The 115,343-nt window shown below is 63.4% G+C and carries 88 protein-coding genes, 4 tRNA genes and 1 pseudogene (2 of these 93 only partly in view); 55 read left to right on the top strand and 38 right to left on the bottom strand.

The window, feature by feature from the left end; translation table 11 throughout:
* From QCL51_RS17550 to QCL51_RS17480, 15 genes are all read left to right on the top strand, one after another.
* A protein-coding gene (locus QCL51_RS17550) for a FimV/HubP family polar landmark protein (RefSeq protein WP_338443844.1) crosses the window boundary here: on the top strand, positions 1-895 show its 3' portion. 1,826 nt of this gene lie to the left of the window's left edge; only the last 895 of its 2,721 coding nucleotides appear in the window; its start codon lies beyond the left edge, outside the window; its stop codon occupies positions 893-895.
* 194 nt (positions 896-1,089) lie between these two features.
* Positions 1,090-1,950: a tRNA pseudouridine(38-40) synthase TruA gene (truA, locus tag QCL51_RS17545; RefSeq protein ID WP_021784487.1), complete on the top strand. Its 861-nt coding sequence runs from the start codon at positions 1,090-1,092 to the stop codon at positions 1,948-1,950.
* A gap of 61 nt (positions 1,951-2,011) precedes the next feature.
* A complete protein-coding gene (locus QCL51_RS17540) occupies positions 2,012-2,632 on the top strand; it encodes a phosphoribosylanthranilate isomerase (protein WP_021784488.1) in 621 nt (206 codons plus the stop codon).
* A 223-nt stretch (positions 2,633-2,855) separates the two neighbouring features.
* Positions 2,856-3,749: an acetyl-CoA carboxylase, carboxyltransferase subunit beta gene (gene accD, locus QCL51_RS17535; protein WP_021784489.1), complete on the top strand. Its 894-nt coding sequence runs from the start codon at positions 2,856-2,858 to the stop codon at positions 3,747-3,749.
* Positions 3,749-5,056, top strand: a complete 1,308-nt coding sequence (folC, locus tag QCL51_RS17530) for a bifunctional tetrahydrofolate synthase/dihydrofolate synthase (protein WP_325948608.1) — start codon at positions 3,749-3,751, stop codon at positions 5,054-5,056. Before accD ends, folC begins: the two co-directional genes overlap by 1 nt.
* Positions 5,040-5,684, top strand: a complete 645-nt coding sequence (locus QCL51_RS17525; RefSeq protein ID WP_103443909.1) for an SPOR domain-containing protein — start codon at positions 5,040-5,042, stop codon at positions 5,682-5,684. The genes folC and QCL51_RS17525 overlap by 17 nt, the downstream gene beginning before the upstream one ends.
* Before the next feature lie 196 nt (positions 5,685-5,880).
* Complete coding sequence (locus tag QCL51_RS17520) at positions 5,881-6,438, top strand: CvpA family protein (RefSeq protein WP_021784492.1); 558 nt, start codon at positions 5,881-5,883, stop codon at positions 6,436-6,438.
* A gap of 42 nt (positions 6,439-6,480) precedes the next feature.
* A complete protein-coding gene (purF, locus tag QCL51_RS17515) occupies positions 6,481-7,986 on the top strand; it encodes an amidophosphoribosyltransferase (RefSeq protein WP_004574897.1) in 1,506 nt (501 codons plus the stop codon).
* 16 nt (positions 7,987-8,002) lie between these two features.
* Entirely contained in the window at positions 8,003-9,214 is a 1,212-nt protein-coding gene (locus QCL51_RS17510; RefSeq protein ID WP_338443839.1) for an O-succinylhomoserine sulfhydrylase, read from the top strand.
* Positions 9,211-9,984 carry an SDR family oxidoreductase gene (locus QCL51_RS17505; RefSeq protein ID WP_012053269.1) on the top strand — a complete coding sequence of 258 codons (774 nt, stop codon included), beginning with the start codon at positions 9,211-9,213 and terminating at the stop codon, positions 9,982-9,984. Before QCL51_RS17510 ends, QCL51_RS17505 begins: the two co-directional genes overlap by 4 nt.
* 219 nt (positions 9,985-10,203) lie before the next feature.
* Positions 10,204-10,279: transfer RNA gene (locus tag QCL51_RS17500), tRNA-Val, on the top strand.
* 65 nt (positions 10,280-10,344) lie between these two features.
* A tRNA-Asp gene (locus QCL51_RS17495) sits at positions 10,345-10,421 on the top strand.
* Positions 10,422-10,520: 99 nt separating this feature from the next.
* A tRNA-Asp gene (locus tag QCL51_RS17490) sits at positions 10,521-10,597 on the top strand.
* A gap of 142 nt (positions 10,598-10,739) precedes the next feature.
* Positions 10,740-10,816: transfer RNA gene (locus tag QCL51_RS17485), tRNA-Asp, on the top strand.
* A gap of 200 nt (positions 10,817-11,016) precedes the next feature.
* Positions 11,017-11,823: a DUF2242 domain-containing protein gene (locus QCL51_RS17480; RefSeq protein ID WP_021784494.1), complete on the top strand. Its 807-nt coding sequence runs from the start codon at positions 11,017-11,019 to the stop codon at positions 11,821-11,823.
* A 290-nt stretch (positions 11,824-12,113) separates the two neighbouring features.
* Here the strand turns inward: QCL51_RS17480 and QCL51_RS17475 are convergent, their stop codons facing one another.
* The 11 genes from QCL51_RS17475 to QCL51_RS17425 form a co-directional block, all read right to left on the bottom strand.
* Positions 12,114-13,154 carry an AraC family transcriptional regulator gene (locus QCL51_RS17475; protein ID WP_028698028.1) on the bottom strand — a complete coding sequence of 347 codons (1,041 nt, stop codon included), beginning with the start codon at positions 13,152-13,154 and terminating at the stop codon, positions 12,114-12,116.
* 4 nt (positions 13,155-13,158) lie between these two features.
* Complete coding sequence (locus QCL51_RS17470) at positions 13,159-14,277, bottom strand: nitrilase-related carbon-nitrogen hydrolase (protein ID WP_021784076.1); 1,119 nt, start codon at positions 14,275-14,277, stop codon at positions 13,159-13,161.
* A gap of 172 nt (positions 14,278-14,449) precedes the next feature.
* Complete coding sequence (locus QCL51_RS17465) at positions 14,450-17,005, bottom strand: fimbria/pilus outer membrane usher protein (RefSeq protein WP_323600562.1); 2,556 nt, start codon at positions 17,003-17,005, stop codon at positions 14,450-14,452.
* Between the two features lie 83 nt (positions 17,006-17,088).
* Positions 17,089-17,835, bottom strand: coding sequence for a molecular chaperone (locus tag QCL51_RS17460; protein WP_338443835.1), 747 nt, complete (start codon positions 17,833-17,835; stop codon positions 17,089-17,091).
* 71 nt (positions 17,836-17,906) lie between these two features.
* On the bottom strand, positions 17,907-18,506 hold the full coding sequence (locus QCL51_RS17455; protein WP_323600564.1) for a fimbrial protein: 600 nt from the start codon (positions 18,504-18,506) through the stop codon (positions 17,907-17,909).
* A gap of 117 nt (positions 18,507-18,623) precedes the next feature.
* A complete protein-coding gene (locus tag QCL51_RS17450) occupies positions 18,624-19,271 on the bottom strand; it encodes a response regulator (protein ID WP_012053262.1) in 648 nt (215 codons plus the stop codon).
* A gap of 69 nt (positions 19,272-19,340) precedes the next feature.
* Positions 19,341-22,553 (bottom strand): response regulator, encoded by a 3,213-nt coding sequence (locus QCL51_RS17445; RefSeq protein WP_319298393.1) that lies wholly within the window; start codon positions 22,551-22,553, stop codon positions 19,341-19,343.
* An 84-nt stretch (positions 22,554-22,637) separates the two neighbouring features.
* Positions 22,638-23,831: an EAL domain-containing response regulator gene (locus tag QCL51_RS17440; protein WP_319298390.1), complete on the bottom strand. Its 1,194-nt coding sequence runs from the start codon at positions 23,829-23,831 to the stop codon at positions 22,638-22,640.
* The gene (locus QCL51_RS17435) at positions 23,828-26,635 is read right to left on the bottom strand and encodes an ATP-binding protein (RefSeq protein ID WP_338444896.1); all 2,808 of its coding nucleotides are present in this window, start codon (positions 26,633-26,635) and stop codon (positions 23,828-23,830) included. The genes QCL51_RS17440 and QCL51_RS17435 overlap by 4 nt, the downstream gene beginning before the upstream one ends.
* Positions 26,636-26,705: 70 nt before the next feature.
* Positions 26,706-27,695, bottom strand: a complete 990-nt coding sequence (locus tag QCL51_RS17430) for a fimbrial protein (RefSeq protein WP_319298389.1) — start codon at positions 27,693-27,695, stop codon at positions 26,706-26,708.
* 25 nt (positions 27,696-27,720) lie between these two features.
* Positions 27,721-28,425 (bottom strand): molecular chaperone, encoded by a 705-nt coding sequence (locus QCL51_RS17425; RefSeq protein WP_323600566.1) that lies wholly within the window; start codon positions 28,423-28,425, stop codon positions 27,721-27,723.
* A gap of 456 nt (positions 28,426-28,881) precedes the next feature.
* On the opposite strand from QCL51_RS17425, the gene QCL51_RS17420 reads away from it, so the two are divergent.
* Both QCL51_RS17420 and QCL51_RS17415 read left to right on the top strand, forming a co-directional pair.
* Entirely contained in the window at positions 28,882-30,918 is a 2,037-nt protein-coding gene (locus QCL51_RS17420) for an NADPH-dependent 2,4-dienoyl-CoA reductase (RefSeq protein ID WP_103443913.1), read from the top strand.
* A gap of 154 nt (positions 30,919-31,072) precedes the next feature.
* Entirely contained in the window at positions 31,073-31,966 is an 894-nt protein-coding gene (locus QCL51_RS17415; protein ID WP_021784072.1) for a pyridoxal-phosphate dependent enzyme, read from the top strand.
* Here QCL51_RS17415 and QCL51_RS17410 read toward each other — a convergent pair.
* Together QCL51_RS17410 and QCL51_RS17405 are read right to left on the bottom strand one after the other, a co-directional pair.
* Positions 31,957-32,502 carry a cytochrome b gene (locus tag QCL51_RS17410; RefSeq protein ID WP_021784071.1) on the bottom strand — a complete coding sequence of 182 codons (546 nt, stop codon included), beginning with the start codon at positions 32,500-32,502 and terminating at the stop codon, positions 31,957-31,959. The two genes, QCL51_RS17415 and QCL51_RS17410, sit on opposite strands and share 10 nt — an antisense overlap.
* Positions 32,503-32,782: 280 nt before the next feature.
* Positions 32,783-33,805 (bottom strand): DUF1853 family protein, encoded by a 1,023-nt coding sequence (locus QCL51_RS17405; RefSeq protein WP_323600567.1) that lies wholly within the window; start codon positions 33,803-33,805, stop codon positions 32,783-32,785.
* Between QCL51_RS17405 and QCL51_RS17400 the strand changes: the two genes are divergently transcribed.
* The 10 genes from QCL51_RS17400 (at position 33,804) to QCL51_RS17355 (ending at position 45,481) form a co-directional block, all read left to right on the top strand.
* A complete protein-coding gene (locus tag QCL51_RS17400; protein WP_003247220.1) occupies positions 33,804-34,694 on the top strand; it encodes an NAD(+) kinase in 891 nt (296 codons plus the stop codon). The genes QCL51_RS17405 and QCL51_RS17400 overlap by 2 nt on opposite strands.
* Positions 34,694-35,665, top strand: coding sequence for a metallophosphoesterase (locus QCL51_RS17395; RefSeq protein WP_021784069.1), 972 nt, complete (start codon positions 34,694-34,696; stop codon positions 35,663-35,665). Before QCL51_RS17400 ends, QCL51_RS17395 begins: the two co-directional genes overlap by 1 nt.
* Positions 35,662-36,549 carry a rhomboid family intramembrane serine protease gene (locus QCL51_RS17390; RefSeq protein WP_021784068.1) on the top strand — a complete coding sequence of 296 codons (888 nt, stop codon included), beginning with the start codon at positions 35,662-35,664 and terminating at the stop codon, positions 36,547-36,549. The genes QCL51_RS17395 and QCL51_RS17390 overlap by 4 nt, the downstream gene beginning before the upstream one ends.
* Positions 36,550-36,562: 13 nt before the next feature.
* Entirely contained in the window at positions 36,563-36,823 is a 261-nt protein-coding gene (locus QCL51_RS17385; RefSeq protein ID WP_003247224.1) for a DUF1315 family protein, read from the top strand.
* The gene (locus tag QCL51_RS17380; protein ID WP_103443914.1) at positions 36,820-37,650 is read left to right on the top strand and encodes a DUF2797 domain-containing protein; all 831 of its coding nucleotides are present in this window, start codon (positions 36,820-36,822) and stop codon (positions 37,648-37,650) included. The genes QCL51_RS17385 and QCL51_RS17380 overlap by 4 nt, the downstream gene beginning before the upstream one ends.
* 13 nt (positions 37,651-37,663) lie before the next feature.
* Positions 37,664-40,321: an aminopeptidase N gene (pepN, locus tag QCL51_RS17375; RefSeq protein ID WP_021784066.1), complete on the top strand. Its 2,658-nt coding sequence runs from the start codon at positions 37,664-37,666 to the stop codon at positions 40,319-40,321.
* Between the two features lie 271 nt (positions 40,322-40,592).
* Positions 40,593-41,633: a YCF48-related protein gene (locus QCL51_RS17370; protein ID WP_053870476.1), complete on the top strand. Its 1,041-nt coding sequence runs from the start codon at positions 40,593-40,595 to the stop codon at positions 41,631-41,633.
* Positions 41,630-44,029, top strand: a complete 2,400-nt coding sequence (locus QCL51_RS17365; protein WP_021784064.1) for an RND family transporter — start codon at positions 41,630-41,632, stop codon at positions 44,027-44,029. The genes QCL51_RS17370 and QCL51_RS17365 overlap by 4 nt, the downstream gene beginning before the upstream one ends.
* Positions 44,030-44,094: 65 nt before the next feature.
* Entirely contained in the window at positions 44,095-44,385 is a 291-nt protein-coding gene (locus tag QCL51_RS17360) for a DUF5629 family protein (protein WP_021784063.1), read from the top strand.
* A complete protein-coding gene (locus QCL51_RS17355; RefSeq protein WP_223271112.1) occupies positions 44,351-45,481 on the top strand; it encodes a lactonase family protein in 1,131 nt (376 codons plus the stop codon). The genes QCL51_RS17360 and QCL51_RS17355 overlap by 35 nt, the downstream gene beginning before the upstream one ends.
* Positions 45,482-45,793: 312 nt before the next feature.
* Here QCL51_RS17355 and QCL51_RS17350 read toward each other — a convergent pair whose 3' ends face one another.
* The 9 genes from QCL51_RS17350 to QCL51_RS17310 form a co-directional block, all read right to left on the bottom strand.
* On the bottom strand, positions 45,794-46,387 hold the full coding sequence (locus tag QCL51_RS17350; RefSeq protein WP_103462816.1) for a glutathione S-transferase: 594 nt from the start codon (positions 46,385-46,387) through the stop codon (positions 45,794-45,796).
* Positions 46,384-50,028, bottom strand: a complete 3,645-nt coding sequence (locus QCL51_RS17345; RefSeq protein ID WP_021784060.1) for an AAA family ATPase — start codon at positions 50,026-50,028, stop codon at positions 46,384-46,386. Before QCL51_RS17345 ends, QCL51_RS17350 begins: the two co-directional genes overlap by 4 nt.
* Positions 50,025-51,263 carry an exonuclease SbcCD subunit D C-terminal domain-containing protein gene (locus tag QCL51_RS17340; RefSeq protein WP_021784059.1) on the bottom strand — a complete coding sequence of 413 codons (1,239 nt, stop codon included), beginning with the start codon at positions 51,261-51,263 and terminating at the stop codon, positions 50,025-50,027. Before QCL51_RS17340 ends, QCL51_RS17345 begins: the two co-directional genes overlap by 4 nt.
* Before the next feature lie 420 nt (positions 51,264-51,683).
* Positions 51,684-53,315 (bottom strand): BatD family protein, encoded by a 1,632-nt coding sequence (locus QCL51_RS17335; protein ID WP_331245215.1) that lies wholly within the window; start codon positions 53,313-53,315, stop codon positions 51,684-51,686.
* Entirely contained in the window at positions 53,312-55,027 is a 1,716-nt protein-coding gene (locus tag QCL51_RS17330; RefSeq protein WP_274148055.1) for a tetratricopeptide repeat protein, read from the bottom strand. Before QCL51_RS17330 ends, QCL51_RS17335 begins: the two co-directional genes overlap by 4 nt.
* Entirely contained in the window at positions 55,024-56,100 is a 1,077-nt protein-coding gene (locus QCL51_RS17325; RefSeq protein WP_021784056.1) for a VWA domain-containing protein, read from the bottom strand. The genes QCL51_RS17330 and QCL51_RS17325 overlap by 4 nt, the downstream gene beginning before the upstream one ends.
* Positions 56,093-56,587, bottom strand: a complete 495-nt coding sequence (locus QCL51_RS17320) for a DUF4381 domain-containing protein (RefSeq protein WP_003247240.1) — start codon at positions 56,585-56,587, stop codon at positions 56,093-56,095. The genes QCL51_RS17325 and QCL51_RS17320 overlap by 8 nt, the downstream gene beginning before the upstream one ends.
* Positions 56,584-57,528 (bottom strand): DUF58 domain-containing protein, encoded by a 945-nt coding sequence (locus tag QCL51_RS17315; protein ID WP_028698037.1) that lies wholly within the window; start codon positions 57,526-57,528, stop codon positions 56,584-56,586. The genes QCL51_RS17320 and QCL51_RS17315 overlap by 4 nt, the downstream gene beginning before the upstream one ends.
* 4 nt (positions 57,529-57,532) lie before the next feature.
* Entirely contained in the window at positions 57,533-58,492 is a 960-nt protein-coding gene (locus tag QCL51_RS17310; protein WP_003247242.1) for a MoxR family ATPase, read from the bottom strand.
* A gap of 230 nt (positions 58,493-58,722) precedes the next feature.
* On the opposite strand from QCL51_RS17310, the gene QCL51_RS17305 reads away from it, so the two are divergent.
* Entirely contained in the window at positions 58,723-60,030 is a 1,308-nt protein-coding gene (locus QCL51_RS17305; RefSeq protein ID WP_021784054.1) for a DUF2235 domain-containing protein, read from the top strand.
* A 36-nt stretch (positions 60,031-60,066) separates the two neighbouring features.
* Here the strand turns inward: QCL51_RS17305 and QCL51_RS17300 are convergent, their stop codons facing one another.
* From QCL51_RS17300 to QCL51_RS17285, 4 genes are all read right to left on the bottom strand, one after another.
* Positions 60,067-61,284: an MFS transporter gene (locus tag QCL51_RS17300; RefSeq protein WP_021784053.1), complete on the bottom strand. Its 1,218-nt coding sequence runs from the start codon at positions 61,282-61,284 to the stop codon at positions 60,067-60,069.
* Between the two features lie 60 nt (positions 61,285-61,344).
* Positions 61,345-62,559, bottom strand: a complete 1,215-nt coding sequence (locus QCL51_RS17295) for a benzoate/H(+) symporter BenE family transporter (RefSeq protein WP_103462814.1) — start codon at positions 62,557-62,559, stop codon at positions 61,345-61,347.
* Positions 62,560-62,708: 149 nt separating this feature from the next.
* Positions 62,709-63,596 (bottom strand): dihydrodipicolinate synthase family protein, encoded by an 888-nt coding sequence (locus tag QCL51_RS17290; protein ID WP_021784051.1) that lies wholly within the window; start codon positions 63,594-63,596, stop codon positions 62,709-62,711.
* A 44-nt stretch (positions 63,597-63,640) separates the two neighbouring features.
* Complete coding sequence (locus tag QCL51_RS17285) at positions 63,641-64,423, bottom strand: aldolase (protein WP_274118706.1); 783 nt, start codon at positions 64,421-64,423, stop codon at positions 63,641-63,643.
* Positions 64,424-64,668: 245 nt separating this feature from the next.
* Between QCL51_RS17285 and QCL51_RS17280 the strand changes: the two genes are divergently transcribed.
* The 3 genes from QCL51_RS17280 to QCL51_RS17270 all read left to right on the top strand — a co-directional run bounded on the left by QCL51_RS17280 (position 64,669) and on the right by QCL51_RS17270 (position 68,755).
* Complete coding sequence (locus QCL51_RS17280; protein WP_338443821.1) at positions 64,669-66,216, top strand: AMP-binding protein; 1,548 nt, start codon at positions 64,669-64,671, stop codon at positions 66,214-66,216.
* A 14-nt stretch (positions 66,217-66,230) separates the two neighbouring features.
* Positions 66,231-67,397, top strand: coding sequence for an acyl-CoA dehydrogenase family protein (locus QCL51_RS17275; RefSeq protein WP_021784048.1), 1,167 nt, complete (start codon positions 66,231-66,233; stop codon positions 67,395-67,397).
* Between the two features lie 104 nt (positions 67,398-67,501).
* The gene (locus QCL51_RS17270) at positions 67,502-68,755 is read left to right on the top strand and encodes an MFS transporter (protein WP_021784047.1); all 1,254 of its coding nucleotides are present in this window, start codon (positions 67,502-67,504) and stop codon (positions 68,753-68,755) included.
* 12 nt (positions 68,756-68,767) lie between these two features.
* Here QCL51_RS17270 and QCL51_RS17265 read toward each other — a convergent pair whose 3' ends face one another.
* Positions 68,768-69,712 carry a LysR family transcriptional regulator gene (locus QCL51_RS17265; protein ID WP_021784046.1) on the bottom strand — a complete coding sequence of 315 codons (945 nt, stop codon included), beginning with the start codon at positions 69,710-69,712 and terminating at the stop codon, positions 68,768-68,770.
* Positions 69,713-69,926: 214 nt separating this feature from the next.
* Between QCL51_RS17265 and QCL51_RS17260 the strand changes: the two genes are divergently transcribed.
* From QCL51_RS17260 to QCL51_RS17245, 4 genes are read left to right on the top strand one after another with little or no spacing between them, the layout of a single operon-like run.
* Positions 69,927-71,780: a DUF1302 domain-containing protein gene (locus tag QCL51_RS17260; protein ID WP_021784045.1), complete on the top strand. Its 1,854-nt coding sequence runs from the start codon at positions 69,927-69,929 to the stop codon at positions 71,778-71,780.
* A 22-nt stretch (positions 71,781-71,802) separates the two neighbouring features.
* Positions 71,803-73,113: a DUF1329 domain-containing protein gene (locus QCL51_RS17255; protein WP_021784044.1), complete on the top strand. Its 1,311-nt coding sequence runs from the start codon at positions 71,803-71,805 to the stop codon at positions 73,111-73,113.
* Entirely contained in the window at positions 73,113-73,499 is a 387-nt protein-coding gene (locus tag QCL51_RS17250) for a DUF202 domain-containing protein (RefSeq protein WP_021784043.1), read from the top strand. Before QCL51_RS17255 ends, QCL51_RS17250 begins: the two co-directional genes overlap by 1 nt.
* Entirely contained in the window at positions 73,492-73,785 is a 294-nt protein-coding gene (locus QCL51_RS17245; protein WP_021784042.1) for a DUF202 domain-containing protein, read from the top strand. The genes QCL51_RS17250 and QCL51_RS17245 overlap by 8 nt, the downstream gene beginning before the upstream one ends.
* 28 nt (positions 73,786-73,813) lie before the next feature.
* Here QCL51_RS17245 and QCL51_RS17240 read toward each other — a convergent pair whose 3' ends face one another.
* Both QCL51_RS17240 and QCL51_RS17235 read right to left on the bottom strand, forming a co-directional pair.
* Positions 73,814-75,775: an alkyl sulfatase dimerization domain-containing protein gene (locus QCL51_RS17240; protein ID WP_021784041.1), complete on the bottom strand. Its 1,962-nt coding sequence runs from the start codon at positions 75,773-75,775 to the stop codon at positions 73,814-73,816.
* Between the two features lie 101 nt (positions 75,776-75,876).
* Positions 75,877-76,800, bottom strand: a complete 924-nt coding sequence (locus QCL51_RS17235; protein WP_021784040.1) for a LysR family transcriptional regulator — start codon at positions 76,798-76,800, stop codon at positions 75,877-75,879.
* Between the two features lie 84 nt (positions 76,801-76,884).
* Between QCL51_RS17235 and QCL51_RS17230 the strand changes: the two genes are divergently transcribed.
* The 5 genes and pseudogenes from QCL51_RS17230 to QCL51_RS17210 all read left to right on the top strand — a co-directional run bounded on the left by QCL51_RS17230 (position 76,885) and on the right by QCL51_RS17210 (position 82,725).
* A complete protein-coding gene (locus tag QCL51_RS17230; RefSeq protein ID WP_021784039.1) occupies positions 76,885-78,123 on the top strand; it encodes a 3-hydroxyacyl-CoA dehydrogenase in 1,239 nt (412 codons plus the stop codon).
* Positions 78,120-79,895: an acyl-CoA dehydrogenase C-terminal domain-containing protein gene (locus tag QCL51_RS17225; protein ID WP_021784038.1), complete on the top strand. Its 1,776-nt coding sequence runs from the start codon at positions 78,120-78,122 to the stop codon at positions 79,893-79,895. Before QCL51_RS17230 ends, QCL51_RS17225 begins: the two co-directional genes overlap by 4 nt.
* 33 nt (positions 79,896-79,928) lie before the next feature.
* Entirely contained in the window at positions 79,929-81,092 is a 1,164-nt protein-coding gene (locus tag QCL51_RS17220) for an iron-containing alcohol dehydrogenase (protein WP_021784037.1), read from the top strand.
* A complete protein-coding gene (locus tag QCL51_RS17215; RefSeq protein WP_021784036.1) occupies positions 81,092-81,544 on the top strand; it encodes a thioesterase family protein in 453 nt (150 codons plus the stop codon). The genes QCL51_RS17220 and QCL51_RS17215 overlap by 1 nt, the downstream gene beginning before the upstream one ends.
* Positions 81,541-82,725, top strand: a pseudogene (locus tag QCL51_RS17210) (acetyl-CoA C-acyltransferase). Before QCL51_RS17215 ends, QCL51_RS17210 begins: the two are co-directional and overlap by 4 nt.
* 79 nt (positions 82,726-82,804) lie before the next feature.
* Here QCL51_RS17210 and QCL51_RS17205 read toward each other — a convergent pair.
* Complete coding sequence (locus tag QCL51_RS17205; protein ID WP_021784034.1) at positions 82,805-84,928, bottom strand: HAD family hydrolase; 2,124 nt, start codon at positions 84,926-84,928, stop codon at positions 82,805-82,807.
* Positions 84,929-85,397: 469 nt separating this feature from the next.
* On the opposite strand from QCL51_RS17205, the gene QCL51_RS17200 reads away from it, so the two are divergent.
* From QCL51_RS17200 to tcuB, 3 genes are all read left to right on the top strand, one after another.
* On the top strand, positions 85,398-86,318 hold the full coding sequence (locus QCL51_RS17200; RefSeq protein WP_275966960.1) for a LysR family transcriptional regulator: 921 nt from the start codon (positions 85,398-85,400) through the stop codon (positions 86,316-86,318).
* Between the two features lie 143 nt (positions 86,319-86,461).
* Complete coding sequence (gene tcuA, locus QCL51_RS17195) at positions 86,462-87,916, top strand: FAD-dependent tricarballylate dehydrogenase TcuA (RefSeq protein ID WP_021784032.1); 1,455 nt, start codon at positions 86,462-86,464, stop codon at positions 87,914-87,916.
* Positions 87,897-89,075 carry a tricarballylate utilization 4Fe-4S protein TcuB gene (gene tcuB, locus QCL51_RS17190; RefSeq protein WP_021784031.1) on the top strand — a complete coding sequence of 393 codons (1,179 nt, stop codon included), beginning with the start codon at positions 87,897-87,899 and terminating at the stop codon, positions 89,073-89,075. The genes tcuA and tcuB overlap by 20 nt, the downstream gene beginning before the upstream one ends.
* Positions 89,076-89,132: 57 nt before the next feature.
* Here tcuB and QCL51_RS17185 read toward each other — a convergent pair whose 3' ends face one another.
* On the bottom strand, positions 89,133-90,026 hold the full coding sequence (locus tag QCL51_RS17185; RefSeq protein WP_021784030.1) for a LysR family transcriptional regulator: 894 nt from the start codon (positions 90,024-90,026) through the stop codon (positions 89,133-89,135).
* A 146-nt stretch (positions 90,027-90,172) separates the two neighbouring features.
* Here QCL51_RS17185 and QCL51_RS17180 point away from each other — a divergent pair, with 146 nt between their 5' ends.
* The 4 genes from QCL51_RS17180 (at position 90,173) to QCL51_RS17165 (ending at position 95,373) form a co-directional block, all read left to right on the top strand.
* Positions 90,173-91,252 carry a 4-oxalomesaconate tautomerase gene (locus tag QCL51_RS17180; RefSeq protein ID WP_021784029.1) on the top strand — a complete coding sequence of 360 codons (1,080 nt, stop codon included), beginning with the start codon at positions 90,173-90,175 and terminating at the stop codon, positions 91,250-91,252.
* A 73-nt stretch (positions 91,253-91,325) separates the two neighbouring features.
* Entirely contained in the window at positions 91,326-92,633 is a 1,308-nt protein-coding gene (locus QCL51_RS17175) for a dicarboxylate/amino acid:cation symporter (protein ID WP_338443815.1), read from the top strand.
* A 114-nt stretch (positions 92,634-92,747) separates the two neighbouring features.
* Positions 92,748-94,052 (top strand): citrate:proton symporter, encoded by a 1,305-nt coding sequence (locus tag QCL51_RS17170; protein ID WP_274118712.1) that lies wholly within the window; start codon positions 92,748-92,750, stop codon positions 94,050-94,052.
* A gap of 67 nt (positions 94,053-94,119) precedes the next feature.
* On the top strand, positions 94,120-95,373 hold the full coding sequence (locus QCL51_RS17165; RefSeq protein WP_021784026.1) for an OprD family porin: 1,254 nt from the start codon (positions 94,120-94,122) through the stop codon (positions 95,371-95,373).
* A gap of 52 nt (positions 95,374-95,425) precedes the next feature.
* Here QCL51_RS17165 and QCL51_RS17160 read toward each other — a convergent pair whose 3' ends face one another.
* The 4 genes from QCL51_RS17160 to QCL51_RS17145 form a co-directional block, all read right to left on the bottom strand.
* A complete protein-coding gene (locus QCL51_RS17160; RefSeq protein WP_021784025.1) occupies positions 95,426-95,674 on the bottom strand; it encodes a CsbD family protein in 249 nt (82 codons plus the stop codon).
* Positions 95,675-95,803: 129 nt separating this feature from the next.
* On the bottom strand, positions 95,804-96,283 hold the full coding sequence (gene soxR, locus QCL51_RS17155; RefSeq protein WP_275966958.1) for a redox-sensitive transcriptional activator SoxR: 480 nt from the start codon (positions 96,281-96,283) through the stop codon (positions 95,804-95,806).
* A 131-nt stretch (positions 96,284-96,414) separates the two neighbouring features.
* On the bottom strand, positions 96,415-97,293 hold the full coding sequence (locus QCL51_RS17150) for an RHS repeat-associated core domain-containing protein (protein WP_331245220.1): 879 nt from the start codon (positions 97,291-97,293) through the stop codon (positions 96,415-96,417).
* 365 nt (positions 97,294-97,658) lie between these two features.
* Complete coding sequence (locus QCL51_RS17145; protein ID WP_021784022.1) at positions 97,659-98,399, bottom strand: GntR family transcriptional regulator; 741 nt, start codon at positions 98,397-98,399, stop codon at positions 97,659-97,661.
* Positions 98,400-99,890: 1,491 nt separating this feature from the next.
* Between QCL51_RS17145 and QCL51_RS17140 the strand changes: the two genes are divergently transcribed.
* On the top strand, positions 99,891-100,859 hold the full coding sequence (locus tag QCL51_RS17140; protein ID WP_021785506.1) for a LysR family transcriptional regulator: 969 nt from the start codon (positions 99,891-99,893) through the stop codon (positions 100,857-100,859).
* On the opposite strand, the gene lysA is transcribed toward QCL51_RS17140, so the two are convergent.
* The gene (gene lysA, locus QCL51_RS17135) at positions 100,849-102,087 is read right to left on the bottom strand and encodes a diaminopimelate decarboxylase (protein WP_021785505.1); all 1,239 of its coding nucleotides are present in this window, start codon (positions 102,085-102,087) and stop codon (positions 100,849-100,851) included. The genes QCL51_RS17140 and lysA overlap by 11 nt on opposite strands.
* Positions 102,088-102,210: 123 nt before the next feature.
* Here lysA and QCL51_RS17130 point away from each other — a divergent pair, with 123 nt between their 5' ends.
* On the top strand, positions 102,211-103,116 hold the full coding sequence (locus tag QCL51_RS17130) for a LysR family transcriptional regulator (protein ID WP_021785504.1): 906 nt from the start codon (positions 102,211-102,213) through the stop codon (positions 103,114-103,116).
* Positions 103,117-103,181: 65 nt separating this feature from the next.
* Here QCL51_RS17130 and QCL51_RS17125 read toward each other — a convergent pair whose 3' ends face one another.
* Positions 103,182-103,535 (bottom strand): hypothetical protein, encoded by a 354-nt coding sequence (locus QCL51_RS17125; protein WP_014591821.1) that lies wholly within the window; start codon positions 103,533-103,535, stop codon positions 103,182-103,184.
* A gap of 275 nt (positions 103,536-103,810) precedes the next feature.
* Between QCL51_RS17125 and QCL51_RS17120 the strand changes: the two genes are divergently transcribed.
* On the top strand, positions 103,811-108,676 hold the full coding sequence (locus QCL51_RS17120) for an NAD-glutamate dehydrogenase (protein WP_021785503.1): 4,866 nt from the start codon (positions 103,811-103,813) through the stop codon (positions 108,674-108,676).
* A 114-nt stretch (positions 108,677-108,790) separates the two neighbouring features.
* Here QCL51_RS17120 and QCL51_RS17115 read toward each other — a convergent pair whose 3' ends face one another.
* Positions 108,791-109,609, bottom strand: a complete 819-nt coding sequence (locus tag QCL51_RS17115; RefSeq protein ID WP_021785502.1) for a pyruvate, water dikinase regulatory protein — start codon at positions 109,607-109,609, stop codon at positions 108,791-108,793.
* A 191-nt stretch (positions 109,610-109,800) separates the two neighbouring features.
* On the opposite strand from QCL51_RS17115, the gene ppsA reads away from it, so the two are divergent.
* The 5 genes from ppsA to QCL51_RS17090 all read left to right on the top strand — a co-directional run.
* Complete coding sequence (gene ppsA / locus QCL51_RS17110; protein ID WP_020193548.1) at positions 109,801-112,176, top strand: phosphoenolpyruvate synthase; 2,376 nt, start codon at positions 109,801-109,803, stop codon at positions 112,174-112,176.
* Positions 112,177-112,278: 102 nt separating this feature from the next.
* Positions 112,279-113,271 carry an alpha/beta fold hydrolase gene (locus tag QCL51_RS17105; protein ID WP_031322849.1) on the top strand — a complete coding sequence of 331 codons (993 nt, stop codon included), beginning with the start codon at positions 112,279-112,281 and terminating at the stop codon, positions 113,269-113,271.
* 205 nt (positions 113,272-113,476) lie between these two features.
* Positions 113,477-113,968 carry a ribonuclease E activity regulator RraA gene (gene rraA, locus QCL51_RS17100; RefSeq protein ID WP_021785500.1) on the top strand — a complete coding sequence of 164 codons (492 nt, stop codon included), beginning with the start codon at positions 113,477-113,479 and terminating at the stop codon, positions 113,966-113,968.
* A gap of 27 nt (positions 113,969-113,995) precedes the next feature.
* Positions 113,996-114,991 (top strand): zinc transporter ZntB, encoded by a 996-nt coding sequence (locus QCL51_RS17095; protein ID WP_021785499.1) that lies wholly within the window; start codon positions 113,996-113,998, stop codon positions 114,989-114,991.
* Between the two features lie 87 nt (positions 114,992-115,078).
* Positions 115,079-115,343, top strand: the 5' portion of a protein-coding gene (locus QCL51_RS17090) for a hypothetical protein (protein ID WP_028697557.1). The gene runs 8 nt beyond the window's last position; only the first 265 of its 273 coding nucleotides appear in the window; the start codon lies at positions 115,079-115,081; its stop codon lies beyond the right edge, outside the window.

Below are 115,343 nucleotides of genomic sequence, written 5' to 3'. Positions count from 1 at the left end.
ATCTGGGTTCGAACCGCAAGTGGAGGCTGAGCCAGAGGCTGTCGGGCAAGCAGAGCCTGACGCAGAGCTGGATGCCTTCGATGAAGTGCCAGCGCTCGATGTATCCGGCCTGGATGGGCAGGATCTGGACAGCGCCTTCGACCTGAGCCTGGATGACGAGCTGGCCGATGAAGACCCGCTGGCCGCATCCGTGCTGGATGAGCCGGTGGCGCAGGGGGGCGTACCCGACGAGCTGGTAATCGCTGAACCTGTGCTGGATGAGCCCGTACAGGAAGAAGCTCAGCCAGAAGAACCACCGTTTGCCGTGGATGCCGAGCTGCAAGCCGACGCCGACGCTGATTTCGAAGCCATGCTGGCGCAAGCCGAGCCTCAGCCTGCCGTGGACCTGTCTGATTTCGACCTCGACATCAGTGAGCCTGTGGCTCCAGCCACTCCGGACACGGTGGAGCAAGGTCCGGTCGATGTCGCCGCCGAACTGGCTGCCTTCGACAGCGAGCCTGAGTTTGACCCGGTCTCCGAGTTTGACCTGCCGTCGGACTTCGACTTGTCCCTGTCGCTGGACGACGATTCGCCGGCAGCCAAGAGCTTCGCCTCGGAGCTTGACGACGTCAACGCCGAGCTCGACAAGCTGTCGCAGAGCCTCGAAACGCCTTCGTTGGAGCCGCACTTCACCAGCGAAGACGCGGTTGCGCAGCCAGAGCCCGAGCCATTGGACGACCTGGACTTCGACTTCTTCTCCGGCAGTGACGAAGTCGCCACCAAGCTCGACCTGGCCCGTGCCTACATTGACATGGGCGATAGCCAGGGCGCTCGCGACATCCTTGATGAAGTGGTCAAGGATGGCGACGACAGCCAGCGCCAGGAAGCCGAGGACATGCTCTCCCGGCTGGTTTGATGCAAGCAGGGCAGGCCTCTTCGCGGGCTTGCCCGCTCCTACAGGGGCCCCACGAATTTTCGACCTTGTGAGTGAGCTGTGGGGGCGGGCGCGCGCGCCACGAGGCCCGCAAATGCAGTGCGCATCCACCGGCAGCCCTACAAGGCTGCCGTTGTCGTTATAATCCCCGCCATTCCGTACACCCCACAGGTTTCATGCTCTTGGACATCATCGACACCGCTACCGCCGAATCCGCGGCCGAAGGCTACTCCCGCATCGCCCTGGGCGTGGAATACAAAGGTGCGCGCTACCGCGGCTGGCAGCGCCAGGCCAGCGGCGTGCCGAGTGTCCAGCAAGCCCTGGAGCAAGCGCTGTCCAAGGTCGCCAACGAGCCGATTTCGGTGATTTGCGCCGGGCGTACCGACGCCGGCGTTCACGGCTGCGGGCAGGTCGTGCACTTCGATACCCGTGCCGTGCGTGACGAGCGCGCCTGGACCATGGGCACCAACTTCAACCTGCCGCACGACATCAGCGTGGTCTGGTCGCGGCCAATGCCGGCCGACTTTCATGCCCGCTTCAAGGCCTGCGCCCGGCGCTACCGCTACGTGATCTACAACGACCCGATTCGCCCGGCGCACCTGGCCGAGGAAGTGACCTGGAACCACCGCCCGCTGGACGTCGATCGCATGGCCGAGGCCGCGCAGTTCCTGCTCGGTACCCATGACTTCAGCGCCTTCCGCGCCAGCCAGTGTCAGGCCAAATCACCCATCAAGCACATCTATCACCTGCGTGTTACCCGCCATGGTCAGATGATCGTGCTGGACGTGCGTGCCACCGCCTTCCTGCACCACATGGTGCGTAACATTGCCGGTGTGCTGATGGCCATCGGCGCCGGCGAGCGTCCGGTTTCCTGGGCCCGCGAAGTGCTGGAAGGGCGCAACCGCCGCGAAGGTGGGGTAACGGCCCACCCATACGGGCTTTACCTGGTGCAGGTGGAGTACCCCGAAGCGTTTGCGTTGCCCAAGCGTTACATCGGCCCACACTTTTTGAGTGGTTACGAGGCGTTGGCAGACTGACGGGCGAAAAGCCATTTGCTAACATCCGCCCTTTCGCCGCAACAATCAGGGTTCGTGTTCCATGAGCAATGTTCGCAGCAAGATCTGCGGGATTACCCGCATCGAAGACGCACTGGCCGCTGCCGAAGCGGGTGCCGATGCCATCGGCTTCGTCTTCTATGCCAAGAGCCCGCGGGCAGTGGACGTGCGCCAGGCGCGGGCGATCATCGCCGAGTTGCCGCCATTCGTGACCACGGTCGGGTTGTTCGTCAATGCCTCGCGCTGCGAGCTGAACGAGATCCTCGAAGTGGTTCCGCTGGACCTGCTACAGTTTCACGGCGATGAAACCCCGCAGGACTGTGAAGGTTACCACCGCCCCTGGATCAAGGCCCTGCGTGTGCGCCCCGGCGACGACCTTGAGGCCGCCTGCCGGCTTTACGCGGGTGCCCGCGGCATTTTGCTGGACACCTATGTGCCGGGCGTACCCGGGGGAACCGGTGAGGCGTTCGACTGGTCATTGGTGCCGGCGCGTCTTGGCAAGCCGATCATCCTCGCGGGTGGGCTGTCGGCCGATAACGTTGGCCAGGCCATTGCACAGGTAAAGCCTTACGCGGTGGATGTCAGCGGTGGCGTCGAGCAGGCCAAGGGTATCAAGGATGCGGCGAAGATCGAGGCCTTCATGAAGGCGGTGAAACAGGCTTGATGGCAGATGTGACGGCTGGCTGCGCGCCATCGTCCATAGCTTTCGCAGCCCTGCTGGGCCGCCGCCAGTACCAATGGCGGCAAGAAAATACATTAGCGGTGGAGTGGCGCGCTGGAAGCCCCGGCGGCCGGTCCACCATCGTTTCATAAAAGATTTTGAGCTCAAGGGCAGGGCAGGGACGGTGATGCTGTCCCCCCGCCTGCCAATACTGGAGAAAGAAAGCATGAGCAACTGGTTAGTCGACAAACTGATCCCTTCGATCATGCGTTCCGAGGTGAAGAAGAGCTCGGTGCCCGAGGGCCTGTGGCACAAGTGCCCGTCCTGCGAGGCCGTGCTGTATCGTCCGGAGCTGGAAAAGTCCCTGGATGTCTGCACCAAGTGCAATCACCACATGCGTATCGGCGCACGTGCGCGCATCGACATTTTCCTTGACGCTGAAGGCCGGGCTGAACTGGGCGCTGACCTGGAGCCGGTCGACCGCCTGAAGTTCCGTGATGGCAAGAAGTACAAGGACCGCCTGACCGCTGCGCAGAAGCAGACCGGCGAAAAGGACGCGCTGATCTCCATGAGCGGCACCCTGATGGGCATGCCGATCGTGGTTAGCGCCTTCGAGTTCTCGTTCATGGGCGGCTCCATGGGTGCCATCGTCGGCGAGCGCTTCGTACGCGCGGCCAACTATGCCCTGGAAAACCGCTGCCCAATGGTTTGCTTCTCCGCTTCGGGCGGTGCGCGCATGCAGGAAGCGCTGATCTCGCTGATGCAGATGGCCAAGACCTCGGCCGTGCTGGCGCGCCTGCGTGAAGAAGGCATCCCGTTCATCTCGGTCCTGACCGACCCGGTGTATGGTGGTGTTTCCGCCAGCTTGGCGATGCTAGGTGACGTCATCGTCGGTGAGCCAAAGGCCCTGATCGGCTTCGCCGGCCCACGCGTGATCGAGCAGACCGTACGCGAGAAGCTGCCTGAAGGCTTCCAGCGCAGCGAGTTCCTGCTGGAGCACGGCGCCATCGACCTGATCATCTCCCGTGGCGAATTGCGCCCGCGTCTGGCCCGCCTGCTGGCGCAGATGACCGGTCAGCAAACCCCGGAAGAAGCGCGTGAGGCGGCTGCCGTCGCGTGATGAAACAACGATCCCTGGGCGAATGGCTCGCCTACCTCGAGCAATTGCACCCCTCGGCCATCGACATGGGCCTGGAGCGGTCGCAGAAGGTGCTTGCCCGCTTGTCGCTGGGCAAGCTGGCGCCGCGCGTGGTGACGGTAACCGGCACCAACGGCAAGGGTTCGACCTGTGCCTTCGTGGCTTCGTTGCTGCGTGCCCAGGGGCTCAAGGTCGGTGTATACAGTTCGCCGCACCTGTTGCGTTACAACGAGCGGGTGATGATCGATGGCCAGGAGGCCAGCGATGAGCGCCTGTGCGAAGCCTTCGCCGCCGTCGAGGCGGCACGGGGCGATATTTCCCTGACCTACTTCGAGATGGGTACGTTGGCCGCGTTCTGGTTGTTCTACCAGTCGCAGCTGGATGCCGTGGTGCTCGAGGTGGGCCTTGGTGGCCGCCTGGATACCGTGAACGTAGTGGATGCCGACTTCGCCCTGGTGACCAGCATCGGTGTCGACCATGTTGATTACCTGGGGGATACCCGCGAGCTGGTGGCCTTCGAGAAGGCTGGCATCTTCCGCCCGGGCAAGCCGGCCTTGTGCGGCGACCTGGATCCGCCCAAGCCGTTGCTGGACAAGGCCGCCGAACTGGCTGCGCCACTGTTCCTGCGCGGTCGGGAATTCGACCTGGCCAGCACCGATGGCTGCTGGAGCTGGCGTGGTACTGCGGCTGATGGCGCGCAGGTAGAGCTGCATGACCTGCCTTTGCTTGACCTGCCCATGGAAAACGCCACGCTGGCCCTGCAGGCTTACCTGCTGATGGGGCTGCCGTGGGACCCGGCGCAGGTTCGCCAGGCGCTGCTGGATACCCGTATCACTGGGCGTCTCGACCTCCGTAATTTGAACTGGCACGGCAAGCCGGTAGCGTTGCTGCTGGATGTCGGGCATAACCCGCATGCGGCGCAGTACCTGGCCAGGCGCCTGGCGGCCCGGCCGCTGAAGGGGCGTCGCCTCGCGGTATTTGGCCTGCTCGCCGACAAGGATCTGGAGGGCGTTATAGCGCCGCTGCAGGGCCTCATCGACGACTGGGCGGTGGCGCCGCTGGATACCCCGCGCAGTCGCCCGGCCGCAGAGCTGGTCACGTCCTTGGCGAACCTCGGTGCCGCGGTGAAGTCTTATGCCAGCGTCGACGCAGCCCTTGAAGGGCAATGTGCGCAGGCGATGGCGGATGATCAGATCCTGCTGTTCGGTTCGTTTTTCTGTGTCGCCCAGGCGCTGGAATGGCTGGAGCGGCACGCCCAGGAGGGTGGAATAGATGGCTGTGCTGGATAAAGGGATGAAACAGCGCATGGTGGGTGCGCTGGTGCTGGTGGCGCTGGCGGTTATCTTCCTGCCGATGCTGTTTACCCGCGAGGACGAGATGCGCCAGGTGCACGTCGAAGCCCCGCAGGCACCGGCCATGCCCAGCCTGCCGGAAGTGAAGGTGGAGCCGGTTGCCGTACCGGAGCCGCAGGTTATTCCGGAGGCGCCGCAGCAGGCGCCCGTGGTGATCGACGAGTCGACTGCCCCGGCCAGTACACCGAGCCAGCCAATTACCCCGTCGCCGCAGACCCAGGCGCAGGTTCAGCCGCCCAAGCCGCAGGCGCCCGCGCCCAAGGTAGAGGCCAAAGCTGCTGCAACACCAGCGCCTGCCGCACCATCGAAGATCGACGTCAATGGCCTGCCTGTCAGTTGGTCAATCCAGCTGGCCAGTTTGTCCAATCGCGCCGGTGCCGAGAAGCTGCAGCAAACCTTGCGTAGCCAGGGTTATAACGCCTATATCCGTACAGCGGGTGGCATGAACCGCGTGTACGTGGGGCCGTTGATCGAGCGCGCCGAGGCCGAGCGCGTGCGTGACGCGGTCAACCGTCAGAACAGCCTCAAGGGCTTTGTGGTGCGCTTCCAGCCCGAGCGCAGCTGATTCCCCGGGGCGGCCATGCCGCCCATTTGCGAGTGGGCCCGCTCTTACAGGTACCGCGTCGCTGCAAGGCGCACACAGAACCTGTGGGAGCGGGCTTAGCCGCGAATCGCCCAACACCAATCCAGCTGACATTCCGCTTACTCCCGGCCCGCCGCTCTGGTAAAATGCGCCGCCTCAAACGTCTGCAGGCAGCACCGTGGCATTTACCTTGGTTGATTGGGCGATCATCGCGATCATCGCCGTCTCCACATTGATCAGTCTCAAGCGCGGCTTCGTCAAGGAGGCCTTGTCCTTGCTCATCTGGATCATTGCCGGTGCGGTTGCCTGGATGTTCGGCGGTTCGCTCTCGGTGTATCTTGAGAGCTATATCCAGACGCCATCGATGCGCGTCATCGCTGGCTGCGCCATTCTTTTCGTCGCCACCTTGCTGGTGGGGGCCATGGTCAACTTCCTTGTCGGTGAGCTGATCCGCGTGACCGGGCTGTCCGGCACCGATCGTTTCCTGGGCATGGCCTTCGGCGCAGCGCGCGGGGCCTTGCTGGTAGTGGTGGCCATAGGCCTGATCAGCCTGGGGCCGGTTCAACAAGATACCTGGTGGCAGGAATCACGCCTGATACCACAGTTTCTCTTGGTCGCCGACTGGTCGAAAAACCTGATTCTGGGTTTCACCGACCAATGGACGCCCAGTGGCCTGATCAGCACTCCGGCTGATCTTCCGTTCAAGGAACAGTTGCTCGGGCCGTCCAAGCCCTGAGCACTATTCACTCAAGTTTCATCAAAGTAGGGGTTGCGTCGCATGTGTGGCATCGTCGGTATCGTCGGTAAGTCGAACGTCAATCAGGCGCTGTATGACGCGCTTACGGTCCTCCAGCACCGCGGCCAGGACGCTGCCGGTATCGTGACCAGCCATGACGGCCGGTTGTTCCTGCGCAAGGATAATGGCCTGGTGCGCGACGTGTTCCAGCAGCGCCACATGCAGCGCCTGGTAGGCAACATCGGCATTGGCCACGTGCGCTACCCGACTGCGGGCAGCTCGACCTCGGCCGAGGCCCAGCCGTTCTACGTCAACTCGCCTTACGGCATCACCCTGGCTCACAACGGCAACCTGACCAACGTCGAGCAGTTGGCCAAGGAGATCTACGAGTCCGACCTGCGTCACGTCAACACCAACTCCGACTCGGAAGTGCTGCTGAACGTGTTCGCCCATGAGCTGGCGGTGCGCGGCAAGCTGCAGCCGACCGAAGAAGACGTGTTCGCTGCGGTCTCTCATGTGCACAGCCGCTGCGTTGGCGGTTACGCCGTGGTGGCCATGATCACCGGCTACGGCATCGTCGGTTTCCGCGACCCCCATGGCATTCGCCCGGTGGTGTTCGGCCAGCGTCACACCGACGAAGGCGTGGAATACATGATCGCCTCGGAAAGCGTTGCCCTGGACGTGCTCGGCTTCACCCTGATCCGCGACCTGGCACCGGGCGAAGCGGTGTACATCACCGAAGAAGGCCAGCTGTTCACCAAGCAGTGCGCCGAAGCGCCAAAGTTGCAGCCGTGCATCTTCGAGCACGTCTACCTGGCTCGCCCGGACTCGATCATCGATGGGGTCTCGGTGTACAAGGCGCGTCTGCGCATGGGTGAAAAGCTGGCCGACAAGATCATGCGCGAGCGCCCCGATCATGATATCGACGTGGTCATCCCGATCCCGGATACCAGCCGTACTGCCGCGCTGGAACTGGCCAACCGGCTGGGCGTCAAGTTCCGCGAAGGTTTCGTCAAGAACCGTTACATCGGCCGTACCTTCATCATGCCCGGCCAGGCTGCGCGCAAGAAGTCGGTGCGTCAGAAGCTCAACGCTATCGAGCTGGAGTTCCGCGGTAAGAATGTGATGCTGGTGGACGACTCGATCGTGCGCGGCACCACCTGCAAGCAGATCATCCAGATGGCCCGCGAAGCCGGCGCCAAGAATGTCTACTTCTGCTCCGCGGCTCCTGCAGTACGCTACCCCAACGTCTACGGCATCGACATGCCGAGTGTTCACGAACTGATCGCCCACAACCGCACCACCGAACAGGTGGGTGAGTTGATCGGCGCCGATTGGCTGGTCTATCAGGACCTGCCAGACCTGATCGACTCGGTCGGCGGCGGCAAGATCAAGATCGAGCAGTTCGATTGCGCGGTGTTCAACGGTGAGTACGTCACTGGCGATATCGACGAAGCCTACCTCGACCGCATCGAGCAGGCCCGTAACGACTTGGCCAAGGTCAAGAACCAGGCCGTCAGCGCGATCATCGACCTTTACAACAACTGATTTTGGGAGCGACGGCATGACGGATCAATGGGATGCCGGGCGACTGGACAGTGACCTCGAGGGTGTCGGTTTCGACACCCTGGCGGTGCGCGCTGGTCAGAACCGTACCCCGGAAGGCGAGCACAGCGAAGCGCTGTTCCTGACCTCCAGCTATGTGTTCCGCACGGCAGCCGATGCTGCTGCGCGTTTTGCCGGTGAAACACCGGGCAACGTCTACTCGCGCTACACCAACCCGTCGGTGCGTGCCTTCGAGGAGCGCCTGGCGGCCATGGAAGGGGCCGAGCAGGCCGTGGGTACGTCCACCGGCATGGCGGCGCTCCTGGCCGTGGTCATGTCGCTGTGCAGCGCCGGTGACCATGTGCTGGTGTCGCAGAGCGTATTCGGCTCCACCATCAGCCTGTTCGAGAAGTACTTCAAACGCTTTGGCGTACAAGTGGACTACGTGCCACTGGTCGACCTCACCGGCTGGGAAAAGGCCATCAAGGCCAACACCAAACTGCTGATCGTCGAATCGCCCTCCAATCCGCTGGCCGAGTTGGTCGATATCACTGCGCTCAGCGAAATCGCCCATGCACATGGTGCCATGCTGGTGGTGGACAACTGTTTCAGTACCCCGGCGTTGCAGCAGCCGCTGAAGCTGGGTGCCGACATTGTGTTCCACTCGGCCACCAAGTTCATCGACGGCCAGGGCCGCTGCATGGGCGGTGTGGTTGCCGGCCGTACTGAGCAAATGAAGGAAGTGGTCGGTTTCCTGCGTACCGCAGGTCCAACCCTCAGCCCGTTCAACGCCTGGATCTTCACCAAGGGCCTGGAAACGCTGCGCCTGCGTATGCGTGCACACTGCGAAAGCGCTCAGGCCCTGGCCGAATGGCTGGAGCAGCAGGGTGGCGTGGAGAAGGTGCATTACGCCGGCCTGCCCAGCCACCCGCAGCACGAACTGGCCAAGCGCCAGATGAGCGGTTTTGGTGCAGTGGTCAGCTTTGAGGTCAAGGGTGGCAAAGAGGGCGCGTGGCGTTTCATCGACGCTACCCGAGTGATTTCCATCACGACCAATCTGGGTGACAGCAAAACCACCATCGCTCATCCGGCGACCACCTCACACGGTCGTCTGTCGCCGCAGGAGCGTGAAGCGGCGGGTATCCGCGATAGCCTGATCCGCGTTGCCGTGGGCCTGGAAGACGTGGCCGACCTGCAGGCTGACCTGGCGCGCGGGCTGGCAGCATTGTGATCGAAATCAGCGGCAGCACCCCGGGCCACAATGGCCGGGTAGCCTTGGTCACAGGTGCCGCCCGCGGCATCGGTCTGGGCATTGCCGCATGGCTGATCTGCGAAGGCTGGCAAGTGGTGCTGAGTGATCTGGACCGCCAGCGTGGTACCAAGGTTGCCAAGGCGTTGGGCGACAACGCCTGGTTCATCACCATGGACGTTGCCGACGAGGCCCAGGTCAGTGCCGGAGTGTCCGAAGTGCTCGGGCAGTTCGGCCGGCTGGACGCGCTGGTGTGCAATGCGGCCATTGCCAACCCGCACAACCAGACGCTGGAAAGCCTGAGCCTGGCCCAGTGGAATCGGGTGCTGGCGGTCAACCTCAGCGGCCCCATGCTGCTGGCCAAGCATTGTGCGCCGTACCTGCGTGCGCACAATGGGGCGATCGTCAACCTGACCTCTACCCGTGCTCGGCAGTCCGAACCGGACACCGAGGCTTATGCGGCAAGCAAGGGCGGCCTGGTGGCCTTGACCCATGCCCTGGCCATGAGCCTGGGCCCGGAGATTCGTGTCAATGCGGTGAGCCCGGGCTGGATCGATGCCCGTGATCCGTCGCAGCGCCGTGCCGAGCCGTTGAGTGAAGCTGACCATGCCCAGCACCCAACGGGCAGGGTGGGGACCGTGGAAGATGTAGCGGCCATGGTTGCCTGGTTGCTGTCACGCCAGGCGGCATTTGTCACCGGCCAGGAGTTTGTGGTCGATGGCGGCATGACCCGCAAGATGATCTATAGCTGAGTACCTTGTTTAAACTGCGCCGGCCTTTTTGCGGGTAAACCCGCTTCTACAACGGTTAATGTCCGACTGTAGGAGCGGGTTTACCCGCGAAGAGGCCGGCACAGGCAATAACCTCACGTTGCCTTTTTGAAAAAAATTCAATGGGGCTATTGACTTAGCTTCGTCACCTGCGTAAATTTCGCGGCCTCAGCGAAGCAAACGCAACAAGCAACATCGCGAGGGTGATTAGCTCAGCCGGGAGAGCATCTGCCTTACAAGCAGAGGGTCGGCGGTTCGATCCCGTCATCACCCACCACTTCCTGAGATGTTCCTGGAGTATCGGATTCGCAAGAAGCCGATAGCCAGAGAGGAACGCACTGCGCAGCGGTAGTTCAGTCGGTTAGAATACCGGCCTGTCACGCCGGGGGTCGCGGGTTCGAGTCCCGTCCGCTGCGCCATTTTTCAGTAACAGATGGGTGCCTTGCACCGGTCTGAGGCCACAAGGCAAACACCTTGGGCTGATCCCAGTTTCAATCGGGCGCAAGCCTGAACGATACGCAGCGGTAGTTCAGTCGGTTAGAATACCGGCCTGTCACGCCGGGGGTCGCGGGTTCGAGTCCCGTCCGCTGCGCCATCTTCGTTTCAAGGTCCCTAGAACGCCTTGAAGCAAACACAAGAGAAGCGATCACGTTATCGCTTTTTTTGTGCCTGCCCTGAGGCCATTGTGTCGGAAAGGGTAGACCCAGTTTTCAATCGGGCGAAAGCCTGAATGATACGCAGCGGTAGTTCAGTCGGTTAGAATACCGGCCTGTCACGCCGGGGGTCGCGGGTTCGAGTCCCGTCCGCTGCGCCATCTTCGCTTCAAGGCCCCATGAACGCCTTGAAGCAACGTTAAAGCGACCTTCGGGTCGCTTTTTTCGTTGGTGCACCTGGCAAATGCCGGCCTTTACCCGGTTCTACACCAAGCTTACAGATTCTTCACCGACCAGTGGTTCCTGTGCCTGCCTGCTGTGTTGCACAATAGGCACTTCCCTCACATACCCGGAATTCGCAATGACCAGATCTTCCGTCTTTGGTGCGCTCGGGCTGGCCCTGGTGCTGGCGGGCGTGACCGGTTGTTCCTCGAAAAAAGCGGCCGTCTATGAGCACGAGAACTTCGATGACTCGGGCACCTTCTCGCGCAGCTTTCCGGTGAGCGATGCCGGCTCTTGCGAGGCCGCCCGGCGTGCTTTGCTCAGCCAGGGGTATATCATCACCAGCAGCGGCGCCAACCAGGTGGTGGGTAACAAGAGCTTTCAGCAAAACAGCGAGAACCACCTGCAGATCAGCTTCAATGTCACCTGTGCACCGGACGTGAGCGACGACCAGCACTCGACCATGTTCGCCAACGCCCTGCAGGACCGCTATGCGCTGAAAAAGTCCAACACCTCCGCCAGCCTGGGCGTGGGAGTGCTGGGTTCGGTGTCGATGCCGATCGGCTCCAGTGACGACTCGATGGTCAAGGTAGCTAGCGAGACGGTGACCGCGGCGCAGTTCTATGACCGCTATTTTGCCTTGGTCGAGAGTTACCTGCCCAAGCCGAAGAAGGTCGAAAAGGCCAAGGTCGAGGCGCCCAAGGTGGAAAAGCCGGCGGTGGACCTGGGGCTGCCGGAGCAGGCTGCGGCGAACCCGGTGGCGCCGGCTCCTGCGCCTGTGGCTGAGACTGCGCCAGCGGCCGTTGCCCCGACCACTGAGGCAGTGGTGGCTCCGGTGGTGGATGACAGCCAGGGTTCACAACCGGTGGCTCCACCGGTGGAGGCTGCGCCGATTCAGGTGCAGCAGGATGCCCAGTCGGCGGAGGTCGCAGCCCCCTCCCTTTGATTGGTCGCCTGAACCGGCCCTTTTGCCGGCAGCCCGCGAAAGGGCCGGTTCAGGCTGTAAACATCCCCTGTTACAGACGCCCCGCGATAACCTCCTGAACACCTGCTACGTTTACCTCTCATAAGCTTGTCATCATCCCTTCATCCCACCTGCTTAGGCTGAAGGCGATACCTACAAAGGCATAATGAGCAAAGAGGACGCAGGGCAATGGATGAATACCAGGAAGAACTACTCGAAACCCAGGCTTACGAACTGGACACCCCGGAACCGGCCGACGACGCCACCGAACTCTAGCCCGGCTGCCGCTGGCTGCGGCGGAACTCCCCCGGCGTGAGGCCCGTCCAGCGCTTGAATGCGCGCTGGAAGGCCTCGGCCGAAGCAAACCCCAACAGATAGGCAATCTCGCCAAAGGCCAGCGCCGTGTCACGGATGTAGGTCTCGGCCAGGTCGCGCCGGGTTTCGTTGAGCAGGTCGCGAAAGCGCGTGCCTTCCTCGGCGAGCTTGCGGCGCAAGGTCCAGCTTGGCAGCTGCAAGTGCAGCGCCACTTCCTCCAGGTCCGGTTCACGGCCGCCATTGAGCAGCGGGCCCAGCAGGTGAGTAATGCGCTCACCCAGGCTGCGCACCCGCGTGCGCTGCAGCAACTCTGCTTCGCACAGCTGCAACAGGTGCTGCCAGGTACTCGGGCAATGCCCGGGGTTGGCCAGTTGCAAGGTGGCGCGGCTCAGGCGCAGCTGATTGCCGTCCGCGGCGAACTGCACAGGTGTGCTGCAGAGTGGTTGATAGCGCGCGGCATAGGAGGGCGCGGCAAACTCGATGTCCAGGCGTTCGGCCTGCACCGGGGTGCCGGCAAGGTCGGCCAATTGGGCCAGCCACCCGGCCAGCAGTGAGTCGACCACAAAGCGGTTGTAGTCGTTATATGGGCTGATGGAGTAGAAACGCAGCCAGGCGCCCTGGTCATCTTCCTGAAAGCTGGAATGGCCACGGTAGTTGGCCGCGTAAAGCGGCTCGAAACGCAGCAGGGTGCGCGCGGCCTCGCCGAGAGTGGGGGCCTGGGCCGCAGTGACCCCGGCCAGACCTGTATGTGCCAACCGGCTCAGGCGCCCTATGCGCAGACCTAAAGCGGCCTCACCGCTCATTTCGATAGCGGCGTGGCCCAGGTGCATGTAGCGGGGGATGGACAGGCGTGCGCCGGCCTCGCTCAGCCGTGTCGCATCCAGGCCGTAGCGGCGCAGCAAAGGTTCAGGGTCGTGGCCCAGTTCGCGCAGGGCTTCGCTCAAAGGCTGGACAAAACCAACCGACAGCTCGCCCAGGCGCACGCGGGGGCGGGCCATGGGCTTACAGCCACACATTCAGCAGGCGAGCACCCGGGCTGGGTGGGGCGGCGAGCAACGCTCCCGACTGGTGAGCAAAGCCCTGGCCATCGCTGCCCTGTTCCCAGAACTGCCCGCGCATGAACACGCTCATGCTGCTGATGCCGGCTCCAGCCACTTCGGTCAGGCGTTGCCAGGCCGCCTGTTCACTGACTTCGCCGCGCTGCAGTGCCAACCCGGCGCTGGCATCCTGGTGGCGATTTCCCCGCCAGGGTGCTTGCCAGCTGCCCTTGCCACTGAGAAACGCCGGGTTGGCGACCAGTTGTACGGCTTGTTCAGTCAGTTGCTGGTGGTTGTCCGGGTACCAGCTGTCACTGCCCACCAGCACCCCCAGGCGCCCGGCCGGGGTCTGCACGACCTGCAGCGGGTGCTGGCGGCCGTCGTGGATGTAGCGGCGCATTTCACTGTCGGGATATTGTTGACGCTGCGGCTCGCCCAGCAGCGAGCCATCGCCGGCAAACACCACACTGCTGTTGAACAGTGGGCCACGGCCGGCATGCAGCACGCCCTGTTTCACATAGGGTTCGGGCAGCACGATCGAACCGGCCACCAGGGTGACGCCAAATTCCTTTGCCAGGCCGCCAAACAGTTGCTGGTAGTCTGTGGCCATTTGCTCGGCCTTCATGCGCAAGTGCGCATCGGCACGCCAGTCGTCGCCCTCAGCGCCAAGAACCGCGAGGCCGTAGCGAAGCGGGTTGCTCAGTTCCAGCCATTGCAGGGCCTCGCGGCTGTGGCTGACCTGGTACAGCTCGTTCTTCTCACCGCGCGCCCACAGCCAGGTACCGATATGCTCCGGCAGCACCACCACGGTGCGCGGCCCCACCAGCCCCTGGGCACGGGCTTGCTCCAGATAAGCGGCGAGCTTGCGGTGCAAGCGTTGCAAGTTCTGATAGTCGCCTGGGAACAGCAGTGGTTCGACACCGAGCAAGTTGCCGTGCTCGCCCGGTACGCCATGGTTAAGCGCCAGTTCGATGCGCAGGTCGGACAGGTAGTGGCCTTCCGGGCGCTGTTGGGTCCAGAAACCGTAGCCGCAGACGGCGGCGATCATCACCAGCGCCAGGGCGCTTGCCAGGAGTTTTCGCATCAAGCGTGGGTATTCGCTAAAAGTGGAGTGGCCATGCAGGAAATCAAGGGCATGGTGCGGCCCTATTCATCAGCATCGGAATCCTTGTTGCGCTGCCTTCTTGCAGAGTCGCGTTTGATCATACCAAAGCTACCGGGCGCTTATGAGCATTCTCTGCAGACAAGTCCTGGTGTCACGGCCGGCAAGCCAGGCGCTGACGTTCATAGTTAACTGCCTTGTCCCGTTCCGGAAGGTTGTAAGGTGCCGAACACTGGCGCTCACCCCACTTGATGGTCAGGCTGCCCTGGTCCTGTTCCAGTAGTAACAACGCCTTGCCGCTCGGGTCGGAAATTGCCAGTTGCTGGCCCGCGGCGTCCTCGACCGAGGCCCCGAACGGTATCAGTTGACCGCGCTCGTCGAACAGCTCGAACTGCACCCGACGCCCGCTCTTGCCGGTATAGCGGGCAAGCACCACGGCGCCGCGGCGAGGCACCAGTTGCTGGGTGGCGTTGTCGATCTCGATGTCGCCCCCTAGGTCACGGGTGTCCAGGCTGATCCAGTTGACCCGATAGGGCTGGGCGTTGGGGATCACCGCATAGCCATTGCGCCCGGTCTCCACACCGCTATAGCTGCTGATCTTTGCGCCCTTAACGCCCGGCACTTCGGCCAGGGCGAAGGTTTCGCTGAGCGTCTGGCCGAGGTTGATACCGCCCTGGTGCGCTACCACGGCGCCGGCAATGTTCAAGTTCTGCGAGTCGTAGCCGCGCCCCTGGCTATAGCCCAGGCTGATGTCGGCGACCGAGGTGCGGGTGTTCAGGTTGGCCGATGCCGAGCTGCCGCTGGCGCGGCTGTGGCCGCCCTGGATCGAGTAGAAGGTGTCGCTGGTCTCTGACAGGTAGCCGTTGATGCCGGCCTGGGTGGTGTCGTTGCCCTTCTGCGTACTGGTGGTGACGAACGCCCGCGGTGCACGGGCGCGGCTGCCGAGCGGGAACGACACCGACAGGTTGAGCTGGGTATCTTGCCCCGAAGGGCCTGAGGTCCCCAGCTCCTTGGTGCGGCTGACGTCGAGGTTGTAGGAGATCTCGCCCCAGTTGTTGCTGTATCCGGCGGTCAGGCTCTGCGAACCGCCGCGGTTCCAGTAGCGCTGGTCGGTGGCCGTCAGGTACAGGCTGCCGAACGCGCGGTTGCGGCCCAGGCTCTGGTTGATGGTCAGGTCGGTGCGGGTCTTGGAGTTGCCACTGCGCTTGATCGCGTTGGCGCTCAGGTCCTCGACATGCTGGGTGAGGGTGCGGAAGCCCTCGGTGGAATAGCGGTAGGCGGCCAGGGTAAAGTTGGTGTCGGTGCCGGTGAACGTCTTGGCGTATAGCGCCCGCAGGCTGTTGCCTTGGGTGGTCTGGCCCTGGGCCTTGCTCGAGGAGTGGGTGACATCGAGCGAGAAGGCGCCCAGCAGTGTGTTCAGGCCGCTGCCCACGGCCATTGCCTTATAGTCTTGGGTGGCTTGCAGGCCAACGACGCCCGTCACGGTATTGGTCAGGCCGTAAGCCAGCGTCGTACTGAGCATCTTCGGCGTGGCCAGGCCCTCCGTGTTGCTGTTGTAGCGTCCAGCGGACAGGCTGTACTTGACCTGACCGCCACGGACCATAAGCGGCAGGCTGGAGAAGGCCTGCACGGTGACCCGCCGACGGCCGTCGGCCTCGATGATGGTGACTTCCAGGTCGCCATTGGAGCCGCTGGGGTAGATGTCGCTGATCTCGAACGGGCCGGGCGGTACGTTGGCGGTGTAGAGCACGTAGTTGTTCTGGCGAATCTCGACCCTGGCGCTGGTCTGCGCCACGCCACGCACCACAGGTGCGTAGCCGCGCTCGCTGTCGGCGCGCATGCCTTCGTCCGAAGCCAGCTTCAGGCCCCGATAGCGCACGCTGTCGAACAGGTCTGTGTCGCTGAAAATGTCACCGGCGCTGAACTGGCCTTTGAGCGCGGTCACGTCGTGCTGCACATAGCTGCGGTTGCTCTTGAAGGTGTCCGGCTGCCCGGTGCCGCTGCTGAAGTTCGACTCGTTGCGCAAGCGCCAGCTGCCCAGGTTGATGCCGTTGCGCAGGCTCAGGTTGTTGGCGATGCGGGTCTCGGCATCGCCGGCGCTGCGGTTGGTGTTGAACTGATAGTTCACGAACGCTGCAGACACCCCTGCGTCCCACAGTTGTGGGTCGACGTAGCCGCGCAGGCCGCGTTTCATGGCGACCTGCGGGATGCTGGCGGACAGGCGCAGGTGACCCGAGTCGTAGCTCAGGCTGGCCTGGTCGATCAGTGCGGCCAGGTCGTGGCAGGCCAGGGCGGTATCCAGGCGCCCCTGTGCCTTGAGCTTGTCCATGTCGATGCCCAACTGCTCGAGCAGTTCCAGGGTCAGGCAGGGTTCCACCCGACCAGTCTGTGGGTTGCGGTTGAATTCGATATCACGCCGGCCTACCAGCACTTCGTTGCTGTACAGGTCTACCCGATAGTTGCCCGGCAGCACGCTGTTGGCCGACAGCAGCATTTGCAGGTCGACCGCCGATTGCGCGCCCTGTAGAAAGGTGGTGTTGAAGCCCGGCAGGTGGGCGGCGTCCTGCGCCGTTGCAAGGCTGGGCAGCGCGGTGCAGATGACCAATGACAGGGCGTTGAGCTTCCAGGCCGGACGAAGCGTGCCGCCACTGAACGCGTGCGCGCCTGCATCGGCTCCCTCGACGGGGTGGGGGGCGATGGACAGAGACATACCAGAAACCTATTTCATATCCCGGCACGGGCTGGGCACGGGGAGGCCGCACGCGACCAGGGCACGAGGTGGGGGCTACGATTTCACAAGGTGATGGCGGGTTCGGCAGGCTTGGCGCTACCCGGCTGGGCAGTGTTCAAACGCAACGAATATCCATGTTGGGCGCCATAGTCGTTGATGCTCTTGAACGTCAGCGTCAGCGGGCTGTCCATCTGGGATAATGCCGAGGTGAATGTCTTTTGTTCGCCAGGGGCGATCATGGCCGAATCGGCGCTGAGCACCGTTTGTTTTCCGCGTTTAAGTTCGATATCGGCCATCGACACGTGATACAGACTGGGGTTGGTCACGGTCAGTTGTGGCTTCCCGGCGCGCTGGGTCAATTGCCAGACCAGTTGTTCGGGGGCCAGCAGGGCATTGCCGGGCAAGTTGGCCGGGCGGAAGAAAATCTTGATACGTTGGCGCACCGCCAACTGCAAGGTATTGGCCTTGGTACTGGCTTGCGGAATTTCCTGGACATTGAGCCAGACCACCGACTCGCGATCGGTCGGCAGGCCCTGGCCTTCGTAGAGAATGCGCAGCAGTTGTTCCTGCTTGGGCAATACCCGGGCCAACGGTGGAGTAATGGCGAACGGCGCCTGTGCGCTGTCGCTGGCATCCACCCAGGATTGCACCAGGACTTCCTGGTTGCCATTGCGCACGATGACATTGGCTTCTTTGTACGCACCGTCGAACACGACGCGCGTAGCGCTCAGGGAGATGCTGGCAGCTGCCTGGGCGGCGACGAGCATGCCCAGCAACCCGAGAACGGGATACAGAGAACGACGCAACATGGTTGGATACCTTGCGGGGCGAAGAAGTGGCGAGGCTGGTCAGCCTCGCGCAGGGAACAGTGGCGAGGTGATTACTCGTACTGCAGGATGAACGGCAGGGTGGCGTCACCACGACCGGCGGTGGCAGTGCCGGCGGCGCCAGTGGTTACGTACGCCGCAGAGAAGCTCAGGGTGGCGTCGCCGCCCTCGGCGCCAGTACCGTGTACGTCGCTCTGGATCTTGGCGGTGGCGGCCGAGCTGAGGTCGATCAGGTTGCCATTAGGGTCGAGCAGGGCAATGCCAACGTTGGCGGCAGTGCCGGTGCCTTTGGTCAGGGCCAGGACCTTTTTGCCGGTCACCAGGCCCGAGCCGCCGCTGTTGGCATCGAAGATCATCGCCACCTTGGTGCCGAGGTTGCAGTTGACGTTGAGGTTGAAGTCCTTGCCGGTCACGCGGCCCGCCGTCGGGTTCTCGGCGGTGCCCATGTCCTTGATCGAGACGCTGCCCATGTCCACGGCGATCATGCGGTCGGCGTTGGCGCCATCGACCGAGCAGGCGTCATTGTTGATCACGCCGGTGAAGGAAATCTTGCCGCTGCCACCGGTGACTGGCCCGGTTGCCTCGACGGCCAGTGCACCGGCCGAAGCGGTCAGGAGCGAGAGGGTCAGGGCGGCCAGGGAAAATTTATTCATATTGATGTCCACATGAGAGTGAGTAAGTGCTGCAACTTAATGCACGCTCACAATAAGTCAGGTGGTTTCTCTGGCCCATCAGACGAATCTTAATGGTCGGACAATGACGCTCGCTAGTTAATTAAAGATATGACTCGCCAAGCAGTAGGCCAACAATTCCTGGTCGCTGTTCACTTCAAGTTTGCGCATCGCGGAAACTTTCTGTGCACTAATGGTCTTGGTACTTCGATGTTGGCTGCGGGCGATCTCACTGACACTTTGTCCGGCAACAAACAGGCGCAGTATTTCGAATTCCTTGGGTGACAGGTTTTCCACTCGTTGATCGATGGCGGTGTTACAGGCGATCACCGATTGCCTAGCCGGTGCCGGCGCCCGGTAGGTGCTGTTGCGAGCGACGGCATTGAGGGCCTTTTCGATTTCACCATGCAACTGGCTCTTCTGGATCACGCCGTCCACGCCTAGTTCCTGCAGCCGTGTCAGGATCAGCGGGTTGGAAATCATGGTCAGCACGAGGATGCGGACGGCGGGATAGTGACGTTTGAGATAGTCGATCAGTTTCAGGCCGTCACCGTAGGGTGAGTCTGCCGGCATGTTGTAGTCGGAGATGACCATATCCACGGGTTGGCGTTCGAGCAGCTCTATCAGCCCTTGCGAACAGACGGCTTCGCCGACCACGCTAAAGCGTGGGTCGCGTTCGACCAGTTCCCGGACGCCGAGCAGCACGATGGGGTGATCGTCGGCGATGATGACCTTGAGTTTTTCCATAAAAGACGACCCGTTAGCCGGTGCGGATGGGAGGGTTGTTTCCATGCGTTATCAGCGCTGAAGTTGATTCTATGCGAGGGCATCGAGTATTGCTGACAGCCTGTCCAGTACCCCCCACAGCTTATCGGCCAGGGCCGCGTCGAGCGGCGAGTCGGCCAGTGCGGACTCCAGTGCGCAGCACTGCTCGGCCAGAGGCCGGGCCTGTACCGCGCCGAGGGCGCCGGCGATGCTGTGCAGACGCTCGCCAAGGCGCCGCTGGTCGCCTTGCTCAAGGGCCAGGCGCAACTGCTGCATATCCTCGCGCAGGGTGCTGATGAACAGCGCGCGCATGGCGTCGGACACTTGCACAGTATCGGTGGCTGCAGCGGAGGTTGAGGCGCTGAGGCTGTCCGCTTGCGCACGGCTGGGCGCTTCGGCCAGTGCTGGCCGACACAGACGGACCAGATGGCTGCGTAATGCCTGCAGACTCAACGGTTTGACCATCCAGGCATTCATGCCCACCTCGAGGCAACGCTGGCCTTCTTCGCGCAGTGCATTGGCGGTGACGCCGATGATCGGCAACCGGGCGTCGTGCTGGCGCAGGGTCCTGGCTAGTTCGTAGCCATTCATCAACGGCATGTTTACGTCGGTCAGGACCAGGTCGAACAGGCCTGGCTGCCAGCGTTGCATGGCCTGTTCGCCGTTGGCCGCGACCACCGTGGTGCAGCCCAGCGCCTCGAGTTGCTCCTGCAGGATCGCCTGGTTGATCGGATTGTCCTCGGCCACCAGGATATGCAGGCGCAAAGCGGCGCGTTGCTGCTGCGCGGTGTTCTGGTCATCGGGCGACCCACCCTGGCGCACCACCGCGATGAGCTGGGCAATGGCCCGCACGTCATGCAGGTCTACCCGCCAGCAGCCGTCGACGAACGCGCCGGGGGCAGGGCCGTCGCTGCTGGCGCAGATCCGCTGGCCATGCCAGGTGCCAGCGTCCGGGCAGTCGAGCAGGTCTACCAGCAGGGCCTGGTGGTTGTCCTTCTCCAGCGGTGGAATCGTCAGGGTTGCGGCAATACCCAGGCGCTGCAGCCAGTCAACGCCATGCTGGGCAAGCTCCGGTATCGGCGCACGCACATATACCGGGGTCGAGTCGGGCACTGCGCTTGGGCTGTCGCTCAGTGCCCCCTGGGCCAGTGGCAGGCTGATGTTGAGGGAGAAGCTGCTGCCCAGGCCCGGCTCACTGACCACCTTGATCTGGCCACCCATCATGTCGGCCAGCCAGCCGCAGATCGGCAGGCCCAGGCCTGCACCGCCCTCGCTGGAAGCGTCGGCGACCTGATAGAACAGCTCGAAGAGTCTGGCCTGCTGCGCCTGGGAAATGCCAATGCCGCTATCAGCAACCTGCCATTGCAGGCGCACGTGGGTGTCGTCGAGCTCCAGCACGCGGGTGCGCAGCACCACCCGGCCGGTGTCGGTGAACTTGATGGCGTTGCTCAGCAGGTTGTTGAGGATCTGGCGGATGCGTATCGGATCGCCCACCACCTGCGTCGGCAGGCGGGCGTCATGGCAGGCATATAGCAACAGGCCTTTGCGCTCGGCGAAGGCGCGATAGGTGCGCACGGTGTCCTCGAGCATGTCCAGCGGGCAGAACGCCACGGGTTCGAGCGCCATCTGCCCGGATTCGATCTTGGTCACGTCGAGCACGTCACTGATCAGCTGGAACAGGGTTGCCGAGGAGCGCTGGATGGTGTGCAGGTAGCCTTGCTGGCGTGTATCCAGGTGCGTCAGGCCAAGCAGCTCGAGGGTGCCCAGCACGCCGTACAGCGGGGTGCGGATCTCGTGGCTCATGGTGGCCAGGAACAGGGTCTTGGCGGTATTGGCGGCGTCGGCGGCGCGCCGGGCTTCGTCAAGCGCCTGGGCGTCCTCGACGTGGCGGGTGACGTCGTTGAATGCGTAAAGGCGCACGTCTTCGCCGTGGTAGCGGGTCGACACGAAACCGACCTGCAGGTGGCGGCCTTCGACCTGCAGGTAGTGCTCGCCACTGCGGGTGTTGCCCACTGCCGAGGCGAGGGTACTGACCAGCTCGCGAGTGCCCTGCCATTGCTGCGCCCGCTGGTTCTCCAGCAGCACCTCGTTGTCGGCGCTGCGGACCACGCACAGGCCGGTCGGTGCGGTGTCGATGACCACCCGGCTGAAGGCCTCGCTCTCGGTGATGACCTCGTGGGCCGCGCGCGCAGGCAGGATGACCTGGCGCTGATACCAACGGATGGCCACCCGGCCCAGCCCGATGAGCACCAGGAACGTGGCGGCGATGCTGGCCAGTGACCAGAACGCGTAACGGAAGAAGTGCCGGTAGGTCACGGTGTAGATCGCACTCCAGCCACCGTTGGCCTGTTCGTGGAGACGGAACACCAGGCCTTCGGGCTTGATGTTGAGGCCTTCATGCACCCCCTTCAGGGGCGTGGGCGCGCCGATCAGCACCTCGCCGGATGGGGCAATGAGGTTGAAGTGGTCATACACGGTCCAGTCCATGATGCGTTCGAAATCATCGATCTGGGCCAGGTCCACCAGCGACGCCACTTGCGTGGCTTGGCCTTCTGCCTTGCCCGAGTGCAGGGGGACGTTGGCGTAGGCCAGCACGCGTGGCGGGGAGGCCTGGTCCGGCTGCTCGACATAGCTGCGCCAGACGATCCTGCTGCCTGGGCCCCAGTCGTTGTCCTGAGGCTGGCGCGCAATGACCTGCCTGATCACATCGATGAACGGTTCATTCTCCAGCTTGCCCCGCCCGCGTCCTGCGGCGGGAACCGTGATGTCGTAACGGGCATCCGGCGAGAACAGGAACACCTGTGGCGAACGGTACGGAGAGGCCGACCAGAACATGCTGTAGAAGCTGGCCAAGTTCGCCCCCAGGGTAAAGATGTCCGATACTTCGCGGTCAGCCAGGTTGTGCGGGTCGAATTTGAGGCTGAACGGCATGGAAAATGGAAAGATTTGGCCCTTGTATATGTCCGGCCCTTCCTCGGGCATTGGTGCCAGCGCCGGCTCGAGCGCACGTGGGTAGTCGAGCAGCTCCCCCTTGGCGCTGCGTTGCACGAGGGCCTCGAGGAAGGTTTCCTGCTCCTGGACATTCTCCATCAGCCGGGCGAAATGGATGCTGACCGTGTCGCTGTGTTCGTCGATCAGGCGCTCGAGCGACCAGAGACTGAAGCCGGCCAGCAGCAGCGCCAGGCTCAGCAGGACGGTCATGCCTTTGTTCAGGCGCAGAGAGCTGCGGGCCAGGTTTTCCAGCAGGGCGTTGTACTGTTTCATGCAAGGGTCCGCAAGGGCGTGGGGGCATCGATACCCAACGAATATTACCTTTGATGCCCGGCCGGCGCTGTGAGTTACAGCCGGTCAGTAGGCTGACGGGGGACCGTCGTTGTGCAGCAGGCGCTGGAACTGCTCCGCCGACACGGCATGGGAGATCAAAAAGCCCTGCACCTGGTTGCAGTCGACCTTGCGCAGCATTTCGAGCTCTTGATGCGTCTCGACCCCTTCGGCGACCACGGTGAGCCCGAGCTTGCGACCCAGGGCAACGATACTGGCCAAGGCCGAGGCCAGGCTCTCGCTTTCATCGCAACGCTGCACCAGCGCCCGGTCTATCTTCAGTTCAGTGAAGGGCGTCGAGACCAGGCTCATGTACGAGCTGTAGCCTTTGCCGAAGTCGTCCTGGGACAGGCCGAAGCCTTTCATACGCAAGCGGCAGGCGCCTGCATAGAAGTTGCTCAGCTCTTCGGGAATGGAGCATTCCATCAGCTCGAAGCACAGCTTGCCGGGCACGCCTTGATGGTGCAGGACGAATTCCAGCAGCCGGTCGGCCAGGTCATGGCTGTTCAGCAGGTGGGTCGGCAGGTTGATCGAGACCGGGATGTCATAGCCCCGTTCGCGCCAGCGCGCCTGGGCATCCATGGCTTGCTTGAGCATCACCCACAGCAGCCTTTCCTCCAGGCCGTAGGCATTGATCGTTGGCAGGAAGGCGCCTGGCAGCAACACCCCTTGCTCCGGGTGCATCCAGCGCACCAGGGCTTCGGCTGCGACGATGCGACCATTGTGCAAGGACTTCTTGGGTTGGAACCAGGCCTGGAAAGCGCGGTTGTTCAAGGCATCGACCAGGGTCTGGCGATCGAACTCGGGCGTGGCCGGTGCCGCCTGGGCCGGTGCCTGATGGTGCAACTGCAATTGGTCTATCAGGCTGCGCAGCGCGGCGGGTTCGACCGGCTTGGAGATCAGCCCGAGCACGTCCACGCCGAGGTTCTTGGCCACCAGGCTCGCCGCCATGAGCATGCGCCGCGAGGCCACGCTCATGATCGCCAGGCCTGGCTTGTGACGCAGGCCGGCAAGGTGCTGGATGAACTGCACACCGTCCATACCGGGCATCAGCAGGTCGGTCAGGACCAGGTCGAAGTCACGTTGGCGCAGTCGCTCCAGCGCTTCCTGGCCATCCCGGGCCGCTTCCAGGTTGAAGCTGCCAAGCTCGCTGAACAAGTGTTGCAGGTACATATGCTGGAAGGGGTGGTCTTCGACGATCAGGATGTTAAAGGTCTTCAAGGGCTACCTCGATACGGGGCCAGGCAGTTGAACAGGACTTGCAGGTTGAAGGGCTTGATCAGGCAGCGATCCATGCCGGCGGCCAGGCACAGTTCTTCCTCGCCGCGTAGGGCATTGGCAGTGGCGCCGACGATGGGGCGGGAGCAGCCCAGCTGGCGCAGGGCCCGGGTCAGTTCGTAGCCGTTCATGCCGGGCATGTTGACGTCGGTCAGCAGCAGGTCGAAATGCTCGCGCTGCCAGGTTTGCAAGGCCTGCTCGCCATCGCTGACCAAGGTTACGCTGCAGCCGAGCTCCTCGAGCTGGTCGCGCAGGATCAACTGGTTGATGACATTGTCCTCGGCAACCAGCACGTGCAGCCCGAGCGGCTCGACCAAGGGGGCCGGCGCGGCGGGGTCCCTGGGACGGCGCAGGCCCTGGGCCTGACCGACAGCATGGTGCAGGGCACCCAGGTCGTTGAGGTTGACCTGCCAGTGACCGGCCTCGTGCCGCGCCTCCCAGCAGTCCTGGGCGCTGGCCAGGATTCGCGGGCCGGGCCACTCGGCGACCAGCCAGCGTTCTACATTGCCGGGATGCAACTCAACCAGCAGTTCGCCGGGCAGGGCGCTGCCTGGCGCCGGCGCGCCGACCTGCGCGCGCGCACCCCAGCGGCAGAGCCAACCACTGATGGCTTCAGCCAGTTCGTGTACTGGCGATACCACGTGAATGCGTTCGCCCAGCAGGTTGAACGGGGCGCTTGTGCGGCCTGACGCCACTTCCAGGGGTAGGGTCAGGCTGAAGCTGCTGCCCAGGCCCAGCTCGCTGACCAGGCGCAACTGGCCGTTCATCAATTGCGTCAGGCGCTGGCAGATCGGCAGGCCGAGCCCGGTGCCGGGGATGACTTGGCTATAACCTTCGGTCTGGTAGAAAGGGTCGAAGATGAACGGCTGGTCTTGTTCGGCGATGCCCTTGCCCGTGTCCGAGACCTGCCACAACAGGCAGGAGCGTTCGCCGTCGCGGTTGAGCAGCCTGGCCCGCAGCACCACGCGGCCGCAATCGGTGAACTTGACCGCATTGCTCAGCAGGTTGTTGAGGATCTGGCGGATCCGGTTGACGTCGCCGATCAGGTGTTCGGGCAGGCGTGGGTCCAGGCAGCTGTAGAGCTGCAGCCCCTTGCTCCTGGCTGCCGCGCTGTAGCCCTGGACCACCTCGCGGACTAGATCCGGGGCACTGAACTCGCTGAGTTCGAGGGCCAGCTGACCGGCCTCGATCTTGGACACGTCCAGCACGTCGCAGATCAACTGCAGCAAGGTTGACGAGGAGCCTTCGATTGCCCGCAGGTAATCGCGCTGCTGGGCGTCGAGCACGGTGCGCGATAGCAGCTCCAGGGTACCCAACACGCCGTACAGCGGTGTGCGGATTTCGTGGCTCATGGTCGCCAGGAACTGTGTCTTTGCTTCGTTGGCGGTGTCGGCCGCGCGCCGGGCGTCGTCCAGCGCGGCCTCGATCTGCTTGCGTGCGCTGATGTCGCTGAACGCGCAAAGCAGCACCTGCTCGCCCTTGTAGCGGGTTGGCGAGCAGCTCAGGTACAGGTGGCGGCCTTCGGCGCTCTCGAAATAGTCGCTGCACTGGTCTTCGTGTCGCTCGAAAGCCTGCTCGATCCATTGCGCGCTGCGCGCGCCGCGTGCCGGGTCCTGGCCCAGCCACTGCTGGGCCAGGTGGTTCTCCAGCACCACCTGGCCATCGCTACGGCGCAACACGCACAGGGCGACAGGTGCGGTTTCGATGACATCGCGGCTGAACATCTCGCTTTCCACCAGCGCACGGATGCGTTCGACCGTGGGGGTGAACAAGCGCTGGTCGAATCGCTGGATCAACACCCGTATCAAGGTGATGCTGAGCACGCAGAACAGCAGGGCACCGAGCAGTTGCTGCCACAGACCGGCGAGGATCGCGGACAGGTCGATTGCGTAAACCAGTTGCCAGTCCGAAGACATCAACGGCTTGCTGATGACCAGGTACTCTGGCAGGAGCCCCTGGCCGGCGAAGCCGAAGAAGTTGTTACCCACGGGATGGCGCAGCGAACGGTCCAGCGTCGGGCCTGGGGTGTTGGTGAACACCAGCATGCCGTCGGCATTGAACATCATGAATTTACCCGCGCTGGCATCCTCGAGTGACGGCGACACTGCATGGCTGTCGATTTCCAGGCCCAGCCAGCCAGAGTCCGGGTCGCGTGCGTCCAGGCGCAGGAAGATGAACAGGCGCGAACCTTGGGCGCCCTGGTCGGCCAGCCACAGTTCCCGAGGGGCCGTGGCCCGCTGCCCAGCAGCGCGCAGTTGCTCCAGCAGGCTAGATGAGGGCAGCGAGGCCTGGGCGTCAGCGTTGTACAGCCAGCGCATGGGGGCCTTAGCCGCTGTGTCGACGTACAGCAGGTTGACCTGCCGGGCCTTGAGGTAGGCACACATGCGCTGGGTCAGCCACAGGCTCCAGCGCTTGCCCGGCTGGCTGCCCAGTTGCAGGTGCACTTCCTCGCCCGGTGCCAGGGGCAGCCAGTCGACACCCGGCGCCGTTTGACGCACGGCTGCGAGGCTCAGGCTCTCCAGCAGCGCCTCGCGGTTGGTGAAGAAGGTATGGGCCTCGGCGATCGCGCTGCTCATGGCGCCATGGCGCCGAGCGATATCGGTGTTGAAGGTAAAGGACAGGAAATTGTAGGCCGCGCCGAGAATGCCGGCCGATAGCACAATTGCCAGCAGCCGAAGCAGGCGGCGTGCTGCCTCGGGGTTGGAGAGAAGGGGGTTGATCTGTTGCAGGTAGGCTTTGAGTCGCATCCCGCAAATGTAGGCAGGCCGCTGGCAACTGGACATCAGACGATCCTTAAAGGCCGCCTGGCCGAAGGTTTTACTGGTAGTACAGGTCGACCAGCGCCGTGGCTTCGAACGGACCGGAAATGGGCGCCGAGCGCCAGATAAGGTCGGCGCGGAACGGGTTGTGGATCACGCCCGGCGCAGCCAGGTCGGCCAGCTTGAACCAGGTGGCGAAAGGCACCGGCTGGTTGCTGTCCTGCTGGGTCAGGGCGATGCCGACTGAGGTGTTGTTGGCGGGCACCAGCAGCTTGTCGATGACACTGGCGCTGCCTGCGACTGGGGTGAAGCGGGCGCTGACGGTGTAGGGCGTGTCGCAGGATCTGGTCAGGTCGAGGCTGAAGCTGGCCGAGCTGGCGACCTGGCCGACCTGTGCCGAGCTGGCCAGGGCACGGCGGAAATTGACCACCGAAGGCAAGATGGTCAACTCGGGAGAGCAAGGCACGAAGCGGATGTTGTTCATGCCGGTGACGACATAGTTGAGGTTGCTGTCGGGTTTGGGGTTGAGCATGTACCCGCCGTCCAGCTGGAATACCCGGTATTCGCTGAGCGTGCTGGCTTGTCCGTTGGTTGGCGTTGCGCCGTACTTTTCGATGAACACCGTAAAGTTCAGGGTGAAGCGGGCCTTGTACCAGCCTGTACAGTTCGCCCAGTCGCAACCATGAAACGAGTTGTAGCCAGTGGTGACGGCGCCCGAAGTCTGAGTGATTTTCTGCGAGCCGTAGCGAATCCCGACCCGTATGCCCTTGCCTATACTGGCTTTGGCCGGGTTGACATAGAAATAGACATCTTCCTTGATGCCGGTTTCATAGTCGTCGGCGCAGATGACCGGAAGCGAGTGTGGTGCCGACTCCCAGATGATCGTGCCGTCGGGCGCGTCGGCCGGTACCGCCAGTGCAGTGCCCAGTGCCTCCTTGAATACCGTCGCCATGGACGGGTCCAGCTTGCAGGACAGCGCATAGCTGGTGGTGGGGCAACTGGCGGCGACGAAAAGCAGGCCAAGCAAGTGTTTCTGGATCAGGTTCATGAGTGGGTGTCCTGTGGCGGTGTGTTCACGGCAGCGCGATGTGGTGGCGCTTCTGCAGGCCGATATCGGTGAGTTCGCTGAACGCCACGCGACTTTGCGCGGGCAGGGGCGAGGGCGCCTTGAGGGTGAGCGATGCCCCCGGGCGCAGCAGGACGTAGTCCGCAAGCTGGCGCGACTGACCGGGGCTGTCGAGCTGGAGGTTGACCAGCGAAACGTGAAAGGCACTCGGGTTGCTGACTTCGATCAGGCCAGGCTGACGTGCGCGCCATGCCAGGCCCTCGACCGCCTCGCTGGCCGAGCCTGGCAGGCCGGCGGGGCGGTAGAACAGCTTCAGGCGCTGGCGAACGGCGAATTGCAGGGTATTGGCCTGTTCGGGTTTGCGCGGGATCTCGAGGATGTTCAGCCAGAACAGTGACTCCCTGTCCTCGGGCAGGCCCTTGCCGGCGTACAGCACCCGCAGCATGTGCCGGCCGTTGGGCGGTATCAATGTCAACGGCTGGACGATGGCGAAGGGCGCATCGGCGCGTTCGTCGGTACTGCTGACCCAGCTTTGCATGACCGTGTCGAGGTCACTGCGATTGACCACGCTGATGCTTGCTTCCTTGTTCGAGCCTGGGTAAATGAGGCGGGTGCCCTCGACTTTGAGCTGGCCCCAGGCACTGGACGCCAGGCCCATCAGCACCAGCGCCGCCATGGCTGGGCGCGAGAGGGTATGAAGCAAGCGCGACATGGTCAGGGCAGGGCTCCGGTGAGGTTGACAGGGAAGGGCCTGAGCATCCTAGACAGCTGGGCCGCCCCCGGCTTTGAGACGTTTCTTAAATTGCCGCGTGGTTAAATGCCTGCTTTGTGAATTGCCGCAGGCGCACAGCAACCCGGCCACCGCAACATCCGATGACCCTAGGCCCTTTCAAGAATGTATCCGGCAAAGGTGGTGGACAGGCCGGTCAGCAAACACCGCACCCGTGACCCATTCAGATTGAAGTGCAAGCCCAGGTCCAGCTGATACCGGCAGGGCTGATTCACCAGTCCTCGGGCAGTCTCGATGTTCATCATGATCATTAACTTGTCAGTTTCGATCATTGAGGCAATTCAAACGGCTGTTTAATGTCGCAGACAGACAAACGACGGGGCCCGCCACCCAGTGAGGTGCCCGCATTCCGTGATCACGCCATCAGGGGACCTTTCCATGGCCGCCGACCGTTACCCGCACCTGCTTGCCCCGCTGGACCTGGGCTTTACCACCTTGCGCAACCGCACCCTGATGGGCTCGATGCACACCGGCCTCGAAGAGCGCCCCGGCGGCTTCGAGCGCATGGCTGCATACTTTGCCGAGCGCGCGCGCGGTGGCGTTGGCCTGATGGTCACTGGCGGCATTGCGCCCAATGATGAAGGCGGGGTGTATTCCGGTGCGGCAAAGCTCAGCACCGAGGAAGAGGCCGACAAGCACCGCATCGTCACCGAGGCGGTGCACGCTGCCGGTGGCAAGATCTGCCTGCAGATCCTGCATGCCGGGCGCTACGCCTACAGCCCACGACAGGTGGCTCCTAGCGCGATCCAGGCGCCGATCAACCCGTTCAAGCCCAAGGCGCTGGACGAGGCGGGTATCGAGAAGCAGATTGCCGACTTCGTCAATTGTGCCGTGCTGGCCCAGCGTGCCGGTTACGACGGTGTCGAGATCATGGGTTCGGAAGGCTACTTCATCAACCAGTTCCTGGCCGCCCACACCAACCACCGCACCGACCGCTGGGGCGGCAGTTATGAAAACCGCATGCGCCTGGCAGTGGAAATCGTCAGCCGGGTGCGTGGCGCGGTAGGGCCGAACTTCATCATCATCTTCCGCCTGTCGATGCTCGACCTGGTCGAGGGTGGCAGCACCTGGGACGAAATCGAGCTGCTGGCCAAGGCCATCGAGCAGGCCGGCGCTACCTTGATCAACACCGGAATCGGTTGGCACGAGGCGCGTATTCCGACCATCGCCACCAAAGTGCCGCGTGCGGCCTTCAGCAAAGTCACCGCCAAGTTGCGGGGCGTGGTGAGCATTCCGCTGATCACCACCAACCGCATCAACACCCCGGAAGTGGCCGAGGCGGTGCTGGCCGAGGGCGATGCGGACATGGTCTCGATGGCCCGACCGTTTCTCGCCGACCCAGACTTCGTCAACAAGGCCGCTGCCGGTCGCGCGGATGAAATCAACACCTGCATCGGCTGCAACCAGGCCTGCCTGGACCACACCTTCGGCGGCAAACTGACCAGTTGCCTGGTCAACCCGCGTGCCTGCCACGAGACCGAACTCAACTACCTGCCTGTACGTGCGGTGAAGCGCATTGCCGTAGTAGGCGCCGGCCCGGCTGGCCTGGCGGCGGCCACCGTGGCGGCCGAGCGGGGCCACGCGGTGACCCTGTTTGACGCCGCCAGTGAGATTGGTGGCCAGTTCAACGTCGCCAAGCGGGTGCCGGGCAAGGAAGAATTCTTTGAAACGCTGCGTTACTTCCGCAACAAGGTCAAAAGCACGGGCGTCGACCTGCGCCTGAATACCCGCGTGGATGTGCAGGCACTGGTGGGCGGCGGCTTTGATGAAATCATCCTGGCTACCGGCATCGCCCCGCGTACCCCGGCGATTGCGGGCGTGGAGCATGCCAAGGTGCTCAGCTACCTGGACGTGCTGCTCGAGCGCAAGCCGGTGGGCAAGTCGGTGGCCGTGATTGGCGCGGGAGGTATCGGCTTCGATGTGTCCGAGTACCTGGTGCATCAGGGCGTGGCCACCAGTCAGGACCGAGGGGCATTCTGGAAAGAGTGGGGCATCGACACCCAGCTTCAGGCGCGAGGTGGTGTGGCCGGGATCAAGGCCGAGCCGCACGCCCCGGCACGGCAGGTGTACCTGCTGCAGCGCAAGAAATCCAAGGTGGGTGACGGGCTCGGCAAGACGACCGGCTGGATTCACCGCACCGGGTTGAAAAACAAAGGGGTGCAGATGCTCAACAGCGTCGAGTATCTGGCTATCGACGATGCCGGCCTGCACATTCGTGTGGACGGCGGCGAGGCGCAGGTGCTGGCGGTGGACAATGTGGTGATCTGTGCCGGGCAAGATCCGCTGCGCGAGCTGCAGGAAGGGCTGGAGGCGGCGGGGCAGTCGGTGCACCTGATTGGTGGCGCGGATGTGGCGGCCGAGCTGGATGCCAAGCGAGCGATCAACCAAGGCTCGCGGTTGGCGGCTGAGCTCTGAGGTCGTTGGGACTGCGTGAACCCGACACCTGCACGTGTGGGAGCGGGCATGCCCGCGAAATAGGCGACGCGTTGGATGGCACCGCCTTTGTCGGTGTTCGCGAGCGAACCCGCTCCTGCAAGCGCTTCCGGGCTTTCCCTGTAAACTGCGATCCATGCATGTATTCGACCTTCCCCAAGCCCCGCTGCAATTTCTGGACTTACCCTGGCTGAATCAAGCCCAGGTCCAGGCCGCCATTCTGCGCCTGGACCTGATCGACCCGCTGATCAGCGGCAACAAGTGGTTCAAACTACGCCACCACCTTCAACAGGCCGTCGCCTGCAATGCCCCGGGCCTGATCAGCCTCGGCGGCAACCATTCCAACCATCTGCACGCCTTGGCCGCTGCCGGCAAGCGTTTCGGCTTCGCCACTGTCGGCCTGTTACGCGGCCATGCCCAGGACACGCCAACCGTGCGTGACCTGCAGGCGCTGGGCATGGAACTGCATTGGCTAGGCTACGGCGGCTACCGTGCACGCAACGAACCCGGTTTCTGGGAACCCTGGCAAGCACGCTATCCAGGCTGGCACTGCATCCCCGAAGGGGGCGGCGGGCTGGCCGGTGCGCAGGGCTGCGCACTGATCATGCAGCAGGCGCGCGAGCAGATCGCGGGATTGGGCTGGTCAGACCATGACGCCTGGTGGCTGGCTGCTGGAACGGGGACTACCTTGGCCGGCCTTGTGCTGGCCGAGGCGGGTGCACATGCCGTACATGGTGCGTTGGCAGTGCCCAGGGATCATGGGGTGCCAGAGACGGTGGCAGCCCTGGCCGGCACGCACGGCTACCAGCTGTACGACGCCTGCCGTGGCGGTTTCGGAAAATTCGACGATGAGCTACTGACCTTCATCGCCGACTGCGAGCGGCGCACTGGCGTGCCGCTCGAAGCCCTCTATACCGGCAAGGCTCTGCTGGCCTTGCGTGATCAGGTTGCTGCCGGGCAGTTCAAGCCCGGCAGCCGCCTGATCTTCGTGCACACGGGTGGCCTGCAGGGCCGACGCGGTTACTTGTAGGGCAGCATGCGCAACAGCGTGTTGTCGCGTTGCACATAGTGGTGGTAAAGCCCGGCCAGTGCATGCAGGCCGATCAGCCAGTAGCCCCAGCTGCCAATACGCTCATGCCAGCCTTTGATGAACTTGGCCTGGTCCGGGTTCGGGCCGATCAGATGTGGCAGCTCCAGGCCGAAGAACGGCACCGGTTTGTCGGCGGCGCTGAGGATCAACCAACCGGCCAGCGGCAGACCGATCATCATCAGGTAAAGCGCTAGGTGCATCAGGTGCGCCAGGCCGGTCTGCCAGGCTGGTGGTTTTGGCACGATGGGCGGAGTCGGACGGCTCAGGCGCATGGCCAGACGCAGCCAGACCAGCACGAACACGCTCAGCCCCAGCATGAAGTGCAGGTCCTTCATCAGGTTGCGTTCGGCGCTGTCCTTGGGAAACAGCCCACGCAGTTCGATAAGGGCATAGACAGCAGCCAGCAGCACCAGCATCAGCCAATGCAGGGCGATGGACAGGCGCGCGTAATGGGTCGCGGGGTTGGATGAAACCATGATCGGTCCTCGTCATCAGGTCGGGAAGGCGCTCTTGCTGGCGCTCAGGTGCCATTGTAATGGTTACCAGAAACGAATCTTTGCGCTGGGTCTGTGAAAATTGTGTTGCCAGCCACCGGCTCCTTCGCGGGCACGCCCGCTCCCACAGGTATGGACTGCCCCCAAGAAGTTGGACACCAATCCACCCCTTGGGGGGCAGTCCAGGCACTGCACAGGCTTCAAAGACTGTGCAGTGCCTGTGGGAGCGGGCGTGCCCGCGAAGGGGCCGGACCAGGCGACATCAGTTACCGGGCAGATACGGCCAGTCATCAGCCACCAGAAACACCCGCTCCACCTCCTGCCAGGCGCCATCGGGCTCCTGCTCCAGTCGCACCAGCAACTGCGCCGGTGCCTGCTGCTCCAGCATATGCAACCAGGCTGCAAACTGCTCCGCCAGCCAGCATTCGCCTGCCTCGAACCGCGCAGGTGCCAGCCAGGCATGCCGTTGCAGCGGCTGCCACCGTTCACCTTCAGCCAGCACCCAGTCCTGCCGTCGCACCCAGCGCCCGTGCAAATGCTGCGGGTTGGCGCCGGTGGGTGGCTTGGCATGGCCCGGCCACGGGTAGAAAAGATAGCCGCCCAGCCACACATGTGCCTGTACCTGCTGAATCCCCAGCTTGGCCAGCATCTCGCGGCTCTGCGCCCCCTTGGACATGGGCAACTGGTGCCCCGCCAGGTGTGCAAGCTTGGTCCCCAGCCGATCATGGCAACCAGGCCCCAGCCAGGCATGCGGGTCGTGCCCGGCGTCTTCCGGGCCTAGGTACAGCTTGATCGCCAGTTCCAGGTGGTGCACGCCGTCGCGGTCGCGCAGCACCACGTCGAGCTCGCCCAAGGTGCGCCCGCCGTCGCGAATCGCCAGGTTGGCGGCCAGCAGTTCGATGCCTGGCGCCTGGCTCAGGGCAAATTGCCACAGGCGTTCGTAGTAATGTCCCAGGCGCCGGCTGCCCAATTGCGCCAGCCACTCGCGCAACGGTCGGTCATCGGCATCCAGGGCCCGCAACCACTGTTCAAGGCGTTGCGGCTGCTGCGCCCACAGGCTGCCCGCCAGCGGGTGTCGCTGGGGGCAGGGCGGGGCGCTGAGCAGGGGCGGCGACAACAGGGCCCATGCCAGGTCACGCACGGTGGAGTGCTGCAATTGTCGGGGCAGGTCGTGGAGCTGGGCGAATGGCGTCATCCTGCGAGCATAGCCGGTTTGCCGCTGCCCGGTGGTTTCGCCCATAATCGGCGCATCGTCACCCGCCGCAGAGCCTCGCAGGAGCCCCATGGAGCAATTTCGCAATATCGGTATCATCGGTCGCCTTGGCAGCTCGCAGGTGCTCGACACCATTCGCCGACTTAAAAAATTCCTCCTCGATCGCCACCTGCACGTGATCCTCGAGGACACCATTGCCGAAGTGCTGCCCGGCCATGGTTTGCAAACATCCACCCGCAAGCTGCTGGGCGAGGTCTGCGACCTGGTCATCGTGGTCGGCGGCGACGGCAGCCTGCTGGGCGCAGCCCGCGCGCTGGCCCGGCACAACATTCCGGTGCTGGGTATCAACCGTGGCAACCTGGGTTTTCTCACCGACATCCGCCCCGACGAGCTGGAACAGAAGGTCGCCGAAGTGCTCGACGGCCACTACCTGGTGGAAAACCGCTTCCTGCTGCAGGCCGAGGTGCGCCGCCACCACGAGGCCATCGGCCAGGGCGATGCGCTGAACGACGTGGTGCTGCACCCGGGCAAGTCCACGCGCATGATCGAGTTCGAGATCTACATCGATGGCCAGTTCGTCTGCAGCCAGAAGGCCGATGGCCTGATCGTCGCCACCCCCACCGGCTCCACTGCCTATGCGCTGTCGGCCGGTGGCCCGATCATGCACCCCAAGCTCGATGCCATCGTCATCGTGCCGATGTACCCGCACACCTTGTCGGGCCGGCCGATCGTGGTCGACGGCAACAGCGAGCTGAAGATCGTGGTGTCCAAGGACCTGCAGATCTACCCACAGGTGTCCTGTGACGGCCAGAACCACTTCACCTGTGCCCCCGGCGACACCATCACGGTCAGCAAGAAGCCGCAGAAACTGCGTTTGATCCACCCGCTGGACCACAATTACTACGAGGTCTGCCGCACCAAGCTGGGTTGGGGCAGCCGCCTGGGGAGCAGTGACGACTGATGCTCGATCCGGCGCGAAGTTTTGACATCATCGGCGACGTGCACGGCTGTGCGCTGACCCTTGAACGCCTGCTCGACGCCCTCGGATACAAGCGCGTGGCCGGCGTGTGGCGCCACCCGCGACGTCAGGTGCTGTTCCTTGGCGATATCGTCGACCGCGGGCCACGCATTCGTGAGGCACTGTACATCGTCCACGACATGGTCGAAGCCGGCCAGGCGTTCTGCATCATGGGCAACCACGAATACAACGCCCTGGGCTGGGTCACCCCGGCGCTGCCAGGCAGCGGCAAGGCCTATGTACGCGAACACACGCCGCGGCATGCCCGGCTGATTGACGAAACCCTGACCCAGTTTGCCCAGCACCCTGGCGACTGGCACGATTTCGTCAACTGGTTCTACCAGCTGCCGCTGTTCGTTGACGCCGGCCGTTTCCGTCTGGTGCACGCCTGCTGGGACCCGCGGCTGATCGAGCCGCTGCGCCAGCAATACCCCGACGGACGCATCGATGAACACTTCATCCAGGCCTCGGCCGTGAGTGGCAGTTTTGCCGACACCGTGTGCAACCGCCTGTTGCGCGGTACCGACATGCGCCTGCCGGACGGGCTGACGCTGACCGGCGGCGACGGCCTGACCCGCGCGTTCTTCCGCACCAAGTTCTGGGAAGAAGACCCGAAAACCTACGGTGACATCGTGTTCCAGCCCGATGCCTTGCCCGAAGACGTGGCCAGCACCCCGCTCAGCCACAGCCAGAAGAACGCCTTGTTGCGTTATGACGAAGACCAGCCGATGCTGTTCGTCGGGCATTACTGGCGCAGCGGCCGCCCGGCACCGATCCGCGCCAACCTGGCCTGCCTGGACTACAGCGCCGTGCTCTACGGCAAGCTGGTCGCCTACCGGCTGGATGATGAAACCCGTATCGACCCACACAAGTTCGTCTGGGTCGACGTCGACCGCCCACAGGCCAACCAATGAACATTATCGAAGTGATGCGCCTGCCGCTGTCGGTCGACCTCAGCGGCTTCGTCCACCTGTTGCAGCGCCTGCAGGTGCCGCACCGGGTAAGCGAGGAGGGCGATGCCCAGGTCCTCTGGGCTCCCGACACCCTGGCCGAAGATGTGCTGCAGCTCTACCAGCGCTACCCGGACGGCAACGCCGACCTGCCGGCCAGCGCCGACCTTGTAGGGGCGGGTTCACCCGCGAATGCCCCCACACAGCCTTCCCTGGCGGCCCAGGCCAAGGCCTGCAAAATCACCACCCTCACTTTGCTGCTGTGCTTCATCGTCGCCGGCCTTACGGGGCTTGGTGACAACTTCACCACCATCAGCTGGTTCACCTTCCTCGACTTCCGTGTCCAGGGCGACTACCTGTACTTCACCTCGCTGGCGCAAACCCTCGACCAAGGCCAGTGGTGGCGACTGGTGTCGCCCATGCTGCTGCACTTCGGCGTGCTGCACCTGGCCATGAACAGCCTGTGGTACTGGGAACTGGGCAAACGCATCGAACTGCGCCAGGGCCCGTGGGCGTTGCTGGGCCTGACCCTGCTGTTCAGCCTGGTCTCCAACCTGGCCCAGCACTACACCAGCGGGCCGAGCCTGTTTGGCGGCCTGTCCGGCGTGCTGTACGGCCTGCTCGGGCATATCTGGCTGTACCAGTGGCTGGCGCCCGACCGTTACTTCAACCTGCCCAAGGGCGTGCTGGTGATGATGCTGATCTGGCTGGTGGTGTGCCTGACCGGCGTGGTCGGCACCCTCGGCCTTGGCCAGATCGCCAATGCCGCCCACGTCGGCGGGCTGCTCATCGGATGCCTGACCGGGCTCTTGGGTGGGGCGCTGGCCCGGCGTAAACTGTCGGCTTGAATCAGGAGACACTATGTCCACTTTCGCGCAAATGATTGAAAACATCACCCCGGAAATCTACCAGAGCCTGAAACTGGCGGTGGAAATCGGCAAATGGTCGGATGGCCGCAAGCTCACGGCCGAGCAGAAAGAACTGTCGCTGCAGGCGGTCATCGCCTGGGAGATGAAGAACCTGCCCGAGGACCAGCGCACCGGCTACATGGGCCCACAGGAATGCGCGTCGAAGTCCGCGCCCATCGCCAACATTCTGTTCAAGTCGGACTCGGTACATTGATCGAACTCGCTCGTGGCTCGTTGAGCAAAATGGGCGTCAGCCTGCAGGCACCGGTGGTGCAGTACAGCTTCCGCCTGGATGACATGCAGGTGCCGGTCAACCCGATGATCGGCCAGCGCCTGCGCCTGGAATACCTCGGCGCCATTCATTGCAGCCATTGCGGCAAGCGCACCAAGACCAGCTTCAGCCAGGGTTACTGCTACCCGTGCATGACCAAGCTGGCCCAGTGCGATGTGTGCATCATGGCCCCGGAAAAATGCCACTACGACGCCGGCACCTGCCGGGAGCCGTCGTGGGGGGAACAGTTCTGCATGACCGACCACATCGTGTACCTGGCCAATTCGTCGGGGATCAAGGTCGGCATTACCCGTGCCACCCAGCTGCCCACCCGCTGGCTCGACCAGGGTGCCAGCCAGGCGTTGCCGATCATGCGCGTGGCCACCCGGCAGCAATCGGGCCTGGTCGAAGACGTGCTGCGCAGCCAGGTGCCGGACCGTACCAACTGGCGTGCGCTGCTCAAGGGCGATGCCGAGGTGCTCGACCTGCCGGCCATCCGGGAGCAGGTCTTCGAAGCCTGCGCCGACGGCCTGCGCGAGTTGCAGGGGCGTTTCGGCCTGCAGGCTATCCAGCCGCTGCCGGACGCCGAAGTGGTGCAGATGAACTACCCGGTCGAGGCATACCCCAAGAAGATTGTCAGCTTCAACCTCGACAAGGACCCGGTGGCCGAGGGCACGCTGCTGGGCATCAAGGGCCAGTACCTGATCTTCGACACCGGTGTGATCAATATTCGCAAGTACACGGCCTACCAGTTGGCCGTGCTCCAGTAAAAAGGACCTGCACATGCGTACCGAACAACCGCAAGTGATCTACCTCAAGGATTACCAGGCGCCGGAGTACCTGATCGACGAGACGCACCTGACCTTCGAGCTGTTCGAGGACCACACACTGGTTCACGCGCAACTGGTCATGCGCCGCAACCCGGCACGCGGTGCCGGCCTGCCGCCACTGGAACTCGATGGCCAGCAGCTGGAACTGCTGCGCGCCTCGCTGGATGACCAGGAGCTGCAGCCAGGCGACTACCAGCTCGATGCCGACAGCCTGACCGTGCAGCCCAAGGCCGAGCGCTTCACCCTGGACACCAGCGTGAAAATCCACCCGGAAAGCAACACCGCCCTGGAAGGGCTGTACAAGTCGGGCAAGATGTTCTGCACCCAGTGCGAGGCCGAGGGCTTCCGCAAGATCACCTACTACCTCGACCGCCCGGATGTGATGAGCACCTTCACCACCACGGTCATCGCCGAGCAGCATCGCTACCCGGTATTGCTGTCGAACGGCAACCCGATCGGCAGCGGGCCGGCCGAAGACGGCCGCCACTGGGCGACCTGGGAAGACCCGTTCATGAAGCCGGCCTACCTGTTCGCCCTGGTGGCCGGTGACCTGTGGTGCGTTGAAGACAGCTTCACCCGTCAGTCCGGCCGTGATGTGACCCTGCGCATCTACGTCGAGCCCGAGAACATCGACAAGTGCGACCACGCGATGGTCAGCCTGAAAAAGTCCATGCGCTGGGACGAAGAAGTCTATGGCCGCGAGTACGACCTGGACATCTTCATGATTGTTGCGGTCAACGACTTCAACATGGGCGCCATGGAAAACAAGGGCCTGAACATCTTCAACTCCAGCTGTGTGCTGGCCCGTGCCGAAACCGCCACCGATGCTGCGCACCAGCGCGTCGAAGGCGTGGTCGCCCACGAGTACTTCCACAACTGGTCGGGCAACCGCGTCACCTGCCGTGACTGGTTCCAGCTGTCGCTGAAGGAAGGCTTCACGGTATTCCGCGATGCCGAGTTCAGTGCCGACATGAACTCGCGCACGGTCAAGCGCATCGAAGACGTGGCCTACCTGCGCACCCACCAGTTCGCTGAAGACGCCGGCCCCATGGCCCACCCGGTGCGCCCGGACAGCTTCATCGAAATCTCCAACTTCTACACCCTGACCGTCTACGAGAAGGGCGCCGAAGTGGTGCGCATGGTCCGTACCCTGCTGGGTACCGAAGGCTTCCGTAAAGGCAGCGACCTGTACTTTGAACGTCATGACGGCCAGGCGGTAACCACCGACGACTTCATCAAGGCCATGGAGGACGCCAACGGCGTCGACTTCACCCAGTTCAAGCGCTGGTACAGCCAGGCTGGCACCCCGCGTCTGGAAGTCAGTGAGGCGTATGACGCCGCCGCGCAGACCTACAGCCTGACGTTCCGCCAGAGCTGCCCGCAGACCCCGGACAAGGCCGCGAAACTGCCGTTCGTGATCCCGGTGGAGCTGGGCCTGCTGGATGCCGCCGGCAATGACCTGCCGCTGCAGCTGGCTGGCGAGGACGCCGCTCAAGGGACCAGCCGCGTGCTGTCGGTGACCGAGGCCGAGCAAACCTTCACTTTCCAGGGCATCCAGGCCAAGCCGCTGCCATCGCTGCTGCGTGGTTTCAGCGCCCCGGTGAAGCTGAGCTTCCCGTATGACCGCGACCAGTTGATGTTCCTGATGCAGCACGACAGCGACGGCTTCAACCGCTGGGAAGCGGGCCAGCAGCTGTCGGTGCAGGTACTGCAGGAACTGATCGGCCAGCATCAACGCGGCGAAGCCCTGAAGCTCGACCAGCGCCTGATCACCGCCCTGGGCACTGTGCTGGGCAACGAATCGCTGGACCCGGCCATGGTGGCCGAAATGCTCTCGCTGCCAGGTGAGGCGTACCTTACCGAGATCAGCCAGGTGGCCGACGTCGACGCCATCCACGCCGCCCGCGAGTTCGCACGCCAGCAGATCGCCGAACACCTGTTCGACGCCCTGTGGGCGCGTTACCAGGCCAACCGTGAGGTGTCGCGCAGCACTGCCTATGTGGCCGAGGCCGAGCACTTTGCCCGCCGCAGCCTGCAGAACATCGCCCTGTCGTACCTGATGCAGAGTGGCAAGCAACAGGTGCTGGAGGCGACCCTGGAGCAGTTTGAGCACTGCGACAACATGACCGAGCGCCTTACCGCGCTGGCGGTACTGGTCAACTCGCCGTTCGAGGCCGAGCGCGCGAAAGCGCTGGAGGCGTTTGCCGAGCACTTCAAGGACAACCCGTTGGTCATGGACCAATGGTTCAGCGTGCAGGCGGCCAGCACGCTGCCGGGCGGGCTGGCGCGGGTCAAGGCATTGATGCAGCACCCGGCCTTCACCCTGAAGAACCCGAACAAGGTGCGTGCGCTGATCGGTGCCTTTGCCGGGCAGAACCTGGTCAACTTCCATGCTGCCGATGGCTCAGGCTATCGCTTCCTGGCGGACCTGGTGATCGAGCTGAATGCACTGAATCCGCAGATTGCGTCGCGGCAACTGGCGCCGCTGACCCGCTGGCGCAAGTATGACGATGCGCGTCAGGCCCTCATGAAGGGCGAACTGGAGCGGATTCTGGCGTCTGGCGAGCTGTCCAGTGATGTGTATGAAGTGGTGAGCAAGAGCCTGGCGTAAGTCTGGTGAATTGGGGCTGCTGTGCAGCCCTTCGCGGGTGAACCCGCTCCTACAGGGGGATGCAACCCTTGCAGGAGCGGGTTCACCCGCGAAGGGCCGCCCAGCGGCCCCGGCTTTCCCCGGCCGACAACAAAACATAACACCCCGCCCGTTGTACTCCCGCAAACATCCCCGCTACGATCCCCTCAAGCTATTGCAGGCCTCTAGATCAGGCATTCGCAAGGCCTGCAATGCATTGACCCACCAAAAAGAACACAACAAGGGGGCAGTCATGAGGGAACAGTTACGTATGCCAGCCAGGCGTGGCGCCTGGCCATGGGCAGCCAGCGCGATGCTGGCACTGGCATTGGGGATGTGGGCCGACAGTGCCCAGGCCGCGGCAGCCGATGAATACTCCACCGAGTCGGCCAAGGCCAGTGAAAGCCTGTTGATCGACACCACCCATGCCGGCAAGCGCCTGGTGGTGGTTGGTGATCGCGGCCACATTCTGTTCTCCGACGACCAGGGCAGCACCTGGACCCAGGCCCGGGTACCCACCCGGCAATTGCTCACTGCCGTGTTTTTCCTCGACGACAAGCGTGGCTGGGCTGTCGGCCATGACGCACAGATCCTCACCAGCAGCGACGGCGGCGCTACCTGGAGCAAGCAGTTCGAAGACCTCGCCCGTGAAGCGCCCTTGCTCGATGTCACCTTCCTCGATGCCCGGCACGGCTTTGCCGTGGGGGCCTATGGCGCCTTGCTGGAAACCACTGATGGCGGGCAGCACTGGCAGGACGTGGCCGAGCGGCTGGACAACCCGGACCAGCTGCACCTGAACGGTATCGCCCAAGTGCGCGATGCCGGCCTGTTCATCGTGGGTGAGCAGGGTGGTATGTACCGCTCCGCCGACAGGGGCCAGACCTGGGTCAAGGTCCAGGGCCCTTACGAGGGCTCGCTGTTCGGCGTGATCGGCACCGCCAGGCCGCAGACCCTGCTGGCCTACGGCCTTCGCGGCAACCTGTTCCGCTCCAGCGACTTCGGTGACAGCTGGCAGCCGATCGAACTCAAGGCCGCGCGCGGTACGCTGGAGTTCGGCCTGGCAGGCGCTACGCTTGTCGATGATGGCACCCTGGTGCTGGTCGGCAATGGTGGCAGCGTGCTGCGCAGCACGGACGACGGCCAGACCTTCAGCGTGTACAACCGCGCCGACCGCCTGGCCCTGGCCGGCGTCAGTGGCTTGGCCAATGGCGGCCTGCTGCTGGTGGGGCAGGGTGGTGTGCATCTGGCCAGCGCCGAAGGGGCTGATCAGGCTGCCCGGGAGGTGCGTCCATGACCAGCAGGGAGAGCATTGCCATGCACTCGCATCACCAGGACAAGGCCACGCTGCTGGAACGCCTGATCTTCAACAACCGCCCAGTGGTCATCGCCCTGTGTGTGCTGGTCAGTATTTTCCTGTTCTGGCAGGCCACGCAGATTCGCCCGTCGACCAGCTTCGAGAAGATGATCCCGCTGCAGCACCCGTTCATCGAGCAGATGATGGAGCACCGCAACGACCTGGCCAACCTTGGCAACACCGTGCGCATTTCGGTGGAGGCGGTGAACGGTGACATCTTCGACAAGGACTACATGGAGACCCTGCGTCAGATCCATGATGAGGTGTTCTACATCCCCGGTGTCGATCGGGCCGGGTTGAAGTCACTGTGGAGCCCCAGCGTGCGCTGGAGCGAGGTCACCGAAGAGGGTTTTTCCGGTGGTGAGGTAATCCCCAACACCTACAACGGGTCGCAGGACAGCCTCGATACCCTGCGCGACAACGTGCTCAAGTCAGGCCAGGTGGGGCGCCTGGTAGGCAACAACTTCAAGTCCAGCATCATCGACGTGCCGCTGCTGGAGAGCTACCCCGACCCGCAGGACCCGGGCAAACAGGTGAAGCTGGACTACCAGCAGTTCTCTCACCTGCTGGAAGAGAAGATCCGCGACAAGTTCCAGGCACAGAACCCCAATGTAAAAATCCACATCGTCGGCTTTGCCAAGAAGGTCGGTGACCTGATCGATGGCCTGGTGATGGTGGCGATGTTCTTCGGCGTCGCCCTGGTGATCACCTTGGTGTTGTTGTACTGGTTCACCTGGTGCATCCGCAGCACTGTCGCCGTGCTCATTACCACACTGGTGGCGGTGGTCTGGCAGCTGGGGCTGATGCATGCGGTGGGCTTTGGCCTGGACCCGTACTCGATGCTGGTGCCGTTCCTGATCTTCGCCATCGGCATTTCCCACGGGGTGCAGAAGATCAACGGCATCGCCCTGCAGTCGAGTGACGCCGACAACGCCCTTACCGCTGCCCGGCGCACATTCCGTCAGTTGTTCCTGCCGGGCATGATCGCCATCCTTGCCGACGCAGTGGGCTTCATTACCCTGCTGATCATCGACATCGGGGTGATTCGCGAACTGGCCATCGGCGCCTCCATCGGCGTGGCGGTGATTGTGTTCACCAACCTGATCCTGTTGCCGGTGGCCATCTCCTATGTCGGCATCAGCAAGAAGGCCATCGAGCGCAGCAAGAAAGACGCGACCCGCGAGCACCCGTTCTGGCGCCTGTTGTCGAACTTCGCCAGTGCCAAGGTGGCGCCGGTGTCGGTGGTGCTGGCGCTGCTCGCCTTCGCCGGTGGCCTGTGGTACAGCCAGAACCTGAAGATCGGCGACCTCGACCAAGGGGCACCGGAGCTGCGCCCCGACTCGCGCTACAACCAGGACAACAACTTCATCATCAGCAACTACTCGACCAGTTCCGATGTGCTGGTGATCATGGTCAAGACGCCGTCGGAGATGTGCTCGGTCCACTCGACCATGGCGCCGATCGACGAGCTGATGTGGACCATGGAAAACACCCCTGGCGTGCAGTCGGCGATTTCCCTGGTCACCGTTTCCAAACAGGTGATCAAGGGCATGAACGAGGGCAGCCTGAAATGGGAAACCCTGTCGCGTAACCCGGACATCCTCAACAATTCCATCGCCCGGGCTGACGGCCTTTACAACGGCGACTGCTCATTGGCACCCGTGCTGGTGTTCCTCAATGACCACAAGGCTGAAACGCTGGAGCGCGTCACCGCCGTGGCCAAGGCGTTTGCCGACAGCCATGACAAGGAAGGCCTGCAGTTCCTGCTGGCGGCGGGCAACGCTGGCATCGAGGCCGCGACCAACGAGGTGATCAAGTCGGCCGAGCTGACCATCCTGATCCTGGTGTACATCTGCGTGGCCGTGATGTGCCTGATCACCTTCCGCTCGTTCGCCGCCACACTGTGCATCGTGCTGCCCCTGGTGCTGACCTCGGTGCTGGGCAACGCGCTGATGGCCTACATGGGCATCGGGGTGAAAGTGGCGACCTTGCCGGTGGTGGCGCTGGGTGTGGGCATTGGCGTGGACTATGGCATCTATATCTACAGCCGCCTGGAAAGCTTCCTGCGTGCGGGGTTGCCATTGCAGGAGGCGTATTACCAGACCCTGCGCTCGACCGGCAAGGCGGTGCTGTTCACCGGGCTGTGCCTGGCCATTGGGGTATGCACCTGGATTTTCTCGGCGATCAAGTTCCAGGCGGACATGGGCCTGATGCTGACCTTCATGCTGCTTTGGAACATGTTTGGTGCGCTGTGGCTGCTACCGGCATTGGCGCGGTTCCTGATCAAGCCCGAGAAGATGGTGGGCAAGGAGGGTGGGTCGATCTTTGCCCATTGATTGCAGGGGGGGCCGCGTTGCGGCCCCAAGGTTATACTGCCGACTCATTTCAGATTGGTACCCCTATGTCCCCCCTCGCTACCGCCCTGCAGTCCTGCGATATGCTTCTGATCGACGGCCTGCACGCCTTCGACTTCACCGCCGATGAAACCGGCCTCACTGTCGAATGCATGGACGGCCGCCAATTGCGTCGCTGGTCGTTCACCCCCGAGCAAGTCGCTGCCGCCATCGCCACCGGAGACGAGTGGCAACTCGACGATGCCAACGGCGCGCATCGACTAGTCTGTATGAGTGCCTTTCGCGCCCCGGATGATGACCAAGATGAACCGGACCTGGACGAACCTGCTGACCGCTAGCCTGATGAGCCTGACTATCCACGCCCACGCCTCGACGTTGCTGGTGGGCAGCTACACCGATGGCGCGAGCCAGGGTATCTACCGCTATCAGTTCGACGACAAGGCTGGCCGCATCGACCCCACTCCGCAACAAGTGGTCAAGAGCGTCAACCCTTCATGGCTTGTGCTGTCGGCCGACCAGCGCCAGCTGTTCGTGGTCAATGAAACCCCGGGTGGCCATGCCAGCAGTTTCAGCGTCAGCACCAAGGGCGAGCTCAAGCCGCTCAACCAGGTGGTCACCCACGGTGACGAACCGACTCACGCCAGCCTCAGTCGTGACCAGCGTTATCTGTTCGTGGCCAACTACGCGGTAAAGCCTGACCCTGGCGGCAGCCTGGTGGTCATCCCGGTGGCCAGGGACGGCAAGCTCAAAGCCGTGGTGCAACAGGCTCGGCACAAGGCGAGTGGCGTCAACCCCGAACGCCAGGCCGGTGCCCATGTGCACGCACTGGTGCTGTCGCCCAACGGCCAGCATGTGTATGCCTGCGACCTGGGCGCGGACAAGGTATTCATCTACCGCTATGACGGCGCCAGTGTGGACAAACCATTGAGCCCGGCAATCCCGGCCTCGGTGGCCTTGCCGCCAGGCAGTGGGCCCCGTCACCTGCTGTTCGACGCCAAGGGCCAGCATGCCTACCTGACGCTGGAAATGAGTGGCGAAGTGGTGATGTTCGATGTCGAGGATGCTGCTTTGCTTGAGCGTCAACGTCTGCCGCTGACCGAGCTGCAGGATGCAGCAGCCAAGGCGGCGGGAGGCCTGCACCTGTCGGCAGACGGCCGCTTCCTGTACGTGAGCAACCGTGGTACGGCGAATGAAATCCTGGTGTTTGCTGTTGGCAAGAATGACGGCCAGTTGACGTTCGTGCAGCGCCGCTCCGTGGAAGGCGACCATCCCCGCGAATTTGCCCTGGACCCTAGCGGCAAATTCCTTCTGGTGGCCAACCAGAAGAGCAACCAGATCGTGGTCATGCGCCGTGATCTCTTGACTGGCAAGTTGGGGGAAACCGTGCAGACTATGGCGCAGGACGCGCCTTCGGACCTGAAGTTCATCGAGTGATGATTTGTGAGGGTTCGGCGTTGGATTTTTAGCGCCTGGGATATCGAGCGCCGCCCGCGCGGCGCATCGCGAGCTGCGCTCGCTCCTACGTTTGTTTCGGGCCAGTAACGCCTTTGGCTGCTGCGCGCGACCGCCTTGTCTGTACTACGCGATATCGCGTCATGCGCCAAGGCGTTCGCGCGCAAATCCCACAGGCATAATTGGCCCGAAACAAACGTAGGAGCGAGCGCAGCTCGCGATGCGCCGCGCGGGCGGCGCTCGATCTCAAACCCTACATCAAACCCCCGCCAGGCGCTTGGCCGCCCCACACATTCACCTGGCCATGACGGCCTTGAACAGCTCCGAAGCCAGCCACCCCTCCAGCCAACTGCGCACCCGTGGATAAGCCGCCTCGGCGAACCACTGCGGTTCAACCCCGGCAAACTGGCGCATCAGCGGCAGCAACGCGGCATCGGCCAGGCTCGGGTGGTCGGCCAGCAGGTAAGCCCGCCCCACCAGCAGGCCTTCGAGCTCCGCCAGCCAGGCCTCGGCCTGCTGGCGGTAATGTTCGCGGGAATGCTCCGGGTAACGTTCGGCATACTTGTACAGGTTCACGTGCGCCTTGAACGTGGTGTCATTGCGCGCAATCAGCGTTTCAGCCTGCTGCGCAGCCGCAGGGTTGGCCTGTAGCCGCCAGTCCTGCGGGTCGTGTTGCGTCAGCGCCCAGCGCATGATGTCCAGGCTCTCTTCCAGCACCCCTGCACCGGTGTCCAGCACCGGTACCGTGCCCTTGGGCGACAAGGCCAGCAGTTCTGCCGGCTTGTTCTTCATCGCCACTTCGCAGATCTTCACTTCGCAGCCGGCATAGCGCAGGGCCAGGCGCGCGCGCATGGCCCACGGGCAGCGGCGGAACGAGTAGAGGATCACCCGCACACCTCCACGTCACTCAGGCCATTACCCTGGCGCCGTACCTGGATCTGTACCGGGATCCGCTCGTGCATTTCCTGTACGTGGGAAATCACCGCCACTTTGCGACCCTGGGCTTGCAAGCCGTCGAGGGCGTCCATTGCCAACTGCAGTGACTCGGGGTCGAGGCTGCCGAAGCCTTCGTCGATGAACAACGATTCGATACGCAGGGTGCTGGAAGCCATCGACGCGAGGCCCAAGGCCAGGGCCAGCGACACCAGGAAGGTTTCCCCGCCCGACAACGAGTGCACCGAACGCAGTTCGTCGCCCATCTCGGTGTCCAGCACCAGCAGGCCAAGGGCGCTGCCGCCGCGTTTCAGGCGGTAGCGGCGGGCCAGCTGACGTAGCTGGGCGTTGGCGTGGTGCAGCAGCAGGTCGAGGTTGTAACCCTGGGCGATCTTGCGGAACACATCGCCCGAGGCCGAACCGATCAGGGCATTGAGGCGGGCCCAGCGTTGCCACTGTTGGTGGGCCTGTTCGATTTCGGCCGCCAGCGCCTGGTGGGCTTGCTGCCGGCGCTGGTCGTCGGCCTGTTGCGCGCGCAATTCGGCGCACTGCTGCTCATGGTTGGCCAGGCGCCCGCGCAGCTCGGTCAGGGCGTGCTCCAAGGCTTCGGCCGAGGTGTCCACGGTCATTTGTGCGGCGTGTTGTTGCAGGCGCTGCTCACGTTCCTGCAGCAGCACGCGGCCTTGTTCGATGGCCTTTTCGGCACTTTGGACGCGCTGACGCAGTTCATTCACCTGGGCGTCATCCATGGCCAGCAGGCGATCCAGCCCGGCGTCATCCAGTTCTGGATGCTCGCTGCGCCATTGTGCGATCTGGCCTTGCAGTTGCTGGCACTCGCTGTCCAGCGCCTGTTGCTGCTGGGCATTGCCCTTGAGTTCGCTGGCCAGTTGTACGCCTTGGGTGCGCAGTTCCTGCAGGCGTTGGGCGGTATCGGCGGCAAGGGCGCGGGCGTGTTCCAGCGCGCTGTCCATGTGCTGTTGCCAGGCTTCGGCGCTGGCATGCTCGCCGAGCAGTTCGCCGAGTGAGGCCAGGGCTTGTTGGCGTTGCTCCTCGAGGGCGGCCAGTGTCTGCTGCAACTGCTGCTGGCCTTGCACGCGCGCCTGCTGTTGGTCACGCAGCTTGTCCAGCTGGGTTTGGCGTGCTTGCTGTTCTTCCAGTTCGTCCTTGCGCTGTTCCAGTTGCTGCAGGCGCTGGGCAATCTGCTGGTCGAGGGCGAGGAAGGCATTGGCCGGGTCTTCGTTCAGGGCCTTGAGGGCTTCCTTGGGCAAGACGCCGGCCAGGTCGTCAAGGCCTTGCTGCAACTGTTGCTCATCGTTGGCCAGGGCCTGGTGCTGCTGCTCCAGATGGCGCTGGGCCTGTTGCTGGGCGTCGTGGGCCGCCTGCAATTGCTGGTTCAGGCGGGCGGCGTCTTTTTGCAGGGCCAGCAGAGCGCTCTGGCGTTTCTCGTCCTGGCTGATTTCTTCATCCAGGCGACGCAGCTGGCTGTCGAGCCAGACGCGACGGGCTTTGTCGTCCTGTGGGGCGAGGGCTGGCCACAGGCTGTGGGCCTGTACCTGAGCCACCAACGGTTGCAACTGTTCGCCCAGTTGCTGGTGTTGCTGCTGGAAGTCCTTGAGCTGGGCATTGACCACACCCAGTTGGGTACGCAGCTCCACCAGCTTGCTGTTGAGCGTTTCGACCTGCTTCTGCGCGGCGTGCTCTTCGGCCTGGTCATGGCGACCCAGGCTCTGCAGCAATGCTTCTGGCTGATGGAACGGGTGTTCGGCGCTGCCACAGACCGGGCAGGGTTCGCCGTCACGCAGTTGGCCACGCAGTTCTTCGACGCTGGTGTTGCGTGCCAGACGTTGCCGTTCCAGCAGTTGACGGGTGAGCGTCAACGCCTGTTCGGCGGCCTCCAGTTCGGCCTTGGCGGCGGTGCCTTCGGTAATCAGTTGCTGGCGTTGCAGCATGGCCTGCTGCTGGCGGTCGCGCAGGGCGTCCAACTGCTGGCGCAGCTCCTGTTCACGGCCGTGCAGGCGTGACATTTCCTCTACGGCGCGCTGCTGTTTGCGGTTGTCCTGCAGCATGCCGCCGAGCAGGTCGATCTGTTCGGCCAGGGCCTGGGGCTCGGCCTTGGCTTCACGGAACAACAGGTCGTAGGCGTCGCGCTCGGCCTGCAAGTGTGCATTGGCCTGGCTAGCCTGGGCCTGCAGGCCGGGTAGCTCTTCTCGGCCCTTGGTCAGGCGGCCACCGATCAGCATCACCTGCTTCAGTTGCGGCAGGTAGGCGTGCCAGGCATTGGCCAGGCCCGCCAGGTGCTGGCTGTCGGCAAGCGCGGTGTCGATCTGCGCCAGCTGCTGAATGCTGCGCTGCTGGTTGTCTTCCAGCTGCTGCAGTTGCTGCTGGCCGTCAGCGACTTGCTGTTGCGCCTGCTGGCCGATGCTGCGCTGGGCGGCCAGCTCCTGGTCCAGGCGCGCCAGACTGTCCTGCGCGGCAAAAGCCTGGCGCAGGCGCGGCGCGTTCTCGCCGTGCTCGGCCTGGCGGTCGGCAAGCGCTTGGCGCGCAGTGTCCAGCGCCTGTTCGAGTTCGTGGGTGCGCACCTGCAGTTCGGCTTGCTGCTGTTGCTGTTCGGCCATTTTCGCGGCCACTGGCGCCAACTGTGCGCTCAGGGCCTGTCGGCGGTGGAACTGGTGACGCTGTGGGGCCAGGCGCTCCAGGCGTGCCAGGTCCAGGCGTGGTTCGGCCAGCTGTTGCCAGTCCAGTTCGGCGGCCTGCAGCGTGGTACTGGCTTCGGCGTGTTGGGCCTGTAGCTGGCGTTGTTCATTCAGCCAGTTGCGTTGCTGCTCCAGCTGGCGCTCGCCGGCCTGGTCGGCCTTGAACTGCTGCTGCGCCTGCTCCAGGCGCTGGTCGAGCTCGGCACGGGCCTCGGCAGCCATCGGCAGCAGGTGGCTGGCGCGTTCTTTCAGGGCGTTGTGCGCCTCGCCGGCTTCACGCGCCTTGCTGAAGGCACGCTGGCCCAGGCGGGTGTAGATTGCGGTGTTGGTGAGTTTTTCCAGCAGCTCGCTGCGGTCTTTGTCGTCGGCCTTGAGGAACGCGCCGAACTCGCTCTGGGCCAGCATCACCGCACGGGTGAACTGTTCGAAATTCAGGCCCAGGCGGGCTTCTACCAGTTGCTTGTATTCGTTTTTGCCACTGCCGAGCACCTGCTCGCTGTCGAGGTCGTAGAAGCTCTGACGGCTGTGTTGCAGTTTGCCGTTGGCCTTGTCGCGGGCGCGGTTGGCTTCCCAGCGGGCGCGGTAGCGGCGGCCGTCGATACCGACAAAGTCGACCTCGGCAAAACCGCTGCCGGTGCCGCGGCGCAGCAGGTTGCGCGGGTCGGAAGTGGGTATTTCGCCGTCGGCATCTGGCACCTTGGCCTCACGGCCAATGTCATTGAGGCGCGGCACGGTGCCGAACAGCGCCAGGCACAGGGCGTCAAGCAGGGTGCTCTTGCCGGCGCCGGTTGGCCCGGTGATGGCGAACAGGCCAGCGCTGGCCAACGGTTCTGCGGTGAAATCGATGTCGATCGGGCCGGCCAGCGATGCCAGGTTCTTCAGGCGGATGGCGAGAATCTTCATGGCTGTTCCTCTTCCTGTTGCACGTCCTGCAACAGCAGGGCGAAGTCGGCCAGCGCCTGCTCGTCGGCCGGGTTGCCGTAGGCTTGCTCCCAGGCGCGGCTGAACAGGTCTTGCGGGGTCATCTGGGCCAGCTCGACAAAGGCCAGGTCATCGTCTTCGGCGTTGTTGCGGCCAGCGTATTCGGCGCTGATGCGGATCAACCGTACCGCCTTGCCTTCAAGCGCGGTTTCGATCTGCTGGCGCAGGTCGGGCTGCGGCTCATCCAGAATTACCCGCACCTCCAGCCAGGGCTGACGGTTGGGGTCTTCGAGCAGGTCGACCACCGGCAGGTCGGCCAGTTGCTGCAGCAGTTCGCCCAGCGGTGCCGGGCCCACCCGTTGCAGGGCCACGGCGCGTGGTACGGGGCGTGGCTCGACGCTGACCAGGCCGTTGCCGTCCAACTCCACTTCCAGGACCTGGTGCGGGTAGTTGATTTCGGCGAACGACAGCGGGATCGGCGAGCCGCTGTAGCGGATGCGTTCTTCGCGGTTGACCTTCTGCGGCTTGTGCAGGTGGCCCAGGGCGACATAGCTGATGGCTTTGTCGAACAGTTTGGCCGGCAGCGCCTCGGCGTTACCGATGATCAGGCTGCGCTCGGAGTCTTCCGACACCGCACCACCGGCCATGTGCGCGTGGCTGATGGCAATTAGCGCCTGGTCTTTCTTGCGCTTCTTCTGCGCGGCGGCGATCAGTTGCTGGTGCACCTGTGTGATGCCTTGCAGGTAGTCGTCACCCAGCTGCGGGCCGGTCACTTCGGCCGGGCGCAGGAACGGCAGGGCCAGGCACCAGGCGGCCACCTTGCCACGGCCGTTGGTCAGCGGAATCAACAGGCGCTCGGCATCCAGCTGGCCCTCGTCCAGCCAGTGCACACGGCCCAGTGCATGGGTGCGCAGGCGGCGCATGAGCGCGGCGGGCAGCTCGATGCGCGAACCGGAGTCGTGGTTGCCGGCGATCATCACGATGTCCAGCTTGGGCTGTTGCTCGTGGGCCTGGACGATGAAGTCGTAGAGGCGTTCCTGGGCTTTGACCGGCGGGTTGACGGTGTCGAAGATGTCGCCCGCAATCAGCAGCGCATCCGGCTGTCGCAGGTGTAGCTGGCCGAGCAGCCAGTCGAGGAAGCAGGCGTGTTCGAAATCGCGTTCCTGGCCGTGCAGGCTTTGGCCCAGGTGCCAGTCGGAGGTATGAAACAGACGCATGGATGACCTGTTGGTGTCGAGTCGGGCAAGCGGGGAAAGGGCGGTATGGTAACCCAAGCGGGGTTCGGGGGGCAGGGCGAGGGATTGGGGGAGGGATTGGGGGAGGGCGAGGGATTGGGGGCACAAGGTGTTCGCCATGAAAATTTCAGCGCCTGTGAGATCGAGCGCCGCCCGCGCGGCGCATCGCGAGCTGCGCTCGCTCCTACGTTTGTTTCGGGCCAGTTATTTCTGTGAAATTTGCGCGCGTACGCCTTGGCGCATAGCTCGATATCGCGTCGTACAAACAAAGCGGTCGCGCGCGCCTGTAACAGGCGTTACTGGCCAAAAACAAACGTAGGAGCGAGCGCAGCTCGCGATGCGCCGCGCGGGCGGCGCTCGATCTCACAGGCGCTGAAATTTTCATGGCGAACACCTGCTGGCTTACTTGGGATAAAGCGGCGGCAGGCTGCCGTTTTCGCCCGTCGGCAGCAATACCTGCTCAGCCGGCGGAATGGTACCAATCGCCCGCCACAAGTCTTCACCCTGCCAATACTGCCCGCTCTCGCTGTACAACGCCCCGTTCAAACCATCCAGCGCATCCGACAACGGCACGAAGCGCGCCGCCATCTCGGCCAGGGTTTCCGGTTGCTGCCGGGCCCAGGCATCCAGCGCCTGGCGCGTAGCCTGGGGGTCGTTGGCCTGGCATGCGCGCTTGAGGTCGTCCAGCAAGGTGCGTGGGCTTGGCCCGTTCTGCGCGGCGCGCAGCACCGCTGGCCGCGAGCGGGCGCGCCACCACAGGGCGAAGCCCAGCACGGTGGTCAGGGCGAACACCAGTGTGGACAGCTGCCACGGCCACAGCAGGGTGCTGGCGCTGCTGTTGTCGCCCACCGGGGTGTCGGCGCTCAGTGCCGGGTTGTCCTGTACGTTCAGCGTGCGCGCCGGCAGGCTGCTGTGCTCCAGGTGATCTTCGCGGGTGTTCCACCAGGCCACTTCCAGCGCCGGCAAGGCCAGCGTGCCGCTGTGGGTCGGCACCAGGGCCTCGCGCTCTTCGCGGTTGGCGGTCATGCCCCGTTCGCTGATTTCGTTGCGCAACAACGGTTGGTCAGGGTAGCGGCGCAGGCCGATGATCTCTGTGGCCGGCAGCGGTGGCAGTTGGGTGCTGGACAAGCCTTCGGCACGCAAGGTGATGTTGCGCGTCAGCGAGTCGCCAATCTGTACCTGCTGGCTGCCGGGGTCGGGGCTCCAGTGCTCTTCCAGGGTCAGGCTGCTGGTTGGCAACCACGGCAAGCCAGCCGGCCAGGCTGCGGGAATCGGCCGTACATTGAGGCGCAAGGGCAGCGAGCTGACCTGTACCTGATGGCCGGCGCGGGCCGTACCATTGGCCTGCGCTGCTTCGTCGTTGCTGGCGGCTGCCGTGGCGGTGAAAGTCAGCGGCGGGATGTCGAGGGTACCGCTTTGCTGGGCATACACCGCATAGCGGGTTTCGATCACGCCATGACGCACGCCGTTGATTTCCTTTTCATACGTGCGCGACTCGCCCAGCGGCTCGACCTTGGCGTTCTCCAGTTGCAGGGGGCTGAGGCTGCTGTCGTCGTACAGCGCTACTGAGTGGTAGATGCGCACCGTCAGCACGGATTGGGCCTGGACATAGACGTCGTGGTTGTCGAGGGTCGCTTCGATGAATACCTGAGCGTTTTCCTGGCGACTGGCATCGGCCTGCAGCACTTGCAGTTCGATGGCCTGGCTGTGCGACTGGCCCAGTTGCAGCTCGGGTATGCGCAGGCTACCGCTGCGCCGTGGCAGCAGGGTGATGATCCAGCGGGTGCTGGCGCGGGTTTCGCCGTCGAGGGTGTGCAGGCTGTTCAGCTGGCGCGTACCGCGCACTTCGAAGTCACCTTCCAGGGCGCGCAGGTCGGGCTTGCCGAACTGGGTGACGTCCTGGCTTTCCAGGGTCAGTTCCAGGCTTTCGCCCGCCTCCAGGCGGGTGCGGTCGACGCTGGCCTGCAGCAGCGGTTCGGCGTGGGCCAGCACGGCCCACAGCAGGGTGAGGAGCAAGACGCCGAAGCGACTCATCGTGATTTTTCCTGATGCAATTGCTGTTCATACCAGAATTTGCGTCGCAGCAGCTCTGCCGGGTTGTCGGGGATCTCCCGCAGCCATTGCTCCAGGGCTTGGCGCTGTTCGCCGTCGAGGTTGGTCGATACCGGGCGCTGGGGCGGCTGGATGACGCTGTCGTCGCCCCCGGCCTGGTTGCCGGGTGCTGCCTGGCTGTTGCTGCTTTCGCCGGGTTGTTCGGGGCTGGCCTGTTGGTCGTTGCCGGGTGTGCCTTGGGCCTGGTTGCTGGCCGAGCTGCTGTTGCCTTCGGTTTCGCTGCCGGGCGTGTCTTGGGTATCGCTGCCGGGTGGCTGTTCCTCGGCCTTGGCTTCACGTTGCTGCAGCAGTTGCTGCACCAGCGCCTGGTTGTCCAGTGCGGCCTGCAGGTCGGGCTGGCGCTCCAGGGCTTGTTCGTAGGCATCCAGGGCGGCTTCCAGCTCGCCACCATGGGCCAGGGCATTGCCTCGATTGTAGTGGGCTGCTGCTGTATCGCCTTGGGAAAATGCCTCGGCGGCACCGGCATAGTCGCCGGCCTGGTACAGGGCCATGCCGCGCCATTGCGGGTTCTGGAAGTGACGTGCAGCGCTGGCCGGACGGTTTTGCTCCAGCAGCTTCTGGCCTTGCTGATCAGGGCGCAGCCACAGGTCGTTGAACTCAAAAGCCTGGGCAGGCTGCGGCAAGGCCAGCAGCAGCGGCAGGCAGAACAGCCAGCCGCGCCGGCCGGCGCAGGCGGCCAGCAGCAACAATGGAATCAGCAGCCAGTAACCTTGGTCGGCCCAGCTATCCAGTTGCAGGGTCTGGCCGTCATTGCGCCCGCTCCGCGGGTTGTCGAACAGGCCCAGGCCACGCAGGTCGAGGTCGTCGATGCGGGCATGCCGGTAGCGCCCGCCCGTGCTGCGGATAAAGCCCTTCAGGCTGGCGCTGTCCAGGCGAGGCAAAAGGATGCCGCCCTGGTCGTCTTTAAGGTATTCGCCATTGGCCTGGCGCACAGGGGCGCCTTCGCGGCTGCCGATGCCCAGCATCAGCAGGCTGGGGCCCTGGCGACCTAGGGCCTGGGTGATGCCCTGCCGTTCGGCGGCGCTGAGCGCCGAGCCTACCAGCAGCAGGCGGCCTTGGCCGAGGCCGCTCTGGGCCAAAAGCGCCAGGCCTTTTTGCACGGCCAGGTCGGCACGCTGGCCGGGTTTTGGCATGATCGACGGGTCGATGGCCTCGAGCAAATTGCGGGTGGTGGCCAGATCGTCAGACAGCGGCACGACGGTGTGCGCGGAGCCGGCATACACCACCAGGGCTGTCTGGCTGTCGCGGCGGTGTTCAAGCAGGTCGAGGATCTTGCGTCGAGCCTGTTCCAGGCGGTTGGGCGGGCTGTCCTCGGCGAGCATTTGCGGGGTCAGTTCGAGCAGGATCACCAGTGGGTCGGCCGGGCGCTGATGGCTTTCTTCCAGGCGCTGCCAGCTGGGCCCGAGTAGCGCCAGGATCACCAGTAACCAGGCAAGGCCCAGCGCCACCCACGGCAGTTTGCTGGTGCTGCCGCTGCCGCCACCCAGCAGCACGCCATGGAAGGCGGGCGGCAGAATCATCTGCCAGCGTCCGGCGCGTTTGCGCCGGTGCCACAGCTTGTACAGCAGCCAGCCGAGCACCGGCACCGCCAGCAGCCAGAGCGGACGCAGCCATTGGGGCCACAAATCGATCATCGCCGCCTCCTTAAACGCAGGCGCTTCAAGCGTTGGCGCCATTCCGGGTGCGGCTGCAGGAAGCGCGGCTTGCGCAGCACGCGTTGCAACAGGTTGTCGGGCCACTGCACGGCCACCACCAGCAGCACGCTGAGCAGCAGCGCCAGCGCCAGGGGCCAGGCGTACAGGGCCTGGGCTGTGCGCGCCTGGGTCGGTTGCTGGGCCACGGGCTCCAGTTGGTCGAGGGTATCGCCGATAGCGTCCAGTTCGGCGCCGTCATGGGCGCGGAAGTAGGCACCGTGGGTGATGTCGGCAATCTCCTTTAGCGCGGCTTCGTCCAGGTCCAGGCTCGGGTTGAGGCCGAGCAGGCCTGGGGTGCCATTGGCTTCGGGGTTGGCGCCGATACCGATGGTGTAGATACGCACGCCTTCCTGGGCCGCCAGGCGGGCGGCTGTCAGCGGGTGAATCTGCCCGCCGTTGTTGGCACCGTCGGTGATCAGCACCAGCACCCGGCTTTGTGCGGGGCGTTCGCGCAGGCGTTTGACCGCCAGGCCAATGGCGTCGCCGATGGCGGTGTTCTTGCCCGCGATGCCGATCTGCGCCTCGATGAGGAAGGTGCGCACGGTGCGCCGGTCAAAGGTGAGCGGCGCTTGCAGATAGGCCTGGCTGCCGAACAGGATCAGGCCCACGCGGTCGCCTTCACGGTCTTGCAGGAAGTCGCCCATCAGCGCCTTGACCAGGTCCAGGCGGCTGATGTCCTCGTTCTTCCACTGCATGTCGGGGAAGTCCATCGACCCGGACACATCCACCGCCACCAGCAGGTCGCGGCCGCTGGCGGCGATCGGCACCGGCTCGCCCAGCCATTGCGGGCGAGCGGCGGCGCACAGCAGCAACAGCCAGATGACGACGAACGGTGCCTGCTGGCGCCAGGTGGGCAGGTTGAGCCGCGCGCGACGCCCGGCCAGGCCTTCCAGCTCGTTGAGGAAGCCCACCTTGAGCACCGGTTCCCCGCTGTCGGCTGCGGGCAGCAGCAGGCGCGCCAGCCATGGCAGCGGCAACAGGGCGAAGACCCACGGCCATGCCAGTTCAAACATGCTTGCGGATCCAGGTTTCGACGGCTTGGCTGAGCCCGGCGATGGCCTTGTCATCGAGCTTGCACTCGGGTTTATAGGCGCCTTCGACCAGTACCATCCAGCGGGTCAGGCCGGCGGCCGGGCAGCGGTTGTCGAGAAAGGCCAGCCACTGGCGGCCGTTGAGGGTGTGGCTGTTGGCGCCTGGGTAGTGGTTGCGGCACAGGCGTTTGAGCAGAGCGTTGATCTGTTGCAGCCAGGCGCCAGCCGGGGCACCGTCATACGGACGTGGCAGGCGGGCCAGCTCGGCCAAGGCCTCCAGGCGCACCGGGTCCAGGGGTTGTTCGGCGCGCACGATGCGGCGTTTGCCCGGGCGCCAGCGGCGCAGCCGCCACAAGCCCCAGCCCAGTAGCGGCAGGACGGCCAGCAGCAGCCACCAGCCCGGTGCGGGAGGCCACAGGCTGACCGGTGCCGGGGCGATCAGTGGGTGCAACTGGTCAAGCGGGTTCATGACGCGCTCCGTGGCCGCTGGGCGCTCAGGTACTCGCGCAGTTGTTCGACCATTTCGCTTTGCGTGCTCAGTGGCATCAGTACCACCCTCAGCTTTTGCGCCATCAGCTCCCAGCGCTCGATACGGGCTTCTGCCTGCTGGCGGTAGGCCTGGCGCAGGTTGGCGTCGAGGGTGTCGAGCTCCAGTTGGGCGCTGCGCTGAGCGAAGCGCAGCAGGCCGGCGGCGGGCAACGCGTGGTCGAGTGGGTCGGATACTGGCAGCAACAGCAGGTCGCAATGCCGTGAAAGCATGGCCAGGTGCTGTTCCACCTGGGCGCTGAGCGAGCGCTCATCGCAGATCACGATGGCCAGGCTGCCGGGGCGCAGCACTTCGCGGGCGCGGCGCAGGGCCAGGCCGAGGCTGTCGGCCCCCGGTACGGCTTCGGTGTGCAGTGACTGGTTGACCTTTGCCAAGCGGTTGAGCAGTTGCAGCAGGCTCTGTTTGCTGCGCCGGGGTTTGACTTCGTGGTGTTCGTTGTCGCCGAACACCAGGCCGCCGATGCGGTCGTTGTGGCCCAGTGCTGCCCAGCCGAACAGCGCCGCCGCCTGGGCCGCCAGTACGGACTTGAACATCAGCCCCGAGCCGAAGAAAAGCCGTTGGCTTTGTTCGACGAGGATGAAGATCGGCCGCTCGCGTTCTTCGTGGAACAGCTTGGTGTGCGGCTCCTGGGTACGCGCAGTGACACGCCAGTCGATGTTGCGCACATCATCGCCGGCCTGGTAGACGCGCACCTGGTCGAAGTCGACGCCGCGCCCACGTAGCCTGGAATGGTGCAGGCCCACCAGCGGGCTGCGTTGGCCAGGCTTGGAAAACAGCTGGATTTCGCGCACGCGGTGGCGCATGTCGATCAGCTCGGCAAGGCCAATGCGGATGCCATGTTCGGCCAGTTGCGCAGTGGGCATGGGGTCAGGCAACGGCGACGACGTCGAGGATGCGCTGGACCACGCGGTCCTGGTCGATCCCTGCCGCCTCGGCCTCGAAGGAGAGGATGATACGGTGGCGCAGTACGTCGAACAGCACTGCCTGGATGTCTTCGGGGCTGACAAAGTCGCGCCCGGCCAGCCAGGCGTGGGCACGCGCGCAGCGGTCCAGCGAGATGGAGCCGCGCGGGCTGGCGCCATAGGCGATCCAGTCAGCCAGCTCGGTGTCGAACTTGGCCGGGGTGCGGGTGGCCATGACCAACTGCACCAGGTATTCCTCCACTGCGTCGGCCATGTACAGGCCAAGGATTTCCTTGCGCGCGGCGAAGATGGCCTGCTGGCTGACCCGGCGCTCAGGCTTGGTCTCGCCGCCCAGGGCTTCACCCCGGGCTTGCGCCAGGATACGCCGCTCTACGGCGGCGTCGGGGAAGCCGATTTTTACATGCATCAGGAAGCGGTCGAGCTGGGCTTCGGGTAGCGGGTAGGTGCCTTCCTGCTCGATCGGGTTCTGCGTGGCCATGACCAGAAACAGCGGCGACAGGTCGTAGGTGCTGCGGCCCACACTGACCTGGCGCTCGGCCATGGCTTCGAGCAGCGCCGACTGTACCTTGGCCGGTGCGCGGTTGATTTCGTCGGCCAGCACCAGGTTATGGAAGATCGGCCCCTGCTGGAACACGAAGCTGCCGGTTTCCGGGCGGTAAATCTCCGTGCCGGTGATGTCGGCCGGGAGCAGGTCGGGGGTGAACTGGATGCGGTGGAACTGCGCTTCGATGCCTTCTGCGAGTTCTTTGATGGCTTTGGTCTTGGCCAGGCCCGGTGCCCCTTCGACCAGCATGTGGCCGTCAGCCAGTAGCACGATCAATAGCCGTTCGACCAGTTTTTCCTGGCCTAGGATCTGGGTAGAAAGAAAAGTGCGCAGCGCGATCAGCGCTTCACGGTGTTCCATCGGCGACGGTTCCTGGTAGGGGGCCTGAGGCGGCTTGAGGCAGCAGCCTTGGCAAGGGGGATACTTTAATCTATCCGAGGGGGCGGCGACCAATGGCGGCGGGTAAATTTATCGTTGCAGTCGGGCCTGCGGGCAAAGAAATGTCCTACGTATGGCTGGCGATTGCCTGATGTTCCGTGACGGCGTGCTGGCGCCTGCTTGTGCTTTTCGGACAAGCAGAAGGCACGACGATGAAAATGAGCAGCGGCAGCACGCCAAACCTTACGCCGGTCAACCTGCGTTTTGGCGTGTTCTTCGATGGCACTGGTAACAACCAGCACAATGCCACGGCGGTGGGCGATCAGGGTGAAAAGGGCGGCAGCTATGGCAACGCCTTGAGCAACGTGGCCCTGTTGCATGCGTTGTATCCGTCTGATGCGGCCAATGCCGACGGGCCGCAGGCGTTCTTGAAGCGCTATGTGGAAGGCGTGGGCACGCTGGCGGGTGAAGCCGACCATGTCTACGCTTCGGCCACCGGGCATGGGCGCACGGGGGCCGAGGCGCGGGTCGCCGAGGCGTTGCAGGGGATGGCCGAGCAACTGCAGGCATGGCGCCGGACGCATCCGCAGGCAAAGCTGGAGCGGATCGAGTTCGATCTTTTCGGTTTCAGCCGAGGCGCTGCGGCGGTGCGGCATCTGGCCAACCTGTTGCACGAGGGCGCGGGTGGGCTGTTGTCGGTGGCGTGCGAAACCTCGATCAACTTTATCGGCCTGTTCGACACCGTGGCGGCGATCATCGCGCCCTTACAGGGTGACTTCGACCCGGCAGACGGCCGCCACGGTGGCTTGCGCCTGGGCCTGGGTGCGGGTATTGCCCGGCACGTGGTGCAACTGGTGGCCGAGGACGAGCGGCGGCATAACTTCCCGCTGGTGCGCAGTGGCCACGATATCCTGCTGCCGGGCGTGCACTCGAATATTGGTGGTGGTTACCCTGAGAGCCTCCTGGAGCAGGTGCTGCTGTGCAAGCCGCAGTCCCAGCGGGTGCCCGCAGGCATGTGCGTCGAGCAGTGCCGCGTACATGCCAAGGTGAGTGCCTTGCTGGCTTCGGCGTTTGCCGACATGGGCGAACCCAGGCCGCGAGTGATGACCTGGGAGGAGCCGATTGCCGGCGGGCGGCGGGACGAGGCGCAAAAGCAGGTCTATGCGGCGGTGTACCGGGAGCGGCAAGTGGCGGGGCACTTGTCCCGGGTGTACTTGAGCGTGATGCGGGCGTTGGCGGTGCGCGCTGGTGTGCCGTTTGCGCCGTTGGGGGCGCAGGCTGAGCATCGGCTGCCGGAGGAGTTGTTGGGCATCAGCCGCAAATTGCATGCCTTTGCCTTGGGAGAAACTGGGCAGGTGGGGTTGAGCGAGGAAGAACAGCGGCTGTTGCGCGACAAATACGTGCATGCGTCAGCGAACTGGAATGCACTGAAGGGCTTGCGCAACAGTGTGCTGGATGTGCTGTTCGTCAATCGACCGGGAGCAGGCGGGCGAGTGGCGCATGCCAACCCGGTGCAATGAATGATTGTTCGTGGCCCGGCAATGTTGCACCGGGTCCTACTGGGCGCGCGCCAAGTGTTCTGTCGCGCGTCTCCTGGCTGAATACGTCTCCTGTGCCAGGGTCAGCAGCACTGTCAGCAGCATGAACACCACCGATGCGATGAAAATCCCGTTGGGCATGCGCTGATCGAGCATCCAGCCGAACGCCACCGGCCCGATGGCGCCACCGATGTTGAACCCGGTCGACACCAGGCCGAAGGTTTTGCCCTCGGCCCCGGGTGGCGCCGCCGCCTTGACCAGCATGTCCCGTGATGGGGCGATGACCCCGGTGAGCAAGCCAATGGCGCCCAGTACGGCCACCAATGCCCAGCCCTGCAGCAGCCCCAGCGCCACCAGAGCGGTCAGCGCAGCCGCCAGCGCGAAGGCCAGTGCCGCCACCAGGCCATGGCGCCGGGTACGGTCGGCCAAAGCGCCTCCGCACAGCACGCCGGCTGCGCTGCTCAGCAGGAAAGCGGTGAGCGCGGCGTTGGCCCAGGCCAGTGTCAGGCCTTGGCCCTGGACCAGGGCGGCTACGGAGAACTTCTCGATGGCGCTGGTGCTCAGGTTGAGCAGGATGAACAGCACCGTCAGCACGCCGATCATGGGGGTGAGCAAGCGTACGCGGCCTGTTGCTGCGGCCGGGCCTGCGTCTTGTTTGTTGGCAGGCCTGGCGACCCGGTAAACGCCACTGCCTGGTATCGATATCAGCAGCAGCGCGGCTACCCCGAATACCGCGCCCGCCGCCAGGGCTGCCCGCGTGCCGAGCGCCGCGGCGATGCCGAGAAATACGGCTGGGGTAACGGCCGAACCGAGGAAACCGGCAAAGGTATGAATAGAGAACGACCGCCCCAGGCGTGCGGGCTCGATGCCGTTGGCCAGCAGCGCATAGTCGCCCGGGTGATACACACCATTGGCCAGGCCAGCCATGGCCATCGCCACCAGCAATACCGCGTAACCGGGGCTGGCCGCCAGCAGCACAAAGCTGAGGCTGCCCAACAGCAGCCCGGCCTTGAGCATTTTACGTGCACCATAGTGGTCCACAGCGTAACCCAGCGGGGCCTGCACCAGCGCGGAGACGATGTTGAACACTGCCAGGGCTACGCCCAGCTCTACGAAGCCCACGCCCAGCAGGCCGGGCAGCACCGGCAGCAGCGCCGGGATCAGCATGATGTGCACATGGCTGACGAAGTGCACGGCAGCAATTTGGGTCAGCAGCTTGGGGCCAGGGTGGAGCATGTCGATAACCTGTTGAGTAGAGTGCGCCATTGGCGCACTGCAAGGTGGTGGAAAGCCCGCTTAGTGGGAGGTGCCCCTCAAACCGGGCAGGCGGCCGTTCAGTACAACATGGGCCAGCAGACCAATGACCAGGCCCCAGAAAGCCCCGCCAATGCCGAACAGGCTGATGTTGGCCGCCGCCGCCAGGAAGGTGATCAGTGCTGACTCGCGTGAACGGGCATCGGCCATGGCGCTGGCCAGGCTGGCGCCGATGGTGCCCAGCAGGGCCAGGCCCGCCAGGGTGGTGATAAAGGTGCCCGGCAAGGCCATGAAGACACTCGCCAGGGTGACCCCGAACACCCCGACGAGGATGTAGCAGACACCGGCAGCGATACCCGCCACCCAGCGTTTGTCCGGGTTTTCATGGGCTTCCTTGCCAGTACAGATGGCTGCGGTGATGGCGGCGATGTTGAACGCGTGTGAACCGAAGGGCGCCATCAGCAAGGAGCCGGTGCCCGTGACGGCGACAATCGGGTTGGCGCTGGTCTTGAAACCATCGTTGCGCAGCACCAGCATGCCGGGCATGTACTGGCCGGTGAGGGTGATCAGGAACAACGGCAGGGCCACGCTGAGGGCCGCGTTGAGGGAGAAGGTGGGCGCGGTGAAAACCGGTGAGGCGAATTCCAGACGCAACGTGGTCAGGCCCACTTGCCCCTGCAGCAACAAATACCCCAGGCCCAGCAGCAGTATGGCGACTACGGCGTAACGGGCGGTGAAGCGTTTGAAGGCCACATAGGCTGCAATCAGCAGTCCGGCGAGGGCAGGGTCGACCGACAGGCTGGCAAAGGCACCGATGCCGAACTGCAGCAGGATGCCGGCCAGCAGGCCGGCGGCAATGCCGCCGGGCACGACGCGCACCAGCCGCTCGAAGCACCCGCTCAGCCCCAGCACCACGAAGCCGGCGGCCGACAGCAGGTAGGCACCTATGGCCTCGCTGTAGGGCACGCTGGCCAGGGCGGTGACCAGGAACGCGGCGGCAGGCGTGGACCAGGCTGTGATGACCGGTTCGCGGCTGTACCAGGACAATGCCAGGCCGCTGAGGCCGACGCCGATCGACACCGCCCAGACCCACGATGACGTCAGCTCTGGGCTCAGCCCGGCCACTTTGGCCGCCTGGAACACCAGGATGAACGTGCCGCCGTAGTTGACGATCACCGAAACGAGTCCGGCAATCACCGGGTGAAGGATGTCTGTCAGCCTGAGCGGGGTTGCAGCGCTTTGTGCTGGCGCGTCCATGGTTGCCTCTGGTAATGGTCAGATCAGGTGCAGCCTTGTGCTGCGAAGGGGTAATCCGACTGCAGCGTCATTGGCCCTTTCACCGCACAAGGCTGTTCCTGAAGAAAAAGGCTGCCCGACAGCGACAGGCTGCCGGGCAGGTTTGTGCGTCAGTTGGTCAGCGCCACCAGCAGGCTTTTCAGGTGGTTGCTGCCTTGCGCATCCAGCGGCTGCAGGGGCAGGCGTGGGGCGCCGACATCCTGGCCGAGCATTTTCAGACCGGCCTTGATGGTGGTCGGCAGGCCACGGCGGGTGATGTATTCCAGCAGTTCGTACTGGCGATAGAACAACGCACGGGCTTCGGCCAGATCGCCTTGTTGTACGGCGTCCCACAGCGCCAGGTTGAGTGCCGGGATCAGGTTGGGCGCGGCGGTACACCAGCCAGTGGCACCGGCCACCAAGGCTTCCAGGGTCAGCGGGTTGCAACCGTTGTAGAACGCCACCTGCCCATCTGTAGCCGTGAACAGGCGGTGCATGCGCTGGATGTCACCGGTGCTTTCCTTGACCATGGTCACATTGGGCACTTCGCCGAGGATACGCAGGATCAGTTCCACCGACAGGTCGGTGCCGCTGGTCCCGGGGTTGTTGTAGAGCATGATCGGAATGTCGATGGCGGCGCCGACCGCCTTGTAGTGGGCGATCACTTCGGCTTCGGTGAGCTTCCAGTAGGAGATGGGCAGCACCATCACCGCCGTGGCGCCGCAGGCCTGTGCCAGGCGGGCACGCTGCACGGTGCGGGCGGTGGTCAGGTCGGAGACGCTGACCACGCTGGGTACGCGGTCGGCAATGCGTGCCTGGCTGAAGCGCACCACGGTTTCCCATTCGCTATCGGACAGGTAAGCCCCTTCGCCGGTGCTGCCCAATGGCGCGATGGCGTGCACGCCGTCTGCGATCAGGCTATCGATGGACGTGCCCAGGGCATCCAGGTCGAGTGTGCCGTCTGCCGTGAAGGGAGTGATGGTGTAGCCGATAACGCCGCGAATTACAGATGTAGACATGACCAGGCACCTTTGCCGTTGTTGAGGAAAGAGTACAGCTTCGATCAGCCCAGGCAGTCGCCATGGGCACGCAAGGCGCGGCGCGCGTAGTAGCTGAAGGCGGCGCCGTGACGTTTGGGGGTGGAAATCCAGTCGTGGGCTTCTTTGCCCAGGGCTTCGGGGATGGGGCGGATGTCACCGGCGCCCATGGCCAGCAGTTGCATCTTGGCTGCGCGCTCGAACAGCAGGGCGAGCACGCAGGCTTCCTCGATCGAACGGCCAGCGATCAGCAGGCCGTGATGGGAAAGCAGGATTGCGCGCTTGTCGCCAATCGCCTTCGCGATGATTTCGCCTTCTTCGTTGCCCACCGGCACACCGGGCCATTCCTCGAGGAATGCACAGTCGTCGAACAGTGGGCACAGGTCCATGTGCGAGATGGCCAGCGGAACTTCCAGCATCGACAAGGCGGCGCTGTGCAGCGGGTGGGTGTGAATGATGCAGTTGACGTCGGGGCGGGCGCGGTACAGCCAGCTGTGGAAGCGGTTGGCCGGGTTGGCCATGCCACGGCCTTGCAGCACCGTCAGGTCTTCGTCCACCACCAGCAGGTTGGAGGCGGCGATTTCGTCGAAGCCAAGCCCCAGTTGCTGGGTGTAGTAGGTGCCAGGTTCCTGCGCGCGCGCAGTGATCTGCCCGGCCAGGCCAGAGTCGTGGCCGCCGTCGAACAGGATACGGCAGGTGAGGGCGAGCTTTTGTCGCGCGGTGTAGGTGTTGTCGGCCAGCGCCGTCAGCATCTGTTGCTGGGCGAGTTTGACAAGCTGGTCCTTGGGGGTGTGCATGGTGGTCGTCATGGGCGGTACCTGCAAGGGGAAGAGTGTATGGATGACTGATCGGCGCGAAGGCGACGCCAGGACACGGTGTTGATCATAATGACACAAGGTGTCATATGCAAGCGATGTGTCATCCTTGACTCAGGTCGTCAAAGCACCCGTGCCAGCGCAATCTGTTATGGCGTGCATACGTAACTGGTATTACTTGCCCCGGCTTCCCGCTGTTTAGCATCGACCTGGTCTTAACCGTCGACGAGAACAACAACGTGAACCTTGGAACCCTATCCAGTCGAAGTGCAAGATACTGGCCTGAACGTCTGGCGGTGATCGACCGCCATACCCGGCTGACCTTCGCTCAGCTCGAACAGCGGGCCAACCAGCTGGCCTCGGCCTTGCTGGCACAGGGCATCGCCATGGGCGAGCATGTGGCCATCCTGGCGCCCAACCGCGCCGAACTGGTGGAAGCAGAAGTGGCGTTCTACAAGGCCGGCCTGGTCAAGGTACCGGTCAATGCGCGTCTGGCACCGGATGAGGTGATTCAGGTGCTCAACGACGCCTGCAGTGTCGCGCTGATCGCCGATGCGCAACTCGCCCAGGCGTTGCTGGCCCGCAGGCACGAGATACCTTCGGTACGCTTGATCGTGACCTTGGGTGAGCGGGGCGGTGACATCACCTATGCCGCACTGCTGGCCCAAGGCAGTAGCCAGCCAATCAGCTGCGACCTGCCTGACGATGCCCTTGCCGTTTTGCATTACACCTCTGGCAGCTCTGGTGTGCTCAAGGCTGCGATGCTCAGCGTGGGCAACCGCAAGGCGCTTATCCGCAAGAGCCTCGCCAGCCCGACCCGTCGCGCCGCCCCGGGCGATGTCATGGCCCACGTTGGCCCTATCACCCATGCCAGCGGCATGCAGCTGATGCCGCTGCTGGCGGTCGGTGCCTGCAACCTGCTGCTGGAGCGCTACGACGACCAGCTGTTGCTCGAGACCATCCAGAGCGAAGGCGTGACCCGGTTGTTCCTGGTGCCTGCAATGATCAATCGCCTGGTCAACTTACCCGATGTCGAGCGTTACGACCTGAGCAGCTTGCGCCTGGTGATGTACGGTGCCGCGCCGATGGCGCCAGCGCTGGTGAAACGGGCTATCGAGGTATTCGGGCCGATCCTGGCCCAAGGTTACGGTGCTGGCGAGACCTGCTCGCTGGTAACGGTCCTGACCGAACAGGACCATCTGTGCGAGGGCGGTGACTACCGGCGCCTGGCCTCGTGCGGGCGTTGCTACTTCGAAACCGACCTGCGCGTGGTTAATGACCACTTCCAGGACGTCCAGCCGGGAGAGGTGGGCGAAATCGTAGTCAAGGGGCCGGACATCATGCAGGGCTACTGGCGTGCACCCCACCTCACTGCCGAGGTGATGCGCGACGGCTACTACCTGACTGGCGACCTGGCCACGGTGGATGAGCAAGGGTATGTGTTCATCGTCGACCGCAAGAAAGAAATGATCATTTCCGGTGGCTTCAACATTTACCCCAGCGAGGTCGAGCAGGTGCTCTACAGCATGCCGCAGGTGTTCGAGGCGGCGGTGGTGGGGGTGCCTGACGAGCAATGGGGCGAAGCGGTGCGGGCGGTGATCGTGCTCAAGCCGGGCATGGCGTTGCAGGAGCAGGACGTCATTGAACACTGCGCCCAGGCCCTGGCCGGTTTCAAGAAACCACGTGCGGTGGACTTCGTCAGCGAGCTGCCGAAAAACCCCAACGGCAAGGTGGTACGCCGGCTGATCCGTGACGCCTACTGGCAAAACAGCGAACGCCGTATCTGACACGAGGAACGACCATGTATCAGCCAAGCGAAAAGGCCCAGCAGATCATCGAGGCCATCAGTGGCTTCGTTCGCAACGAAATCCTGCCCCTGGAACAGCAAGCCGGTCTCAGCTGGGCAGAGCCGCACCCGCGGGCGGTGCTGCAGCAGGTATGGCAGCGCTCGTGCGAGCAGGGCTTCTACAACATCATGCTGCCCGAGGCGATAGGTGGCGCCGGGTTGAGCGTTTCAGACCTGTGTGCGGTCAAGGAAGCGACGGTGCTCACCGGCTCCATGCTGGCGCCGCATATTCTCGGTGAGCTTTCCGGGCCGCCCCGTATCGGCCATCTGTTCAAGGTGGCGAGCCCGACCCAGATCGAGGCGTTCCTGCAGCCGGTGTGCCGTGCCGAAAAGGCCGTGTGCTTCGCCCTGACTGAAAGCGAGGCCGGCTCTGATGCAACGGCGATCAAGACCTCCGCACGGCGGGAGGGTGAACACTATGTGCTGAACGGCACCAAGCGTTACATTTCAGGTGCGCCCTATGCCGACATCGCCGTGCTGCTTGCGGTGACGGATCCCGGGCGCGGTGCCCAAGGGATTTCGGCGTTCTTCATCGACCTGAGCGCACCGGGGGTAAGGGTTGAGAGCGATTATTCGGTCATGTCCGGCGGTGGTGCGCATGGTGACATCATCCTTGAGGACGTAAGGGTGCCGGCGGCCAACCGCATTGGTGAGCAAGGGCAGGGTTTCAAGCTGGCGATGGGGCGCATCACCCTCAACCGTCTGCTGCATTGCCCCACCTTGCTGGGGCTGGCCGGCCTGGCACTGAACCTCTCGATCGACTATGCCCGCACGCGCAAGCAGTTCGGCCAGCCTATCGCCATGTTCCAGTCGATCAATCACATGATCGCCGACATGGCCACCGAGCTGCATGCTGCACGCAGCATGGTCTACGCCACGGCAGCGGTGAATGACGCCGGCGGCAATATCCGCACCCAGGCCCCGATGTGCAAGCTGTTCGTTTCGGAGACGGCCTTCCGCATCGCCGATCGTGCCGTGCAGATACACGGCGGTGCCGGGCTGCTGCGTGGCAACCCGGTGGAGTGGATATTCCGTGCGACACGTATGATGCGCATCCTCACCGGAACCAGCGAGATCCAGCGCAACACCATCGCCAAGGGCGTGCTCATGCCTGAGCAATGACGCGGTATGCCCGGCCCGTGGCGGCCGGGCTCTCCAGACAAGAACAATAACGAGAGATCATCATGACTCATACTGACACCCCCGCGCGTGCAGGCACGGCCTGGATGATTGCGGTACTGCTGGCGCTGTTGATGCTGGTGAACTTCCTGGACAAGGTGGTCATCGGCCTGGTGGCGGTGCCGATGTCCAGGGAACTGGGCTTGTCCCCTGCCGAGTTCGGCCTGGTAGGGGGCGCACTGCACTGGTTCTTCGCCATCTCGGCGGTGATAGGTGGCTTCATGGCCAATCGCCGGCCAACCCGCACCCTGTTGCTGGGCATGGGCGCGTTCTGGGCGCTTATCCAGTTGCCCATGTTGTTCGTCAGCTCGCTGTGGGCGATCGTCGCCTGCCGGGTGCTGCTGGGTATTGGTGAGGGGCCGGCCTCACCGGTGGCTACACATGCCTTGTACAAGTGGTTCCCCAACGACCGTCGCAACCTTCCCGTCGCGCTGTTGCATACCGGCAGTGCGCTGGGGCTGCTGGTAGCGGGTGCCATGATCCCATGGATCAGTGTGCACTACGGTTGGCGCATGAACTTCATCGTGTTGGCGGTGATCGGCGCGGTGTGGTGTGTGCTGTGGTGGTGGCTGGGCAGCGAGGGCAACCTCGACCGCATTCGCCCGGGCCAGCTTGAAGAAGGGCAGGCCTCTGTTCCCTATCGTCGTCTGCTCGGTGACCGCACGGTACTGGGCAACTACTTGTGCCACTTCGCCGCCAACTGGTCCCTTGCGTTGACCTTGACCTGGGTACCGAGCTACCTGGAAACCGGGCTGGGGATCGACCCGATCATGACCGGCCAGGTGTTCGTTCTGTTCGTGGTGGTTACCACGCCGCTGAGCCTGTTCATGGCTTGGCTGTCGCAGCGAATGATGCGTGCCGGGTTGGCCACACGCTGGTCGCGCGGTGCGTTCGTTTCAGTGTGCCTGATCGCCAGCGGGCTACTGTCGGCGGCCTTGTTTCTGCCCGGTCTGAGCAACGCCGAGCGGATCGTCAGCCTCACTTTCAGCGGCGGGCTGGCGCTGGTGATGTATTCCGTGGGGCCTGCCATGCTGGCGGAGTTCACGCCCAGCGGGCAGCGCGGCGGCATTCTGGCGATCGGCAACGGTATCGCCTCGTTGGCCGGGCTGTCGGCACCGGTGGTCACCGGTTTGCTGGTGCAGGGCGCCGGGGCCGGGCACACGGCAGGGTTTGGCCAGGGTTTTCTGGTGTGCGGCGCGGTGCTGGTGATTGCCGGGCTGATCGGGCTGGCCTGGATGGACCCGCAGAAAACCCGGCAACGTCTGGTGCAGGTGGGCACGGCTGCGCCAGCCCAAGCGTGATGTGCACAGCGCTCAGAGGCTCTGCTCCGCCAGGGCCTCGCGCTCGATCAGGGTGCCTTTCCAGCGCTCGCTGCGCACCGCATCCACCAGCAGTGCGCGCACCAGGTCGCGCATGCAGGCGGCGGCGAACGACAGCGGCTTGTGCTGCGAGTAGGCCAAGGCGATGGTGCGGGTGATGCGTGGTTCCACTATCAGCCGCGCACAGGCAGGCGCGGCCAAATCCAGCAGCGGTGGCCAGTTGCTGATGGTGGCCGCCAGGCCAGCACGGACCAGGCTGGTGATACCGGGGGCCGACTGCTGTTCGTAGCTTGAGTCCAGTGTCACACCGGTCTCCATGGCAGCCTGCTCGATGCGCCTGCGCAAGTGCAGGCTGCGGGGTGGCATTACCAGGCGGCTCGCTGCGGCCTCAGCCAAGGTGATGGGCGACTCGTCAGGGCCGTTCCCAGGTAGGCCGACCCAGTACAGGTCTTCGGAAAACACAGGTTCGGCGACCACATGGGCAAGCTCTTCGGCGTTGGGCACCACGCCGAAATCCACTTTGCCCAGCTCGATCGCCTGGCCACCTTCGCGGCTCAGGCCATCCCATACGGTGAGCTTGATACCAGGGAAGCGTGCCTGGGCCTGGGTAATGATGGCCGGCAACAACAGTGCCGAGGCAGTGGCGGGAATCGAGATGGCCACGTGCCCCTTGGGGTTGCCGCGGCTGGACTTCAGCTCGTCCTTCACCGAATCGAGTTGCTGCACGACCGATCGGGCCACTTCGTACAACTGCCGCCCGGCATCGGTCAATTCGATACCGTCATGCTGGCGCGCCAGCAGTTGCATTTCCAGTTCGCTCTCCAGCAGGCCTATCTGTCGGCTCAAGGCGGGTTGGGCGATGAACGCCTGACGTGCGGCATTGGAAAAACTGCCGGCTTCGACAATGGCAATCAAATAACGCAGCTGTTTCAAAGTCATCGTGATTCTCAGGCTATGCCGAAGTGATATGGCAACCATCGGGAGACGCTATTTGTTCAGCCCCGGTGGCCTACTTAGTATCGGTAAGCAGCAAAACGAGGATAACAGAAACGTTCGAATAATTACCCAAGCCCTTTCCTACAGGCCTTTGCGCGGTATTTCAGCACTAACTCGCAACTCACTCTCGAATAAACACAATAAGAGGTTAAGAGTGATGGCATCTCGTATTTACGGTCGCTCGGGACCGTTGTCGGTACTTGCCTCATCAGTACTTTTTTCTGCGTCTGCCTGTGCCGCTCAGTTTCACTGGGGTGAACTAGAGGGGCAGTTCGACTCGGCGCTTTCCTTTGGTACCAGCATTGCGACTGCCAACCCTGACCCGGCCCTGCACCTCAGCGCCAACAGCGATGACGGCCGCCTGAACTTTGCCTCCGGCGACGTGTTTTCGGCGGTGTTCAAAGGTACCCATGACCTGGAGCTCAAGCACGACAACCTGGGGGTGTTCCTGCGCGGTACCTACTGGTACGACACTGCCCTGCGCGATCACGACCAGCGCTTCAAGCAGGTCGAGGACAACAACCGCAAGCGTTCGGCCAAGACCGCAGGTAGCCAACTGCTCGACGCCTTCGGTTATTACCTGTACGACATCGATGGCCAGCCAGGTTCGGTCAGGCTGGGCAAGCAGGTGGTCAACTGGGGGGAGAGTACCTTCATCCAGGGCGGACTGAACGTCATCAACCCCTTCAACCTGGCGGCCTTGCGCCGCCCCGGCTCGGAAGTGAAGGACGCGCTGGTGCCGGTGAACCTGTTCTACTTCACCCAGAACCTCACCGAAGCGCTGTCGGTCGACGGTTTCTATCAGCTGGATTGGGAACAGACCCAGCTGGACAACTGCGGCACGTTCTTTTCGAACAACGATTTTTTGCCCGATGGGTGTGATGGCCTGGACGTGGGCGCCAAATTACTCGGCAACCCCACAGCCGTGGCCGGGCTTGCGCCGTTTGGTGTAAACCTCACCAGCGAAGGCGTGCGCATACCCCGTGGCAGCGACCAGGATGCCCGCAACAGCGGGCAGTGGGGCGTTTCGCTGCGATGGTACGTGGCGGCGCTGGACACCGAGTTTGGCGCCTACGCGGCGAACTACCACAGCCGCACGCCTTACCTGGGTACGGTCAGCAGCCCGTATTTCGACAACCGCCGTTTTGCCCCGCAGCTGTGCGCCAACCTCGGTATCGGGTCTGCAGGCTGTGCTGCTTTCCTGGGCACCAGTGCAGGCCAGTCGCTGGTCGGCGCGCTACGCCTGGGCAGCTCGCAGTACCGGGTGCAATACCCCGAGGACATTCGCCTGTACGGCCTTTCGTTCTCCACCACCCTGCGCACCGGCACGGCGCTGCAGGGGGAGCTGAGCTACCGACCGAACATGCCCATGCAACTCAACGGCACCGACATCATCCAGTCGTTGTTGAACGTCGATGGCCGCTCGCCATTGCTGGGCGACGGCCTGCGGCCAGACAGCGCCAGTACGCTGTTCGACGGCTACCGCCGCAAGGAGGTGACCCAGTTGCAGGTAACCGCTGTTCACGCTTTCAGCCAGGTGATGGGTGCCAACCAGTTGCTGCTGATAGGCGAGGCGGGCGCCACCTATGTCGGCGGTCTGGAGGGTGCCTATGGCCCCCGTTATGGGCGTTCGGGCACGTTCAACAGTGGCGAACTGGCGGACAACAGTGTGTGCGTGGCCATTTCCAAAACCCCTGAGCATTGCAACGACGAAGGCTTCATGACCCCGTTCTCCTGGGGCTACCGGCTGCGCGCCACCTGGGCCTACCCCAATGTGATTGCCGGTTTCGACCTGCGGCCGAACCTGTCCTGGGCACATGACGTGCACGGCACCGGCCCGGTGGAGGGATCGGCCTTCAGCGAAGGCTCCAGGGCCATCAGCGTGGGGTTGGATGCGACGCTTGCCAGCACCTACAGCCTGAGCGTGTCGTACACCGATTTTATCGACGGCGACTATGGCACTCGCGGCGACCGGGACTTCATCTCGCTTAGCGTGGGCGTCACTTTCTGAGGGCATGACAATGAAAATGCGCATGGTGATGATCGGCCTGTTCTGGGCGAGCGGCGCGCTGGCGGCAGCCGGCCTGCCCGACAACCTGACCCCGGTGGGGGCCGAGCGTGCTGCCAGCCCCGACGGGCGCATCCCCGCCTGGCAAGGTGGGTTGAGTACGGCCCAGCAACGCCTGGGCGACAACGGCACGCCGCTGGACCCGTTTGCCGATGAGCAGCCTCTGTACCGGATCACGGCCGCCAACTACCGGCAGTACCGAAGTCAGCTTACCGACGGCCAGGTGGCCTTGCTCAAACGCTTCCCAGCCAGCCTGAGCTTGCCGGTGTATCCGACCCACCGTAGTGTTGCGGTACCCGACGCAGTCGCGGCATCGGCAGCCCGCAACGCCGAGCAGGCGCAGCTGGATGACCAGGGCAACAGCGTGCGAGGTTTCACGGGTGTCATCGCCTTTCCACGGCCAACCAACGGCCTGGAGGTGATCTGGAACCACCTGACCCGGCATCGCAACATCAGCTACAGCCTGAGCTCCGACAGCGTCACACCGCTGAAGAATGGCCGCTTCGTACTGATGAGTGCGCGTCAGGAAGTGGCCCGGCCCGAAGGTTTGGCCAACCTGGGGGCGGGCAATGTACTTTATTACTTCACCTACCGCATGACGGCGCCCTCGCGGCTTGCCGGCGATGCGATGGTGGTGCATGAGACACTGGACCAGGTCGCCGAACCGCGTTTGTCCTGGGTGTACAGCGCCAGCCAGCGGCGGGTACGACGGGCGCCGAACATCGCCTATGACACCACTGGCCCTGGCACCGCCGGCCTGCGGACCGCCGACAGTCGCGACATGTTCAATGGCGCGCCTGACCGGTATGACTGGAAGCTGCTGGGCAAGCAGACGCTGCACGTGCCCTACAACTGTTACCGCCTGGCATCGCCCGAGCTGCGCTATGCGGACCTGATCAAGCCAGGCCACATCGACCCGGCACCGACCCGCTACGAGCTGCACCGGGTATGGGTCGTGGAGGCGACGTTGAAGCCCGGGGCGCAGCATATCTATGCCAAGCGCCGGTTCTACCTGGATGAAGACACCTGGGCCATTCTCGAAACAGACAGCTACGACGCGCGTGGCGAGCTGTGGCGCACCTCACAGGCCCATGGTTTCTTTCACCCCGGCGGCCAGGTGGCGGTCAACGCCATGGAGATCACCTACGACCTCAAGAGCGGCCGCTACCATGCATCGGGCTTGATCAACGAGCAGCGTCGGCCCTTTGCCTTCAATGTGCGCACCAGCCTTTCGTACTTCTCGCCCGGCGCCCTGCGCAGCTTTGGTGTGCGCTGATGGGCGTGCCTGAACCACGGCCTGACTGGTCGCGGCGGCTGTTGGGCCAGGGTGAAGCGCCTGATCCGCGCTTCACCCTGGCCAACGAACGTACTTTCCTGGCCTGGGTCCGCACCGCGCTGGCGCTGCTGGGTGGCGCGATCGCCATTGAAACCTTCGCCGGCCACGTCCTCGAGACACCCCTGCGGCTGTGGCTGGTCGCAGGCCTGATGCTGTTGAGCGCATTGCTGAGCGCTGGCGCCTGCCTGCGCTGGCTGCGGGTAGAGCGGGCATTGCGTCATCGACGTCCGCTGCCGTTGCCGGCACTGGTGCCCTTGTTGGCGCTGGGCTGTCTGGTCGCGGTACTGCTGGCAGGTCTCGTCCTGTGGCCACGCTGGCATGGGTGATCCGGGCCTGCAGGCAGAACGCACCGAGCTGGCCTGGCGGCGCACTGTGCTGGCGCTGGTGGCGGTGGCGGCGTTGGCCTGTCGTCAAGGCGATGTGTACGTGCTGGCATTGGCGGGCGTGGCCGTGCTGGCGCTGCTATCCCGCCAGCGGCGGCGTTATGAACGAGGCCTGGCGATGTTGCAGGCCGAACGCGGCCAGCCTGCGCCGTGGGCAGTGCTGGCACTGGGTAGCGTGGTGTGGCTGATGGCATTGGCGGGCTTGTGCCGGTTGGCGAAGGGCGGCTGAGCACAGTGCCGGTGCCGCCCGCTGCCGCTCAGGGCGTGACGATATTGAAGCGTGAATCAGCCTCTTCCAGCCCGCCCAGGAATTGCAGGAACTTCACCCGCTCGCCTTTGATGTCGATTGCCCCTGCTGTGGCTTCCTTGAGAAAGCCTGTCTGTTTGAGGGCAATGCGGTCCAGCGTCTGTTTGCGCATGGTGACCTCTACATCGGCCTTGGCGTGGCGCGCCAGGTCGCGGTGGGTAAGGACGCCGTTGCGCAGGGTGAGAGCGTAGTCTTCGTCCAGGTCGGAAAACCGCCAGTTTACGGTCAGGTCGCTATCGGCGGCCTTGTAGGCATTCACCCGAACGCTCAGGTAGTCGAAAAACAGGCTGGGTGTCAGGGCCCGCACCATGTCATCGGTGTTGCCGCCGCTACCCGCACCGGCGGCAACGCCTGAGCGCAATTCCTGCGCGCCACTGAGGTAGGCATTGCGCCAGGTGGCGTTCTCACTCTGGTAACCCAGTTGCTCCAGCGCGTCGGCCTGCAGTTCGCGGGCCTCGGTGTTGTCCGGCTCGGCGAATACCAGGTGGTTGACCAATTGCGCCACCCATCGATAGTCGCCCTTGGCGAAGGCCTGGCGGGCCTGGGTCAGCACCTGATCGGCCCCCCCCATCGCCGCCACGTAACGCTTGCCGGCCGCTTGCGGTGGCAATGGGTCGAGGTTGGCCGGGTTGCCGTCGTAGAACCCCATGTAGCGTTGATAGACGGCCCTGACGTTATGGCTGAGCGAGCCGTAGTAGTCGCGGCTGTACCATTTGCTTGCCAGACGCGGCGGTAGACTGGCCAGGGTCTGGGCAATTTCCATGGGTGTCTGGCCCTGATTGATCAGGCGCAAGGTCTGGCTGTCGATGAAGGCATACATATCGCGCTGGTCGGCCAGGTAGTCGCGGATGGCCGCACCGCCCCAAGTGGGCCAGTGATGCTGGGCGAACACCACCTCGGCCTGCTCGCCGTAGCGCACCAGCGATTGGTCCAGGTAATGGGCCCACACTTTCGGATCGCGCACCAGTGCCCCGCGCAGCGTCAGTACGTTGTGCTGCACATGGGTGGCGTTCTCGGCCATGCACAGTGCCCTGAGCGCCGGGAAATAGATGTTCATTTCCGCCGGCGCCTCGGTGCCCGGGGTCAGCTGGAACTCCACCTCCACGCCGCTCAGGGTCATGCGTTGCAGCGGTTGGCTGATTTCGAGCGTCGGCGCGATGAGGCTGACAGTGGCATTGGCCGGCACGCCCTTGCCCAGTCCGGCATCCACCTGGCCTCGCGGCCCACGGGGCAGGGGCGCGCCGTACATGTACTGGGCGCGGCGTTTCATGGCCGGTCCGGCCAGCACGTTTTCACCGATGGCATGTTCGAAGAACCCCTCGGGCGCGATGACCTGTACTTTGCCAGCCTTGACGTCCGCCTCGTTGATCACCCCGCGCACGCCGCCGAAATGGTCGACGTGCGGGTGGGTGTAGATCACCGTGGTCACCGGCTTGCGCGGGCGGTGCTTGAAGTACAGTTCGAGGCCCGCCTTGGCCGTCTCCACGGCAAGCAGCGGGTCGAGCACAATCAGCCCGTCCGGCCCCTCGACGATGGTCATGTTGGCCAGGTCCAGACCGCGAAGCTGGTAGATGCCCTCGGTGACCTTGAACAGCCCGGCGATGTTGTTCAACTGAGCGACGCGCCACAAGCTCGGGTTTACCGTGGCAGGGGATTGCGCCGGTTCCAGAAAAGCATACTGGGCCAGGTTCCACACGGTCTTGCCATCGGCTGTCGCGACTGGCCCGTCGAACCGCTCGACCAGCCCACGCCTGGCTGTTTCGTAATCGACGCGATCCTCGAAGGATAACCGTTTCAGCCACTGCTGGTTGCTGGCCAGGGTGGCCGCGGTGGCATCCTTGGCCGCTGTTGCGGCCAGGCTCGGAAGGGGGGCCAGCAGGGCAAGCGCCAGCATCGACAGTGAAAAGCGCATGGGATTTCCTTGTTGTTCTTGAGGCAGAACACTCTAGGGGAGGGGCTTGCGCACCAGCCAATACCAGAGCGGCATGGCCGCTATCGCGTTTCCTGATGGCTTCAGGCGGGGGGGAGCGTGAGGATCTGTTCGACCAGCCAGGCCAGGGCGGGGTCGTGCTGACGGTGGCTCAGGTGTACCAGTTCAAGTTCGAAAGGCTCCAGGGCAAAAGGCAGTTCGTGCACCGCCAAAGGCAGCAGATGCGCGAACTGCTGGGCCAGTTGCCGCGGCAGCACCACGCACATTTCGGTGGCTGCGGCCAGATGCGCGGCCTGCAGGTAGTTGGGCGTGGTATAGGCGATTTGCCGGGTCAGGCCTTGCTCGGCCAGCCACTGGTCGACCATGCCTCGGGTCTGGCCGCCGTGCACCCAGATGTGCCGCAAGCCCAGGAACGCATCGAGGTCCAGTGCCTGGCCCAGCGCCAGGTGCGGGTGCTGCTGGCGCAGCGCGATCTGCAGGGTTTCACGGCGCCAGGGGTGGCGGGTGAAGCGCGCTGGCACCTCGTCGAAGCGGCCCAGTACCAGGTCGAGGTCGCCCCGGTCCAGCGCCTCGGCCGGCAGGTTGGGGGCCAGGTGCACCACGTCGATGCGCAAGTTGGGTGCCAGTAGTTGCAACCGCGCCAGGAGCGGCGGCATGCAAAGCTGTTCGACGAAATCGGTGAGGGCGATGCGCAGTTGGCGATGGCTGCGCTGTGGCTCGAAGCCATCGCCGGTGCCCAGTGTCTGCTCGATCTGCTGTAACGCAGCACGTATCGGCCCCTCCAGTGCCAAGGCGCGTGGCGTCGGGCGCATGCGCCGGCCCACGCGGACCAGCAGCGGGTCACCCAGCTGGTCACGCAGGCGCGCCAGGGCATTGCTCACGGTCGGCTGGGTCAGGGCCAGACGCTCGGCGGCGCGGGATACGTTCTGTTCACGCAGCAACATATCGAAGACGCGCAGCAGGTTCAGGTCGAAGTTCGAAATATTCATGCCGAAAATATATGGCATACGAAATGGAAATTTCAAAAATACCTTCGGCCTGCTTAGGGTGATCACAGTCCTCATACCTACAAGAAAGCAGGAGCGTTGCGCGTGAATACTCCCTTCCCGATCAATCAGGTGGCTGTGATAGGTGCAGGCACCATGGGCCGCGGCATCGTCATCAGCCTGGCCAACGCCGGGCTGTCGGTGCTGTGGCTGGACTGCAACGCGGCAGCGCTCGAAGCAGGGCTGGGCATGGTCAGCCAAGCCTGGGCCCAGCAGGTGGACAAGCAGCGCATCACCCAGGCCCAGGCCGAAGCCTGCCTGGCGCGTGTGCAGGTCGTGGACGGCTATCCGGCGTTGGCGGAGGCCGACCTGGTGATTGAAGCGGTGTATGAAAACCTGGCGCTCAAGCAGGAAATCTTCCGTGCACTGGATGCACACCTCAAGCCACGTGCGATCCTGGCCAGCAACACCTCGGCGCTGGACATCGACGCGATTGCCGCCGTCACCCAGCGACCGTCCCAGGTCCTTGGGCTGCATTTCTTCAGCCCCGCGCATGTCATGAAGCTGCTCGAAATCGTGCGTGGGGCGCACACTGATCAGAAGGTACTCGAGGCCGCCAAAGCGCTGGGCGAGCGCATGGGCAAGGTGGCGATAGTGGCAGGCAACTGCCCAGGGTTCATTGGCAATCGCATGTTGCGCAGCTATGTGGGCGAAGCACGCAAGTTGCTGCTTGAAGGGGCTTTGCCACACCAGGTGGATGCGGTACTGCAGCAGTTTGGCTTCGCCATGGGGCCCTTCCGCATGTACGACGTGGTGGGCATCGACCTGGAGTGGCGCGCCCGGCAGCTGGCCGGGCAAGGCATGCACGACCCGCTGGTGCAGGTCGATAACGCGCTGTGCGAACTCGGCCGCCTCGGGCAGAAAACCGCGCAAGGCTATTACCGCTATGCACCCGGCAGCCGACAGGCCGAGCATGACCCGCAGGTCGACGCTCTGGTGCTGCAGGTGTCCCAGAAGCTTGGCTATCGACGCCGGGGTATCAGTGCCGAGGAAATCCTCGAGCGCTGCCTGCTGGCACTGGTCAACGAAGGGGCGAAGGTTCTCCAGGAAGGTATCGCCGCCAGCAGCGCCGACATCGACCGGGTCTGGCTTCACGGCTATGGCTTTCCGGCTGCCACTGGCGGGCCCATGCGCTGGGCTGACGAGCAGGGGGCGCCGTTTATCCTGGCCCGGCTGGAATACCTGCAGGGCGTGCTTGGCGAGCATTGGCGCCCGGCAGGGTTGTTCTATTCGCTGGTGGCCGGTGGCAAGCGTTTCGAACCGCGTGGGGAGGTTCGGGCATGAACTACCAGGCGCCCCTTCGCGACATGCGTTTCGTGCTGCATGAACTGTTCGATCTGGCCGGACATTGCCAGCAGCTAGGTATCGAACTGGACCGCGACACCCTCGACGGTATCCTTGAGGAGGCCGCACGTTTCACAGGCCAAATCATCGCACCGCTCAATCGCAACAGTGACGAACAGGGCTGCAAGTGGGTTGGCGGCGAGGTCACCACCCCGGACGGCATGCGGGAGGCCTATCGGCAATACGTCGAACATGGCTGGGCCAGTATGACCGGGCCGCAGGCCTATGGTGGCCAGGGTTTGCCGCAGATGGCATCGGCCAGCTTCCATGAAATGCTGATGGCGGCATCGTTGTCGTTCCGCATCTACTCCGGCCTGACCGAGGGCGCGGTCCTGGCGTTGCATCGCCATGGCAGCGAGGCACTCAAGCAGGCCTACCTGAGCCGGATGGTCAGTGGCGAGTGGGCCGGTACCATGTGCCTGACCGAGCCGCAGGCCGGCACCGACCTGGCTTTGCTGCGTACCCGCGCCCAGCCGGAAGCGGACGGCAGCTACCGCATTACCGGCAGCAAGATATTCATCAGCGGTGGCGAGCAGGACCTGACCGACAACATCGTTCATCTGGTACTCGCGCGCCTGCCTGATGCGCCGGCCGGTGTCAGGGGCATCAGCCTGTTCCTGGTGCCCAAGCTGCTGCCCGGTGGCGAGCGCAATGCGCTGTGCTGCGGGGCGCTGGAGCACAAGATGGGCATCAAGGGTGCTTCGACCTGCGTGATGAATTTCGACGGTGCCCAAGGCTGGCTGGTGGGGGAGGCCAACCAAGGCCTGGCCTGCATGTTCACCATGATGAACGATGCCCGCTTCCAGGTCGGCCTGCAGGGGCTTGGTATTGCCGAGGCTGCTTTTCAGGGGGGGCTGGCCTATGCCCGGGAGCGTCTGCAGTCGCGCTCGCTTGCCGGGCCGGTGGCAGCGGAAAAGCCTGCCGATCCGATTATCGTCCATCCAGACGTGCGGCGCATGCTGTTGACCCAGAAGACCCTTACCGAGGGTTGTCGCATGCTGGGCATCTACACCGCTCGGCAACTGGACCTGGAGCACGCTGCGAAAAGTGCACCGGCGCGCCAGGCGGCAGCCCGGCGGGCGGCGTTGCTGATCCCTATCGTCAAGGCGTTCTTCACCGACGTCGGTCAGGAGGTCGCCAGCCTTGGGGTGCAGTTGTATGGCGGCCACGGCTACATCCGCGAGTGGGGCATGGAGCAGTTGATGCGCGATAGCCGCATCACCCAGCTTTATGAAGGCACCAACGGCATACAGGCCCTTGACCTGATACGCCGCAAGCTACTGGGGGACGGCGGGGCCGAGCTCAATCTGCTGATCGACGAAATGGTGCTGCACGTCGGGGCTGCCAATGCGCTCGGCGGCCTGCAGACCATGGCGACGTCCGTGGGGCAACGTTTGGAGGAGTGGCGCGCCTTGTCTGCCCATGTGGTCGAGGCCTGTCAACGCGACCCCCAGGAGTCAGGGGCAGTGTCGGTTGATTTTCTTGCCTACTCGGCCTACGTGCTGTTGGCGGCGATGTGGTTGCAAGCGGCTGTGCATGCTCAAGCAACGCTTGCCGCCGGCAGCACGGAAACAGCCTTCTACAGGGCCAAGCTTCACGCTGCGACGTTCTACTGGCGGCGGCTGCTGCCCCGCGCCACCGCTCATCGCGAGGCCCTGCTGGGCGGCGCGGATTGTCTGATGGCGCTACCAGAGAGCGATTTCGCGTTCTAGCGCACGGCAAACCACATTGACAAGGAGAGTGTGATGCAGCCTTTCAGCTTTGCCACCACTGCGCAGATCCTCTGCGAAGCCGGCGCGGTGCAGCGCCTTGCAGGTCTGTGCCGTGAGCGCGGTGCCAAGCGTGTTTTGATCGTCAGTGACCCGGGTATCGCCCGTCTTGGCATGCTTGATGACCTGCTGCCGGGGTTCACGGCAGCCAAGGTCGGCGTGGCGATCTTCAGTGAGGTTACGGCCGACCCTAGCGAAGCATGCGTGCTGGCGGCCGTCCAGCGCGCCCGGCATATTGGTGCCGACCTGGTGGTAGGGTTCGGCGGCGGCAGTTCGATGGATGTGGCCAAGCTGGTTGCACTGCTGGCCCACCGCGACTGTTCACAGCCGATCGCCGAGCTGTATGGCATTGACAAGGCCAAGGGCCGCCGGCTTCCGTTGATCCAGGTGCCCACCACGGCAGGTACCGGTTCGGAGGTGACACCGATCGCCATCGTCACCACCGGTGCTACCACCAAAATGGGCATTGTTTCGCCGCTGCTGTTGCCGGACCTGGCAGTGCTCGACGCCGTCTGTACCCTCGGCCTGCCATCGGCGGTCACTGCTGCTACCGGTATCGACGCCATGGTGCATGCCATCGAAGCCTATACCAGCCGCCTCAAACGTAACCCGCTGTCCAGCCTGCTGGCCCGTGAGGCGCTGCGGCTGCTGGCGGATAACCTTGACCAGGCTGTGCACAACGGCGGCAACCTGCAGGCCCGCCAGGCCATGCTGCTGGGAGCATGCCTGGCCGGCCAGGCCTTTGCCAATGCACCGGTGGCGGCGGTGCATGCCCTGGCCTATCCGCTGGGTGGGCATTTTCATATTCCCCATGGCCTGGCCAACGCGCTGGTGTTGCCGCATGTGCTGCGCTTCAACCTGCCGGTGGCGGCAGTGGACTACGCCGAGCTGGCCGTGCCGCTGCTGGGGGCCCGTTTGCAGCCGGGCGATCAGCGCCAGCAGGCAGAACAATTCGTGGCCGAGCTGGCTGCGCTAAGTAGCCGCTGCGGGTTACCTGACCGCCTGCGCGACGCTGATGTACCGGGTCATCGGCTTGGCCAGCTGGCCGAAGACGCGATGCAACAGCAACGCCTTTTGGTCAATAACCCGCGTGAAGTCACCCAGGCCGATGCGCTGGCCATCTATGAGGCAGCCTACTGATGAACCACCTCCGGCGACGTGAACACTATCGGCACTACACGCCCATAACCACTCGGTGGCACGACAACGATGTCTATGGCCACGTGAACAACGTGGTCTATTACAGCTTTTTCGACAGCGCCGTGAACCGCCTGCTGGTGCAGGAGGGTGGGTTGGATATCGACCAGGGGAGGGTGATCGCGCTGGTGGTCAGCTCCGCCTGCGACTACCAGGCGCCGGTGGCCTTCCCGCATGACATCGAAGTGGGCCTTGCGGTGAGCCGGTTGGGTAACACCTCAGTGCACTATCAGTTGGCGGTGTTCCTCGCCGGCCAGCCACTGGCCTGTGCCACCGGCCGCTTCGTCCATGTATTCGTCGACCGCGAAGGGCGGCGTCCGGTGCCGGTGCCTGACTGCCTGCGGCATGTGTTGAGCGAACTGCAGCCCCTATCCCCTGAGGAACAGCCATCATGAAAGATGCCGTGATCGTCGCCACTGCTCGCACCCCTATCGGCAAAGCCATGCGTGGCGCCTTCAACGACCTGAAAACCCCCAGCATGACGGCTGTCGCTATCCGCGCCGCAGTAGAACGTGCTGGCATCGAACCGGCGCAGGTCGATGACCTGGTGCTGGGGACTGCCATGCAGAGCGGCACTGCCGCGATCAACCCGGGGCGGCTGTCGGCGCTGGCCGCCGGCCTGCCCCAATCGGTCAGCGGTCAGACCGTCGACCGCCAGTGCGCTTCAGGCCTGATGGCCATTGCCACGGCGGCGAAGCAGATAATGGTTGATGGCATGCAGGTGACCATTGGCGCAGGCCAGGAGCAGATCAGCCTGGTGCAGCAGGTGCACAACCAGCTGGCCAGTGAGGCTTACGACCCCGCAGTGCTGCGCCTGAGCGAGCACGCCTACATGCCGATGTTGCAAACGGCCGAACGGGTGGCCCGGCGTTATGGCATAAGCCGCGAAGCGCAGGATGCCTACGCCCTGCAGTCTCAGCAGCGCACGGCAGCGGCGCAGGCGGCAGGGCTGTTCGCCGCTGAAATCGTGCCGGTGATCGCACGCAAGAAGGTGGTGGACAAGCTGACAGGTGTTGTCAGCCATGAAGAGGTGCGCCTGACCTAGGACGAAGGGAACCGACCGGCGACGACCCTGGCCGACCTTCAGGGGCTCAAGCCCGTGGTCGAAGGCGGTTGTGTCACGGCCGGTAATGCCAGTCAGTTGTCCGATGGCGCCAGTGCCTGCGTGCTGATGGACGGTGCGCTGGCGGCGCGCTCGGGTACTGCAGCCCTGGGGCTTTACCGCGGTATCGCTGTAGCTGGCCTTGCCCCCGAGGAAATGGGCATCGGCCCGGTATTGGCGGTGCCCAAGCTACTGCGCCAGCAGGGCCTGACGGTAGACGATATCGGGCTATGGGAGCTGAACGAGGCGTTCGCCTGCCAGGTGCTGTATTGCGCCCAGCAGTTGCAGATCGACCCGGCGAAGCTGAACGTCAATGGCGGCGCCATTGCTATCGGCCACCCCTATGGCATGAGCGGCGCGCGGATGGTCGGCCATGCCTTGCTGGAGGGCAAGCGACGTAAGGTGAAGTACGTGGTCGTGACAATGTGCGTGGGCGGCGGCATGGGCGCAGCAGGCCTGTTCGAAGTGCTTTAGGCCGGTACCCAAGGCCAGCCCATGGCGCTGACCGGGACGCAGGCGCAGCCAGCGTCCACAGTGTCCCGGCCAGGGCTGGTTATGAGCCTACAGCAATCGCGTGACGCGAAGCCGGCTGCGGCAATTGGCGGAAACCTTCACTGATGGCAGCGATCAGTTCCGCGTCCTTGACGGGGCACAACCCGGGGAACGGTTTGTTGGCATGGGTAAGCACGGCTTCGACGCTTTCCTGGTTGTCGAGGTAAACCCGCCTGATTGCCTGGCTTTCCAGGTCTTTGCTGTCGCTGCCGTTCAGGGCGTGGTGAATGGCGAGCCCTGCGCCAAACGCCAGGGCCGGGGTTGCAATACCGTGCTTGCGGGCAAGGTCGATGCTGCTGAGGATGCGTTCATTGCGTTGCAGCTTGCGCAAGGGGTCGCGGCCTACCCGGGCGCACGGGTCTTTGAACGAGGTTTTGCAGCGTTCGAGGAATGCCTCGGCAAACCGGCTGACCACCTCGGCCATCTGTGGGTATTCGGCCACCAGTGCGGGCGCGACCTCCTGGCGAATCAGGCGCTCGGCCAGTTCACTCACCCGCGCATCGCCCATGCCCTGGCCGACCCAGGCATGGCCCAGCAGGCTGGCGTACCAGGCCACGATGGCGTGCGGGCCGTTCCACAGGCGGTTCTTGATGATCTGGATCTGGGCAATGTCTGGCACTGTCTTCACCTGGCGCAGGCGTTCGAGCAAATCGCTGCCGCGCTCGGCGTAAAGCGGCATGTCGGCTTCGCTGTTGAACAGCACCAGATGCAGCTGGCTCATGGCGCTGCTGGGCTGCGCAAAGGGCCTGAAGTGGCCGATCAGCCGTTCGTACTCTGGTAGCGGCGCTGAAGGTTTGCGCGTGCTTGCAGGCTCGTCTTCCAGGCTGTTCTGGAACATCTGCGACTTGATGCGCAGTTGCCGTACCAGTGCGTCATTGCCCAGTTTGGACACGATGCGGCTGACCACCGTTTCGGCGAAATGGGTCTTTTGCATAACCTGCTCGCTGATCGCAGGCGGGCACAGTAACGCCAGCTCGGCTTGCACGTGACGACGCACGAACGCCGCACCGCCAACCTTGTTCAGCACGATCAGCAGAGTCAGCTCGCGGCCTCGGCGCTCGAAGCGTTGCAGCAGGCCTTGGGCGATCACCCTGGCCTGGCTTCTGATGGCCTGCTCGGGCAGGCTCAGGCCGATGATTTCGGCAGTGGTGTACATGCTGATGACCGCGTCGTCATCGTCCATGTCGATCATGCGCACGTTGTCGATGGTCTGGTCGAACGACGTGGCGCCGTAGCGTACGCTGTAGCGGCCAAAGGCGCTGACGCTTTCGCGCAGCATGCGTGAGCGGGTTGCGGCAATGATTTCACGCGGTCGGGTGTAGCCGTCCCAATGGGAAAATACCTGTGTCAGGTAACCGCCGCCGATGGCGCCGAAACCATGAATGCCCACGCTGAACTGGTTCATCGAGGCCGGGAACGGCTCACTCAATGCAGGCATGCCCAGGTCGGGTACGCACTCGCTCAGGTCGGCGAGAAATTCATGCATGCTGCGGTAGGCTTTGAGCGCGCCCGCCTTGATTTCCGGCGCAGGCGGCTTGATGTCCTCGATCAGGATCGCCTGCCCTTCGGCGCGCATCGCCGACAGCATGCCGTTTTCCGAGTCCTCGACCATGAAGCACTGGTCTGGCTCGCAATTGAGCGCGCGGGCGGCTTTCAGGAAAATCTCGGGGTGTGGTTTGCCTTGGCTGACTTCATCGCCACAAACGGTGATGTCGAAGTACTTCAGCACGTTGGCGTTGATCAGGTATTCCTCGGCGATGGCACGGCGGCTGGAGGTGGCCACCGCCATGGTCAGGCCCGACTTGCGCAGGCGCTCCAGCACCTCCAGCAGGCCGGCCTTGATCGGTACGCCGTGATTGCGCACGTACTCCAGTTCAAGTTCATCGGCGCGTTGGCGGATTTCGGCGTACGGGAAGTCGTCGCCGTTATGCGCCTTGGCAAGGGCCTCGGCCTTCTTTGCGCTCAGGCCCAGCGAGCCAATCAGGGTGTGCTCGCTCAGCGCTTTGCCGAAGATTTCCAGAGACGCTTGTTTGAGTGTCTTGAAGCGCAGGCGCTCGGTGTCGAAGAGGGTGCCATCCATGTCGAAGATGGCGCTGAAAATGTGTTTACCGTGAAAGAAAAGCATTGGCTGTTGCCCCTTGTCGTTGCGTCAGGCACTCCGCCTGCAACAGGCGAGTACGGTGTGTGAGTTGCAGAGGAGGCAGTCAGGTCGGGGGCACACGTTTGACAGCGGGACGCTCAGGGGTGACACAGAGGTAAGGCGGGGCGGAGCGGGGGGTGCAGAGAAGGTTGGCAACCTTCGAGGCGAGGCGGGTGGCGCGTTTGGCCTTGAGGTCACGCCCACTGGCTGCGGTCGGTTTCGCAGGCAGTGGGCGCAAATAGCGATGGATACGTGTGATTCCAAGCATGAGGTGCTTTGCTTCCTTTTCGTCATGGGTGATCCCTTTTTAGCCTTGCACGTATGCGCAACCCGATGCAAGGACAAGGCTGTCGTTACCGAGCCGAGCAATGACTCGAGCTGTCAGCAAGGCTCCCCCATGACCTTGCCGTTCCTGCGTACAATGCGGGCAAGGCAGGGGCATCGAGAGGTCAATGTGGAGTTACGCCAGTTTCGCTACTTTTTAAGTGTGTTGGAGCACGGCAGCCTTGGCAGGGCCGCGCTCGAGCTTGGCGTGGGCGCCTCCGCCCTGAGTCAGCAACTGTCGAAGCTGGAAAACGAGCTCAGCACCCGGCTGTTGACGCGCTCGAGTACCGGCGTCGTCCCGACGGCGGCTGGTCTGGCGTTCGAGTACCATGCCCGGCTGGCGCTGCGTCAGGCCGAACACGCCATGCTTGCCGCGCAGAGTGGACGCATGAGCGGGTATGTAAGTGTCGGCCTTGCCCCGACTACGGCATCGGTCCTGGGCCTTGCCCTTATCGACCGCATGCGCCAGCGCTATCCGGACATCCACTTGCACCTGGTGGAAATGCTGTCGGGCTATCTGGTCAGTCAGCTTAACGCCCGGCACCTGGACCTGGCTGTGTTGTTCCAGCCCGACGCGGGAGCGCGCCTGGATGTGCGTCCGCTTTTGCAGGAACGGCTGTTCGCGCTGGTTCCGCTGGCATTGGTGCAAAGTGGCTGGGGCGAATCGCTGACGTTGCAGCAGATCGCGACGATGCCGCTGGTGATGCCGAGCAGTCAGCATGGCTTGCGCGCCACGTTACAGGCAATCCTGGCCAGGGCGGGGCTGGAAGCCAACATCGTCATGGAGGTCGATGGCCTGTCATTGCTCTTGGATTGCGTAGCGGCGGGCCACGCCGCCACCCTGCAGCCCGGTGCGGCAGTAGCCCGGGCAACGCAAGCAGGCATGCGCGTATTCGCCATCGACGATGCCCAGGCGCAGCGCCGCAATCTGGTGGTGAGCCTGAGTGAGGATGAGCTTTCGCCTGCTGCGCTTGCGACCCGGGTCGTGTTGCATGAGGTCGCGCGCGAGCGGGTTGCCTGCGGCCAATGGCCCGGGGCGCGCCTGCTCTGAGGCCGCCTGGGCGCCATCAGCCTTTAGAAAAACTGAACACCTACCTTCGGTAATCGCGTTTCGTCACCTGCCAGGTCTCACTAGAGTCCGTGGTCCGCGAGGAGCACCCCGAACGTTCTGGCTCCTCGAGACCTGGAGGCAAAATGATCGATGTGCTTGTCATTGGCGGCGGGAATGCTGCCCTTTGCTCGGCGCTGATGGCCCGCGAGGCGGGGGCCAGTGTGCTGCTGCTGGAGGCTGCGCCGCGTGAATGGCGTGGTGGCAACTCTCAACACACTCGCAACCTGCGATGCATGCACGATGCGCCGCAGGATGTACTGGTTGACGCGTACCCGGAAGAGGAATTCTGGCAAGACCTGCTCAAGGTCACGGGCGGGCAAACCGACGAGAAACTGGCGCGGCTGGTGATCAGGGCTTCGGCCAATTGCCGGGACTGGATGCGGCACCATGGCGTGCATTTTCAGCCGTCGCTCTCTGGCGCGTTGCACACGGCGCGCACCAACGCCTTTTTCATGGGCGGTGGCAAGGCACTGGTCAATGCCTATTTCCGTAGTGCCGAGCGGTTGGGTGTTGAGGTTCGCTATGACACGCCAGTGTGCGATATCGAGCTGGACGGCGACCGTTTCGTTGCGGCCCATGTACCGGCGCGTGATGTCGCAGGGCGCCGCTTGCCGGCCGAACGCATCCAGGCGCGAGCCTGTGTGCTGGCGGCTGGAGGCTTCGAGTCGAACAGAAGCTGGTTGCGCGAGGCGTGGGGGCAGAACGAACGCGGTGAGTGGCCAGCGGACAATTTTCTGGTCCGTGGCACCCGCTTCAACGACGGTGTACTGCTGCGACGGATGATCGATCTGGGGGCCGATACTATCGGTGACCCGACCCAGGCGCACATGGTAGCCATAGACGCCCGCGCGCCCTTGTACGACGGCGGTATCTGCACGCGTATCGATTGCGTTTCGCTGGGTGTGGTGGTCAACCGTGAAGGCTTGCGCTTCTATGATGAAGGGGAGGACTTCTGGCCCAAGCGCTATGCGATCTGGGGCAGGTTGGTAGCCCATCAGCCGGGGCAGGTGGGGTTCTCCATCATCGACCAGAAAGCGTTGGGGCGGTTCATGCCGCCGGTTTTCGGGGGTATCACGGCCAATACCCTGGAAGAACTGGCGCAGCTTCTGGGCCTTCCGGTAGCGACCTTCCTTGACACGGTTCACGCCTACAACCGGGCGTGTCAGGCGGGCAGCTTCGATCATACCCGGCTGGACAACTGCCACACGCAAGGCGTGACACCGGTCAAGAGCCACTGGGCACGACCGATCGATACGCCACCATTCTATGGCTATCCGTTGCGTCCAGGGGTGACTTTCACCTACCTGGGGCTACGCACGGATGAGACCGCTGCCGTTCATTTCGCTGGCCGGCGCAGCCCGAACCTGTTCGTTGCGGGCGAAATGATGGCGGGCAACGTGCTGGGCAAGGGCTACACCGCTGGCGTCGGCATGTCCATAGGCACCGCCTTCGGCCGTATCGCCGGCACCCATTCCGCGGCTGCTGCTGCACGTATTTCATCCCCAAACGAGGCCTGTCATGACCGCGCAATTGCCTGAACCCCACACGTATGACCCGGCGGGCCGGGCCGAACTGATTCCGGTATTGAACATGGATGAAACGGAAGTCGACCGGCAGATGCGCATCTGCAATGCCTGTCGCTACTGCGAAGGCTTCTGCGCCGTGTTTCCGGCCATGACCCGAAGGCTGACATTTGCCAAGGCGGATATCCATTACCTGGCCAACCTGTGCCATAACTGCGGCGCCTGCTTGCATGCCTGCCAGTATGCCGCGCCTCATGAGTTTGCTGTCAACGTGCCTCAGGCCATGGCCAAGGTCCGTGGCCAGACGTACGCTGACTATGCCTGGCCGGCCGCGTTCGGCCGTCTTTACCGGCACAATGGCACCTATGTGGTCACTGCGCTGGCGATTGCCTTGTCGCTGTTCTTGCTACTGGCCTTGCAGGTCAACGGAACCCTGTTGCCTGGTCGCCTGGGCGGCGACTTCTATGCGGTTTTTCCACACAACATGCTGGCGCTGTTGTTCGGCAGTGTCTTTTGCCTGAGCGGTGTCGCGCTGGCGGTGGCGATAAGGCGGTTCTGGCGCAGCATTTCGCCGGCCGAACCTCAGGCTCCGCCTGTTGACGGGGCAATCCTTGAAGCTTCAACAGCTGTGCTGACCTTGAAGTACCTCGACGGAGGGCATGGCCAGGGCTGTAACAACGAGGATGATCGCTACACCCTGTGGCGGCGCCGTTTCCACCACTTGACCTTCTACGGATTCTTGCTGTGCTTCGCGGCTACCTTGGTCGCCACGGCATATCACTACGTACTCGACCTTCAGGCGCCTTACCCCGTGCTGAGCCTGCCTGTGCTGCTGGGCACGGTCGGGGGGATCGGCCTGGTCATTGGCCCCGCCGGGCTGCTTGTGCTGAACCTGCGCCGAGCGCCGGAACAGGGCGACCCCAGGCAGCGGCCAATGGACAGGGCCTTCATCCTGCTCCTGCTGTTGATCAGTCTCTCCGGGCTCGCCCTGTTGGGCCTGAGGGATACCGGGGCCATGGCGGTGCTGTTGGCCGTTCACCTGGGCACGGTCATGGCGCTGTTCATCACGTTGCCTTACGGCAAGTTCGCCCACGGCCTGTTCCGCAGCGCAGCGCTGCTGAAGTTCGCGCTTGAAAAGCGCCGCCCCGACACACTCGGCCTGGGCAGCGACTGATTGATGGGCGCGGCAGCAGCACAGGGTGGATGTCGGCGGTCTGACGGGCACGCCCAGTCAACGATTGGGCCATTTCTCCAGCAGGATCGACACGAATTTTTCAGCTGCAGGCGAAAGCGAGGCGCCGCGTCGGTAAACCAGGCCGAGTGTTCGGGTGACCTGGGGTTCGATCAACGGAACACTGACCAGGGTCGGATGGTCGGCGTTGGGCATGGCCAGGCTGGGCATGGCCGATACCCCCAGGCCGGCCTCCACCATGCCGAGCGAGGTCGAGAGGTGTTGTACCTCGTAAAACCACTTGGGGCGCAAGTTGAGCCCGGATAGCGCGTGGTCGAGCAGCATGCGATTGCCGCTCAGTCGGCCTACGCCGATCAGGCGGTAATCGGCAAGCTCGGTCCAGGTGACGGCGTCACGGCCTGCCAGTTTGTGGTCGCGCCGGCAGGCCAGGACGAAGTGTTCCTGCACCAGCGAGACGAACTCGATGTCCGGGTGTTGCCCGCTCATCATGTTGATGCCGAAGTCAGCCTCACCCCGCAGCACCGCTTCAAGCCCGTCGTTGGCGCTTAGATCGAGCAGGCGAATACGGATTTTCGGGTACTGCTCGTTGTAGTCGCGGATCACCGACGGCAGGAAGTAGAACGCTGCCGTGGGGATGCAGGCAAGGGTGACCTGGCCGGTTTGTCGTTCTGCCAGTTCGCGGATGCTGAGAATGGAGTCTTCGAAGTCGTCCAGTAACCGTCTGGCTTTGGGCAAAAAGTCGCGCCCGACGCTGGTCAGGCTGACGCGACGGGTGGTGCGCTCGAGCAAGGAGGTACCTAGGCCTTCCTCCAGCTTCTTTATGCGCCGGCTTAGCGCTGGCTGGGAGAGATGCAGTGCTTCGGCAGCTTCGTGGAAGCTGCCGAGTTCGGCGATTTTCACGAAAGATCGGATGTCTTGCAGCTCATATTCCATATAAAAGCCTTGGCCCGTTCAAAGAGGAATTATTTTGTGAAAGGCAATAATCGCTACGATATTTGCATTGGATTGATTTATCCATCCCTGTCACTCTTTTGCTCACAGCATCAATGATGTCCATTGATCAACAAGAGTGCGAAATCATGCAACGAATTCCTTGCGTACTCATGCGCGGCGGTACCTCCAAAGGGCCGTTCTTCCACGCCTGGGACCTGCCTGCCAATGTGGTCGAGCGCGACGAGTTGCTGATCAACCTCATGGGCTCTGGCCATGAGCTGGAAATCGACGGTATCGGTGGCGGCAGCCCGCAGACCAGCAAGGTGGCAATCATCAGCCCGTCACTGCACGCCGACGCTGACGTCGACTACCTGTTCGTGCAGGTCATGGTCGCACAGCGCCGGGTCGATACGGCCCCCAACTGCGGCAACATGCTGTGTGCTGTTGGGCCATTCGCCATCGAACAGGGGTTGGTAAAAGGCCAGGAAGGCAAGACCTTGGTGCGCATTCGCAACCTGAACACCGGCACTTTCGTCAATTCGCTGGTCGAAACGCCCGGCGGGATCGTGCGCTACGAAGGCCGCACGGCGATCGATGGGGTTCCGGGCACTGCCGCCCCGGTGCACCTGACCTTCCTCGACGCGGTCGGCAGCAAGACCGGCAAGCTGTTCCCCACGGGCAAGGCCCAGGACGTGATTGATGGCGTGCCGGTGACCTGCATCGACATGGCCATGCCGATGATGGTGGTAGAGGCTAGCCAATTGGGGGTCAGTGGCTCGGAAACCCCTGCTCAGCTGGACGCCGACAGCGCGCTGCTCAAACGCCTGGAAGCGTTGCGGCTGAAGGCCGGAAAGGCCATGGGCCTGGGCGATGTCAGTGGCATGGTCATCCCCAAGCCAGTGCTGGTGTCCAAGCCGCGCTACGACGGCACGCTGCAGGTTCGCTATTTCATGCCGCACAACTGCCATCGTGCCTTGGCGATCACTGGCGCGGTGGGGCTGGCGACTGCCTGCGTCAGCCCTGGCACCGTGATTGCCGACCTGTTGGGCGAAGGTGCACAGCAACTGGCCGAGGTCCGCCTGGAGCATCCAAGTGGCGGCATCGATGTTGCGCTGACGCGCAGCGGTGCCGATGGCAAGACGATCCAGGCTTCGGTGGTGCGAACCGCCCGGCGGCTCTTCTCAGGGTTCGTCTACGCCCCTACATTCCGCAGGTTGGCCGGGTAGCTCCAGGCGCTGATCCAGACCTGCACATTCGTAACAAGCGCATCCGCACAATTTCAACAATGGGTGATGCCTCATGAGACTCGCCAAATCGCTGTATTTCCAGATTCTCTGCGCCGTCCTGCTGGGCGTGGTGGTCGGACACTTCTGGGCGCAACAGGCCGTGGCCCTCAAGCCGCTGGGTGATGCGTTCATCAAACTGATCAAGATGATGATCGCGCCGGTGGTGTTCTGCACCATCGTCACCGGCATCGCCGGCATGACTGACAAACGTTCCCTGGGACGCTTGATGAGCAAGACCCTGCTGCTGTTCCTGGGCCTGACGATGGTCAGCCTGGTGATCGGACTGGCGGCGGTTTACCTGTTCAAGCCAGGTGCCGGCATGAACATCGATCCTGCTACCTTGAGCACAGCGGGCCTGAGCCAGTACACCGCGTCGGCCGCCAAGCTGAGCGTGGTGGACTTCTTCATGCACATCATCCCGGACACCTTCATCGGTGCCTTCAACAAGGGTGAGGTCTTGCCGGTGCTGTTCATCGCCGTACTCAGCGGTTTCGCCCTCTCGTCGATGGGCGAAAAGGGCAAGCCGGTACTGGACGTGCTGGAGTCGGCCTCGACCATGGTGTTCCGCATCTTCGGCTACCTGATGCGCTTTGCCCCGGTCGGCGCTTTCGGCGCACTGGCATTCACCGTGGGCCAGTACGGGATTACGTCCCTTGGTGCGCTGGCCAAGCTGGTGGGGACGTTGTACATCGCCTGCGCCTTCTTCGTGCTGGTGGTGCTCGGTGGCATCTGCCGCGCCCATGGCTTCAGCCTGTGGAAGTTGCTGCGCTATTTCCGCGAAGAGTTCCTCGTGGTGCTGGGTACTTCCTCCACCGAGCCGGTGCTTCCGCGCATGCTCGAGAAACTCGAGAAGCTTGGGTGCAAGAAAGGCGTGGTTGGCCTGGTGCTGCCCACTGGCTACTCGTTCAACCTGGACGGTACTGCGATCTATCTGTCGTTGGCAGCCGTGTTCATCGCACAGGCCTGCAACATCGACCTGAGCCTGGGCCAGGTGGTCACCATGCTGGCGATCATGCTGCTGTCCTCCAAGGGCGCGGCAGGTGTCACCGGCAGCGGTTTCGTGGCCTTGGCCTCGACCCTTACCGTGATCCATGACATTCCCCTGGCCGGCCTGGCCCTGTTGATCGGGGTCGACCGCTTCATGTCGGAAGCCCGTGCGCTGACGAGTCTTGCCAGCAACGCTGTGGCGACGGTGGTGGTATCGCTGTCGGAAAACGCCTGTGACCGCCAGACGTTGCACAGCCGCCTGAACGGCGAGCCGGTGGTCACCCCCGTCGCTGAATCGGCCGACTGGGTCGCCGAACCACACCGCCACGGCTGAGCCTCGACACCCTCAAGCTTTTCACAGGCCCCCACCAGGCGTTGCCGGGTGGGGGTCAGGGGGCCGTCTGCGCTGCAGGGGGCCACATAGACAATAAAAACAAGAGAACAAACCATGCTCGCACTTCTGGGCCTGATCATGGTGGTGACCTTCACCTACCTGATCATGAGTAAACGCCTGTCACCGATCGTCGCGCTGACCATCGTGCCGATTGTTTTCGCCCTTATTGGCGGTTTCGCGCCAGACCTGGGCAAGATGATGCTCGATGGGCTGAAAATGGTCGCACCGTCTGCCGCGCTGCTGCTGTTCGCCATCCTGTTCTTCGGCCTGATGATCGACGCCGGCCTGTTCGACCCGCTGATCCGCAAGATTCTCAAGCGGGTGAATGGCGACCCGATCAAGATCGCTATCGGCACCGCTCTGCTGTCGCTGCTTGTGGCGCTGGACGGTGATGGCACCACGACTTACATGATTACCTGCGCTGCCATGCTGCCGCTGTACAAGCGCATCGGCATGAACCCGATGATCCTGGCGACCGTATCGATGCTGTCATTGAGCATCATGAGCGGCATGAGTCCTTGGGGTGGTCCCGCCACCCGCGCCATTGCCGCGCTCGGTCTGGATGCGACCGAGTACTTCATTCCGATGTTGCCCACCGTCATCGGTGGGGCGGTGTGGGTCGTGTTCACCGCCTACCTGCTGGGCCGTGCCGAGCGCCGGCGTATCGGCAATATTGCCCTGGAGTCCGGTGGCGGCAACTGCTACATCAAGGAAATCCTTGGCGACAACCCGCACAAGCGTCCGCGCCTGGCCTATGTGAACCTAGTGTTGGTGATTGTCGTCATGACTGCGCTGGTGCTGGGGCTGATGCACGCAGCCATCCTGTTCATGATCGGTTTCGTCGCCGCGCTGATGATCAACTACCCGCAGCTGAATGTGCAGAAAGAACGCATTCTCGCCCATTCGGGTAACGCCATGACCGTGGTGCTGCTGGTATTCGCCGCAGGCATATTTGCCGGTATTTTCTCGGGCACCAAGATGGTTGACGCACTGGCGCAGACCCTGGTGGACTGGATTCCGGCAGCCTGGAGCCACTGGTTCCCGCTGGTGGTGGCGCTGACCAGCATGCCGCTGACTTTCGTGCTGTCCAACGACGCCTACTACTTCGGCGTTGTGCCGATCCTGGCGAACGCCGCTGCCGCCTATGGTATCGACCCGGTGGAAATTGCCCGCGCCTCGGTGCTGGGGCAGCCTGTGCACCTGATGAGCCCGCTGGTGGCCTCCACCTTGCTGCTGGTGGGCATGGTCGACCGGGATATCGGCGACTTCCAGAAGGCCACGGTGAAATGGGCCGTGCTCACCTCGCTGGTGATCACAGCACTGGCGTTGCTCACGGGTGCCTTGTCCTTCTTCGTTTAGGCATTATCGGGCGCCGCCAGGCGCCCCGACCTCCGCTCACTCCGAAAACAACAATAGAGTACCGATCATGTCCCGAGTTGTGTTCCGTGGGGCCACCTTAGGCCTGCTTTGCGGCTGGCTGCCTGTTGCCGGCGCTTCCGGTTTTGTCGATGACAGCAAGCTCAAGCTGCAGTTGCGCAACGTGTATTTCAACGAGAATTTCCGTGACGAGCAGGGTATGAGTGCCCGCGCTGCCGCCACGGCCAAAAGCGAACGGGTGGAATGGGCTCAGGGCTTTCTGCTCGACTACCAGTCAGGTTTCACCCAAGGTACTTTGGGTGTGGGGCTCGATGCACTGGGCCTGCTGGGCGTACGCCTTGATTCCGGGCGCGGGCGCAGCGGTACCGGGCTGTTGCCGGTGCACGACGATGGCCGTGCGGCGGATGAGTTCGCCAGTGCCGGGGTCACGGCCAAAGCCCGCCTGGGCAGCACCGTGGTCAAGCACGGCACCTTGCTGCCCAAGACACCGGTGCTGGTCTACAACGATGCGCGGGTGCTGCCACAGACCTATCAGGGCACTCAGCTGACCAGCACGGATATCGACGGGCTGACCCTGACGGCCGGGCACCTTGACCGTTTCAAGCAGCGTGACTCGTCCAACAGCACTGGCATTTATCTGGATGGCTATGGGGGCGGCAAGTCGGGTGACTTCAGCTTTGCCGGTGCCGACTATGCCGTCAGCAAACAACTGCGCCTGAGTGTGTACCATGGCCAGTTGGAGCACTTCTATCGCCAGGATTTTGCCGGGCTGGTGCATGACCTGCCGCTGGCTGGCGGGGTTCTGACCACGGACCTGCGCTACTTCAAAAGCCGCGACAGCGGGGCGGCCTATGGCGGCGGCATCGACAACCAGATGTTCAGTGGCCAGGTGGCGTATGCGCATTCCGGCCATACCCTGGGGGCCGGTTATCAGGTGCTCGATGGAGATGCCGGTTTGCCGTATATCAGCGGTGCGACCGTTTATTCGTTCAGCAACGTCGGCATCGGCAAGTTCATCGAGGAGGAAGAGAAAACCTGGATGGCCAGCTACGCCTACAACTTCGCGGCCGCCGGCGTGCCGGGGCTGACCTTCATGACGCGCTACCTGAGTGGCGACAATGGCCGCTCAGGTGGCGAGGGCATCAAAGAATGGGAGCGTGACGCCGAGATTGCCTACGTGGTGCAGGGCGGGCCAATGAAAGGTCTGGGCGTGAAACTGCGCAACTATGTCTATCGTTCGGATTTCGCTCGCGGGCGCGACAGCAACCGCTTGTACCTTACCTACGATATCGCCATCTGGTGATGGCGCGGGCCGGGTCACATACCCGGCCCAGGCCTTGCTTGCGGTGCCCCGCTCAGCGGCGCAGCAGGCGAGAGACCACGAGTGTGACAGCGGCTGTGATGGCCATTGCGGCGAAAGGCTTTTCCTTGACGAATGAAGACACCGTGTCCAGCGTGTCACCATAGGACTTGGTCAACTGACCTGCGGCCTGACGCCCATCGCCTTCGGCCTCCAGCGCCGGATCTTCGACCAGTCGGCCTACAGCGCTCTGCGCCTTGCCTGCGAGGTTTTCAGCAACACCTTCGATCTGTTCACGTTTCATGATGTTTGTGTTCCTTCCTGTGAGCGACTGAGTGTCAACAACACAGGCTTAGGGCGGTGGCGCGTCGCAATGGTTCCAACGCAAGCAAGGTCGAAGACAAGCAGGCGGGCTTATCGAGCATTTTGACCGTTACGTACTGGGCAAGTCTGCAGCCTGGCGGGCCTTCTTCTCGAGTATCCGCGCCCCGGTTCCTTCCTTGGCCAGCACATCTTCGGGGTTGCGCAGCGGGCAGTCTTCAAGCGACAGGCAACCGCAGCCAATGCAGTTGTCCAGGCTGTCGCGCAGTGCCTCCAGTGTGCGAATGCGGGCATTCAGGTCTTCGCGCCAGGCCGTGGACATCTCGCTCCATTGTGCTGCCGTGAGCTTGCTGTTGGGGGCATAACGGCTGAGTGCCTGTTTGATTTCCTCAAGCGCAATACCCGTGCGCTGGGCCACCTTGATGATCGCCAGGGTACGCAGCACCAGCGAGGGATAGCGGCGCTGGTTGCCTGCTGTGCGGACGCTGGCGATCAGCCCTTTGGTTTCGTAGAAGTGCAGCGCAGACACCGCCACGCCGCTGCGCTTGGCCACTTCACCCACTGTGAGCATCCGTGTGCTGTCCGCTGCCATACGAGTCGACCTAAAGTTAAGTTGAGCTTTTATAAGCCGGCCCGGTCGGCGCCGCAACCGTTTTCCGGGGCATCGGGGTATTGCATGAAGGCATTCGCCTTTGCCCCATCATCTTTCAGTGGTTGGGCACGCTACCCAAAGCCACGGCGCACAGTTCTCACCTCATAGCCCAACCCTTCCAGGTAGGCTTTTACGAGCGCCGTGCGCCAGTGCTCAGGCTGATAGTGGCCGGACCAGTCGTCGACAGTGAATACCCCATTCTTATAGGCGATATAACCTGCAGCGCTGACGTTGTTGCTGGCATTGAAATTCCACATTTCAGCGCCGCTGGCGTGAGTATTCAAGAGGGGGTCAGTAGAGGCGCCGAAGACGATCAGGGTGGTTTCGTCTCCTTCATTTATGAGTGTGTATTTGTAAATGAGTGATGGACTGATTTTTTGGGCGTTATTTTTGTTGTTGATGATATGGATGTCTACGATGTCCTCGCTTATTAATTTTTTGGCATTCTTGAGTTCGGTTTGAAGGTGTTTGGCTTGGTTGTTCGAAAGCAGGTGTGCCGTATTGGAGGGTTTGAATTGTTTTCTATAATTCCTGCCTATCTGAATGGCTGCCTGGAAAAATTTATTGATTGCATTTTTTCCGCTAGGGTCTTGTGCGTTGATAGGGTCGTTCAGGCAGTAGGCATAGGCATTGATGCCGCCTTTGAGGAAAGGGCTCTGGTTGTCTGGGCTGATGAATCGCATCAAGCGTGGGATGAATATTCGGTACCCATTTCCGAGTGCATAGCCTTCCAGCGCAGAAGCGTAAAATTCACCATTGAACCCCACCGCTCCGGTCAGTTCCGCTTCGGTGTTTCGAAACCCATAGGGTGTATAGTTTCCTGACTGACCTTTTGTTGGGCCCGTGGGTGTTCGTGCGGCGCCATGTTGGTCATGGGCCTGGCTTTCCGAACAGGCTGCAATGGCCGGATCGTGTTTTTTGCGTGATGTCGAAGTTTTATGCGTTGACATATCTCTGAGATCCGTCAGATCTGGCACTTGGCATCAGTGTGTTATGAAGTGCACAGGCTTAAGCTGATAAAAGTATCAGGTCATTCAGGCTGCAACACTTCAGGGGATACGCGTTTCGCTGCCGGTAGATAGAGGCTCGCCACTGTAGCCTCACATTCCGATCGGCTGCTTTTCGGCGTTTCGATAGCCATAGGGCAAGTAGTTGCTTGGCATGCGTTTTGATATATGCGTAGAGCCAGTATCTGTAGGCATGGTCTTGATGAGCCCGAACTGAACGAGGTATGAGTGTGCCTCACCTGTCACAGGTTCGACACTGATAAAACTGTCAGGTGATTGCAGTTTAACAATGTCGTAATTTTCTCACTTTACCCCTTCAGTATCTGGTCGCGGCGCATCTGGGTGACCAAGGTAAAGCGGTCATCCGGGTGCACGGTCTCGGAAACCGCCATCAAATCACCATTCTCCTCGCGGTAATGGCGGATGATGTTCAACCCCGGCGAGCCTGCTTCGGCCTTCAGCGCCTTGGCCATTTCCGCTGTCAGCAAAACCGCGCGCACTTGCTGGTCGACCACTGCGATTGACCGGCCATAGTGCTGTTCGATCAACCCGGCAATCAGCCGGTCAGGGTGCTCGCGGGCCAGGTCAATGACCTCGGTATAGTCGCGCGGCGCATACACGTCGGTCCAGCAAAGCGGCGCGGCAGGGTGCTGCCGGTCGACGCGGATGCTCGACACGCAGAAGTAATGCTCCCCCGGCACCAGCCCCAGCCGCGCCGCCTCGTTCAGGTCGGCGACAAAGTGGCGCACGCTCTGGATTTCCCGCTGCTGGGTGTCTGCCAGGTGCGCCAGGTCAGCCACGCAGGCCGACGATTGCGAATAGCCGCCGCGCGGGCTGCTGGCCTCCACGCGAGTGCCCACCCGCTTGCGCCGCGACACCAGCCCTTGGGTGAGCAACTGGTTGATAGCGGCACGCACCGTGTGCCGGCTCACATTATAAAGGTCGCACAGCTCGAATTCGGTCGGCAGCAGGCTGCCCACCGGGTAGCGGCCGCTGGCAATGGCTTGCATCAAGTCCTTTGCCACGGTGGAGTAGCGCGTTGGGTTCATACCTTTGCTCTGGCTCGCCTATTTCATCGGTTGACAGTGTAACAGCGGCCGAATGCCGAACGTTCCAGCCTGTCGAGCAGGGCCACCCAGGGGCTTGCCAGAACCTGTTTGGCGCCTGGGAGATCGAGCGCCGCCCGCGCGGCGCATCGCGAGCTGCGCTCGCTCCTACGTTTGTTTCTGGCCAGTGACGCCTGTGACAGGCGCGCGCGACCGCCGTGTTTGTACGACGCGATATCGAGCCCTGCGCCAAGGCGTACGCGCGCAAATCCCACAGGAATGATTGGCCCGAAACAAACGTAGGAGCGAGCGCAGCTCGCGATGCGCCGCGCGGGCGGCGCTCGATCTCCCAGGCGACGCACCTCTACCGCCATACAGGCGGCGCTCGACCTCCCAGGCGACGCACCTCTACCGCCATACCTTCAAGGCCACACCGCCTGGCATGACGTTGCGCAATGGCCGGGTGTGTTTGCCGTGGGTTTTAGGGGGTGGCAGAAATCGAGCGCCGCCCGCGCGGCGCATCGCGAGCTATGCTCGCTCCTACGTTTGTTTCTGGCCAGTAACGCCTGTGACAGGCGCGCGCGACCGCCTTGTTTGTACGACGCAATATCGTGCCAAGCGCCAAGGCGTTCGCGCACAAATCCCACAGGAATGACTGGCCCGAAACAAACGTAGGAGCGAGCGCAGCTCGCGATGCGCCGCGCGGGCGGCGCTCGATCTCCCAGGCGACGCACCTCTACCGCCATACAGGCGGCGCTCGATCTCCCGGGCGACGCACCTCTACCGCCATACAGGCGGCGCTCGATCTCCCAGGCGACGCACCTCTACCGCCATACCTTCAAGGCCACACCGCCTGGCATGACGTTGCGCAATGGCCGGGTGTGTTTGCCGTGGGTTTTAGGGGGTGGCAGAAATCGAGCGCCGCCCGCGCGGCGCATCGCGAGCTATGCTCGCTCCTACGTTTGTTTCTGGCCAGTAACGCCTGTGACAGGCGCGCGCGACCGCCTTGTTTGTACGACGCAATATCGTGCCAAGCGCCAAGGCGTTCGCGCGCAAATCCCACAGGAATGATTGGCCCGAAACAAACGTAGGAGCGAGCATAGCTCGCGATGCGCCGCGCGGGCGGCGCTCGATCTCCTAGGCGACGCACCTCTACCGCCATACAGGCGGCGCTCGATCTCCCGGGCGACGCACCTCTACCGCCATACAGGCGGCGCTCGATCTCCCAGGCGCCAAACAGGTTCTGGCAAGCCCCCTGCTGGCCCTGACCCGATCCCCCCGCCGACCACCCAACCCGCCATTCATCGCACTGCGCGAATGGCGGCCAAAAAGTGTCGGCATCATGAATGACCGCTTCGCGAGTCAACGCCTGGGCGGTGCACGGCAGGGGCGCGGAAGAGAAGAGAGCCGAAGATCACCCCGGTCGCTCAGTACGGGGCGATGGCGATTGCGTAGCGTGCAGTGCAGGTTTCGATTCGGCTAGGATGCTTGTTGATGCTGAAATTGAACCCACACAACAAGCACGGCCCGAGAGCACCCATGAACCGCAACGAACTGCGCAAAGCCGATATCAACCTGATGGTGGTGTTCGAAGCGCTGATGCAGGAACGCAACCTCACCCGCGCCGCGGAGAAGCTGTTCGTCGCCCAGCCCACGGTCAGCGCGGCGCTGGCCAGGTTGCGTACGATGTTCAATGACCCGTTGCTGGTTCGTGTGGGCAACCGCATGGAGCCCTCGGCCAGGGCCGAAGAGGTGATCAAGTACCTCACGCCAGCCTTGGATGCGATGTCCGTGGCACTCAGCATGACCCATGATTTCGACCCGCTGACCAGCAAGATGACCTTCCGCATTGGCTTGTCCGATGATGTCGAGTCGGGCCTGTTGCCGCCGCTGTTGCGGGCGCTGCGGGTGGAGGCGCCAAACGTGGTGGTGGTCGTGCAGCATGTGGACTACTGGCGCATTCCGGACCTGCTGGCGGCGGGCGACGTGACGGTGGGTATCAGCCAGACCAAGGGCCTGCCCGCCAATGCCAAACGCAAGGTGCTACGCACCATGCAGGCCAGGGTAGTGCGGGCCGACAAGTCCACCACGCCGCTTTCTCTGGATGAGTTTTGCCAACGCCCGCATGTCCAGGTTTCGCCGACCGCCAACACCCAGGGTGTGGTCGACGACTGGTTGAAAGACATCGGCCGTGAACGCAAGGTGGTGTTGTCGGTGCCGCAGTTCAGTTCGCTACCGGCGATTCTGGCCGGTACCGACCTGCTGGCCTGCTGCCCGGACTATGCCGCACAGGGTATGGAACGCTGGGGCAACCTGCAGGCCGAGACGCTGCCGTTCGAGACTGCTGCACTGGAGCTGGCCATGGTCTGGTTGAGCACCACTGACAGCGACCCGGCCGAGCGTTGGCTGCGTAGTCGCCTGGAGCACTACATGGGCGGACTACGGGAAGCGGTCACGGGATGATGTCGGTCTCCAGGCTCAGCAGGTCCTGCACCGTCTGCCGCCGGCGGATCATCCGCAACACCCCGCCCTCGATCAGAAACTCCGGCAGCAGCGGCCGGCTGTTGTAGTTCGACGACATCGACGCGCCATAGGCGCCGGCATCGTGAATCACCAGCAGGTCGCCCACCTGTGCCTGAGGCAGGTCCTGCGGGGTCAGTTCCTGGTCATTCTGAGTGAACACGTCACCCGATTCACACAACGGCCCGGCCACCACAGTCGGTTGCCGTGGGCGGTCCACCGGCTGGCCGTTGGCATCAAGCAGGGTCATGCCGTGGTAGGCGCCGTACATCGCCGGGCGCATCAGGTCGTTGAAGCCGGCGTCGATCATGACGAAGGTATTGCGGCCCACTTGCTTGACGGCGCGCACTTCGGCCACGAGGTAGCCCGACTCGGCCACCAGGAAACGCCCTGGCTCGATTTCCATGCGCACGGGGTGGCCAAGCATCGCTTCGACTTCCTTGCGCGCTACCGCCCAGGTCTGCGCATAGCGCTGCAGGTCGACCGGTTTGTCGGTGCTGCGGTAAGGGGTGGAAAGCCCGCCGCCAATGGAGAACGCCTCGATGTCCACGCCCAGGCGGCCGATCAGTTCGATCATCGAGCGGGCCACCTGTTCCAGGTGCTGGTAGTCCACCCCGGAGCCAATATGCATGTGCACGCCCACCAGGTGCAGGCCATGGGCCTTGATGCACGCCAGCGCCTCGTCCAGCTCTTCATGCCAGATGCCGTGCTTGCTGTTTTCGCCGCCGGTGTTGGTCTTGCGGCTGTGGCCATGGCCGAAGCCCGGGTTGATGCGGATCCACACGCGGTGGCCGGGCGAGCGTTCACCCAGTTGGCGCAGCATGTCGATGGAGCCTGCGTTGACTTCGATCTTCGAGGCCACCACTCGCTCCAGGGTGGGGCGGTCCAGTGCGTCACAGGTCAGCACCACGCCGGCAGGGTCACCGTCAACGCTCGCGCCGGCGGCGAAGGCCCGCTCCATCTCACCCAGCGACACTGCATCCAGCACCAGACCATGGGCGCGCATCAGGCGCAGCACATGCACGTTCGGGTTGGCTTTCTGGGCGAAACGTACAGTGTCGAATACGCTCAGTTGCTCGACACGATCGGCGATGGTGCGGGTGTCGTATGCCCATAGCGGCGAGCCGTGCTGGCGAACCGCCTCGGCCAGGAGGGTGAAGGGTGCGGTCATGGTGGCGTTACTCGTTTAAGGAAGGCCACGAGGATGCGCCAAAGGGTGAATTCAGAAAAATAGCTATTCTTCTGCCAGCTATTCATATCTGATATACCCATTGTCGACTCTCCGGGTATTGCCGTGAAACTGTCCGTTCGCCACATCGAAGTGTTCCGCGCCATTATGGCGGCCGGTAGCGTCACAGGGGCGGCGCGCCTGTTGTTCACCTCGCAGCCCACCGTCAGCCGCGAACTGGCGCGGCTGGAGCAGGTGACTGGCCTGAACCTGTTCGAACGTGAGGGAGGGCGTCTGGTGGCCACAGCCCAGGCGTTGCTGCTGATCGAGGAGGTCGAGCGCGCCTACGTCGGGCTGGAGCGGATCGATCGCTTTGCCCAGGCCATCCGCAACTTCGAGCAGGGCCGGCTGGCCATCACCTGCTTGCCGCTGTTCTCGCAAACCTTGTTGCCCAAGGCTTGCCAGCGCTTTCACCAGCAGCACAGCGGCGTGAGCGTGAGCATTCTGGCGCAGGAGTCGCCTTTGCTGGAGGAGTCACTGGTTGCCCAGCAGCATGACCTTGGCCTGACTGAAGTCGAACAGATACCACGTGGCGCGTATGGTGAATTGCTGTTCAGTGCCAACATGGTGTGCGTGTTGCCCGAGCATCACCCGCTGCAAGTGAAGGCTGAACTGGAGCTGAGTGATTTCCATGAGGTCGATTTCATCAACCTGGCCAGTCTGGATACCTACCGCCAGCGTCTGGATCAGCACTTTCGTGCGGCCGGGGTCAACCGCCGCACGGTGATCGAAACCACCAGTGCAGCTTCGGTGTGCGCCATGGTCAGGCAAGGCCTGGGGGTGGCGATCATCAACCCGCTGAGCGGGCTGGAGGCGGCGCAAGGCGGGTTGCCGATCCGCCGGTTACGGGTGTCGGTGCCGTATCAGGTGATGCTGATACGCCCGGACCATCGGCCGGCATCGGCAGCGGTGGAGCCGTTTTGCGAGGCGTTGCGGGTGCAGGCGCAAGAAATGCAGGCAGCATTGGGCTAGGGCTTTGCGGGGCACTCAGATTCCATGCCATCCCCGCAGTGCCTGCTTCGCGGGTAAACCCGCTCCTACAGCTCGCAGACCAAGGTTCCAGTACCGGCCAGGATGTTTTCAAGGGTTTCCTTCACTTCATCCATGTCACTCAACTCGCTGGTCAGGTTGATCTCCAGCACTTCATCCCCCTTCAGCGCGTCCCGGTCACCGGCCGCCACTTCAATCAGCAGGCGCTTGGCGCTCAGGGTCACTTTAAGACCATCCAGCGTCGACGGCTCATCATCCAGGGTCAGGTCGACGGTGTCCTCGTCCGGGTAGCGGGTAAGCAGGAACATCTGACCTTTGTCGCTGTGGCAACACAGGGTCGCCATGTTGTCTTCCTCGTCATCGCAAGGGGTGGCGAACAGCAGGGCGGTGTTGATTTGCATGAGCAGGCTCGAATCAAAGGAAACGGAAGGGGATTCTGACAGTCTTGCGTACAGGCATAAACGTAAAGTTACCCCCCCTTGACCGAAATTGTCGCAGCGCTGCAAGCGTAGATGACCGATCAGTCGTTAAGCTTCGGCGAGCCCTGGGCGTGCCTGCGCACGTTCAACGTCTGGTTTTTTACCGTCCGCCATGCCACGGGTTGGCTATCGTTGATCCGTACACGGCGCACGCAGCGACGCTTCAATTATTACAAAGCCCAAGCGGAGTACCACAGATGGCGTTCTTCACCGCAGCCAGCAAAGCCGACTTCCAGCATCAACTGCAAGCGGCCCTGGCGCAGCACATCAGCGAGCAGTCCCTGCCACAAGTGGCGCTGTTCGCCGAGCAGTTCTTCGGCATCATCTCTCTGGACGAACTCACCCAACGCAGGCTTTCCGACCTGGCCGGCTGCACCCTGTCAGCCTGGCGCATCATCGAGCGTTTCGACCCCGAATATCCGCAAGTACGGGTGTACAACCCTGATTACGAACGCAATGGCTGGCAGTCGACCCATACCGTGGTCGAAGTGCTGCACCACGACCTGCCGTTCCTGGTCGATTCGGTGCGCACCGAGCTCAACCGCCGTGGCTACAGCATCCACACCCTGCAAACCACCGTGCTCAGCGTGCGCCGTGGCGCCAAAGGCGAGCTGTTGGAACTGCTGCCCAAGGGTACCCAGGGCGAGGGCGTGTGCTACGAGTCACTGATGTATCTGGAGATCGACCGCTGCGCCAATGCCGCCGAGCTGACAGTGCTGACCCGCGAAATCGAGCAGGTGCTGGCCGAGGTACGGGTGGTGGTGGCCGACTTCGAACCGATGAAGGCCAAACTGCGTGACGTGGTGGCGCAGGTAGAACAGACCGCCTTTGGCCCTGCCCAAAACGAAAAGAGCGAAGTCAAGGCCTTCCTCGAGTGGCTGCTGGATAACCACTTCACCTTCCTGGGCTATGAAGAATTCACCGTCAAGGGCGACGCCGATGGCGGCCAGATGGTCTACGACGAGCAGTCGTTCCTCGGCTTGCCACGCCGCCTGCGCGTGGGCCTGACCGCAGAAGAGCTGCGCATCGAAGACTACGCTGTGGCCTACCTCAACGAGCCGCTGCTGCTGTCGTTCGCCAAGGCCGCACTGCCCAGCCGCGTGCACCGCCCGGCCTATCCGGACTACGTGTCGATCCGTCAGCTGGACGCCGACGGCAAGGTCATCAAGGAGCACCGCTTCATGGGGCTGTACACCTCGTCGGTGTATGGCGAAAGCGTGCATGCCATTCCGTACATCCGCGTGAAGGTGGCCGAAGTCGAGCGCCGTTCGGGCTTCGATCCCAAGGCTCACCTGGGCAAGGAACTGGCCCAGGTGCTGGAAGTGCTGCCGCGTGACGACCTGTTCCAGACGCCGATCGACGAGCTGTTCAGCACGGTCATGGCAATCGTGCAAATCCAGGAGCGCAACAAGATCCGCGTGTTCCTGCGCAAAGACCCGTACGGCCGCTTCTGCTACTGCCTGGCCTACGTCCCGCGGGAAATCTACTCCACCGAAGTGCGGCAGAAGATCCAGCAGGTGCTGATGGAGCGCCTGAAGGCCAGCGACTGCGAGTTCTGGACCTTCTTCTCCGAATCGGTTCTGGCCCGTGTGCAACTGATTCTGCGGGTCGACCCCAAGAACCGCATCGACATCGACCCGCAGCAGCTGGAGCGCGAAGTCATCCAGGCCTGCCGCTCGTGGCATGACGATTACTCGGCACTGGTGGTGGAGAACTTCGGCGAAGCCCAGGGCACCAACATCCTCGCCGATTTCCCCAAAGGCTTCCCGGCCGGGTACCGCGAGCGCTTCGCCGCGCACTCGGCGGTAGTCGACCTGCAGCATGTGCTGAGCCTGTCGGAAAGCAAGCCGCTGGCAATGAGCTTCTATCAGCCGTTGACCCAGGTTGGCGAGCGCACCCTGCACTGCAAGCTGTACCACGCCGACACCCCGCTGGCGCTGTCCGATGTGCTGCCGATTCTGGAAAACCTTGGCCTGCGCGTGCTCGGCGAGTTCCCGTATCGCCTGCGCCATGCCAATGGCCGCGAATACTGGATCCACGACTTCGCCTTCACCTACAGCGAAGGCCTGAGCCTGGACATCCAGCAGCTCAACGACACCCTGCAGGACGCCTTCATCCACATCGTCCGTGGTGACGCCGAGAACGACGCTTTCAACCGCCTGGTACTGACTGCCGGCCTGCCATGGCGCGACGTGGCATTGCTGCGCGCTTACGCCCGTTACCTGAAGCAGATTCGCCTGGGCTTTGACCTGGGTTACATCGCCAGCACCCTGAACAACCACACCGATATCGCTCGCGAGCTGACCCGGTTGTTCAAGACCCGCTTCTACCTGGCGCGCAAGCTCACCCAGGACGACCTTGACGACAAGCAGCAGCGCCTGGAGCAGGCCATTCTGGCTGCGCTGGACGACGTGCAGGTGCTCAACGAAGACCGCATCCTGCGGCGCTATCTGGACCTGATCAAGGCCACCCTGCGTACCAACTTCTACCAGCCCGATGCAAACGGCCAGAACAAGTCGTACTTCAGCTTCAAGTTCAACCCCAAGCTGATCCCCGAACTGCCCAAGCCGGTGCCAAAGTTCGAGATATTCGTCTATTCGCCACGCGTCGAGGGCGTGCACCTGCGCTTTGGCAACGTCGCCCGTGGCGGCTTGCGCTGGTCCGACCGCGAAGAAGACTTCCGCACCGAAGTGCTGGGCCTGGTCAAAGCCCAGCAAGTGAAAAACTCGGTCATCGTGCCGGTCGGCGCCAAGGGCGGCTTCCTGCCGCGCCGTCTGCCGATTGGCGGCAGCCGTGACGAGATTGCTGCCGAAGGCGTGGCGTGCTACCGCATCTTCATTTCCGGCCTGCTCGACATCACCGACAACCTCAAGGACGGTGGCGTGGTACCGCCGGCCAACGTGGTGCGCCATGATGATGACGACCCGTACCTTGTGGTAGCGGCGGACAAAGGTACTGCGACCTTCTCCGACATCGCCAACGGCATCGCGATCGACTACGGTTTCTGGCTGGGCGATGCTTTTGCTTCCGGCGGCTCGGCCGGTTACGACCACAAGAAGATGGGCATTACCGCGCGCGGTGCCTGGGTGGGCGTGCAGCGCCACTTCCGCGAGCGCGGCATCAACGTGCAGGAAGACCCGATCACCGTCATTGGTGTGGGCGATATGGCCGGCGACGTGTTCGGCAATGGCCTGCTGATGTCCGACAAGCTGCAACTGGTGGCAGCGTTCAACCACCTGCATATCTTCATCGACCCCAACCCGGAGCCCGCTTCCAGCTTCGCTGAACGCAAGCGCCTGTTCGACCTGCCGCGCTCGGCCTGGAGCGACTACGACACCAGCATCATGTCCGAAGGCGGCGGGATCTTCCCGCGCAGTGCCAAGAGCATCGCCATCAGTGCGCAGATGAAGGAACGCTTCGCCATCGAAGCCGACCGACTGACCCCGACCGAGCTGCTTAACGCGCTGCTCAAGGCCCCGGTGGACTTGCTGTGGAACGGCGGTATCGGTACCTACGTGAAGGCCAGCACTGAAAGCCACGCCGATGTCGGCGACAAGGCCAACGATGCGCTGCGGGTCAACGGTAACGAACTGCGCTGCAAGGTAGTGGGCGAGGGCGGCAACCTGGGCATGACCCAGCTCGGCCGCGTCGAGTTCGGCCTGAACGGCGGCGCCACCAACACCGACTTCATCGACAACGCCGGCGGCGTGGATTGCTCCGACCACGAGGTCAACATCAAGATCCTGCTCAACGAAGTGGTGCAGGGTGGCGACATGACCGAGAAGCAGCGCAACCAGCTGCTGGGCAGCATGACTGACGAAGTGGCCGGGCTGGTGCTGGGCAACAACTACAAGCAGACCCAGGCGCTGTCGCTGGCCGCCCGCCGCGCCCGCGAGCGGATTGCCGAGTACAAGCGCCTGATGGCCGACCTTGAGGCGCGGGGCAAACTTGACCGCGCCATCGAATTCCTGCCGTCCGAGGAACAGTTGGCCGAACGCCTGGCTGCCGGCCATGGGCTGACCCGCGCCGAGCTGTCGGTGCTGATCTCGTACAGCAAGATCGACCTCAAGGAGCAACTGCTCAAGTCGCTGGTGCCGGACGACGACTACCTGACCCGTGACATGGATACCGCTTTCCCGCCGTCCCTGGTCAGCAAGTTTGCCGAAGCCATGCGTCGCCACCGCCTGAAACGGGAAATTGTCAGCACCCAGATCGCCAACGACCTGGTCAACAACATGGGTATCACCTTCGTCCAGCGCCTGAAGGAGTCGACCGGCATGAGCCCGGCCAACGTGGCCGGGGCCTATGTGATCGTGCGCGACATCTTCCACCTGCCGCACTGGTTCCGCCAGATCGAGGCGCTGGACTATCAGGTGCCCGCAGAAATCCAGCTCACCCTGATGGACGAGCTGATGCGTCTCGGCCGCCGTGCCACCCGCTGGTTCCTGCGTAGCCGCCGCAACGAACAGGACGCCGGGCGTGATACCGCGCACTTCGGGCCGAAGATCGCGCAGCTGGGGCTGAAACTTGATGAACTGCTCGAAGGCCCCACCCGCGAACGCTGGATGGTGCGCTACCAGGGCTTTGTCGAGGCCGGTGTGCCGGAGTTGCTGGCGCGTATGGTGGCGGGTACCAGCCACTTGTACACCCTGCTGCCGATCATTGAAGCGGCCGACGTTACCGGCCATGAGCCGGCGCAGGTGGCCAAGGCGTTCTTCGCCGTGGGCAGCGCGCTGGACCTGACCTGGTACCTGCAGGAAATCAGCAACCTGCCGGTGGAAAACAACTGGCAGGCGCTGGCCCGCGAGGCATTCCGCGACGATATCGACTTGCAGCAGCGGGCGATCACCATTTCGGTCCTGCAGATGGCCGATGCACCGGAAGACATGGATGCCCGCGTGGCACTGTGGGCAGAGCAGCACCGGGGAATGGTGGAGCGCTGGCGCGCCATGCTCGACGACCTGCGCAATGCCACGGGTACTGACTATGCGATGTACGCGGTGGCCAACCGCGAGCTGGTCGATCTGGCCATGAGCGGGCAGGCGGCGGCGGTGCCGTCCTGAGCCTTGTAGTCAGGTAAAACAAAGCCCCGGCAGTGATGCCGGGGCTTTTTTGTATGCCTGGGCTGGCCCTTTCGCGGGTGAACCCGCTCCTACAGGGGGCGGGCCCGGACAGGTTTACTTGAACCGTCTCTCCACACCTTTCTCGACCAGGATCTTCGCCGAAATCTCTTCCACCGAAAAATGCGTGGAATTGATGTTGGGGATGTTCTCCCTGCGGAACAGGCTTTCCACCTCACGTACTTCGAACTCGCACTGGGCAAAGCTGGAATAGCGGCTGTTGGGCTTGCGCTCGTGGCGGATGGCGGTGAGACGGTCGGGGTCGATGGTCAGGCCAAACAGCTTGTTGTGGTGCTTTTTCAGCACCGCCGGCAGCTGCAGGCGCTCCATGTCGTCTTCGGTCAGCGGGTAGTTGGCGGCACGGATGCCGAACTGCATGGCCATGTATAGGCAGGTTGGGGTCTTGCCGCAACGCGACACGCCAACCAGAATCAGATCGGCTTTGTCGTAGTAGTGGGTGCGTGCACCATCGTCGTTATCCAGGGCGAAATTCACCGCCTCGATGCGCTCCATGTAGTTGGAATTGCCGCCGATCGAGTGGGATTTGCCCACGGAATACGACGAATGGGCGATCAATTCCTGCTCGAGCGGGGATAAAAACGAAGAAAAGATGTCGATCATGAAGCCATTCGATGTCGCCAGGATCTCGCGGATGTCCTGGTTGACGATGGTATCGAAGATGATCGGGCGAACCCCGTCCCGCTCGGCCGCCGCGTTGATTTGCTGGACCATGGCTCGCGCTTTGTCCGGCGAATCGATGTAAGGACGGGTGAATTTGTTGAAGGGAATGCTCTCGAATTGCGCGAGCAGACTCTGGCCCAGGGTTTCGGCAGTGATACCCGTGCCGTCGGAGATGAAGAACGCGGTTCGTTTCATTTGCGATCTGGGCCTTAAGCTGATGACGATTCTTGGATATGATAAGTTCGGTTTGCCGAATGCGGCTGTCGACATTCTGCCACATTTGCAGAGCCTATTTTCCAGGTACAGGCCACAAACGCCCGGCCAAGTCAAAGAAGACAGGCGGGCGCCTTTTGAGCTTTTCCAACACAGTTAGTGGAGAGATCACCTTGGTAGAGTACGTAGTTTCCCTCGATAAGCTCGGCGTCCATGATGTGGAGCATGTGGGGGGCAAGAACGCATCCCTGGGCGAGATGATCAGCAACCTTGCCGGTGCTGGTGTATCGGTGCCGGGCGGCTTTGCCACTACGGCGCAGGCGTACCGCGATTTTCTCGAACAGAGTGGTCTGAACGACAGGATTCACGCTGCGCTCGACGCGCTGGACGTGGACGACATCAATGCCCTGACCAAGACCGGCGCGCAGATTCGCCAGTGGGTCATGGAGGCCGAATTCCCGCCACGACTGGATTCGGAAATCCGTACGGCCTTCGCCGAAATGGCCGCCGGCAACGACAACATGGCCGTTGCCGTGCGTTCCTCGGCCACTGCCGAGGACCTGCCGGACGCCTCCTTCGCCGGCCAGCAGGAAACCTTCCTCAACATCCGCGGCGTCGATAACGTGATCCGCGCGGCCAAGGAAGTGTTCGCGTCGCTGTTCAACGACCGCGCCATCGCCTACCGCGTGCACCAGGGCTTCGATCACAAGCTGGTAGCCCTGTCTGCCGGTGTGCAGCGCATGGTCCGCTCCGAAACCGGCACCGCCGGTGTCATGTTCACCCTCGACACCGAGTCGGGCTTCCGCGATGTGGTATTCATCACTGGCGCCTATGGCCTGGGCGAAACCGTGGTGCAGGGTGCGGTCAACCCTGACGAATTCTACGTGCACAAGAACACCCTGCAGGCCGGGCGCCCGGCCATCCTGCGCCGCAATCTGGGCAGCAAGGCGATCAAGATGGTCTATGGCGACGAAGCCAAGGCCGGCCGTTCGGTCAAGACCGTCGAAGTCGACCGCGCCGAGCGTGCTCGCTTCTGCCTGACCGATGCCGAGGTCAGCGAGCTGGCCAAGCAGGCCATGATCATCGAGCAGCACTACCAGCGCCCGATGGACATCGAGTGGGCCAAGGACGGTGACGACGGCAAGCTGTACATCGTCCAGGCTCGCCCTGAAACGGTGAAGAGCCGTTCCAGCGCCAACGTCATGGAACGCTACCTGCTCAAAGAGAAAGGCACCGTGCTGGTCGAAGGCCGTGCCATTGGCCAGCGTATCGGCGCCGGCAAGGTTCGTGTCATCAACGACGTATCGGAAATGGACAAGGTCCAGCCGGGCGACGTGCTGGTCTCCGACATGACCGACCCTGACTGGGAGCCGGTGATGAAGCGCGCCAGCGCCATCGTCACCAACCGCGGTGGCCGTACCTGCCACGCGGCGATCATCGCCCGTGAGCTGGGTATCCCGGCGGTTGTCGGTTGCGGCAACGCTACCCAGGTACTGAAAGACGGCCAGGGCGTGACCGTTTCCTGTGCCGAAGGCGATACCGGCTTCATCTTCGAAGGCGAACTGGGCTTTGACATCAAGCAGAACTCGGTCGATGCCATGCCGGAACTGCCGTTCAAGATCATGATGAACGTCGGCAACCCGGACCGCGCCTTCGACTTCGCCCAGCTGCCCAACGCCGGTGTCGGTCTGGCACGCCTGGAGTTCATCATCAACCGCATGATCGGCGTGCACCCCAAGGCGCTGCTGAACTATGCGGGCCTGCCTGCAGACCTGAAAGAAAGCGTCGACAAGCGCATTGCCGGCTACAACGATCCGGTCGGCTTCTACGTCGAGAAGCTGGTAGAAGGCATCAGCACCCTGGCGGCGGCCTTCTACCCGAAAAAGGTCATCGTGCGCCTGTCGGACTTCAAGTCCAACGAGTACGCCAACCTGATCGGCGGCAAGCTGTACGAGCCGGAAGAAGAAAACCCGATGCTGGGCTTCCGCGGTGCTTCGCGTTACATCAGCGAATCGTTCCGTGACTGCTTCGAGCTCGAGTGCCGTGCACTGAAGCGTGTGCGCAACGAGATGGGCCTGACCAACGTCGAGATCATGGTGCCGTTCGTGCGCACCTTGGGAGAAGCCAGCCAGGTTGTCGACCTGCTCGCCGAAAATGGCCTGGCCCGCGGCGACAACGGCCTGCGCGTGATCATGATGTGCGAACTGCCGTCCAACGCCATCCTCGCCGAAGAGTTCCTGGAATACTTCGACGGCTTCTCGATCGGCTCCAACGACCTGACCCAGTTGACCCTGGGCCTGGACCGTGACTCGGGCATCATTGCCCACCTGTTCGACGAGCGAAATCCTGCGGTGAAGAAGCTGCTGGCCAACGCCATTGCCGCGTGCAACAAGGCCGGCAAGTACATCGGTATCTGCGGCCAAGGCCCTTCGGACCATCCGGACCTTGCCAAGTGGCTGATGGAACAGGGCATCGAAAGTGTGTCGCTGAACCCGGACTCGGTACTCGAAACCTGGTTCTTCCTCGCCGAAGGCCAAGGCGCGGCCTGATGCAGTGAAACGCGGGAGGACGTCTGGCGTCCTCCTGCCTGGTTTTTTCCAGGGCGAGCTCCAGCAATGGATCCCGCCCTTTTTTGTGCACCAAGCAACCTTATGCAAAGCAGCAGCACTTTATTCCCCGTGGCCCTGCTCAGTGCCGAGCGCCGCGGCGATCTCAGCGAAGACGTGTATCGGATCAAGGCCGGTAATGGCCCGGACCCCAGCGTCGAGATCGCCATCACCCGTCTGGGGCTGGCCGATCAGGCCCAGGCCCAAGGCGTGCCGGTCATTCTCCTGCATGGCAGTTTCTCCAATCGGCGCTTCTGGTATTCGCCCAAAGGGGTTGGCCTGGGCGCCTATCTTGCGCGCGCCGGTTTCGATGTATGGATCCCGGAAATGCGTGGCCATGGCCTGTCGCCGCGTAACCTGGACTGGAAGCACAACAGCGTTGCCGCCTACGCCCGTGATGACCTGCCGTTGATCAACGCGTTCGTGCGCGAGCAGTCGGGCCAGGCGCCGCACTGGGCCGGCCATTCCCTGGGTGGCACCACCCTGGTAGCAGCGCTGGGGGGTGGTTTCCTGGCCGCCGAGCAGGTGGCCAGCGTGGCGCTGTTCGGCACCCAGATCAGCCGTGTCTATTGGCCGTTGAAAGTGCCACCGCTGGCTTGGGGTGCCAAGCTCGTGCTCAAGCGTTGGGGACAGATATCCGGGCCACGCTTCAAGCGTGGGCCTGAAGACGAGCCGATAGGCCTGGCCCTGGAGAGCATGCGCTGGCACGGCCTGTTCGGGCGCTTTGGCGACAAGAAGCACGATTGGTGGGCGGGGCTGGCAGAGGTGGATGTGCCGCTGCTGGCGGTGGCCGGCGCTGGGGACTTCCAGGATCCGGTGTGGGCCTGTCGCAAGCTGTTCGAGCAGTTGGGCGGCGAGCGCAAGCAGTTCCTGCGGCTGGGTCGTGAAGAAGGTTTCGAGGCCTTCGGGCATGTCGACATGCTGGTGAGCAAGGCCGCGCAGGTGCAGGTGTGGCCGCTGGTGGAGCGCTGGCTGCGCAACCCGCTGCTGCCGGTGCATGCGTCCACTGTCGTTGCGGAACCTGTGCCTGCCAGCTGAGTTTGCTGTACCTGTCATGGCCTCTTCGCGGGTGAACCCGCTCCTACACCGGATAACGGCGCGTTCCTGTGCAGGAACGGGTCACGCGTGGAAGGGCCGAGACAGGATGAATACAAATGACTGCCCGGTCCCGGATGACTGCGACAGCCTCCAAGGTGTAGCCTTGGCCGATACCCGCTTTCGTTGTGACTGACAGGAGCTTCCCATGCAGCATTACGTAACGCCCGACCTGTGTGACGCCTACCCGGACCTGGTACAAGTGCTGGAGCCGATGTTCAGCAATTTCGGTGGCCGCGATTCGTTCGGTGGCCAGATCGTCACCATCAAGTGTTTCGAGGACAATTCGCTGGTCAAGGAGCAGGTTGAACTCGACGGCAAGGGCAAAGTACTGGTGGTCGATGGCGGGGGGTCGCTGCGGCGTGCGCTACTTGGCGACATGCTCGCCGAAAAAGCCGCAAAAAACGGTTGGGAAGGCTTGGTGATCTACGGCTGTGTGCGTGATGTCGATGTGTTGATCCAGACCGATGTCGGCGTGCAGGCCCTGGCCAGTCACCCGATGAAGACTGACAAGCGCGGTATCGGCGATCTCAACGTTGCGGTGACCTTCGCCGGGGTAACCTTCCGCCCGGGCGAGTATGTATATGCCGACAACAATGGCGTGCTGGTTTCGCCGAGCCCGCTGAAAATGCCGGAGTAATGCGCCGCGCGCGCTGATGGAGCTTGGATGTTAGAGGAAGACAACGCGCAGTGGGGGCTGGTGCATGCCCTGGTGCTCGATGGCAAAGGCGGCGCGCGCTCGATTGCCCGTACCGAACTGGATGACCTGCAGCTGCAACCGGAGCAAAGCCTGTGGCTGCACTGGGACCGCAGCCATCCGCAAACCCGTACCTGGCTGTTGCACGACAGCGGCCTGAGCGAGTTCGCCTGCGAACTGCTGCTGGAAGAAAACACCCGGCCGCGCCTGCTGCCCTTGGCGGACGAACAGCTGTTGCTGTTCCTGCGGGGGGTCAACCTCAATCCGGGCGCCGAGCCCGAAGACATGGTTTCGGTACGCATTTTCGCCGAGGCGCAGCGGGTTATCTCGTTGCGCCTGAGGCCTTTGCGCGCCAGCGATGAAATTCTCCAGCTGCTGGAACAGGGCAGGGGACCGAAATCGGCCTCAGAGCTGTTGCTGTTGATGGGCGAACTGCTGACCGAAAAGGTCCAGGGCCTGGTCAGCGACCTGGCCGAGCTGGTCGACCTGGAGGAAGAAAAGGTCGAATCCGACGAGCGGTATACCCCGGAGCAGGGCAGCCTGCAGCAGATCCGCCGCCGTGCCGCTGGCTTGCGCCGCTTTCTCGCCCCGCAACGGGAAATCTACGCGCAGTTGTCGCGCAGTAAATGGAGCTGGTTCGCCAATGCCGACGCCGATTACTGGAATGAACTCAACAACAGCCTGATCCGCTACCTCGAAGAGCTGGAACTGGCCCGTGAACGCGCTGCGCTGGTGCTGGAAAGCGAAGACCGGCGGCGCAGCGAGCGGATGAACCGCACCATGTACCGCTTTGGCATCATTACCTGCATCTTCCTGCCCATGAGCTTTGTCACCGGGCTGCTGGGCATCAATGTCGGCGGCATCCCCGGGGCGGAAAACCCTCTGGGCTTCCTGTTCGCCTGCATTGTCGTGCTGGGGTTGGCCGTGGGGCAGTGGTGGCTGTTCCGGCGGTTGCGGTGGGTATAGCTGTGCAATTTGAAACATTCGTCCCAACGGGATGTGTGACCCGTTGCCCGGCCATCTCGTCTCTTGCTGACACTGCGCGAGGTGCCCATGCACGATCCGTTTGAAGAATCCCTGCGTGACCTGCTCAAGGCGTCACCCTCCGGCAATGACCGGGACGACCGGGACGACGCCGCTTGCCTGGGTCGCGTGCTGAAAACCGCCAACCGCCAGGTTGGCGCGGGTGATCTGTTCAGCCTGCTTGGTCGCTGGTGCCAGGCGCTGCTGATTGCCGTGAACAATGGCTCGGCGCACGTTGCGCCGGTGCGTCGACACTCTTCCCGCAACGCTGCCAGCGGCAGCAAAGCAGATAAGG

Source organism: Pseudomonas sp. LTR0, from assembly GCF_036630035.1.
GTDB lineage: Bacteria > Pseudomonadota > Gammaproteobacteria > Pseudomonadales > Pseudomonadaceae > Aquipseudomonas > Aquipseudomonas putida_Y.
Note: the sequence above shows the minus strand (reverse complement) of the source record. Positions and strands in the feature narration are given on the sequence as shown.

Excerpts from the sequence above, each read along its gene's own strand:
- QCL51_RS17355 (WP_223271112.1), top strand. The coding sequence starts at position 44,351 with ATGAACCGGACCTGGACGAACCTGCTGACCGCTAGCCTGATGAGCCTG.
- QCL51_RS17510 (WP_338443839.1), top strand. The coding sequence starts at position 8,003 with ATGACGGATCAATGGGATGCCGGGCGACTGGACAGTGACCTCGAGGGT.
- QCL51_RS17335 (WP_331245215.1), bottom strand. The coding sequence starts at position 53,315 with ATGAGTCGCTTCGGCGTCTTGCTCCTCACCCTGCTGTGGGCCGTGCTG.
- QCL51_RS17235 (WP_021784040.1), bottom strand. The coding sequence starts at position 76,800 with ATGCCATATATTTTCGGCATGAATATTTCGAACTTCGACCTGAACCTG.
- QCL51_RS17305 (WP_021784054.1), top strand. The coding sequence starts at position 58,723 with ATGAAAATGAGCAGCGGCAGCACGCCAAACCTTACGCCGGTCAACCTG.
- QCL51_RS17480 (WP_021784494.1), top strand. The coding sequence starts at position 11,017 with ATGACCAGATCTTCCGTCTTTGGTGCGCTCGGGCTGGCCCTGGTGCTG.
- QCL51_RS17540 (WP_021784488.1), top strand. The coding sequence starts at position 2,012 with ATGAGCAATGTTCGCAGCAAGATCTGCGGGATTACCCGCATCGAAGAC.
- QCL51_RS17420 (WP_103443913.1), top strand. The coding sequence starts at position 28,882 with ATGGCCGCCGACCGTTACCCGCACCTGCTTGCCCCGCTGGACCTGGGC.
- QCL51_RS17115 (WP_021785502.1), bottom strand. The coding sequence starts at position 109,609 with ATGAAACGAACCGCGTTCTTCATCTCCGACGGCACGGGTATCACTGCC.
- QCL51_RS17185 (WP_021784030.1), bottom strand. The coding sequence starts at position 90,026 with ATGGAATATGAGCTGCAAGACATCCGATCTTTCGTGAAAATCGCCGAA.
- QCL51_RS17215 (WP_021784036.1), top strand. The coding sequence starts at position 81,092 with ATGAACCACCTCCGGCGACGTGAACACTATCGGCACTACACGCCCATA.
- QCL51_RS17390 (WP_021784068.1), top strand. The coding sequence starts at position 35,662 with ATGAACATTATCGAAGTGATGCGCCTGCCGCTGTCGGTCGACCTCAGC.
- QCL51_RS17145 (WP_021784022.1), bottom strand. The coding sequence starts at position 98,399 with ATGAACCCAACGCGCTACTCCACCGTGGCAAAGGACTTGATGCAAGCC.
- QCL51_RS17250 (WP_021784043.1), top strand. The coding sequence starts at position 73,113 with ATGGGCGTGCCTGAACCACGGCCTGACTGGTCGCGGCGGCTGTTGGGC.
- QCL51_RS17450 (WP_012053262.1), bottom strand. The coding sequence starts at position 19,271 with ATGGAAAAACTCAAGGTCATCATCGCCGACGATCACCCCATCGTGCTG.
- QCL51_RS17095 (WP_021785499.1), top strand. The coding sequence starts at position 113,996 with ATGTTAGAGGAAGACAACGCGCAGTGGGGGCTGGTGCATGCCCTGGTG.
- QCL51_RS17295 (WP_103462814.1), bottom strand. The coding sequence starts at position 62,559 with ATGGACGCGCCAGCACAAAGCGCTGCAACCCCGCTCAGGCTGACAGAC.
- QCL51_RS17320 (WP_003247240.1), bottom strand. The coding sequence starts at position 56,587 with ATGAACCCGCTTGACCAGTTGCACCCACTGATCGCCCCGGCACCGGTC.
- QCL51_RS17180 (WP_021784029.1), top strand. The coding sequence starts at position 90,173 with ATGCAACGAATTCCTTGCGTACTCATGCGCGGCGGTACCTCCAAAGGG.
- QCL51_RS17150 (WP_331245220.1), bottom strand. The coding sequence starts at position 97,293 with ATGTCAACGCATAAAACTTCGACATCACGCAAAAAACACGATCCGGCC.
- folC (WP_325948608.1), top strand. The coding sequence starts at position 3,749 with ATGAAACAACGATCCCTGGGCGAATGGCTCGCCTACCTCGAGCAATTG.
- QCL51_RS17455 (WP_323600564.1), bottom strand. The coding sequence starts at position 18,506 with ATGAATAAATTTTCCCTGGCCGCCCTGACCCTCTCGCTCCTGACCGCT.
- tcuA (WP_021784032.1), top strand. The coding sequence starts at position 86,462 with ATGATCGATGTGCTTGTCATTGGCGGCGGGAATGCTGCCCTTTGCTCG.
- lysA (WP_021785505.1), bottom strand. The coding sequence starts at position 102,087 with ATGACCGCACCCTTCACCCTCCTGGCCGAGGCGGTTCGCCAGCACGGC.
- QCL51_RS17460 (WP_338443835.1), bottom strand. The coding sequence starts at position 17,835 with ATGTTGCGTCGTTCTCTGTATCCCGTTCTCGGGTTGCTGGGCATGCTC.
- QCL51_RS17475 (WP_028698028.1), bottom strand. The coding sequence starts at position 13,154 with ATGGCCCGCCCCCGCGTGCGCCTGGGCGAGCTGTCGGTTGGTTTTGTC.
- QCL51_RS17465 (WP_323600562.1), bottom strand. The coding sequence starts at position 17,005 with ATGTCTCTGTCCATCGCCCCCCACCCCGTCGAGGGAGCCGATGCAGGC.
- rraA (WP_021785500.1), top strand. The coding sequence starts at position 113,477 with ATGCAGCATTACGTAACGCCCGACCTGTGTGACGCCTACCCGGACCTG.
- QCL51_RS17255 (WP_021784044.1), top strand. The coding sequence starts at position 71,803 with ATGGTGATGATCGGCCTGTTCTGGGCGAGCGGCGCGCTGGCGGCAGCC.
- QCL51_RS17260 (WP_021784045.1), top strand. The coding sequence starts at position 69,927 with ATGGCATCTCGTATTTACGGTCGCTCGGGACCGTTGTCGGTACTTGCC.
- QCL51_RS17125 (WP_014591821.1), bottom strand. The coding sequence starts at position 103,535 with ATGCAAATCAACACCGCCCTGCTGTTCGCCACCCCTTGCGATGACGAG.
- QCL51_RS17340 (WP_021784059.1), bottom strand. The coding sequence starts at position 51,263 with ATGCGTCTGTTTCATACCTCCGACTGGCACCTGGGCCAAAGCCTGCAC.
- QCL51_RS17470 (WP_021784076.1), bottom strand. The coding sequence starts at position 14,277 with ATGCGAAAACTCCTGGCAAGCGCCCTGGCGCTGGTGATGATCGCCGCC.
- QCL51_RS17445 (WP_319298393.1), bottom strand. The coding sequence starts at position 22,553 with ATGAAACAGTACAACGCCCTGCTGGAAAACCTGGCCCGCAGCTCTCTG.
- accD (WP_021784489.1), top strand. The coding sequence starts at position 2,856 with ATGAGCAACTGGTTAGTCGACAAACTGATCCCTTCGATCATGCGTTCC.
- QCL51_RS17120 (WP_021785503.1), top strand. The coding sequence starts at position 103,811 with ATGGCGTTCTTCACCGCAGCCAGCAAAGCCGACTTCCAGCATCAACTG.
- QCL51_RS17290 (WP_021784051.1), bottom strand. The coding sequence starts at position 63,596 with ATGTCTACATCTGTAATTCGCGGCGTTATCGGCTACACCATCACTCCC.
- QCL51_RS17240 (WP_021784041.1), bottom strand. The coding sequence starts at position 75,775 with ATGCGCTTTTCACTGTCGATGCTGGCGCTTGCCCTGCTGGCCCCCCTT.
- tcuB (WP_021784031.1), top strand. The coding sequence starts at position 87,897 with ATGACCGCGCAATTGCCTGAACCCCACACGTATGACCCGGCGGGCCGG.
- QCL51_RS17300 (WP_021784053.1), bottom strand. The coding sequence starts at position 61,284 with ATGCTCCACCCTGGCCCCAAGCTGCTGACCCAAATTGCTGCCGTGCAC.
- QCL51_RS17360 (WP_021784063.1), top strand. The coding sequence starts at position 44,095 with ATGTCCCCCCTCGCTACCGCCCTGCAGTCCTGCGATATGCTTCTGATC.
- QCL51_RS17170 (WP_274118712.1), top strand. The coding sequence starts at position 92,748 with ATGCTCGCACTTCTGGGCCTGATCATGGTGGTGACCTTCACCTACCTG.
- QCL51_RS17385 (WP_003247224.1), top strand. The coding sequence starts at position 36,563 with ATGTCCACTTTCGCGCAAATGATTGAAAACATCACCCCGGAAATCTAC.
- QCL51_RS17225 (WP_021784038.1), top strand. The coding sequence starts at position 78,120 with ATGAACTACCAGGCGCCCCTTCGCGACATGCGTTTCGTGCTGCATGAA.
- QCL51_RS17525 (WP_103443909.1), top strand. The coding sequence starts at position 5,040 with ATGGCTGTGCTGGATAAAGGGATGAAACAGCGCATGGTGGGTGCGCTG.
- QCL51_RS17415 (WP_021784072.1), top strand. The coding sequence starts at position 31,073 with ATGCATGTATTCGACCTTCCCCAAGCCCCGCTGCAATTTCTGGACTTA.
- QCL51_RS17370 (WP_053870476.1), top strand. The coding sequence starts at position 40,593 with ATGAGGGAACAGTTACGTATGCCAGCCAGGCGTGGCGCCTGGCCATGG.
- QCL51_RS17365 (WP_021784064.1), top strand. The coding sequence starts at position 41,630 with ATGACCAGCAGGGAGAGCATTGCCATGCACTCGCATCACCAGGACAAG.
- QCL51_RS17220 (WP_021784037.1), top strand. The coding sequence starts at position 79,929 with ATGCAGCCTTTCAGCTTTGCCACCACTGCGCAGATCCTCTGCGAAGCC.
- QCL51_RS17330 (WP_274148055.1), bottom strand. The coding sequence starts at position 55,027 with ATGATCGATTTGTGGCCCCAATGGCTGCGTCCGCTCTGGCTGCTGGCG.
- QCL51_RS17285 (WP_274118706.1), bottom strand. The coding sequence starts at position 64,423 with ATGACGACCACCATGCACACCCCCAAGGACCAGCTTGTCAAACTCGCC.
- QCL51_RS17105 (WP_031322849.1), top strand. The coding sequence starts at position 112,279 with ATGCAAAGCAGCAGCACTTTATTCCCCGTGGCCCTGCTCAGTGCCGAG.
- QCL51_RS17315 (WP_028698037.1), bottom strand. The coding sequence starts at position 57,528 with ATGCCCACTGCGCAACTGGCCGAACATGGCATCCGCATTGGCCTTGCC.
- QCL51_RS17325 (WP_021784056.1), bottom strand. The coding sequence starts at position 56,100 with ATGTTTGAACTGGCATGGCCGTGGGTCTTCGCCCTGTTGCCGCTGCCA.
- QCL51_RS17310 (WP_003247242.1), bottom strand. The coding sequence starts at position 58,492 with ATGGAACACCGTGAAGCGCTGATCGCGCTGCGCACTTTTCTTTCTACC.
- QCL51_RS17395 (WP_021784069.1), top strand. The coding sequence starts at position 34,694 with ATGCTCGATCCGGCGCGAAGTTTTGACATCATCGGCGACGTGCACGGC.
- QCL51_RS17160 (WP_021784025.1), bottom strand. The coding sequence starts at position 95,674 with ATGAAACGTGAACAGATCGAAGGTGTTGCTGAAAACCTCGCAGGCAAG.
- QCL51_RS17400 (WP_003247220.1), top strand. The coding sequence starts at position 33,804 with ATGGAGCAATTTCGCAATATCGGTATCATCGGTCGCCTTGGCAGCTCG.
- QCL51_RS17425 (WP_323600566.1), bottom strand. The coding sequence starts at position 28,425 with ATGTCGCGCTTGCTTCATACCCTCTCGCGCCCAGCCATGGCGGCGCTG.
- QCL51_RS17205 (WP_021784034.1), bottom strand. The coding sequence starts at position 84,928 with ATGCTTTTCTTTCACGGTAAACACATTTTCAGCGCCATCTTCGACATG.
- QCL51_RS17430 (WP_319298389.1), bottom strand. The coding sequence starts at position 27,695 with ATGAACCTGATCCAGAAACACTTGCTTGGCCTGCTTTTCGTCGCCGCC.
- QCL51_RS17140 (WP_021785506.1), top strand. The coding sequence starts at position 99,891 with ATGCTGAAATTGAACCCACACAACAAGCACGGCCCGAGAGCACCCATG.
- pepN (WP_021784066.1), top strand. The coding sequence starts at position 37,664 with ATGCGTACCGAACAACCGCAAGTGATCTACCTCAAGGATTACCAGGCG.
- QCL51_RS17270 (WP_021784047.1), top strand. The coding sequence starts at position 67,502 with ATGATTGCGGTACTGCTGGCGCTGTTGATGCTGGTGAACTTCCTGGAC.
- purF (WP_004574897.1), top strand. The coding sequence starts at position 6,481 with ATGTGTGGCATCGTCGGTATCGTCGGTAAGTCGAACGTCAATCAGGCG.
- QCL51_RS17165 (WP_021784026.1), top strand. The coding sequence starts at position 94,120 with ATGTCCCGAGTTGTGTTCCGTGGGGCCACCTTAGGCCTGCTTTGCGGC.
- QCL51_RS17435 (WP_338444896.1), bottom strand. The coding sequence starts at position 26,635 with ATGCGACTCAAAGCCTACCTGCAACAGATCAACCCCCTTCTCTCCAAC.
- QCL51_RS17265 (WP_021784046.1), bottom strand. The coding sequence starts at position 69,712 with ATGACTTTGAAACAGCTGCGTTATTTGATTGCCATTGTCGAAGCCGGC.
- QCL51_RS17345 (WP_021784060.1), bottom strand. The coding sequence starts at position 50,028 with ATGAAGATTCTCGCCATCCGCCTGAAGAACCTGGCATCGCTGGCCGGC.
- truA (WP_021784487.1), top strand. The coding sequence starts at position 1,090 with ATGCTCTTGGACATCATCGACACCGCTACCGCCGAATCCGCGGCCGAA.
- QCL51_RS17275 (WP_021784048.1), top strand. The coding sequence starts at position 66,231 with ATGTATCAGCCAAGCGAAAAGGCCCAGCAGATCATCGAGGCCATCAGT.
- QCL51_RS17175 (WP_338443815.1), top strand. The coding sequence starts at position 91,326 with ATGAGACTCGCCAAATCGCTGTATTTCCAGATTCTCTGCGCCGTCCTG.
- QCL51_RS17405 (WP_323600567.1), bottom strand. The coding sequence starts at position 33,805 with ATGGGGCTCCTGCGAGGCTCTGCGGCGGGTGACGATGCGCCGATTATG.
- soxR (WP_275966958.1), bottom strand. The coding sequence starts at position 96,283 with ATGGCAGCGGACAGCACACGGATGCTCACAGTGGGTGAAGTGGCCAAG.
- QCL51_RS17410 (WP_021784071.1), bottom strand. The coding sequence starts at position 32,502 with ATGGTTTCATCCAACCCCGCGACCCATTACGCGCGCCTGTCCATCGCC.
- QCL51_RS17245 (WP_021784042.1), top strand. The coding sequence starts at position 73,492 with ATGGGTGATCCGGGCCTGCAGGCAGAACGCACCGAGCTGGCCTGGCGG.